This window comes from Nitrosomonas sp. sh817 (assembly GCF_030908545.1).
Taxonomy (GTDB): domain Bacteria; phylum Pseudomonadota; class Gammaproteobacteria; order Burkholderiales; family Nitrosomonadaceae; genus Nitrosomonas.
This window is the reverse complement of sequence record NZ_CP133083.1, coordinates 2,879,010-2,994,352: the sequence shown is the minus strand read 5'-3', so window position 1 is coordinate 2,994,352 and position 115,343 is coordinate 2,879,010. Positions and strand designations below refer to the sequence as shown.

General features: G+C 50.8%; 109 protein-coding genes (2 of these 109 cut by a window edge). 50 read left to right on the top strand and 59 right to left on the bottom strand.

Going from position 1 to position 115,343, the window contains the following annotated elements:
- A protein-coding gene (locus tag RBH92_RS14200) for a response regulator transcription factor (protein ID WP_307932645.1) crosses the window boundary here: on the bottom strand, nt 1–190 show its 5' end (the start). It extends 536 nt beyond the left edge of the window; only the first 190 of its 726 coding nucleotides appear in the window; its start codon is at nt 188–190; its stop codon lies off the left edge, out of view.
- Nucleotides 191–613: 423 nt separating this feature from the next.
- On the opposite strand from RBH92_RS14200, the gene RBH92_RS14195 reads away from it, so the two are divergent.
- Nucleotides 614–1,441 carry an inositol monophosphatase family protein gene (locus RBH92_RS14195; protein ID WP_307932644.1) on the top strand — a complete coding sequence of 276 codons (828 nt, stop codon included), beginning with the start codon at nt 614–616 and terminating at the stop codon, nt 1,439–1,441.
- Nucleotides 1,442–1,518: 77 nt separating this feature from the next.
- Here the strand turns inward: RBH92_RS14195 and scpB are convergent, their stop codons facing one another.
- Genes scpB through RBH92_RS14160 form a run of 7 tightly spaced genes read right to left on the bottom strand, consistent with a single transcriptional unit; the run spans nt 1,519 to nt 6,671 of the window.
- A complete protein-coding gene (gene scpB, locus RBH92_RS14190) occupies nt 1,519–2,160 on the bottom strand; it encodes an SMC-Scp complex subunit ScpB (RefSeq protein WP_292922372.1) in 642 nt (213 codons plus the stop codon).
- A complete protein-coding gene (locus tag RBH92_RS14185) occupies nt 2,135–2,938 on the bottom strand; it encodes a segregation and condensation protein A (protein WP_307932643.1) in 804 nt (267 codons plus the stop codon). The genes scpB and RBH92_RS14185 overlap by 26 nt, the downstream gene beginning before the upstream one ends.
- 20 nt (nt 2,939–2,958) lie before the next feature.
- Nucleotides 2,959–4,161: a tryptophan--tRNA ligase gene (locus RBH92_RS14180; protein WP_292922374.1), complete on the bottom strand. Its 1,203-nt coding sequence runs from the start codon at nt 4,159–4,161 to the stop codon at nt 2,959–2,961.
- Nucleotides 4,151–4,450, bottom strand: a complete 300-nt coding sequence (locus tag RBH92_RS14175) for a hypothetical protein (protein ID WP_307932642.1) — start codon at nt 4,448–4,450, stop codon at nt 4,151–4,153. The genes RBH92_RS14180 and RBH92_RS14175 overlap by 11 nt, the downstream gene beginning before the upstream one ends.
- Before the next feature lie 28 nt (nt 4,451–4,478).
- Entirely contained in the window at nt 4,479–5,144 is a 666-nt protein-coding gene (locus tag RBH92_RS14170) for a site-2 protease family protein (protein ID WP_307932641.1), read from the bottom strand.
- A complete protein-coding gene (locus tag RBH92_RS14165) occupies nt 5,137–5,769 on the bottom strand; it encodes an L-threonylcarbamoyladenylate synthase (protein WP_292922376.1) in 633 nt (210 codons plus the stop codon). The genes RBH92_RS14170 and RBH92_RS14165 overlap by 8 nt, the downstream gene beginning before the upstream one ends.
- 41 nt (nt 5,770–5,810) lie before the next feature.
- Nucleotides 5,811–6,671, bottom strand: coding sequence for a 3',5'-nucleoside bisphosphate phosphatase (locus tag RBH92_RS14160; protein ID WP_307932640.1), 861 nt, complete (start codon nt 6,669–6,671; stop codon nt 5,811–5,813).
- A 220-nt stretch (nt 6,672–6,891) separates the two neighbouring features.
- On the opposite strand from RBH92_RS14160, the gene RBH92_RS14155 reads away from it, so the two are divergent.
- A complete protein-coding gene (locus tag RBH92_RS14155) occupies nt 6,892–8,034 on the top strand; it encodes an NnrS family protein (RefSeq protein WP_307932639.1) in 1,143 nt (380 codons plus the stop codon).
- Between the two features lie 144 nt (nt 8,035–8,178).
- Here the strand turns inward: RBH92_RS14155 and RBH92_RS14150 are convergent, their stop codons facing one another.
- From RBH92_RS14150 to RBH92_RS14135, 4 genes are all read right to left on the bottom strand, one after another.
- Nucleotides 8,179–8,850 (bottom strand): RloB family protein, encoded by a 672-nt coding sequence (locus tag RBH92_RS14150; protein WP_307932638.1) that lies wholly within the window; start codon nt 8,848–8,850, stop codon nt 8,179–8,181.
- Nucleotides 8,837–10,120 carry an AAA family ATPase gene (locus tag RBH92_RS14145; protein WP_307932637.1) on the bottom strand — a complete coding sequence of 428 codons (1,284 nt, stop codon included), beginning with the start codon at nt 10,118–10,120 and terminating at the stop codon, nt 8,837–8,839. Before RBH92_RS14145 ends, RBH92_RS14150 begins: the two co-directional genes overlap by 14 nt.
- A gap of 138 nt (nt 10,121–10,258) precedes the next feature.
- Nucleotides 10,259–10,537, bottom strand: a complete 279-nt coding sequence (locus RBH92_RS14140) for a type II toxin-antitoxin system RelE/ParE family toxin (protein ID WP_307932636.1) — start codon at nt 10,535–10,537, stop codon at nt 10,259–10,261.
- Nucleotides 10,534–10,782, bottom strand: a complete 249-nt coding sequence (locus tag RBH92_RS14135) for a type II toxin-antitoxin system Phd/YefM family antitoxin (protein WP_307932635.1) — start codon at nt 10,780–10,782, stop codon at nt 10,534–10,536. The genes RBH92_RS14140 and RBH92_RS14135 overlap by 4 nt, the downstream gene beginning before the upstream one ends.
- Before the next feature lie 192 nt (nt 10,783–10,974).
- On the opposite strand from RBH92_RS14135, the gene RBH92_RS14130 reads away from it, so the two are divergent.
- Nucleotides 10,975–11,514: a histidine phosphatase family protein gene (locus RBH92_RS14130; RefSeq protein ID WP_307932634.1), complete on the top strand. Its 540-nt coding sequence runs from the start codon at nt 10,975–10,977 to the stop codon at nt 11,512–11,514.
- 143 nt (nt 11,515–11,657) lie between these two features.
- Here the strand turns inward: RBH92_RS14130 and cysB are convergent, their stop codons facing one another.
- Nucleotides 11,658–12,593: an HTH-type transcriptional regulator CysB gene (gene cysB, locus RBH92_RS14125; RefSeq protein WP_307932633.1), complete on the bottom strand. Its 936-nt coding sequence runs from the start codon at nt 12,591–12,593 to the stop codon at nt 11,658–11,660.
- 355 nt (nt 12,594–12,948) lie between these two features.
- Here cysB and RBH92_RS14120 point away from each other — a divergent pair, with 355 nt between their 5' ends.
- From RBH92_RS14120 to RBH92_RS14065, 12 genes are all read left to right on the top strand, one after another.
- Nucleotides 12,949–13,179 (top strand): hypothetical protein, encoded by a 231-nt coding sequence (locus tag RBH92_RS14120; protein ID WP_292922386.1) that lies wholly within the window; start codon nt 12,949–12,951, stop codon nt 13,177–13,179.
- 43 nt (nt 13,180–13,222) lie between these two features.
- Entirely contained in the window at nt 13,223–14,962 is a 1,740-nt protein-coding gene (locus RBH92_RS14115) for a nitrite/sulfite reductase (protein WP_307932632.1), read from the top strand.
- The gene (locus tag RBH92_RS14110; protein ID WP_307932631.1) at nt 14,962–15,501 is read left to right on the top strand and encodes a DUF934 domain-containing protein; all 540 of its coding nucleotides are present in this window, start codon (nt 14,962–14,964) and stop codon (nt 15,499–15,501) included. The genes RBH92_RS14115 and RBH92_RS14110 overlap by 1 nt, the downstream gene beginning before the upstream one ends.
- The gene (locus RBH92_RS14105; RefSeq protein WP_292922390.1) at nt 15,494–16,192 is read left to right on the top strand and encodes a phosphoadenylyl-sulfate reductase; all 699 of its coding nucleotides are present in this window, start codon (nt 15,494–15,496) and stop codon (nt 16,190–16,192) included. The genes RBH92_RS14110 and RBH92_RS14105 overlap by 8 nt, the downstream gene beginning before the upstream one ends.
- Nucleotides 16,193–16,268: 76 nt before the next feature.
- A complete protein-coding gene (gene cysD, locus RBH92_RS14100; protein WP_307932630.1) occupies nt 16,269–17,174 on the top strand; it encodes a sulfate adenylyltransferase subunit CysD in 906 nt (301 codons plus the stop codon).
- A gap of 128 nt (nt 17,175–17,302) precedes the next feature.
- Nucleotides 17,303–18,586: a sulfate adenylyltransferase subunit CysN gene (gene cysN / locus RBH92_RS14095; RefSeq protein ID WP_307932629.1), complete on the top strand. Its 1,284-nt coding sequence runs from the start codon at nt 17,303–17,305 to the stop codon at nt 18,584–18,586.
- An 84-nt stretch (nt 18,587–18,670) separates the two neighbouring features.
- Nucleotides 18,671–19,066 (top strand): response regulator, encoded by a 396-nt coding sequence (locus RBH92_RS14090; protein ID WP_307932628.1) that lies wholly within the window; start codon nt 18,671–18,673, stop codon nt 19,064–19,066.
- Between the two features lie 242 nt (nt 19,067–19,308).
- On the top strand, nt 19,309–22,845 hold the full coding sequence (locus RBH92_RS14085; protein ID WP_307932627.1) for an FAD-dependent oxidoreductase: 3,537 nt from the start codon (nt 19,309–19,311) through the stop codon (nt 22,843–22,845).
- Between the two features lie 6 nt (nt 22,846–22,851).
- Nucleotides 22,852–23,229 carry an Hpt domain-containing protein gene (locus tag RBH92_RS14080; RefSeq protein ID WP_307932626.1) on the top strand — a complete coding sequence of 126 codons (378 nt, stop codon included), beginning with the start codon at nt 22,852–22,854 and terminating at the stop codon, nt 23,227–23,229.
- A gap of 159 nt (nt 23,230–23,388) precedes the next feature.
- Nucleotides 23,389–24,510, top strand: coding sequence for a Re/Si-specific NAD(P)(+) transhydrogenase subunit alpha (locus tag RBH92_RS14075; protein WP_307932625.1), 1,122 nt, complete (start codon nt 23,389–23,391; stop codon nt 24,508–24,510).
- Nucleotides 24,511–24,570: 60 nt separating this feature from the next.
- On the top strand, nt 24,571–24,879 hold the full coding sequence (locus RBH92_RS14070) for an NAD(P) transhydrogenase subunit alpha part 2 (RefSeq protein WP_307932624.1): 309 nt from the start codon (nt 24,571–24,573) through the stop codon (nt 24,877–24,879).
- Entirely contained in the window at nt 24,880–26,259 is a 1,380-nt protein-coding gene (locus RBH92_RS14065) for an NAD(P)(+) transhydrogenase (Re/Si-specific) subunit beta (protein ID WP_307932623.1), read from the top strand.
- Between the two features lie 67 nt (nt 26,260–26,326).
- Here RBH92_RS14065 and RBH92_RS14060 read toward each other — a convergent pair whose 3' ends face one another.
- The 7 genes from RBH92_RS14060 to RBH92_RS14030 form a co-directional block, all read right to left on the bottom strand.
- Entirely contained in the window at nt 26,327–27,850 is a 1,524-nt protein-coding gene (locus RBH92_RS14060; protein ID WP_307932622.1) for an EAL domain-containing protein, read from the bottom strand.
- Between the two features lie 89 nt (nt 27,851–27,939).
- A complete protein-coding gene (locus RBH92_RS14055; RefSeq protein WP_307932621.1) occupies nt 27,940–28,848 on the bottom strand; it encodes a phosphoglycerate mutase in 909 nt (302 codons plus the stop codon).
- A gap of 227 nt (nt 28,849–29,075) precedes the next feature.
- Nucleotides 29,076–30,785: an ABC transporter ATP-binding protein gene (locus RBH92_RS14050; RefSeq protein WP_307932620.1), complete on the bottom strand. Its 1,710-nt coding sequence runs from the start codon at nt 30,783–30,785 to the stop codon at nt 29,076–29,078.
- Nucleotides 30,786–30,828: 43 nt separating this feature from the next.
- Complete coding sequence (lolD, locus tag RBH92_RS14045; protein WP_307932619.1) at nt 30,829–31,518, bottom strand: lipoprotein-releasing ABC transporter ATP-binding protein LolD; 690 nt, start codon at nt 31,516–31,518, stop codon at nt 30,829–30,831.
- The gene (locus RBH92_RS14040) at nt 31,511–32,758 is read right to left on the bottom strand and encodes a lipoprotein-releasing ABC transporter permease subunit (RefSeq protein ID WP_307932618.1); all 1,248 of its coding nucleotides are present in this window, start codon (nt 32,756–32,758) and stop codon (nt 31,511–31,513) included. The genes lolD and RBH92_RS14040 overlap by 8 nt, the downstream gene beginning before the upstream one ends.
- Nucleotides 32,759–32,852: 94 nt before the next feature.
- The gene (locus RBH92_RS14035; protein WP_307932617.1) at nt 32,853–33,572 is read right to left on the bottom strand and encodes a Crp/Fnr family transcriptional regulator; all 720 of its coding nucleotides are present in this window, start codon (nt 33,570–33,572) and stop codon (nt 32,853–32,855) included.
- 150 nt (nt 33,573–33,722) lie between these two features.
- Nucleotides 33,723–34,232 (bottom strand): septal ring lytic transglycosylase RlpA family protein, encoded by a 510-nt coding sequence (locus RBH92_RS14030; protein WP_307932616.1) that lies wholly within the window; start codon nt 34,230–34,232, stop codon nt 33,723–33,725.
- Between the two features lie 184 nt (nt 34,233–34,416).
- On the opposite strand from RBH92_RS14030, the gene speB reads away from it, so the two are divergent.
- On the top strand, nt 34,417–35,394 hold the full coding sequence (speB, locus tag RBH92_RS14025) for an agmatinase (RefSeq protein WP_307932615.1): 978 nt from the start codon (nt 34,417–34,419) through the stop codon (nt 35,392–35,394).
- Between the two features lie 34 nt (nt 35,395–35,428).
- On the opposite strand, the gene RBH92_RS14020 is transcribed toward speB, so the two are convergent.
- The 3 genes from RBH92_RS14020 to RBH92_RS14010 form a co-directional block, all read right to left on the bottom strand.
- Nucleotides 35,429–36,706: a hypothetical protein gene (locus RBH92_RS14020; protein WP_307932614.1), complete on the bottom strand. Its 1,278-nt coding sequence runs from the start codon at nt 36,704–36,706 to the stop codon at nt 35,429–35,431.
- 382 nt (nt 36,707–37,088) lie between these two features.
- Nucleotides 37,089–38,738 carry a DUF5666 domain-containing protein gene (locus tag RBH92_RS14015; RefSeq protein ID WP_307932613.1) on the bottom strand — a complete coding sequence of 550 codons (1,650 nt, stop codon included), beginning with the start codon at nt 38,736–38,738 and terminating at the stop codon, nt 37,089–37,091.
- Entirely contained in the window at nt 38,735–39,634 is a 900-nt protein-coding gene (locus tag RBH92_RS14010) for a DUF6502 family protein (protein WP_307932612.1), read from the bottom strand. The genes RBH92_RS14015 and RBH92_RS14010 overlap by 4 nt, the downstream gene beginning before the upstream one ends.
- 229 nt (nt 39,635–39,863) lie before the next feature.
- Between RBH92_RS14010 and RBH92_RS14005 the strand changes: the two genes are divergently transcribed.
- The 3 genes from RBH92_RS14005 to RBH92_RS13995 all read left to right on the top strand — a co-directional run bounded on the left by RBH92_RS14005 (nt 39,864) and on the right by RBH92_RS13995 (nt 44,919).
- Entirely contained in the window at nt 39,864–41,687 is a 1,824-nt protein-coding gene (locus RBH92_RS14005) for a copper oxidase (RefSeq protein WP_307932611.1), read from the top strand.
- 91 nt (nt 41,688–41,778) lie between these two features.
- Complete coding sequence (locus RBH92_RS14000; RefSeq protein WP_307932610.1) at nt 41,779–42,642, top strand: hypothetical protein; 864 nt, start codon at nt 41,779–41,781, stop codon at nt 42,640–42,642.
- A gap of 159 nt (nt 42,643–42,801) precedes the next feature.
- Nucleotides 42,802–44,919 (top strand): PhoX family protein, encoded by a 2,118-nt coding sequence (locus RBH92_RS13995; RefSeq protein WP_307932609.1) that lies wholly within the window; start codon nt 42,802–42,804, stop codon nt 44,917–44,919.
- Nucleotides 44,920–45,185: 266 nt separating this feature from the next.
- On the opposite strand, the gene RBH92_RS13990 is transcribed toward RBH92_RS13995, so the two are convergent.
- Together RBH92_RS13990 and yaaA are read right to left on the bottom strand one after the other, a co-directional pair.
- A complete protein-coding gene (locus RBH92_RS13990; protein WP_307932608.1) occupies nt 45,186–45,551 on the bottom strand; it encodes a nuclear transport factor 2 family protein in 366 nt (121 codons plus the stop codon).
- A 32-nt stretch (nt 45,552–45,583) separates the two neighbouring features.
- On the bottom strand, nt 45,584–46,366 hold the full coding sequence (yaaA, locus tag RBH92_RS13985; RefSeq protein ID WP_307932607.1) for a peroxide stress protein YaaA: 783 nt from the start codon (nt 46,364–46,366) through the stop codon (nt 45,584–45,586).
- Nucleotides 46,367–46,496: 130 nt separating this feature from the next.
- Here yaaA and RBH92_RS13980 point away from each other — a divergent pair, with 130 nt between their 5' ends.
- The 3 genes from RBH92_RS13980 to rlmD all read left to right on the top strand — a co-directional run bounded on the left by RBH92_RS13980 (nt 46,497) and on the right by rlmD (nt 52,478).
- A complete protein-coding gene (locus tag RBH92_RS13980) occupies nt 46,497–47,978 on the top strand; it encodes a DegQ family serine endoprotease (RefSeq protein WP_307932606.1) in 1,482 nt (493 codons plus the stop codon).
- Between the two features lie 298 nt (nt 47,979–48,276).
- Nucleotides 48,277–50,940 carry a hypothetical protein gene (locus RBH92_RS13975; RefSeq protein ID WP_307932605.1) on the top strand — a complete coding sequence of 888 codons (2,664 nt, stop codon included), beginning with the start codon at nt 48,277–48,279 and terminating at the stop codon, nt 50,938–50,940.
- Between the two features lie 185 nt (nt 50,941–51,125).
- Nucleotides 51,126–52,478, top strand: coding sequence for a 23S rRNA (uracil(1939)-C(5))-methyltransferase RlmD (gene rlmD, locus RBH92_RS13970; RefSeq protein WP_307932604.1), 1,353 nt, complete (start codon nt 51,126–51,128; stop codon nt 52,476–52,478).
- Between the two features lie 63 nt (nt 52,479–52,541).
- Here rlmD and RBH92_RS13965 read toward each other — a convergent pair whose 3' ends face one another.
- Nucleotides 52,542–53,657 (bottom strand): PEP-CTERM sorting domain-containing protein, encoded by a 1,116-nt coding sequence (locus RBH92_RS13965; protein ID WP_307932603.1) that lies wholly within the window; start codon nt 53,655–53,657, stop codon nt 52,542–52,544.
- A gap of 355 nt (nt 53,658–54,012) precedes the next feature.
- Nucleotides 54,013–54,513 (bottom strand): DUF4231 domain-containing protein, encoded by a 501-nt coding sequence (locus RBH92_RS13960; protein ID WP_307932602.1) that lies wholly within the window; start codon nt 54,511–54,513, stop codon nt 54,013–54,015.
- A 93-nt stretch (nt 54,514–54,606) separates the two neighbouring features.
- Here RBH92_RS13960 and RBH92_RS13955 point away from each other — a divergent pair, with 93 nt between their 5' ends.
- The 7 genes from RBH92_RS13955 to RBH92_RS13925 all read left to right on the top strand — a co-directional run bounded on the left by RBH92_RS13955 (nt 54,607) and on the right by RBH92_RS13925 (nt 62,035).
- Complete coding sequence (locus RBH92_RS13955; protein ID WP_307932601.1) at nt 54,607–55,134, top strand: hypothetical protein; 528 nt, start codon at nt 54,607–54,609, stop codon at nt 55,132–55,134.
- A gap of 18 nt (nt 55,135–55,152) precedes the next feature.
- Nucleotides 55,153–56,481 carry a tRNA (N6-isopentenyl adenosine(37)-C2)-methylthiotransferase MiaB gene (gene miaB, locus RBH92_RS13950; protein WP_307932600.1) on the top strand — a complete coding sequence of 443 codons (1,329 nt, stop codon included), beginning with the start codon at nt 55,153–55,155 and terminating at the stop codon, nt 56,479–56,481.
- Nucleotides 56,482–56,603: 122 nt separating this feature from the next.
- The gene (locus tag RBH92_RS13945) at nt 56,604–57,605 is read left to right on the top strand and encodes a PhoH family protein (protein WP_307932599.1); all 1,002 of its coding nucleotides are present in this window, start codon (nt 56,604–56,606) and stop codon (nt 57,603–57,605) included.
- Between the two features lie 29 nt (nt 57,606–57,634).
- Complete coding sequence (gene ybeY / locus RBH92_RS13940; protein WP_307933977.1) at nt 57,635–58,057, top strand: rRNA maturation RNase YbeY; 423 nt, start codon at nt 57,635–57,637, stop codon at nt 58,055–58,057.
- Between the two features lie 47 nt (nt 58,058–58,104).
- Nucleotides 58,105–58,953 (top strand): CorC family transporter, encoded by an 849-nt coding sequence (locus RBH92_RS13935; RefSeq protein ID WP_307932598.1) that lies wholly within the window; start codon nt 58,105–58,107, stop codon nt 58,951–58,953.
- Nucleotides 58,954–58,998: 45 nt separating this feature from the next.
- Entirely contained in the window at nt 58,999–60,786 is a 1,788-nt protein-coding gene (gene recJ, locus RBH92_RS13930) for a single-stranded-DNA-specific exonuclease RecJ (RefSeq protein WP_307932597.1), read from the top strand.
- Nucleotides 60,776–62,035 (top strand): MgtC/SapB family protein, encoded by a 1,260-nt coding sequence (locus RBH92_RS13925; RefSeq protein WP_307932596.1) that lies wholly within the window; start codon nt 60,776–60,778, stop codon nt 62,033–62,035. The genes recJ and RBH92_RS13925 overlap by 11 nt, the downstream gene beginning before the upstream one ends.
- A gap of 37 nt (nt 62,036–62,072) precedes the next feature.
- Here the strand turns inward: RBH92_RS13925 and RBH92_RS13920 are convergent, their stop codons facing one another.
- The 14 genes from RBH92_RS13920 to fliF all read right to left on the bottom strand — a co-directional run bounded on the left by RBH92_RS13920 (nt 62,073) and on the right by fliF (nt 75,513).
- Entirely contained in the window at nt 62,073–63,989 is a 1,917-nt protein-coding gene (locus RBH92_RS13920; RefSeq protein WP_307932595.1) for a coiled-coil domain-containing protein, read from the bottom strand.
- A gap of 189 nt (nt 63,990–64,178) precedes the next feature.
- A complete protein-coding gene (gene fliR, locus RBH92_RS13915; protein ID WP_307932594.1) occupies nt 64,179–64,976 on the bottom strand; it encodes a flagellar biosynthetic protein FliR in 798 nt (265 codons plus the stop codon).
- A 71-nt stretch (nt 64,977–65,047) separates the two neighbouring features.
- Nucleotides 65,048–65,320 (bottom strand): flagellar biosynthesis protein FliQ, encoded by a 273-nt coding sequence (fliQ, locus tag RBH92_RS13910; RefSeq protein WP_292922455.1) that lies wholly within the window; start codon nt 65,318–65,320, stop codon nt 65,048–65,050.
- A gap of 13 nt (nt 65,321–65,333) precedes the next feature.
- Nucleotides 65,334–66,140 carry a flagellar type III secretion system pore protein FliP gene (fliP, locus tag RBH92_RS13905; RefSeq protein WP_374049972.1) on the bottom strand — a complete coding sequence of 269 codons (807 nt, stop codon included), beginning with the start codon at nt 66,138–66,140 and terminating at the stop codon, nt 65,334–65,336.
- A gap of 40 nt (nt 66,141–66,180) precedes the next feature.
- Nucleotides 66,181–66,612 (bottom strand): flagellar biosynthetic protein FliO, encoded by a 432-nt coding sequence (gene fliO, locus RBH92_RS13900; protein WP_307932592.1) that lies wholly within the window; start codon nt 66,610–66,612, stop codon nt 66,181–66,183.
- Between the two features lie 9 nt (nt 66,613–66,621).
- Entirely contained in the window at nt 66,622–67,140 is a 519-nt protein-coding gene (gene fliN, locus RBH92_RS13895) for a flagellar motor switch protein FliN (protein WP_307932591.1), read from the bottom strand.
- 11 nt (nt 67,141–67,151) lie between these two features.
- Complete coding sequence (gene fliM, locus RBH92_RS13890) at nt 67,152–68,132, bottom strand: flagellar motor switch protein FliM (protein WP_292922459.1); 981 nt, start codon at nt 68,130–68,132, stop codon at nt 67,152–67,154.
- Nucleotides 68,133–68,139: 7 nt separating this feature from the next.
- Nucleotides 68,140–68,646, bottom strand: a complete 507-nt coding sequence (fliL, locus tag RBH92_RS13885) for a flagellar basal body-associated protein FliL (protein WP_307932590.1) — start codon at nt 68,644–68,646, stop codon at nt 68,140–68,142.
- A gap of 252 nt (nt 68,647–68,898) precedes the next feature.
- On the bottom strand, nt 68,899–70,059 hold the full coding sequence (locus RBH92_RS13880; RefSeq protein ID WP_307932589.1) for a flagellar hook-length control protein FliK: 1,161 nt from the start codon (nt 70,057–70,059) through the stop codon (nt 68,899–68,901).
- A gap of 78 nt (nt 70,060–70,137) precedes the next feature.
- Complete coding sequence (fliJ, locus tag RBH92_RS13875) at nt 70,138–70,599, bottom strand: flagellar export protein FliJ (RefSeq protein ID WP_307932588.1); 462 nt, start codon at nt 70,597–70,599, stop codon at nt 70,138–70,140.
- A gap of 17 nt (nt 70,600–70,616) precedes the next feature.
- Nucleotides 70,617–72,023 carry a flagellar protein export ATPase FliI gene (fliI, locus tag RBH92_RS13870; protein WP_307932587.1) on the bottom strand — a complete coding sequence of 469 codons (1,407 nt, stop codon included), beginning with the start codon at nt 72,021–72,023 and terminating at the stop codon, nt 70,617–70,619.
- Between the two features lies 1 nt (nt 72,024).
- Nucleotides 72,025–72,735, bottom strand: a complete 711-nt coding sequence (locus RBH92_RS13865) for a flagellar assembly protein FliH (RefSeq protein ID WP_307932586.1) — start codon at nt 72,733–72,735, stop codon at nt 72,025–72,027.
- A gap of 65 nt (nt 72,736–72,800) precedes the next feature.
- Nucleotides 72,801–73,796: a flagellar motor switch protein FliG gene (gene fliG, locus RBH92_RS13860; protein WP_292922464.1), complete on the bottom strand. Its 996-nt coding sequence runs from the start codon at nt 73,794–73,796 to the stop codon at nt 72,801–72,803.
- Nucleotides 73,789–75,513: a flagellar basal-body MS-ring/collar protein FliF gene (gene fliF / locus RBH92_RS13855; protein ID WP_307932585.1), complete on the bottom strand. Its 1,725-nt coding sequence runs from the start codon at nt 75,511–75,513 to the stop codon at nt 73,789–73,791. Before fliF ends, fliG begins: the two co-directional genes overlap by 8 nt.
- A 319-nt stretch (nt 75,514–75,832) precedes the next feature.
- Here fliF and RBH92_RS13850 point away from each other — a divergent pair, with 319 nt between their 5' ends.
- From RBH92_RS13850 to fliE, 3 genes are all read left to right on the top strand, one after another.
- Nucleotides 75,833–77,023, top strand: a complete 1,191-nt coding sequence (locus RBH92_RS13850) for a sensor histidine kinase (RefSeq protein ID WP_307932584.1) — start codon at nt 75,833–75,835, stop codon at nt 77,021–77,023.
- A gap of 3 nt (nt 77,024–77,026) precedes the next feature.
- On the top strand, nt 77,027–78,355 hold the full coding sequence (locus RBH92_RS13845; protein ID WP_307932583.1) for a sigma-54-dependent transcriptional regulator: 1,329 nt from the start codon (nt 77,027–77,029) through the stop codon (nt 78,353–78,355).
- A 97-nt stretch (nt 78,356–78,452) separates the two neighbouring features.
- Nucleotides 78,453–78,776, top strand: coding sequence for a flagellar hook-basal body complex protein FliE (fliE, locus tag RBH92_RS13840; RefSeq protein WP_292922468.1), 324 nt, complete (start codon nt 78,453–78,455; stop codon nt 78,774–78,776).
- Between the two features lie 39 nt (nt 78,777–78,815).
- Here fliE and RBH92_RS13835 read toward each other — a convergent pair whose 3' ends face one another.
- Nucleotides 78,816–80,669 (bottom strand): ABC-F family ATP-binding cassette domain-containing protein, encoded by a 1,854-nt coding sequence (locus RBH92_RS13835; protein ID WP_307932582.1) that lies wholly within the window; start codon nt 80,667–80,669, stop codon nt 78,816–78,818.
- 263 nt (nt 80,670–80,932) lie between these two features.
- On the opposite strand from RBH92_RS13835, the gene RBH92_RS13830 reads away from it, so the two are divergent.
- The 4 genes from RBH92_RS13830 (at nt 80,933) to RBH92_RS13815 (ending at nt 85,226) form a co-directional block, all read left to right on the top strand.
- Complete coding sequence (locus tag RBH92_RS13830) at nt 80,933–83,353, top strand: intermembrane phospholipid transport YdbH family protein (RefSeq protein WP_307932581.1); 2,421 nt, start codon at nt 80,933–80,935, stop codon at nt 83,351–83,353.
- A 96-nt stretch (nt 83,354–83,449) separates the two neighbouring features.
- On the top strand, nt 83,450–83,665 hold the full coding sequence (locus RBH92_RS13825) for a YnbE family lipoprotein (RefSeq protein ID WP_307932580.1): 216 nt from the start codon (nt 83,450–83,452) through the stop codon (nt 83,663–83,665).
- Between the two features lie 24 nt (nt 83,666–83,689).
- Entirely contained in the window at nt 83,690–84,040 is a 351-nt protein-coding gene (locus tag RBH92_RS13820) for a YdbL family probable chaperone protein (RefSeq protein ID WP_307932579.1), read from the top strand.
- A gap of 100 nt (nt 84,041–84,140) precedes the next feature.
- On the top strand, nt 84,141–85,226 hold the full coding sequence (locus RBH92_RS13815; RefSeq protein ID WP_307932578.1) for a calcium-binding protein: 1,086 nt from the start codon (nt 84,141–84,143) through the stop codon (nt 85,224–85,226).
- A gap of 70 nt (nt 85,227–85,296) precedes the next feature.
- On the opposite strand, the gene RBH92_RS13810 is transcribed toward RBH92_RS13815, so the two are convergent.
- The 3 genes from RBH92_RS13810 to gdhA all read right to left on the bottom strand — a co-directional run bounded on the left by RBH92_RS13810 (nt 85,297) and on the right by gdhA (nt 90,154).
- Entirely contained in the window at nt 85,297–86,565 is a 1,269-nt protein-coding gene (locus RBH92_RS13810) for a multifunctional CCA addition/repair protein (RefSeq protein ID WP_307932577.1), read from the bottom strand.
- A gap of 42 nt (nt 86,566–86,607) precedes the next feature.
- Entirely contained in the window at nt 86,608–88,521 is a 1,914-nt protein-coding gene (locus tag RBH92_RS13805; protein WP_307932576.1) for a lytic transglycosylase domain-containing protein, read from the bottom strand.
- Between the two features lie 289 nt (nt 88,522–88,810).
- Nucleotides 88,811–90,154, bottom strand: coding sequence for an NADP-specific glutamate dehydrogenase (gene gdhA / locus RBH92_RS13800; protein WP_307932575.1), 1,344 nt, complete (start codon nt 90,152–90,154; stop codon nt 88,811–88,813).
- A gap of 295 nt (nt 90,155–90,449) precedes the next feature.
- On the opposite strand from gdhA, the gene RBH92_RS13795 reads away from it, so the two are divergent.
- The 4 genes from RBH92_RS13795 to RBH92_RS13780 all read left to right on the top strand — a co-directional run bounded on the left by RBH92_RS13795 (nt 90,450) and on the right by RBH92_RS13780 (nt 92,801).
- Entirely contained in the window at nt 90,450–90,644 is a 195-nt protein-coding gene (locus RBH92_RS13795) for a type II toxin-antitoxin system VapB family antitoxin (RefSeq protein ID WP_307932574.1), read from the top strand.
- Nucleotides 90,644–91,033 (top strand): PIN domain-containing protein, encoded by a 390-nt coding sequence (locus tag RBH92_RS13790; RefSeq protein WP_307932573.1) that lies wholly within the window; start codon nt 90,644–90,646, stop codon nt 91,031–91,033. Before RBH92_RS13795 ends, RBH92_RS13790 begins: the two co-directional genes overlap by 1 nt.
- Nucleotides 91,034–91,228: 195 nt before the next feature.
- Nucleotides 91,229–92,188 carry a hypothetical protein gene (locus tag RBH92_RS13785; RefSeq protein ID WP_307932572.1) on the top strand — a complete coding sequence of 320 codons (960 nt, stop codon included), beginning with the start codon at nt 91,229–91,231 and terminating at the stop codon, nt 92,186–92,188.
- A 106-nt stretch (nt 92,189–92,294) separates the two neighbouring features.
- Nucleotides 92,295–92,801, top strand: a complete 507-nt coding sequence (locus tag RBH92_RS13780) for a hypothetical protein (protein WP_307932571.1) — start codon at nt 92,295–92,297, stop codon at nt 92,799–92,801.
- Between the two features lie 539 nt (nt 92,802–93,340).
- Here RBH92_RS13780 and RBH92_RS13775 read toward each other — a convergent pair.
- Nucleotides 93,341–94,417, bottom strand: a complete 1,077-nt coding sequence (locus RBH92_RS13775; protein ID WP_307932570.1) for a Fic family protein — start codon at nt 94,415–94,417, stop codon at nt 93,341–93,343.
- A complete protein-coding gene (locus tag RBH92_RS13770) occupies nt 94,414–94,674 on the bottom strand; it encodes a hypothetical protein (protein WP_307932569.1) in 261 nt (86 codons plus the stop codon). Before RBH92_RS13770 ends, RBH92_RS13775 begins: the two co-directional genes overlap by 4 nt.
- A gap of 337 nt (nt 94,675–95,011) precedes the next feature.
- On the opposite strand from RBH92_RS13770, the gene RBH92_RS13765 reads away from it, so the two are divergent.
- The 3 genes from RBH92_RS13765 to RBH92_RS13755 all read left to right on the top strand — a co-directional run bounded on the left by RBH92_RS13765 (nt 95,012) and on the right by RBH92_RS13755 (nt 98,010).
- The gene (locus tag RBH92_RS13765; RefSeq protein WP_307932568.1) at nt 95,012–96,697 is read left to right on the top strand and encodes a hypothetical protein; all 1,686 of its coding nucleotides are present in this window, start codon (nt 95,012–95,014) and stop codon (nt 96,695–96,697) included.
- Nucleotides 96,681–97,448 carry a hypothetical protein gene (locus RBH92_RS13760; protein ID WP_307932567.1) on the top strand — a complete coding sequence of 256 codons (768 nt, stop codon included), beginning with the start codon at nt 96,681–96,683 and terminating at the stop codon, nt 97,446–97,448. The genes RBH92_RS13765 and RBH92_RS13760 overlap by 17 nt, the downstream gene beginning before the upstream one ends.
- Nucleotides 97,449–97,635: 187 nt before the next feature.
- Nucleotides 97,636–98,010, top strand: a complete 375-nt coding sequence (locus RBH92_RS13755) for a hypothetical protein (RefSeq protein ID WP_307932566.1) — start codon at nt 97,636–97,638, stop codon at nt 98,008–98,010.
- Nucleotides 98,011–98,055: 45 nt separating this feature from the next.
- On the opposite strand, the gene RBH92_RS13750 is transcribed toward RBH92_RS13755, so the two are convergent.
- From RBH92_RS13750 to RBH92_RS13725, 6 genes are all read right to left on the bottom strand, one after another.
- Complete coding sequence (locus RBH92_RS13750) at nt 98,056–98,724, bottom strand: O-methyltransferase (protein ID WP_307932565.1); 669 nt, start codon at nt 98,722–98,724, stop codon at nt 98,056–98,058.
- 18 nt (nt 98,725–98,742) lie between these two features.
- Complete coding sequence (locus RBH92_RS13745) at nt 98,743–99,729, bottom strand: class I SAM-dependent methyltransferase (RefSeq protein ID WP_307932564.1); 987 nt, start codon at nt 99,727–99,729, stop codon at nt 98,743–98,745.
- 5 nt (nt 99,730–99,734) lie between these two features.
- Entirely contained in the window at nt 99,735–100,997 is a 1,263-nt protein-coding gene (locus RBH92_RS13740; protein ID WP_307932563.1) for an O-antigen ligase family protein, read from the bottom strand.
- Nucleotides 100,931–101,929 carry a glycosyltransferase family 2 protein gene (locus RBH92_RS13735; RefSeq protein WP_307932562.1) on the bottom strand — a complete coding sequence of 333 codons (999 nt, stop codon included), beginning with the start codon at nt 101,927–101,929 and terminating at the stop codon, nt 100,931–100,933. Before RBH92_RS13735 ends, RBH92_RS13740 begins: the two co-directional genes overlap by 67 nt.
- 17 nt (nt 101,930–101,946) lie before the next feature.
- Nucleotides 101,947–102,711: an FkbM family methyltransferase gene (locus tag RBH92_RS13730; protein ID WP_307932561.1), complete on the bottom strand. Its 765-nt coding sequence runs from the start codon at nt 102,709–102,711 to the stop codon at nt 101,947–101,949.
- Between the two features lie 73 nt (nt 102,712–102,784).
- The gene (locus RBH92_RS13725) at nt 102,785–104,050 is read right to left on the bottom strand and encodes a hypothetical protein (protein ID WP_307932560.1); all 1,266 of its coding nucleotides are present in this window, start codon (nt 104,048–104,050) and stop codon (nt 102,785–102,787) included.
- Between the two features lie 276 nt (nt 104,051–104,326).
- Between RBH92_RS13725 and RBH92_RS13720 the strand changes: the two genes are divergently transcribed.
- The 6 genes from RBH92_RS13720 to pgl are packed head-to-tail and all read left to right on the top strand — an operon-like array spanning nt 104,327 to nt 109,052.
- Nucleotides 104,327–105,076, top strand: coding sequence for a 3-deoxy-manno-octulosonate cytidylyltransferase (locus RBH92_RS13720; protein WP_307932559.1), 750 nt, complete (start codon nt 104,327–104,329; stop codon nt 105,074–105,076).
- Nucleotides 105,077–105,090: 14 nt separating this feature from the next.
- A complete protein-coding gene (locus RBH92_RS13715) occupies nt 105,091–105,858 on the top strand; it encodes an HpcH/HpaI aldolase family protein (protein WP_307932558.1) in 768 nt (255 codons plus the stop codon).
- Complete coding sequence (locus RBH92_RS13710; protein WP_307932557.1) at nt 105,858–106,790, top strand: phosphoglycerate dehydrogenase; 933 nt, start codon at nt 105,858–105,860, stop codon at nt 106,788–106,790. Before RBH92_RS13715 ends, RBH92_RS13710 begins: the two co-directional genes overlap by 1 nt.
- Nucleotides 106,787–107,719 carry an NAD-dependent epimerase/dehydratase family protein gene (locus RBH92_RS13705; protein WP_307932556.1) on the top strand — a complete coding sequence of 311 codons (933 nt, stop codon included), beginning with the start codon at nt 106,787–106,789 and terminating at the stop codon, nt 107,717–107,719. Before RBH92_RS13710 ends, RBH92_RS13705 begins: the two co-directional genes overlap by 4 nt.
- A 3-nt stretch (nt 107,720–107,722) precedes the next feature.
- The gene (locus RBH92_RS13700) at nt 107,723–108,364 is read left to right on the top strand and encodes an HAD family hydrolase (RefSeq protein ID WP_307932555.1); all 642 of its coding nucleotides are present in this window, start codon (nt 107,723–107,725) and stop codon (nt 108,362–108,364) included.
- A gap of 7 nt (nt 108,365–108,371) precedes the next feature.
- The gene (gene pgl / locus RBH92_RS13695; RefSeq protein WP_307932554.1) at nt 108,372–109,052 is read left to right on the top strand and encodes a 6-phosphogluconolactonase; all 681 of its coding nucleotides are present in this window, start codon (nt 108,372–108,374) and stop codon (nt 109,050–109,052) included.
- Between the two features lie 37 nt (nt 109,053–109,089).
- Here pgl and RBH92_RS13690 read toward each other — a convergent pair whose 3' ends face one another.
- Entirely contained in the window at nt 109,090–109,512 is a 423-nt protein-coding gene (locus RBH92_RS13690) for an acyl-CoA thioesterase (RefSeq protein WP_307932553.1), read from the bottom strand.
- Between the two features lie 132 nt (nt 109,513–109,644).
- Complete coding sequence (locus RBH92_RS13685) at nt 109,645–110,346, bottom strand: PEP-CTERM sorting domain-containing protein (RefSeq protein WP_307932552.1); 702 nt, start codon at nt 110,344–110,346, stop codon at nt 109,645–109,647.
- Nucleotides 110,347–110,602: 256 nt separating this feature from the next.
- On the opposite strand from RBH92_RS13685, the gene RBH92_RS13680 reads away from it, so the two are divergent.
- Complete coding sequence (locus RBH92_RS13680) at nt 110,603–111,418, top strand: ferritin-like domain-containing protein (RefSeq protein ID WP_307932551.1); 816 nt, start codon at nt 110,603–110,605, stop codon at nt 111,416–111,418.
- 4 nt (nt 111,419–111,422) lie between these two features.
- On the opposite strand, the gene metW is transcribed toward RBH92_RS13680, so the two are convergent.
- The 4 genes from metW to RBH92_RS13660 all read right to left on the bottom strand — a co-directional run.
- Nucleotides 111,423–112,040 carry a methionine biosynthesis protein MetW gene (gene metW / locus RBH92_RS13675; protein WP_307932550.1) on the bottom strand — a complete coding sequence of 206 codons (618 nt, stop codon included), beginning with the start codon at nt 112,038–112,040 and terminating at the stop codon, nt 111,423–111,425.
- 8 nt (nt 112,041–112,048) lie between these two features.
- A complete protein-coding gene (gene metX, locus RBH92_RS13670) occupies nt 112,049–113,176 on the bottom strand; it encodes a homoserine O-succinyltransferase MetX (protein ID WP_307932549.1) in 1,128 nt (375 codons plus the stop codon).
- 264 nt (nt 113,177–113,440) lie between these two features.
- Nucleotides 113,441–115,171, bottom strand: coding sequence for a phosphoenolpyruvate--protein phosphotransferase (gene ptsP / locus RBH92_RS13665; RefSeq protein WP_307932548.1), 1,731 nt, complete (start codon nt 115,169–115,171; stop codon nt 113,441–113,443).
- Nucleotides 115,168–115,343, bottom strand: partial view of an HPr family phosphocarrier protein gene (locus RBH92_RS13660; protein WP_307932547.1) — the 3' portion only. The gene runs 94 nt beyond the window's last position; only the last 176 of its 270 coding nucleotides appear in the window; its start codon lies beyond the right edge, outside the window; it ends in the stop codon at nt 115,168–115,170. The genes ptsP and RBH92_RS13660 overlap by 4 nt, the downstream gene beginning before the upstream one ends.

Sequence of the window (115,343 nt, the reverse complement as noted above, 5' to 3'; positions counted from 1 at the left end):
GGAGTAAATCCATCAAAATTACGTCGGGGTTATGTTGCGAAGTTAAATTGAACAGATCTTCTATGGAATTCGTGTCTGCAATCAGACGGATGATAGCGTGCTTTTCAAACAACGATCGTAAGCCAAGATTGACTAGCTCAAAACTCTCGGCGACCAGAATGCGTATTTGGGTGCTTGACGGCTCAACCATGCTTGTTATTGTTTTTTTAAATTGAGTAAAGCCTTTACAGGACTGAATTTCATATTGATCGAGCTATATCTTTTGCGAGTGATTAATCAGTATTTCCATAGCTTAATCAGATGTTTGTAAAGAATTTTTATAATATGTTATTTTCTCAAACAATTTTAGCAAATCCATTTAACAATAAGAAGATGATATTTATCCCGATAAATCGCCATTTGTTGGTTTTTTTGAAAAAAATATCCCGGTTGTCGCTGTGTGTAATTCTAAAATTGATCGTATTGACGCAAAAGTGTCTTGAATCGAAGCGGAGTTTTTTGCTACGCGCTGATCCATGGTTTCGCAAAACGATTCAAATTCCTACAAAACCGAGCAGGGGCGATCGATTCATATTAAAATCGCAACTTTTGCCAATTTCCACGAATCAATTGTATGCATCCGATGTTGACCATTGCGGTGAAAGCCGCGCGCCGTGCTGGTAGTATTATAAATCAAGCTTCGCAAAACCTGGATTTGCTGACGGTATCGAAAAAATCACACAGTGATTACGTCAGCGAGGTGGATGGCGCAGCGGAAGCGGCGATCATCAAGGTGCTGCATTCAGCTTATCCGGATCATGCGATTCTGGCAGAAGAAAGCGGCCGTCAAGGTGATCACGAAAAATCGGAGTTTTTGTGGATCATCGATCCGCTGGACGGCACCACCAATTTTTTGCACGGTTTTCCCAAGTATTCGGTTTCCATCGCACTCAAGCATAAAGGGATATTAACCCATGCGGTGGTTTACGATCCGAACATGAATGAATTGTTTACGGCAAGCCGGGGCACCGGCGCATTTCTGAACGACCGCCGCATTCGTGTCAGTAAACGCAACAAACTGGATGATTGTTTGATCGGGACCGGGATACCGTTTCGCGATTTGACGCATTTGGACGCGTATCTTGCCATGTTCAAGGATATCGTGCCGCGCACCGCGGGCATCCGCCGGCCTGGTTCCGCCGCGTTGGATCTGGCGTATGTCGCAGCGGGTCGTTATGATGGATTCTGGGAGATCGGTTTGGCGCCTTGGGATATGGCGGCCGGTTGCTTGCTGATTACCGAAGCCGGTGGTTTGGTGGGCGATCTGGAAGGCAACGGCACATTTCTGGAAAGCGGTCAGATCATAGCCGGCAGTCCTAAAGTATTCTCGCAACTGCTGCAGTTGATCACGCCGCACCTGACACCTGCACTGATTGAAGCGCAGCGCGCCACTAAATCCTAGCGCTGATTAATTGAAATCACTTTGGTGCGCGGTACTCGTTTCTTCGCCTATCTTGCAGATAGGTTTCGTCCGCCGTATTAATCTGCGTTTTCCTTCTGATCCGTTGAACCGGTTTCCGTAAAAGGCAGCGCCTGATTCCGGTTGTCCGGTTCGATCAAGGATTGCATCTCTTCCAGCGGCGGCAGTTCTTCCAATGTCCGTAAATTCAGATCGTCGAGGAAATGCGATGTGGTGGCAAACAGCGCCGGTTTTCCCGGCACATTGCGATGCCCGACCTCTTCGATCCAGCCGCGCGCCAGCAGCGTTTTGAGTACTGAGGTGGAGACGCTGACGCCGCGGATTTCTTCGATATCCCCGCGTGTAACCGGTTGCCGGTAAGCGATGATGGCCAGCGTTTCCAGCACCGCGCGCGAATAGCGTGGTGTTTTTTGCGGCGCGAGCTTTTCCAGGAACGGTTGCATTTCAGGTTTAGTCTGGAAGCGCCAGCCGCTGGCGACAGTGACCAGTTCAATGCCGCTGTCGCGCCATTTGCCGCGAATTTCTTCCAGCAGCTTTGAAATGACCGGATGGCTCAATTCCTGATCGAATAATTTCCGCAATTCACTAACCGGTAGCGGCTCTTGCGTGGAAAGTAAAACGGCTTCCAGAATTTGTTTTGCTTTTTCCGGATTGAGCGATTCTAAAGTGACAGGATTAGGCGATGTCGACGGCACGGACATAGATGGTTCCGGAATCGTGGGATTGAGAAATTTCCAGCAGTAATTCCTTGGCCAGTTCGAGTATCGCCAAGAAAGTGACCACCACCTCGGCGACCGTCGCGGAAGCGCTGAATAAGTCGTAAAACTCGACTTGTTTCCGTGCGCGTAAGTCGCGTAAAACCTGGCTCATATAAGCGCGCACCGAAAGCGTTTCACGCTTGACCTGGTGATGCCGGTTAATCTTGGCGCGCGCCAGAATGGCGATCCAGGCATTCCGCAGATCATCGCTGCCGATATTGGGCAATTGGATGGTTTCATCGCGTTCTATCCAGATCTGAGCGATGCTGAAATCACGCTCGGCTTGAGGCAATCCATTGAGCCGGTCCGCGGCTTTTTTCATTTGTTCATACTCGAGCAGGCGCCGCACCAGCTCGGCACGCGGGTCGCATTCTTCCATCGTTTCAGTTTTTGGCTTGGGGAGCAGCATGCGCGATTTGATTTCAATCAATAGCGCGGTCATCAGCAAATATTCCGCCGCCAGTTCCAATTGATCGATCCGCATCATTTCGACATAGGTCATGTATTGCTGTGTCAATTCCGCCATCGGGATGTCGAGAATGTTGAGATTGTGCTTGCGGATCAGGTACAACAACAGATCGAGCGGCCCCTGGAACGTATCGAGAAAGACTTCCAGCGCATCCGGCGGGATGTATAAATCGTGCGGGATTTCCAGTAACGGTTCGCCGCAAATCCGGGCAACCGGCTGCGGTTCGGCGGAGTCAATGACCGGATTCACCATTGGCTAGCGGCTAACCGGATTCAGGAATAATTCAAACCCATTGCTTCGCGGATGTCCCGCATGGTCTCTTCCGCCAGCTTGTTGGCTTTCTCGCAGCCGTCGGCGATGATGTTGCGCACCAGGGTCGGGTCTTCTTCGTATTTTTTGATGCGTTCATGCATCGGCGCTTGCTCGGCGAGAATCTTATCGATTACCGGCGATTTGCAATCAAGGCAGCCGATTTCGGCGTTCTTGCATCCCTTTTGCACCCAATCGCGGGTAGCGTCGTCGGAATACACCAGATGAAATTGCCACACCGGGCATTTGGCGGGATCGCCCGGATCGCTGCGGCGCACCCGCGCCGGGTCGGTCGGCATGGTGCGCACTTTTTTGCGGATGCTTTCCGGGTCTTCGCGCAAGCTGATGGTGTTGTTGTACGACTTGGACATTTTCTGCCCGTCCAGTCCCGGCATGCGCGAAGCTTCGGTCAGCAGTGTTTCCGGTTCGGTCAGGATCATTTTGCCGCCGCCTTCGAGATAACCGAACAAGCGTTCGCGGTCGCCCAGGCTTAAGTTTTGCTGTTCATTCAGCAATGAACGAGCTTCTTCCAGGGCATTTTCATCGCCCTGTTCCTGATACAGCGTGCGCAACTCGGTATACAGCTTCGATTTTTTCGAGCCGAGTTTTTTGATCGCGGCTTCGGCTTTTTCTTCAAAACCGGGTTCCTTGCCATAAATATGGTTGAAACGGCGGGAGATTTCGCGGGTAAATTCCAGATGCGGCGCTTGGTCTTCGCCAACCGGCACCAAGTTGGCGCGGTAAATCAGGATATCGGCGCTTTGTAACAGCGGGTAGCCAAGAAAGCCGTAAGTGCTCAGGTCTTTTTCCGACAGTTTTTCCTGCTGATCTTTATAAGTGGGAACGCGTTCCAGCCAGCCGAGCGGCGTCATCATCGACAGCAGCAAATACAATTCGGCGTGCGCCGGGACTTTGGATTGAATAAACAGAATCGCCTGCGCCGGGTCGACACCCGCGGCCAGCCAGTCGATGACCATATCCCAAACATTTTGCTCGATGATTTCAGGCGAATCGTAATGGGTTGTCAGCGCGTGCCAATCCGCGACAAAAAACAGGCATTCGTATTGTTGCTGCAATTTCACCCAATTTTTCAAGACGCCGTGATAATGTCCTAAATGCAAGCTCCCGGTGGGACGCATACCCGATAAAACGCGATCAGCAAACATATGGATACCCTAGTATTGAAATGTTGTTAACAGGCCTTTGAAAAACTATCTGCGTTGCCGCTACGGTGTTAAAAACAAGCTCAAAATGCTCATTTATTCCGCATAAACTGCGCTTTTTCGCTTGTTTTTGCCTTGTATCGGCTGCCTCGAAAACGTTTTTCAGCGGCCTGCTAAGGAAACGCTGATTAATTGACTGCACAAATGAAACGCTTTGTTGCGGGGTACTCACATCCTTGTCTATCTGATTGCTATGTCTCTGCTGTTGCGTTCCGCGCGCTTCGCGCTTCATTATGTTCGACGAATTATTCAGCATTTCCTTAAATATATAACTCAAAAAAAGATACGATAAAAATTTTCACCCACAGAATGACCGGTCCGATCAAAGCGCCCAATGCGCCGCTGAATAACAATAACAGTAAAATCATAAAGCCGTAAGGTTCGATCTGGGAAAATTGATAAGCCAAACGATGCGGCAGCAGGCTGACCGCCATCCGTCCGCCGTCGAGCGGCGGCAGCGGCAGCAAATTCAGCACCATCAGAATCACATTGATTTCGATACCGGCGATGCCCATCAGAGCGAGCGGTTTGGCGTAGCTGATCTCGGGCATTAGCAACGCCAATTTGATCATCAGCGCCCAGAAGAATGCCATGAGCAGATTAGCGCCCGGCCCGGCGGCAGCCACCCACAGCATATCGCGTTTCGGATGGCGCAAATTGGCGAAATTGACCGGCACCGGTTTGGCCCAGCCGAATAAAAACCCCGCGCCGATGGTCAATTTACTGAGAATGAATAATGTCATCGGCACCAGAATCGTGCCGACCGGGTCGATATGGCGAGCCGGATTGAGACTGATGCGCCCGGCGTTGAAGGCGGTCAAATCGCCGAATTTCTTGGCCATATAACCATGCGCCGCTTCGTGCATGGTAATGGCGAGAATGACCGGCAATGCGTAAATGGCAATGCCTTGAATGATCTCATCCATGGCTGATTCCAAACGGTTCGAGGCTGCCTTTGCCGGGGCGTACCAATTCCGGCACATCGGTGGTCAGGTCGATCACCGTGGTCATGTCGATGCCGCAAGATCCGGCATCCATGACGAGTTCGACTTGATGTTCCAACCGCTCTCGGATTTCTTCCGCATCGTTCAGCGGATATTCGTCACCCGGTAATATCAACGTGGAACTGAGCAAAGGCTCGCCGAGTTCTTCCAGCAAAGCCAGCACGACCGGATGATCCGGAATGCGCAGACCGATGGTGTTGCGTTTCGGATGCTGCATGCGCCGCGGCACTTCGCGGGTGGCTTGCAAAATAAAGGTATAACTGCCCGGCGTCGTGGCCTTCAGCAAGCGGTATTGACTGTTGTCGACTTTGGCGTAGGTGGCGATTTCCGCCAGATCACGGCAAACCAGCGTGAAATGATGCCGTTCGTCCACCTGCCGGATGGTGCGGATGCGCGTCATTGCGTCTTTGTCGCCCAAATGGCAGCCCAAGGCATAACAGGAATCGGTCGGATATACAATAATACCGCCGCTGCGCACGATGGCAACGGCTTGTTTAATCAAGCGTAAATGCGGAGTATCGGAGTGAATCGCGAAAAATTGGGCCACGGTAATACGGTTGTGCGGTGAAAGAGAGTTAAATCAGTGCGTCAATAAACAAGCTCGGCGGTCGATGACGATCTAAAGTGATGCCAAACAGGCGTGCAACCCAATGGAAATTCCGGCAATTGTCCCAGGTCGAAATGGCTTTCTCCCGGCCCATGAAAATCCGAGCCGCAGGAAGCCAATAAATTCCGGTCGTTGGCATAACGCGCAAAAAGCTGCATTTGTTCGTGAGTGTGGCTGGATGTGACCACTTCAATCGCCGAGCCGCCCAACGCGGCAAATTCATCGAGCAGATCGTTCAACACATTTTTGCCGAGATCGTAACGCCCGGGATGCGCGATCACCGCTCGGCCGCCGCTGCCGCGAATCCAATCGACGGCATCGCTCAATGGCGCCCATTCATGCGGGGTGTAGCCCGGTTTACCCTTGACCAGATATTTTTTGAATACCGATTTAACGTCCTTGGCATAACCTTGTTCGGCCAAAAAGCGCGCGAAATGCGTGCGGCCGATGAGGCTGCGCACGCCGACAAAGGTGTAGGCGCCTTCCAGACTGCCCTGAATGCCGATTTTTTCCAGTTCCGCGGCGATATTTCTGGCGCGTTGCGTGCGGCCTTCGCGCACTTTTGCCAAACCCTCGGCCAATGGGGCATAATTCGGGTCGATATCCAATCCGACAATATGGAGCGTGCGTCCGCGCCAACTGACGGATATCTCAACACCATTGATAAAATCAATGCCTTTGGCTTCCGCGATCTGACGCGCTTCCGCAAGTCCGGCAATATCGTCGTGATCGGTCAAGGCCAATGTTTCAACGCAGCGCAGCGCAGCGCGCTCGACCAATTGGGTCGGCGTCAGTACACCATCGGAAATCGAGGAGTGGCAATGCAGATCGATATTAAGCATGAAAATTCGTTGAACACCAGCGGGACACGCATGATAGCAAATATCCGCAGTGAAGAGAAATAATTGGATTGGATAATGAAACAGATAGTTAGCCCCATCAACCGCTTACAATTGAAGAAAAACCACTATGGAAAATCAGATCAACAGCTCGCTTAACTTCCGTGATTATCTCTCCGCCGCGCCGCATCGCAGCCTGTTTCTGGCAGGCGCATTACAAGGCGTGCTGACTGTGTTGTGGTGGATTTTCGACCTGACCGGACGCTACGGTATCGCCGGATCGGTGACCAATTGGAGCGTCGCGCCGACCTGGGCGCATGCGTTTTTGATGGTTTACGGTTTTTTTCCGTTTTTTATTTTCGGTTTTCTGTTTACTACGTATCCGAACTGGATGAACGGTGAAAAGGTAAAACCGCAAGAATATATCGCCACCTGTGCTTTGATGGCAGTGGGCGTGGTGCTGTTTTATGCCGGCCTGCTGACGCATAAAGCGATCAGCATTACCGGCGTGGAATTGATGCTGACCGGTTGGGGCATCGCGGTGTACGTGCTGCTGCGCATCTTGCTTACCGCCCCGGCGGAGGACAAACGTCACGCCCGGGTTACCAGCGTTGCATTGGTAATGGGATGGTTGGGTATGCTGGCGTATTTGGTATGGCTGGTGACCGGCGCTGCACTGGCGCTCGATTGCGCGCGCGCTGCCGGATTGTGGTTTTTCCTGCTGCCCATCGTGTTGACCGTGTCGCACCGCATGATTCCGTTCTTCTCCAGCCGCGTGCTCGACAATTACGAAATGGTGCGGCCGTTTTGGATGCTGTGGCTGATGCTCGCCTTTATCGCCGCGCACGGCCTGCTGCAATGTTTTGAACTGACCGGCTATCTGTGGCTCGCCGACTTTCCGCTGGCTGGGTGTGCGCTGTATTTATCGTACCGCTGGCAATTGCAACGCAGCTTTCAAGTAAGCCTGTTGGCGGTGCTGCACATCTCGTTCGCCTGGTTCGGTGTGGCCATGGCGCTGTACGCCGTGCAAAGCCTGGTGTATTTCGCCTCCGGTAATTTTATTCTGGGACTCGCCCCGCTGCACGCGCTCGGCATTGGTTTCTTCTCTGGCATGATCCTCGCCATGGCCTCGCGCGTCACCCTCGGTCATTCCGGACGGCCACTCGAACTCGACCGCTTCACCTGGCTGCTGTTCCTGGGCTTCCAGGCAACCGCCGTCATCCGCATTCTGGCCGACCTCATCCCAGCGATTGCGGCGATGTTTTACGTGCTGGCGGCACTGGTTTGGTTAGTGTGTTTTGGGTTGTGGGCGGTTAAGTTCGCACCGATTTATTGGCGTGCGAGGGTGGATGGGAAGGCGGGGTAAAAGGTGTGTGATAGCACAGTCACATGATTATCATGACTCTAGACTAAAAGCTTACAGCTGCTAACCTAGGAAAATGCTGAATAAATTACCGAAAAATCAGTTTCCCTGAAACCCAACCGTATTATTATTCATGAATATTATTGGTTAAGATTTTATTTGTTGTAGGAATGATATCAACTCATGTACACGAGTGGTTGGATTATCTGTGCAAACCGCTTCAGCTGTCTGTAAAGAGAGATTAGCATTAACTTTTGCTTGATCAAGCAGATTGATAAGTTTTTCAAATATGCCATGCTGCCCCTTGCTATATTTGACCATTCCGACATTTGAAGTTAATTGAATTAAAACTTGATTGCAGGCACTGTTGTTAGGTAATGCTCTGAATGGTTGTGTAGTGAAGGTAAAATGGAGCAATAGCCAATATTCAAAACAGGGTACGGAATTGATTGCAATGTAGGTATCCTTTGGGTTTGCGGTACGAATGGCATTCATGGCTTTGTCATAATTGGAATGTGTATCTTTATCAAAAACACAATAGACTTTATCGAATGCGTCTCCACTTACTTTTTCTTTGCGATAGAGCTTTTTCCCATATTCCACAACACTGACTGGATCAGAACCACAGCTACCATCAATTTTGACATTGACGCTACTTAAAGCATAGTAATCTTTTAGTTCTTCAAAGTAATTTGGCTCAGTTTTTTCACCTTCGCATACAATTAATACTTTGGCATACGGTTCGCGCTTTTCACCACCACGTGCCAGCTGCTTTGAGCTTTTGGCTTTATTTTTTTTGAAAAAATCATCCGTTCCCATTAAGTTTTTTCCTTAATGATCTAACATAAGGTAATGCACCATATCGACCTGATAAATAAGCTAATTCAAGATTTTCTCGACCTTTACGGGGACTAAAATCTGTGAGAGGATAAACGACAGTAGCATTTTGTTGATTTTTCTCACAAAACCAGATCTGGTCACGCCTAAATACCTCTTGGTTTAGAATGGAAGTTTCATGAGTAGTGAAAATCAGCTGTGCATTTTTAGGATTCGTTTCGGTATCGTGGAATAATTGCACTAAAAAATGTACCAATTTGGGATGCAGATTGTCATGCAACTCATCAACAAACAGGACATAACCGTGAGCTAGACAATCAATCCATGGGCCTGCAAATGCAAATAATTTTTGTGTACCATCGGATTCTTGCTCAAAATCAAAAACTACATCTGCACCGTCTATACTCTTGTGAACAGTTTTGATATCAATAATTTGTTTGTCTTTGAAATCGCTTGCAATTAACTCTTTTAAATGTGAAGGCATATCATCACTTAATTCATTAACATCAAAAGGCTTCTCTTTAATTACGATATCTTCAATATTCAAGTCAGCAGCATGTAAAAATTCCATCACTTGTGCTTTCTCGTTTTTATCACATAATGACGCACTAAAAATAGGACTCCACCCGTCGGAACTAGTGATTCTCAATGTGGTTTTGAACCAATCATAGATTGGTTGAAGTTGCTTGCTATTGAGTTGCACAGCAGTTGACAAAAAAAGCGCATTATCACGGGTAGATTTTTGCCATAATTGTTTCTCTCCCGAGAGATTGTCACATGGCTCCCAATCATAACGCTGATTTTCTATATTCCAGGTACGTCCAATCCAAAGTTGAGATCGTCCTTTTGGGTAAGCTAAGAGCCATTCTTCATGGACACGCTCTGTCGTAGCCGTAAATCCGTATTGATAGCGTACTTGACCAACGATGAAAGACACTTCAAATTCACTTGGTTTATCAAGTGCTGCTTGACTGAGACGAAAAGGAATAACTGGTAATTTGTCGCCTCGTTGAAAATTTGTTGCTGATTTTAGTACGATACGTTCCATGGTTTTCATGGCGAGTAATAAATTGGATTTTCCTCCAGCGTTTGGGCCATAGATAGCGGCTGATCTAAGCAGATGGTGCTCATTAGCAGCTTGGACTTTGAAAGCGTTGGATTCAACCAATTCATTGCCACTAGCTTTGACAAGACTAAATGTTTGACGCTCAAATAATGAACGAAAGTTAGCTACACTAAATTCGATTAGCATGGTCTTGCCTTCTAAATTGAATAAAATGACTTAATTTGTCAAAAATACCATGATATATTACTTTTAGTTGGTATGATAGCAGCACACTTTATATTAAGATGAAATTGGAGTGTATTGACACAAATCGGAGTTCCTATCCTATTTTAGTATCTCCTCATGACTGCCGGCATTCACCAGAATGATTTCTTTTTCAGTAATCATGATTTCCAACGTGATGCGGTAACTGAGATTGATCGATACCGAATGCAATCCGGTCAATTTGCCTGAAAGCGCATGGATTCTCAGCGAAGGGTGAAAAGGGTTGTAGCTGAGCAACTCCAGCACTTTGCGGTAGGGTTCTTTAAGTTCCGGGTGTTTTTGCGCGAAGCGGCGGGCGCGTTTTTTGTAGCTGTCGGTAAAAATGAGCGTGTAGCTCATTTGGCGAAAGTATCTTCAACGTGCTGATCGACTGTGTCCTTGCTGAATTGGCCGCTTGCCATGTCGCGTCGCGCTTCGTGCAGAGCGGCTTCCAGTTCCATTTCCCGCAAATAATGGTATTGCTCGATTTTCATTACGACGTAACACTCTTTGCCGCGCACGGTGATGACGTCTTCCGTTTTATCCGCCAGACTTTCTTCCACGCAGGCGATCCCTTTGGTTTTTAAATCGTTGGCTGTAATCATGATTAATCGTATTCTTAATAGTGCTGTGAAATATACGGTCGATAGGTGGGTGTGTCAATGCGCACTGGGAATATCGAAAAATAATAATGCTTATTCAATGAAATAACGTTTGAATACTGTTGTGCTAAGGAACCAGGCGCTATCTCAGATCTCAGGGTTCTGGATCAGAAAATACTAATTAAGGGGGATACCATGGATTTTTACTGCATGCGCCACGGGCGTACGAATTATAATGATCTGGGATTATGTAACGACGATCCGGCTCGTAATGTGTATTTGACCGAAACGGGGATTGTGCAGGCGGAAACCGCGGCGCTGCGATTACGAGATGTAGCTTTGAGCCGTATTTTGGTTTCTCCGTTGCCGCGTACCCGGCAAACGGCGGAGATCGTAAATCGCTATCACGCCGTTCCGATTGAGGTGCATGACGATTTGGCCGACATTCGTTCGGGTTTTGAAAGTCAGCCAGTGGCGGATTACTTTGCGGCAATTGATCATGATCCGCTACGCGCTCGGATAAATGGCGGTGAATCGTTGCTGGATCACAAGCTGCGGGTGTTGCGTTTTATCGACTGGCTGTGCGTTCAGCGAGATGAAACGCTGCTGGTGGTTGCACATGAAGAGACCATGCGGGTTTTTATCGCCCATTTCGAGGGCGGTATTGAGGACGCGCAGTTGCGCGATATTCATGTTGGCAATTGTGAATACCGGCATTACGTGCTGCCTCGTTAAGGAAACGCTGATTAATTGACTGCACGAGTGAATCACTTCGTTGCGCGGTACTCGCATCCTCGCCTATCTTATTGATATGTCTAGGTTGCTGCGTTCCGTGCGCCTCGTGCTTCCTCTCGTTCGCCGAATTAATCAGCGTTTCCTTAATTTCCGGGTTGAGGGTTTTTGAGTTTTGCCTGGATCGTGGCATGATCGAGATGCGGTGCGAACATTTCGATAAAATCGAAAACATAACCGCGGATATAGCTGTTGCGGCTGATGCCGATGCGCGTCGTGCTCGGTTCAAACAGGTGGCTGGCGTCGATCGACTTGAGATTTTTGTCCCGTTTGGCATCGAAAGCCATGTTGGCCAGAATCCCGATTCCTAACCCTAATTCCACGTAAGTCTTGATGACATCGGAGTCGATGGCGGTGAGTACGACGTTGGGTTCCAATCCCTTGTTGGCAAATGCTTGGTTGATTTTTGAACGTCCGGTAAAGGCAAAATCGTAAGTGATAATCGGATATTGATTGATTGCTTCCAACGTGAGTTTTTTCAGTTTCAGCAGCGGATGTTTCGGCGGCGCCACGACGCAGCGGTTCCATTCGTAGCAAGGCAGCATGACGAGCTCTTGAAAATGCTCGATCGCTTCGGTCGCAATCGCAATATCCGCTTCTCCGGATGATACCAATGATGAAATTTGCATCGGATTGCCTTGCCGTAGAATCAATTTGACCTTGGGATAGCGCGCAGTGAAGCGTTTTATCACGGGCGGCAGCGCATAGCGTGCTTGGGTATGGGTCGTAGCGATGGTTAAAGTGCCGCCGGCTTCGTCGGTGAATTCCTGGGCGATCCGTTTCAAGTTGTCCGCGTCACGAAGCATTCGCGTTGCGATTTTAATGATTTGTTCGCCGGGCGGGGTGATGCGGACGATGCGCTTGCCGTTGCGCAGAAAAATTTCGACGCCGAGCTCTTCTTCCAGCAACTGAATTTGCTTACTGATGGCGGGTTGCGAGGTATGCAGATTCTTGGCGGCCCGGGAAAGGTTCATATTGTGATTGGCCGTTTCGCACAAGTAACGGAGTTGCTGTAATTTCATGATCGATGGTACTCAGTAATAATAAAAAATTATATCTGTCTAATATAATATTATTTTGAATTATAAAAATGAATTGTTATGATGCTGCCCGATTAAAAAGACAATAAGAATATAACTGATTGTAAATTTTCTGTAGTTGCTTTCCGGATAAGCTTGAAGCGGTTTGTTTTGAAAGCGGCGCGGCCCGTTCCGATGAGAGATCCATCGCATTGGGGGTTCATTTTTTTGGTAAAATGCCGGATTTCATCCGCGCAATGTTGTGGCGCGGAAGCAATTTGATGAATTTTCCCTCGATTGTTCATTACAATCGAATAAAAAGAATAATACTGCAATCAGTTAACAAACAAGGATTGAGATGAGCACAAATATTGAGAATAAGCCTAAACAGGTAACCTGGTTTAATGGTTGTGGCGGGCGGATCGGCATTGTAGTCGGTCAATCCGGCGAGCATGCCTACATCGGGATGGCATTAAGGCATGATGAAGATGATGATGTCGACCATATCATGAAATACGGCGCCAAATTTCCGCTGGATGCCGCGCTAAAACTACCGGCGTCCAAAACCTATAGTAACGAGAGCAGTTAACCCTTAGTCCTAACTTTTTGAATCCTTAGTAAGGAAAACAACTATGTATCGTTATGATGAATATGATCAAACAATCGTTAATGAACGGGTTAATCAATACCGTGATCAGGTACGCCGCCGCCTTTCCGGTGAATTAAAGGAGGAGGAGTTTATTCCTTTGCGTTTGCAGAATGGGCTGTATATGCAAATTCACGGCTATATGCTGCGCATCGCGGTACCGTATGGCTTGATCTCTTCGAAGCAAATGCGCATGTTCGCGCATATTGCGCGCAAATACGACCGTGGCTACGGCCATTTTACGACGCGCCAGAATATTCAGTTCAATTGGTTGAAACTGGAAGACACGCCGGATATTCTGGCGGATCTGGCATCGGTGGAAATGCACGGGATACAAACTTCAGGAAATTGTGTGCGTAATATTACCTCGGATGAATTTGCCGGCGTGGCGCCCGATGAGATCATCGATCCACGGCCCTATGCCGAGATTCTGCGTCAGTGGAGTACGTTCAATCCGGAATTTGCCTATTTGCCGCGCAAATTTAAAATAGCCATCAGCGGCGCCAAAGATGACCGCGCTGCGATATACGCGCACGACATCGGTTTGGCCGTGACCAAAAATGCGCAAGGCGAAATTGGATTCCGCGTACTGGTCGGTGGCGGATTGGGCCGTACCCCGATTATCGGTAGTGAAATCCGGGACTTCTTGCCGTGGCAACATGTATTGACCTACGTCGAATCGATTTTGCGGATATATAACCAATATGGCCGCCGGGACAACAAATATAAAGCGCGTATCAAAATTCTGGTAAAAGCGTTAGGGATTGATGAATTCAAACGCCAGGTTGAGGCCGATTGGGCCGATATCCAAGACGGTCCGGGCACTTTGACGATCGAAGAGGTCAATCGTGTCGCGTCGTTCTTTGTCGATCCGGCGTATGAGACATTACCTGACCACGATTCGAGATTGAACGAATTTAAAGCGGACAGCCGGTCTTTCTCGCATTGGCTGGCGAAAAATGTCATGCCGCACCGGGTTCCCGGTTACGCCATTGTGGTTTTGTCGTTGAAGAAGCCGGGCAATGCGCCGGGAGATGCCACCGCAGAACAGATGGACGCGGTTGCCGATTTGGCGAACCGTTACAGCTTCGGCGAATTGCGTATTACGCATAAACAAAATTTAGTTCTGGCGGATGTCCGGCAAAAGGATTTGATCAGCCTGTGGCAAGAAGCGACCCGCTACGAATTGACGACACCGAATATCGGTATGTTGACCGACATGATCAGTTGTCCGGGCGCGGAGTTCTGCACGCTGGCCAATGCCCGTTCAATTCCGTTGACGAAGTTGATTGCCGAGCGCTTCGAAGATCTGGATTATTTGTATGACATCGGTGAAATTTCAATCAATATTTCCGGTTGTGTCAATGCTTGCGGGCAGCACCATATCGGCAATATCGGGATAACCGGCGTGGAAAAGAAAGATCACGACGAATGGTATCAAGTATCGATCGGCGGATCGGAGGGCAACGACAGTTCCATTGGTAAGATTCTCGGTCCGTCATTTACCTTTTATCAAGTTCCGGAAGTGATTGAACGCTTGATCCAAGTGTATCAGCGCGAGCGCGTCGACGGGGAGCGCTTTATTGACACGGTGCGCCGCATCGGCCATGCGCCTTTCAAAGACCATGTGTATGCATCGGAATTTGTCGCGCAGGAAGAAGTGACGGATCCGCATGCCGTGGTACCCGCGCAATATGACATTCCCTACTATTCACCGAGGTTCTAATGGGCGCGATCATTAAAAATAAAACCATCGTGACGGATGATTGGGCCGTATTGCGGCTGGAAGCGGATCAAACGCCCGAGGATGTTGCCGTTGCACCGGGAAAGATCATCGTTCCTTTGAAAGTCTGGCAAGCGCAGCGCGAAACATTGCAACAACGCCCGGAAATCGGGGTATGGTTGGCCAGTGACGAACGCCCCGAGGAATTGAAGGACGACATTCAAAAATTCTCGGTAATTGCAGTCGATTTCCCTAAATTTTCCGATGGGCGCGGTTATTCGACTGCTTACAACTTGCGCGCCCGTCTGGGTTATAGCGGAGAATTACGCGCCATCGGTGATGTATTGCGCGATCAGTTGTTTTACATGCGGCGTGTCGGTTTTGATGCTTTTGCAACACGCCCGGATCGAAGCATTGAAGAGGCATTGAAAGGGTTGAGTGATTTTTCCGAGGTTTATCAAACGGCTATCGATCAGAAATTGCCATTGTTCCGGCGTGTGAATCGTCAGGGTAATCCGGCTGCGGACAAAGTGAATGACTGAATTACAGGAAAAAATTGATCAGGTTGTGGCAGTTTTGACTGAAACCATCACTGATTTTGCCCCCGTTACGTTTGCCAATAGTTTGGGCGCGGAAGACATGGTGTTAACCGATATCATTGAACGTTTTCAACTGGATATCGAAATGTTCAGTCTGGATACCGGCCGTTTGCCGCAAGAAACCTACGACTTGATGCAAACTGTGAGAAATAAATACAAAAAGCCGCTACGTATTTTTTTTCCGAATGTCAAACAAGTTGAATCCTATGTTGCGGAGCATGGCGTTAACGGCTTTTATGAAAGTATCGAATTGCGCAAAGCATGCTGTCATATGCGTAAAGTCGAGCCATTGCGACGCGCCTTGCAAGGTAAGCGCGCCTGGGTAACAGGAATTCGCCGTGAGCAAGCGGCTACCCGGATCGGTTTGAAGGTTTCGGCTTATGATATGGATAACCGCATGCAAAAGGTAAACCCGTTGCTGGAATGGTCCAATGCGGAGGTCTGGCAATATCTCAAACACTTTGAAGTACCGTATAACGCGCTGCATGATAAGTTCTATCCCAGTATCGGTTGTGCGCCGTGTACACGCTCAGTCACGCCTGGTGAAGATATCCGTTCCGGACGGTGGTGGTGGGAAGCGCCGGAAACCAAGGAGTGCGGACTGCATACCGGGAAAGTCATTCCATTAAAATAATCGGATTGGATTGTGGTAAATCTTTGCTGCAATCTAATCAGAAATGATCCATTTTTATCAGTTGAGAGAAAAAATAATGAGTCATCACACATTTACCCATCTTGACGCGTTGGAAAGCGAAGCGATTCATATCATGCGTGAAGTGGCGGCAGAGTGTGCCAATCCGGTACTGCTGTTTTCCGGCGGTAAGGATTCGATCGTGTTGTTAAGACTGGCAGAAAAAGCGTTTCGCCCCGGCCGCTTTCCTTTTCCGCTCATGCATATCGATACCGAGCACAATTTTCCCGAGGTTATCGAGTTTCGCGATTATCGCGCGAAGCAATTGGGTGAACGCTTGATCGTACGCAGTATGGAAGATTCGATCAAGAAGGGTCGTGTGGTATTGCGTTCGGAAACACAGAGCCGGAATGCGTTTCAGTCGGTCACGCTGCTGGATGCCATTGCCGAATTCAAATTTGATGCGTGCATCGGCGGCGCGCGCCGGGATGAAGAAAAAGCGCGCGCGAAAGAGCGGATTTTTTCTTTCCGGGATGAGTTTGGGCAGTGGGATCCAAAAAATCAGCGCCCGGAATTATGGGACATTTATAACACCCGCACGCATCCGAGCGAAAATATCCGGGTTTTTCCCATCAGTAATTGGACGGAATTGGATGTTTGGGAATATATTGCGCGTGAAAAACTGGAAGTCCCGAGTATTTATTTTGCGCATAAACGCGATGTCATCCGGCGCGATGCCGGGATACTCCCCGTATCCCATTTGGTGCAACCTCAGGCAGGCGAGCAAGCGGAAAAAATCATGGTGCGGTTCCGTACCGTGGGCGATATGAGCTGTACTTGTCCGGTGGAATCGGAAGCGGCTACCGTGGACGAGATTATCGCCGAGACCGCAATGACCCGGATTACTGAGCGCGGTGCTACGCGGATGGACGATCAAACATCGGAAGCGTCGATGGAATTGCGCAAAAAAGAAGGATATTTCTAGTATTGTTGCAGTAACGGAAACCGATGACCGGCCTGCGGCCAATCAATTCAATACTTTAATACTTAACAAATCGAACGGCTTGTTTGAAATTTAATATTACGCGCTACGATTTTCCGAAGGAAACCTAAATGTCGATCATTGAAAAAATATCGCTTGATCAAACCGAATTACTACGCTTCATCACGGCCGGTAGTGTTGATGATGGCAAAAGCACCCTGATCGGCCGTCTGCTGCACGACTCAAAATCTATTTTTGAAGACCAATTGACATCCATTACCAATACCACGCGTAAACGCGGTTTGCAAGGTGTTGATTTATCCCTGTTGACCGATGGCTTGCAAGCCGAGCGCGAGCAAGGGATTACGATTGACGTGGCTTATCGTTATTTTGCGACACCGAAACGGAAATTTATCATTGCGGATACGCCGGGCCATGAGCAGTACACGCGTAACATGGTAACGGGAGCATCCACCGCCAATCTGGCGGTCATTCTGATCGACGCCCGTAAGGGTGTGCTGACGCAATCACGTCGCCACGCATACCTGGCAAGCTTAGTGGGTATTCCGCATTTGGTGGTCGCCGTCAATAAAATGGATTTGGTCGATTATTCGCAAGCGGTTTTTGAAAAAATATGCGAGGATTTTTCGGCTTTTGCGGTGAATCTCAATTTACGGAATATTAATTACATTCCGATGTCGGCGCTCAACGGCGATATGGTGGTTGAACGTGGCGATCATCTCGATTGGTATCAAGGCACGACACTCATGGATTTGCTGGAAACCGTATCGATCGAGGATGACATCAATCGTGATGATTTCCGGTTTCCGGTTCAGTGGGTATGCCGGCCGCAAACCAAGGAATTGCATGATTTTCGCGGCTACATGGGGCGCATTGAATCGGGTTCGATCCGTACCGGCGACTCAGTCACCGTATTGCCGTCGGGTTTGACATCCCGCATTAAAGAGATTCTCAAATATGAAGGTCCTGTTGATGAAGCATTCGCGCCTCAGTCAATTACGCTGACTATCGAAGATCATTTGGATATTTCACGCGGTGATTTGTTGGTCAAATCCAGTGACGCACCTCAAGTTACCAAAGAATTCAATGCCATGCTCTGCTGGCTTTCCGAACAGCCGCTGGATACCGCGCGCAAGTATCTGATCAAACAGACGACACGCATTGTAAAAACGGTGATCAGCAGAATTGATTATCGCGTTGATGTCAATACCATGGATCGTGAGACGGTGAGCTCACTGAAAATGAACGACATCGCGCATGTCGGGATAAAAGTGCAACTGCCGCTGGTTTGCGATGATTACGCGCGAAACCACGCAACGGGCAGTTTTATTATTATTGATGAAAGCAGTAATAATACCGTTGCAGCCGGTATGATTTCAGTTTCTGGTAATTAAGATCTCATTGTTATGCCGGGCAGGAGCATTTTTTAGCAGAATGTTTACTGGAATTATACGAGTTACAGGAATTGACCGGAGAATATGCAGCAGAGGTTAAAAGGCTTTAATATCCTGGTTGTAGAGGATAATGAACTAAATCAGCAAGTTGCAAAATGGCTTCTGGAATATAACGGCGCGGTGGTTGTGATAGCGAATCATGGCCAAGAAGCGCTAGATATATTGGAAGCGGAAGCATTTGATTGCGTGTTGATGGATATTCAAATGCCGGTTCTGGATGGCTTGGAGGCCACACGTCTGATTCGTGCCAATCCGCAATGGTCCGGTCTGATTATTATTGCGATGACAGCGAATGCCGATGAGCATCATAAAGAATTATGCCATGTTGCCGGGATGAACGATTTCTTAGCTAAGCCGATCGATCCCGATTTGCTGGTCGATGTTCTTTTGAAATGGTTGATATCGGGAAGCGCCGATTAACGGAACTGCGTGTTTCAATTGCGCTGCGATTTCTCGTACGATGCGGCAGGTAATTGCCAGTGTTTCCTTTGGGAAGGTTTAAAGGTTAAATTATTGATAATAACAATGAGAACAAATGGTAATAGCGATATTGAATGAAAAATCAGGGACGGTACGAGGTATTTGTTTGCAATGCCTATGATCGATCGATTTTTCAGGTAAGGATAGAATAATAACGATTAAAAATTGGATTAATGACAAACATGGATGCGACGTTGCACACACAACAGGGAACAACAGCTTCTTTGAATTTTAACTTTGGTTTTGCGATTTCCGATTTGTATCGGCGTAACGGCCTGGCAAAATTGGATCAAATTTTTCTGGATTTTTTGCGTACCGGTGACGAAGCGCTGTGCCAGCGGTTTGAATCTGCGCGCGAGCGCCCCGATGAATTATTGCCGAAAGACGAATCGGCTTTATTGATCGACATCGCACCTTGGCTGGAAGATTTTATTGCCCGGCTGTTCAATATCGAAAATGACGTTCAGCAGCTCGCCGCAAAACATCACGAGCTTGCTCCGCTGTATTTCTGTAAACGGCAGTTTGTGCAGCGCCGCGCCAAAGGAAAAGTCAGCGATGATGAATTGACAACCATTGATGGCATCGCTTTGGAAAAAGAATTGGCGGCGGAATTCGGTGAGCCCTTCTCAGAGCTGGTTTTTGCAACCAAAGTCGCACAATGGATGGATGCGGAAGCTGACAATGAATCGCGTTTGAATAAGGCATTGCACTATGCCGCTTGGGCATTGAGAACGCCTGAAGGGCAACAGCATACGCGGCAAGGTATTTTATTCAAGTCACCCGCGAAGCTGGATTTCCAGCATCTGCTATCGTTGGAGACGGATGATTCCGCGGGTTACCCGGTGCATCGTTTAAGCCATGTGCGCGAACGTAATGGCTTTGCATTGACCGATGCGGGAACGGATTTGATGGGGGCGCTGGATGAAGCCAACTATTGCATCTGGTGTCATGAACAAGGCAAGGATTCCTGTTCGAAAGGCTTCAAACAAAAACCTAAATCGCCGGATGAACCCGTTGCTTTCAAACGCAGCGAACTGGGCGCTTTACTCGCCGGGTGTCCCCTGGAAGAACGCATTTCGGAGTTTCATAAACTGAAGACACAAGGTGTGGCGATCGGCAGTTTGGCGATGATTGTGCTGGACAATCCGATGTGTGCAGGCACCGGTCATCGAATCTGTAACGATTGCATGAAATCCTGCATTTATCAGAAGCAGGAACCTGTGGATATTCCGCAAGCGGAAACACGGACGCTCAAAGATGTGCTGGCGTTGCCCTGGGGTTTTGAAATTTACAGCTTGCTAACACGATGGAATCCTTTGAATTTGCGCCGGCCCGTACCGAAGCCTGCCTCCGGCCGTAAAGTACTGGTTGTGGGCATGGGACCGGCCGGATATACGCTGGCGCACCACTTGATGAACGAGGGGCATACCGTGGTTGGAATTGACGGTCTTAAAATTGAGCCATTGCCGGCGGACATCTCCGGCGTGGATCAACAGGGCCAAAGGGTACCGTTTAAAGCGATTCAACATGCCAGCACGCTTGAAGAGGATCTGGATCAGCGCATAGCGGGCGGTTTCGGAGGCGTGGCTGAATATGGCATCACGGTGCGCTGGAACAAGAATTTCTTGAAATTGATCCGCTTGCTGCTTGAGCGTAGAGAAGAATTCGCTTTGTTCGGCGGCGTCCGTTTTGGCGGCACTTTGACAACCGATGATGCTTTTGCCATGGGTTTTGATCACGTTGCTTTAGCGGCTGGTGCTGGAAAGCCGACCGTGCTGGATTTACCGAACGGATTGGCCCGGGGCGTTCGCGCAGCATCGGATTTTCTGATGGCTTTGCAGTTAACGGGTGCCGCGCAGAGCGATTCGATTGCGAACATGCAGTTGCGCTTGCCGGTTGTCGTGATTGGCGGGGGGTTAACGGCAATTGATACCGCGACCGAAGCATTGGCTTATTACCCGGTGCAGGTTGAAAAATTCTTGCAGCGCTATGAAATTTTGTCGGCGGTGCAAGGCGAAGCGGCAATTCGTGAGCTATGGGATGAGGAAGAAAAAGAAATCGCCGATGAGTTCTTGGCGCATGCGCGCGCGATCCGTGCAGAGCGGCAGGCGGCCGAACAGGAACAGCGCCCGGCGCGAATTGTTCAATTATTGCAGTCATGGGGTGGCGCAACCCTGGCTTACCGTAAACGTATGATTGACAGCCCGTCTTATACGCTGAATCACGAAGAAGTGGAAAAAGCTTTGGAGGAAGGTATCTGGTTTGCTGAAGGTATGACGCCTGTGCGGGTGGATGTCGATGTCTGGGGTCATGCGCAATCGGTGCAGTTTGCCGTGCAGAAATGCGACGACAGCGGGCAATGGCATGACGCCGGCAAAGTGCAACTACCGGCACGGGCATTGCTGGTTGCCGCGGGCACGCAACCTAACACGGTACTGGCGCGGGAGGATGAAAAATTATTCAAACTGGATGGCCGCTATTTTGCGGCGTGCGACGAAGAAGGCAACCCGGCGAAACCGGCTTACGGTAATCCCAAACCTGAGGTGCCGATTGTATTGATGAGCCGGTACAGAGATAATCAGGACGGTCGTTTTATCAGTTTCTTCGGTGATTTGCATCCTTCATATTCGGGAAATGTCGTGAAGGCGATGTCGAGTGCGAAACAGGGTTATCCGGTCGTCAATCGCGTGCTGGAGCGTGTCAAACCGGCATCCGGTCAATCGGCGGAACAATTCTTTTCACAGTTGAATAACCGGTTGCGCGCAACGATTCATAAAGTGGAAAGGCTGACCCCGAATATTATCGAAGTGGTGGTGCATGCGCCGATGGCGGCGGAGCATTTTCAGCCGGGGCAATTCTATCGCTTTCAGAATTTTTCAACATTGGCGCCGGTTGCCAAAGACACCCGATTGGCGATGGAAGGACTTGCGTTAACCGGCGCTTCGGTCGATGTTGAGCGCGGTTTGGTTTCACTCATTGTATTGGAAATGGGAGGGTCGTCCAATCTCTGCGCATTGGTGAAACCGGGCGAGCCGGTTGTGCTCATGGGGCCTACCGGGACGCCGACGGAAATTCCGGAGAATGGAACTGTGGTGTTGGTTGGCGGCGGGCTTGGTAATGCGGTGCTTTTTTCTATCGGTGCCGCGGCACGCGCAGTCGGGTCGAAAGTGTTGTACTTCGCGGGTTATAAAAAATTGATCGATCGATATAAAGTCGCGGAAATTGAAGCGGCGGCGGATATCGTAGTATGGTGCTGCGACGAATCACCGGGTTTTACCGTTACCCGCCCGCAAGATAAAAGCTATGTAGGCAATATTGTGCAAGCTATGGAAGCATACGCCAGCGGAAAGTTAGGTGAGCAGCCGGTGGCATTGGCCGATGCCGATCATATCATCGCAATTGGCTCGGATCGCATGATGGCCGCTGTCGGAGTTGCCCGCCATCATCAATTAAAGCCGTATTTGAAGGCGGATCACTTTGCGATCGGCTCAATCAATTCGCCAATGCAATGCATGATGAAAGAGGTATGCGCGCAGTGTTTGCAGCCGCACCAGGATCCCGAAACCGGAAAAATTACGTACGTCTTTTCGTGTTTCAATCAAGATCAGCCATTGGATCAGGTGGATTTTCCAGGATTGGCGACACGTTTGCGCCAGAATACGGTGCAGGAAAAATTGACAGGCCGCTGGATTGACCGATGCTTAAAAACCGGAGTGTAAATTCAAGTGACAGGTAAGGAAGAGGCGATGCCGGATGAACAGTTGCCTGTGGATATTGCGGTAATGCGCCAGATGTTTCATGACAATGACACGTTGGTTTCAAAATTTGCGCTTAAATTTATTGAAGTGGCCGATAGCACGTTGTCAGAGATGAAGTTGGCGCAGACCGCAAGAGATTTACCTACCCTTGGACGTTTGGGGCATAAGCTCAAATCATCGGCAAGAACCATCGGCGCATCGAGTTTTGCAGAACTCTGCGAAGCGCTCGAAAAAGCAGGTCTGGATAATAACTGGGATGAAGCAGAGTTGTTGTTGACTAAAATTCCGTCCTTATTAGACCGGATTATCCAGCAATTCCGGAATGAGTTTGGTGAATTTTCTTAATAGAATTGAAAATAGCCACAAAATCAAGCCATACCAAAGTTTTTCCTGATCCAATTAATGCATTGCGCATAAATTGATTTATAATCCGCAATTCATTAAAAAATGAACACAATATAGTTATTTTTTGCGAGCAGGTTGGAAAGAATAGGGAGATGATCAATGCAAATAGGCATACCAGCAGAAATTCGCGGTGGTGAAACGCGCGTAGCGGCGACACCGGAGACCGTGAAAAAATTTACTGCCAAGGGTGTTCATAAGGTATCGGTACAGTCTGGTGCTGGCGCGGGTGCCAGCATACCGGATTCGGCATATCAGGAAGCGGGTGCGACGATTGTTACGGATGTTGCTGAATTATACGCGCAATCGCAAATTGTCCTTAAAGTTAGAGGCCCGGAAGCTGCTGAATTGGCAATGATGCGTAAAGATGCGGTTTTGATAGGTTTGTTAGCGCCCCACCAGAAAGAGGGTGTAGAGGCTTTGGCTCAGTATGGATTGACGGCGTTTGCGATGGAGAAATTGCCGCGTATTTCCCGCGCGCAGAGTATGGATGTGCTGTCATCGCAAGCAAACATTGCAGGTTATAAAGCCGTCATCATGGCGGCAAACATATACCAAAAATTCTTTCCGATGCTGATGACTGCCGCAGGAACCGTAAAAGCCGCCCGGGTTTTGATTTTGGGAGCAGGCGTTGCAGGCTTGCAAGCGATTGCTACTGCGAAAAGGTTAGGCGCCGTGGTCGAAGCTTTCGATGTAAGACCTGCCGTAAAGGAGCAGGTTGAAAGTTTGGGTGCAAAGTTTGTAGAAGTACCGCTCAGCGATGAGGAAAAAGCAAAAGCCGAAACCGCCGGCGGGTATGCAACGGAAATGTCCGAGGATTACAAACGCCGCCAAGGCGAGCTGGTTCATGAACGAGCGGCTGCGGCAGACGTTATCATCACAACTGCTTTGATTCCGGGCCGACCAGCTCCGGTATTGCTTAAGGAAGAAACTGTAAAAGCCATGAAACCAGGGTCGGTAATTGTCGATATGGCGGTTGAGGCAGGCGGTAATTGTCCATTGTCTGAATTAAACCAGACGGTTGTTAAGCATGGTGTGCATTTGATCGGCATTGCGAATCTTCCCGGATTGGTGGCAGCGGATGCAAGTTCATTGTACGCACGGAATCTGATGAATTTTCTTAACTTAATGCTCGATCCGGAAAGTGACGCCCTCAAAATCGACCGTGAGGATGAAATCATTGCTGGAACAATGCTTTGTACGGGTGGAGCAGTTGCTGGTTAATTTATTAACTGTATTTGTTTTATTGCGATCGATCAGTAAACGAATTATTAAGGAGTCAATATGATTGGTGACGTTGATCCAGTTATTATCAATCTAACGGTTTTTGTGCTGGCTGTTTTTGTTGGTTATCATGTGGTTTGGAACGTTACGCCAGCATTGCATACCCCACTAATGTCCGTGACCAACGCGATTTCAGGGATTATTCTTGTCGGCGCGATGTTGGCAGCGGGACCGGCGGAAACCGATTGGGGCGTCTGGTTAGGCGCTGCTGCGGTGACGCTGGCTGCGATTAATGTATTTGGTGGATTTCTGGTGAGTCAACGAATGCTGGAAATGTTCAAGAAAAAAGATAAAAAAGGAAGCGCATAAATGTCAGCAAATATGGTAGCACTTGCATATTTAGTGGCTTCGGTGTTTTTTATACTGGCACTAAAAGGTTTAAGCTCACCTGAATCTGCCCGCCGTGGAAACTTATTCGGTATCGTTGGTATGGCGATTGCGGTTGCCACAACCTTAACGCTTACCCAGAATTGGTTATTGATCCTTGCTTGCATAGCAGTCGGCGGCATTATTGGTGCGATTGTGGCGCAGCGTGTGCAAATGACCGCAATGCCCGAACTCGTTGCATTCATGCATTCACTGGTGGGCTTGGCGGCAGTTTTCATTGCGATTGCAGCGGTAAATAATCCGGTTTCGTTCGGTTTGCCGGAGGTACTGCCTGCCGGAAGTAAGCTGGAGTTATTTCTGGGTACATTTATCGGTGCCATGACCTGGTCCGGTTCTGTGATTGCGTTCCTGAAACTTTCCGGGCGGATGAGCGGCACACCGATTGTATTTGGCGGACAACATGCGCTCAATTTGGTTTTAGCGCTGGTGATGATCGGATTCGGTTTGTGGTTTTTCTTTAGCGATACCACCAACTGGACGGCCTTTATCGCGATGACAGCGATCGCATTCATACTGGGCTTCCTGATTATCATCCCGATCGGCGGCGCCGACATGCCGGTGGTAATTTCAATGTTGAATTCTTATTCTGGTTGGGCTGCGGCAGGTATCGGTTTCTCGCTGGGTAATCCCATGCTGATCATTGCCGGATCGCTGGTTGGCAGTTCGGGTGCAATTCTGTCTTATATCATGTGTAAAGCAATGAATCGACCGTTCCTGTCGGTGATATTGGGTGGATTCGGGAGCGATGGCGGCACGGCTGCCGCTGATAGCGGTGTGCAGAAAACTTACCGTAGCGGTAGCGCCGATGATGCAGCGTTCCTGATGGGCAATGCGGATAGTGTGATCATTGTTCCCGGCTATGGCTTGGCAGTTGCACGTGCGCAGCATGCCGTCAAGGAACTGGCCGAGAAATTACACGCGAAAGGTGTTAATGTCCGTTTTGCTATACATCCGGTTGCAGGCCGTATGCCTGGCCATATGAACGTGCTGCTCGCTGAAGCCGAAATTCCGTATGAGCAAGTTCAGGAAATGGAAGAGATCAATAGCGATTTTTCTAACACTGACGTCGTGCTGGTTTTAGGTGCCAACGATGTGGTTAATCCGGCTGCGAATGTGCCTGGAAGCCCTATTTATGGCATGCCTATTTTGGATGCGCATAAAGCTCGCACAGTCATGGTTGTTAAAAGAAGTATGGCTGTCGGCTATGCTGGTCTAGATAATGATTTGTTTTATATGGACAAGACAATGATGATTTTTGGTGACGCGAAGAAAGTCGTAGAAAGTATGGTTAAGGCCTTGTAAGGAAATATTTTTCGAATTACAGTCACGATACAAGGGGTGATTATTCTTTTGGGGATATCACCCTTTTTCATTTTTCTTGATCAAGTTCTGCGAATGGATGCGGTTTACCGATACCGAATCCTTGTCCATAATCAACGCCTATCTCCTGAAGCTTTGCAATAATCTCGTCGGATTCGACCAATTCGGCGATTGTTTTGATATTGGTTGTGTGAGCGAAGCTATTGATAGCCCGCACCCTGGCTAAGTCATCGTCGTCGCGCAAAATATTGCAAATTAAACCCCCATCAATTTTTAAACAATCAACCTTGAATTTACTCAGTAATTCGGATATTTCTGAATCATCGTTGACGCTGCATAGCGATACCAGACAGCCGATATTTCGGACTTTCTGAGCAAAATTAACGGTATTGATTACATCCGATTCAGCATCAGAAGCTTCGATTTCAAAACAAATATTGGTGGCCGAAGTTTTTGTTTTGTTTATCCGATCTTGAATAAAGTCGGGAAAAGTCTTATCGCTCAAGGTGTCTTTTGCCACATTGATATAAAAAACCCAATCGGAATTTGGATGTGCCGAAAGCCACTGGAGAATGTGATTTATTATCCATCGATCCAGCTTCGGCATCATTTTAAATTGATCGACCAAAGGCAAGAACGAGCCGGCTGGCATCAGGTTACTTTCTTCTTCGTGCATTCGTATCAAAATCTCATAGTGTGACGAAGCGGCGGAGGAATTAATCGGAGCTATTTTCTGACAATAAAGATTAAACTCTCCACCTTCGATTGCTTGCGCGATGCGCGCGGCCGAAATCCCTGAGTTTGCTGCATGCGTATCAATTTGTTGAATACTGGTGTTGTCTTTTGTGGCCTTTTCAGGGGATTCACTAGGTTTTATTGACACTTTATCACTCGAGATTTCAGCTTTACTCTTAGGAGATACCCGGCTTTTTTCCTGGGCACGCGGTGTATGTAACGTATAAAACCCGATCGTTTTTCCCTTATTATCGAGGTGTGGGAGATATTGTTCCGTGAATATGTATGGGAATCCTTTAGTTGATTTAAGGATACGCTCATTATGAATCGTTTTTCCTGCCAGAATTTCTTTAGAACGGTTAATGATAGCGGAAGAAAATTCCTCGCCAGAAAATTCCTTTAATAGCTTACCGTCAATTTGATCGGCGGTGAGACCAAACCATCGACGGAAGATACGGTTGTGATAGCGGCAACGGAACTCAGTGTTGAAATAAGCTAGCATTACCGGGATATTTTCATCAATGAATTGCGATTTTATTTTATTTTCAGAAGCGGTTTTTTCTGCCCACAATCGATGTTTTATTTCGTTTCCGAGCCTTTCTTTACTGATTTGGAGTTGGTTGGAATAATCTGTGATGTTTTTTTCTGCACGTGATATTTGAACGATGGTAACCAGGATCGCCATTAACAAGAGAAGCCATAATGCCGCCGATCCATGAAATGACAAATCGAATTCCGCCGGGAAAAATGAATTTATTGCAAGAATGATTGCGGGTATAAGCGCTAACGAGATCGCAAGATAGGGTTTAATCTTAGTGGCTGGATTGGTCTTTTGCACTGTAATTCCTTCTATAAAATAACTATTCTCATTGACTTATCAAGTAATTAAGAAATTCGATCATCAGTGTTGCCAAATTATTATGCACGCTAATGTTTCTGGCTATGTGCCGTGAGCGGCCGGTTTAGGCGCCAGAATTTCCACAGATCAACGGGTTGAATAGTAAAATTCAAAGTACCGGTTTCATTTAATGCTGTAATGGCTAATTGACTAATTTTTCCCTCTTTCAATGCGCTGTAGATAGGTGAGAACCAATGCTGTTCAAGTGTTCTGAGTGTTTCCCGCCAATCGTAGCCATTACGATATTTCGCTTTGGATTGCAATGCATCCAGAACTATCAATTGGGTACCGGCAGACTGTGTTTGTATCCATTCATGGATATTTCCGGGGAGCTCAGAACTATTGATTTGAGCAGCTAAGGCGAGTGCGCGCGGTAAGTCATGGTTGCTAAGAATATGTGTAAAAGCGGATCTGATCGACTGCGGCATTTGTCCGCCACCCCAGAACCAAACACTATTGATGGTCAATTCTCCCCGGGATTCTCGCGCTTGATTGACCGGATGGTCATGCAACAACATTTGAATTTCGTTAAATAATTTGTGCCAACGGATGCTATCGCTACCAGAAGGTAAGTAACTATTGATATTTCTGCACGTTACTTGATCAAGGGTATATGTATACATATCGGGGGCGCTAGTCATTCGCACATACCAGCGATCAGAACGAAATGGCATGATTGAGAAATCCTGATCCGCAACACTACGATTAATACTACCGGCTATTTCTTCAGCTTCTTGCTGCGAGATTTGAAAAGCTTGACTATCGGCTAACATAATATGATTTTGCTCAATCCTTAGGTGAACAGGATCGGCACGTAACCAGAAATCTTTATTGGATTTGGTCAAATCAGGGGCATCCCGATGCAACATAAGTGGCGCAATAGGCCAATTGTGCTGTTGCTCGGGTACATTGAATTGCTTGCAAAGCCAAGATTCCATAGTTTCAGCCGGCTCAGCCACGCGATGGCTTTTAGAGAGCAATCTCGACAAATTGGGAGCGGGCAAGCTCTGATAAATTTCAGGCTGCAACCTATCAGGCCAGAATAAATCCGGGATCAGTAAATGTAATTTCATCATTCGAAAAACGCTTTTGGAATCGTTGCTTTCATGCCGCTTTGCACTACAGGCTATTTCCCCTGCGCAAAGCATATGGAATCAGTAGAATATTATTGCAGACTTGGCGCTTGTGACAATGGTTCCGCTTTACCATCAGACAGCATAAAGACGCGGTCGGCAGCGTTAATAACCGCCGGTTGGTGCGATACTGCAATAATCGTTAAATCCTTGGCCAGATTCTGCAATGTTTCACAAATCGTTTGTTCGCTCTCAGGATCCAATGCGCTGGTAGGCTCGTCCAGAATCAGGAATGACGGTCTGTGCGCCAATGCGCGTGCGATGGCGATGCGTTGGCGTTGCCCGCCGGAAAGTAGTCCGCCGCGCTCGCCGACAATCGTCTGTAATCCTTCCGGCAACATGCTGACAAAATCCCATGCGCCAGCTTGACGCAGCGCCCGTTCCGCATCGGCAGCCGTTAAGGAGGGTTCTCCGACGAGGATATTATTCATCACGGTATCGTGCAGCAAAATGGTATCTTGTGAAACATAGCCGATCATGTGGCGCCATTGCCGCAAATTGACATCGTGCAAAGGAACGTTATCAATCCGGATCTCGCCGGATTGCGGTTCGGTCAAGCCGCACAACAAATCCAACAGTGTGCTTTTTCCGGTACCCGAGGGTCCCATGACGGCGGTAAACGAATTGACCGGTATTTCGATGTTTAAGTCGTGAAATATGACTTTTTGTCCATAATTGAACTTGACATGTTGAAGGGAGATGCCCTGATATAGCGTCGGCTGAATCACGCCGGTTGTTCTTTCGGCTGCTTTACGCGCTTCTTCGGCGGCTTTTCTCAAAGCCCAGTATGCGCTTTCTTGTGCCGCAAGCTGTTGATGGCGGCGTTGTGTTTTATTGAGCAGTCCCAATATGCGCGTCAGTAAAAAAACCATCAGCATCACTTCCGGTAAAGACAATTCCCACACTACCAAGGCAATGTATAGGCCACTGGCCGTTAATGCAGCCAAAATCGGCTCCTGGAGCGCAGTTAAAGCAGCTCTATTCATCACTTCACGGCGCGTGGCTCTTTCCAGGTGCTGGGTCTGCTCGTGCAATATGGCATCCGCAACATTGTCTCTTGCCATGGCTTTGAGCGATTTCACCGAACCCAGCACATCGGACAGATAAGTCAGCAGATCACGTAATAATCGGGTTTGTTTGTTACCGGCGCGGCGGGTTGCGCTGACTAACCGGTTCAATACAATCAATAGAAATAAGCCGATTACTAAAGATGCCAGAGTGGCTTCCCATGAAATGAATAATGCCACGACGGCGTATACCAGCACTTGAATGGCGAGCGCCAAGACATTGACGCTGTGTTCGAAGCCGTTGGCCGCCCGGTAAGCCTCGGTTGCTACCGAGTTGGCGAGTGAACCGACGGGCTGGCGTAAGTAATATTGCCATCGGCTGGCGAGTAAAGCCTCGATCAGGTCAAGCCGCAAAGCGGTGGCGACATGTGCCACGGTATATCCGACCTGGCGGTTCGCTAACAGCAATACCAGTCCTTTAAAAAACATACCGCCGACAATAATGATTAGAATCGTATCCAGAGCCGGCTCAATTCCAATATCCTGGAGTGTTTTCTCCATAAACTTGCCGATGCCGGAATCGCTGCTACTGCCCGAATCACCGACGGCAATCGATATTAAAGGCAATAATGCGGTCAAGCTCAAGCCTTCGGCGATGCCGGCAATCAATAGTGCCGCCAGCACAAAAATACTGCGCCGGGGGAAAACCATGATGTAAGTGAACAATGTTCGCATAGAGCGGTATTACATTTATGAAGGCATTTGATTGATATTATATTTACGACTCGGAGACATTACATAAAACACCGTCAATGAGTTGTAAGATTCGTTGAGCGCGATTGGCCAAGCGTTGATCGTGCGTCACGATAATCAAACTGGCGCTGATTTTATGATTTAATTCCAGCATCAGATCGAACACTTTCTCTGCAGTCTGCCGATCTAAATTTCCGGTTGGTTCATCGGCCAGGATGCAAGCCGGGTGCGTTACCAATGCGCGTGCAACGGCTGCACGTTGACGCTCACCGCCCGATAATTCACCAGGGGTATGCGTAAAACGATGACCTAAACCAACCAGTTTCAACATATCGGCCGCGCGATCATAGGCTTCTTCGGTGGTTAAGCGGCGGATTAGCAAAGGCATGGCGACATTTTCCAGTGCGCTGAATTCCGGCAGCAAATGATGGAATTGATAGATAAAACCAAGCGAATGGTTTCGCAACCTGCAACGTTCCTCTTCACTAATTTTAGCGATGTCATGATCAAGGATTCTAATATCTCCGCTCGTAGGCGCGTCCAATCCGCCCAGTACATGCAGCAAGGTGCTCTTGCCGGAACCGGAAGCACCCACAATAGCGAGCATTTCGCCTTTCAGTAAATCCAGGTTGACCGCTTTGAGCACCGGTACCGTCGAATCGCCTTGTGAAAACTGTTTGGTCAGATTGCGGCAAGCAATGACGGTATCACTCATAGCGCAGCGCCTCCGCCGGATTAACTTTGGAAGCCCGGTAGCTGGGGTAAATGGTTGCCAGCAGACTCAAGACAAACGAAGTGACGGCAACGGTGGTGATATCCGCCATCTGCGGATCGGTTGGGATCTTGCTGATGTAATAAATTTCACGCGACAGGAATTGCACGTTGAACAGGCTTTCAATGAACGCCACCACTTCGCCGACGTTATACGCCAGCAGCATACCGCCGGCGACGCCGAGCACGGTACCGAAGACACCGATAAATGTGCCTTGAACGATGAATATTTTCATAATGCTGCGCGGACTGGCGCCCAGCGTTCTGAGAATCGCGATATCCGATTCCTTATCAGTGACCGCCATCACCAGCGTGGAAACAATATTGAATGCGGCAACCGCGATGATCAACGCCAGAATTAGCGATAACATGCGTTTCTCAATCTGGATGGCGCGGAAATAGTTTGCATGCTGTTTCGTCCAGTCGCTGATATAACTATCGATTGACAGCATCGCGGGTAATTCTTGCACTACCTTAGGCGCCAGAAACAAATCGGTTAATTTTAGGCGCACGCCGGACACATCATCGTTTTCCATGCGGTAGAGTTTTTGCGCATCGAACATGTGGATCAACACCAGACCGGAATCATATTCGAAATGACCCACTTCAAAAATTCCGACGACGGTAAATTGTTTCAATCTGGGCAGAATACCGGCCGGTGTCACTTGACCTTGCGGCGCCATCAATACAATCTTTTCGCCGACAAATGTGCCCATGGCGCGTGCCAATTCCATGCCGATGATGATACCGAATTCTCCCGGCACCAAATCATCAAGCTTGCCGCTGACCATCGTCTTGGAAAAATCAGCAACTTTATCTTCCATTGCCGGCAGGATTCCCCGCACCAGAATGCCCTGCACCACTTGATTGTGCGATACCATTCCTTGAGCGCTGACAAAAGGCGCCGCTGCTTCTACCGCCGGATGCTGGATTGCTTCGTCCGCAATTTGCTGCCAATAGCGCACATTGCCCTGGTAACTGCCGATTTGAACATGCGACGCGACCCCTAAAATTCTGGCGCGAACTTCTTTCTGAAAACCATTCATTACCGACATGACGGTAATCAGCGCTGTCATTCCCAGCGTGATGCCCATCAAGGAAATTAATGAAATAAACGAGATGAAGTGATTACGTTTCTTTGCGCGCGTATAACGTAATCCGATGAACAGTTCGTAGGGGGACACGAATAAAATACCCGTAATTTAATTGGACAGCGCAGTTTGCCACATTTAGGCGTGCCCTCACAAATAATTAGGCGTTGTGGCGAAAAGATTCAGATTAGAAACCGCCTCGTACTTCATTGACCATTTCGGTCAATTTGGCGACATCGAGGATATGCAAATCGTGCCCCTGCCGCATAATCAACTTATCCCGGACCAGATTATTCAGCTCCCGCGATACCGCTTCCCGGTGAGTGCTCACTAAATTCGCAATTTCAGTTTGCGTTGGCGCGGGAGAGATGATGGCGGTGTTTGCAGAAGTGACGTGATCCCTTGCGAGACGTAATAATTCCACCTGGATACGGTTGCGGACCGCCAGGGTGCTGTAATCATAAACGCGCTCGGTCAGGCGGCGAACCTGGCCCGTTAAGCGCTTAAGAATGGTTTCCGCAATCTGGCGGTTGGAGTAGATCAGGTCTTGGAAATCGGTTGCCGACATCGATGCCAGCAATACGCTGGTTCTTGCTTTGACAGTGGCTGAGCGCGGGTGGCCGTCAATCGCTGTCAATTCACCGAACATTTCACCCGTCAGTAAATCGCACAAAATAACTTCTTGCCCCGATAGTCCGTGATACATCACGCGAATTTCACCTTGCACGATGAAAAAAGCACTATTGGTATGATCATGATATCGTACGATTTCACTGCCCGCTTCGTAGCGATGCCACTGACAGGCATCGGCGATGATCTCAATGACCCCGGGTGCTAGATATTGAAATTCCTTGATCAGCGATAGCATCGCCGCAGCACGCTCAGGCGGTATATTCCGTGTCGTCATTGTTTTACCCACCTTTCAGAGAAACTAATGTTGTCTGTTCATTCTAAACAACTCTGCGAATCGCTTAAAGAGGTAATGTGATGATATATCTTTGAAAATAGTGTTTAAGTCGAACTTAGGAGCATGCTTTTTAAGTGCAATTCAATCGGATTATTTTTCAATTTGACTGATTTTATCGCTCAGGTATTCGACTCTCACTTTGGCAATGCCGTGCAATCCGATCTTTTTCGCGGCACCGTGCGATAAGTCAATAATCCGGCCTTTTTTGAAAGGCCCCCGGTCATTGACGATGACATCCACATAGCGGCCGTTGTGTAAGTTGGTGACTCTGACCCGGGTGGGTAGCGGCAGTGTTTTGTGGGCGGCGGTTAAACCATGCGGTACAAAACGGATTCCCATGGCAGTGCGATTGCCGGATTCCGAGCCATACCACGAAGCGTGGCCGATTTCTCGATAACCGGATGCGGTCCTTAATGGATAGTAGGTGACCCCTTTGACTTTATAGGGTCTGTTATAAGCTGCGTTAAGATTCGGCGCGCGATAATCCCGGGTGTCAGTACCGGGCGATGAGCCGCCGGAAAACATCGAAGCGCAGCCGCTTACCAGCCCCGCTGTCAGCAACATCGTCACAATATGTTTGCAGTCGATTGGAAATTGCATAACGTTCAGAAACATTCATGGCTAAAACGTAATGATTATAACGTCAAGCCGTCATAGAGATCCAACAGCCGGCCTTTTATTTGAGCGGCAGCACTTGAATCTGTTGCGCGCAAAACCATATTATGGATAACTTGGGATTCGAAATCGCGAATTGACCGTGAAATTTATGCAAGGAACCCCCCTTATGACAAGCGATGACTCAATCAAGATCAATGGCGCGATCGTGCGTGACCATCCTTATGGCATGCTGCGCGAACCGACTTTTTCAGGTGTGCTATCTTTTATGCGGCGCAATTACACCAAAGACTTGAGCGGAGCGGAATTAGTGATCAGCGGTATTCCGTTCGATCTGGCAGTGACTTATCGTTCCGGCACCCGTTTCGGGCCGCAAGCAATCCGTCTGGCGTCGGCAGAAGTGGCTTCTCTCAAACCTTACCCTTGGGGATTCGATCCATTTGAAAATCTGGCGGTGATCGATTACGGCGATTGCTATCTCGATGTGCATCATCCGATGACGATACACGAGGCGATCGCCGATCATGCCCGGCATATTTTGGGTTCCGGGGCGCGTATGTTGACATTCGGCGGCGATCATTATGTGACTTACCCGTTGCTCAAAGCGCACGCGGAGAAATTTGGAGAGCCGCTGGCATTAATCCATTTCGATGCCCACAGCGATACCTGGTCAGATGAGTCGCCGAGTTCATTGAATCACGGTTCGATGTTTTATAAGGCTGTCCGGGATGGCCTGATTGATCCAAAGCGTTCGGTACAAATTGGCATTCGTACTTGGAATGATGATTTCATGGGTATTCATATCCTCGATGCAACTTGGGTGCACCGGCACGGTACTGATGCGGTTATCGCCGAGGTTGAGCGGATTGTGGGTAATCGCGCAGCCTATTTGACCTTTGACATCGATTGTCTCGATCCGGCTTTCGCACCCGGCACCGGCACGCCGGTTTGCGGTGGTCTCTCAACCGCGCAAGCACTTGGCATTATTCGCGGGCTGACTGCGATTAATCTTGCCGGTATGGATGTTGTCGAGGTGTCGCCGCCTTACGATCACAGTCAAATCACCGCGCTAGCGGCAGCGCATATCGGCTGCGATCTCATTTGCTTGCTGGCTAAGCGTAAGGCGGATGGTTTACTGCGCCCGTGAGTGCGATTGTATAGGCTGGCACATGCGCTGGTTTCTAAAAAACATAGCGCAGATTGATGCCGCCGCCCCAATCAGGACTGCGCTCCGAGAAACCGCGTAACCCATAAATATTCAACCTGAAATGATCGGTTACCCGTTGTGACAGATAGAATGTTAAATCCCTGCTGTCCTCCAATCTGACCGGCGATTGTCCCATATTGTAGCTAGTCCCGAGCGTAACCGCGGGGGACAGCCGGTAACCAATGCCCGCACCACCGTATACCACGTTATGAAAGGTGATTCCGGATGGATTGCCCAGAATCCGGTATCCTAAGGTTGCGCTGAGTGTGAACTTGGAAATGGTTTTAAATAAATCACCCTGAATGGCGAAATCAACCTTGCCGGTTCCCATATTCAGCCTTTCGCTTGCGGTAGGTATTTTTAAGCGCGTGGTGACATCAAAAATGATGCCGCTCGGTGCGTGATCGATAAGGTTGTAGCTGAATGCCGCGATGATGTCACCTAAGCCTGCGCGTGTTGAACTCGGCAAATCCGGTCCTCCCAGGGGAATGCCGCCTACAAGACCGGATGCAGCTATTTTACCTAGTCTTACCGGCGATAAGGCTTTGCCGAGGCTCTCATCATCGTCATCGTCTCCGCCACCGGAACCTGAGTCATCATCACTGTCATCGCCGCCACCGCCACCGGAACCTGAATCATCATCGCTGTCATCGTCCCCACCGCCACCGGAGCCTGAATCATCATCACTGTCATCGTCTCCGCCACCGGAACCTGAGTCATCATCATCATCGTCATCGTCTCCGCCGCCACCGGAACCTGAATCATCATCATCATCGTCTCCGCCACCATCACCGGAGCCTGAGTCATCATCGCTGTCATCGCCGCTGCCACCGGAATCGTCGTCATCGCCGCCCCCGCCGGGGCCGGAATTGTTTTCACTTCGTCCAGGGTTTTCACCCGAGCAATTCTCAGTATTTTCATCGCAAACAACAATGCCGCCGCCGCTGCCCGGACTGGCTCCGGTAAAACCGCCGCCGATAATGGTTCCGCGGCCATCGATGCCGCCAATACCGGGTCCCAATATGTTTCCGGGGCCGGTGATATGGAGATAAGGAATAACCAACCGGAAGGATGCGCGATCCTTGTCGTAACGAGCCGTGAAAGGAACGTACCAGATATCCGTTGGGCTGGCGCCGCCGTAGTTACCCGTGGTGAAGTCGGTGGCGGTGCTGAAACTCAGGCCATTGGCAAGTGTTGCGGGTGGAGTTAATAAAAGGATTGCAAGTGCCTGCGCTGATAAGGACCGGTACATGAAGACTGAAAATGATTACACTGGATATTATGGGCGGCAGCGGTTTGCATTCTTACAATCCGGGAAAGGTAGATTCATCTGCCAATAATGGAAACGCAAAATTTCCTACATATTCTATACGATTTGTCTTACACAGGATAAATATATTACATTGAAAAGTAAATGGAATATTTTTTAATGCTGACTATATACTTGAATAATCCAGTGTTAGTGCTTGAGTTTTAGACAAACTAAGGAAGCGCTGATTAATTGACCGCACGAGCGAATTGCTTCGTTGCGCGGTACTCACTCCCTCGCCTATCCGATTGATATGTCCCGGTTGTTGCGTTCCGTGCGCTTCGTTCTTCATCACGTTCGTTGAGTTAATCGGCGCTTCCCTAAACTATCTGTCAAAATCCCTATCGCGAGGACCGAAGTCCCGGTCGTGATGATCGCTGCGGTCTCTCACATTTTCCCGGATATCCATATCGCGAACCTGATCGCGGATATGATCGATATCGCGATGACCGGAATCTCGATCGGCGGGTAGACTATGGTCGCGATCGACTCTGTCTGGGTTGTCGTTATTGTGCAACGCATCACTGGTGTCCCGCGTTTCGTGCTGGGTGTTGCCGGTCGATTTTAGCGGTTCCGGTGATTCTGAACGGCTGGATTCTTTTTCATCCCCGGATGGTGCGTCATGATCCTTCGAGCGCGATTGATCACTGGAATCGCGATTGTTATCAGAGTGCTGATCTGTTTCTTTTTTTAATCCGTCATGACCGGAATTTTTCTGATCACTGTCTTTGCCGCTGCGATCTTTTTCATCTTTATCGCCGTCGGCGGACTTCAGCTCCGGTTCGATTTTGGAGGATTTTTGAGGATTCTGATGATCATTGCCGGCAGCGCCGTGATCGGTTCTTTGCTCAAGATGCAACGGCTGCTCCTGCTTCATCTCAATCCGCTCCGGCGTGATGCGTTGATCCGATCCCACTTGGCCGGTCATCTGAATGCGCTGGTCAGGCCGCAGGTCGCTCCTTGAAGCGCCTGCGATCTGGGTGCTGGAATCCAATGTCACAATCCGGTTGCCCAGGTTGATTGCCTTGTCATCGAGCGCATGGATATAGCCTTCGATAACAATATGCTGAACGTTTCCGATGCTCTGGCGGGTTGGCTCCAACGCGAGATGTTCAGCATGCAAGCTGGCGCCATTCCAGTGGCCGGCCACGGCGATTTCCATGCCGCGGGAGATATTCGCGGTTGCCGGTTGCGTACTGTAATCGACACGCGTGCCGTTGACTTCGAAGCCTTGGCTGTCGATGTGCGTGATGTAGCCGGTCAGCTTGGCTTCCAGCCGTGGCGGTATCGCTTCAATCCGTGAGGCAATAATCGCGCCGCTGGTTAACCGGTGGCCGCTGACTTGCACCCAATCGCCGGCTTTCAAAGCCGAAAGACTGCCGCGATCTTCCAAGCGGGTAATTTGAACCGATTGATTTAATATGCGCATTTCACCTTTTTCATGATCGACCGAGCTGATCGGACCTGCCGCGGCATGGATGATTGCGATTTGACGCGCGGTAAGTTCTTGTCCGCCTCCGAGTGCTTGAACCGCGATGAGTTGCCCTGCCGCCAAGTCGCGAATCGTTGCGGAGCGGCCATCCACCTGAATCGGCGTGGTGTTGTCGTAATGCACCTCGATACCATTTACGCAGATGCTGGCAAATCCGGTGATGATACCGATAATTCCGGTGCCGCCGATGCCGCCATCGCTTGCAACCTGACCGGTTCCTCCGATTCCGCCTGCGAGGTTGCCGGTGCCGCCAATTCCGCCTTCATGCATCCCGGTACCGCCAATGCCCGATCCGGCGGTGGTTATGCCGGTACCGCCGATTCCGGATTCCGCATGCGTGGTAATCGCCGGATTGATTGTTGTCGCATGGCTGTCGCAATTATTCTTGGCAAATCCGCTGTCCGAATAGCATAAGGTGATGGCCGCAGCGCTGGCGATATGAGCAATGATGAGACGTAAGGCGGTCAAGAGATTATTTTTCATCCGGCTTGGGAGTGATCGTCTGGTGTGTGCGATGTTTCTTCAATTTTCCGGCCGGCTGATTTCCCGGATATAACCGGTTCGGTGTAGTAATAAATGCCGAATGTCATGCGATGCTGCGGCTCATCACTGCCGGCATCGTTTTTTTCAAACGTCATCGCTGCTTTGTTGATGGCGAGTAGCGCTTTCATTCCTTGCTGTTCTGAGATACCGGCAAGTTTTTTGACTGAATCGTCGCTGAGCCGATCGTAAGATACGCTCCGTTCCAAAAAAGGCGAGGTGCCGCCGAGAAGATTACTGGTTGCAGCCGCGGCATGATCGTATAAGTTATGGCTGAAGTAATAAACTTTTTCTTCGAATCCATTGGCCGGGATAAATGCTGCGGTATTGAGGCAGACTTGATTGCTGTCATTGAAGTGGGCAACTCCCAGCCTGAGCCATTCATCCAGCACGACGCGCGAACGGATATCGCAACTGACGCTGGCGACCAATCCCTCGAAGGAAATTTCGCCGCCTTCTTTGGAAAAACGCGGCAATGGCTTAGGTTGGTTATTGGCATCGAGAAAGCGCGGATCGCTGGTCCATAAATTAATCAGGCGCGTGCCTAGTGATACCGCTTGCGGAATTGTTTCGGCGTTGCTATGCGTACAAGAACGCAGCCGCTTGATATCTTTACGGTGTATGCCGGTCAGTAAACTCAGATGACTATCAGTCGAAGGCTTGCCGCCAATCCTAAATTCGCTGTCGGCAACATCAACAAATATGCCCTTTAGTAATTCAGATAGAAAAGGAAAAGTGATGCCATTTGCCAGCATGAGTTTGACAAATGGCCGCAATATCCGGCGCAAAGCAACGATCAGCGCGGTTGAGTACGAATGATTATTACGAACGCCATGCATAAAATGACTCACGGGTGAATTGCAGTTTTACTTGAGAATGCCAAGTATTATAGCGTATTGTGGGAAATAGTCACACAAATGTTGACATGGAAATAATTCCCACGTATAGTCCCAATTATGCGGGAAATTTTCACACTGTGATGCGTCGATAGAATCGCAACCGATCGTTTCCCGGTGAAACACAAACTGATTGATTTAAAGCCATTAGCTAAAAGTAACGGAGATTTTTATGTTCGAATTATCCAAGATCAAGAAGGCTCATGCCGCAATTGTCTGGTTTGCCTCATGCTTGACATTGTTGTCGGCGAATACCGGTTTTGCAGGTGATAACGAAGTCAATTTTGCGCTCACCGATCATCCCGGACGCTGGTTTGATACCGGCGCGGCAGTTGCGGGCAATCGTTCGATCGCCATAGCGGCACCCGGTGTGCGGGTCAATTTTTCCGGTAATTCGAATACCGTGCATACCCGCACCAGTTTGATCTATCCGACTGGAGCGGCCGGCATGCCCTTTAACACCAAACCCAAGAAAGGCGGCGACAGTTTGACGCTGACAACGCCGGGATTGTATGTTTTTACGTGCAGTATCCATCCGTATATGTTCGGTGCGGTCATCGTTGACGATCCAAGCACTACCGGTTTGGATCTCGGGGCCAATCTCAGTCTGATCAATGGTATCAAGATTCCCAGCAGCAGCGATCTGGCCACGCGGTTATTGCGCACCTTCTTTATCGCGACCAATCCGGCAAACTGGCAGAACTATGCAAGCAATGCGCCCTGGCATATTACCTACCCGAATGTCGATGTGCGCGCCGACATTGGTGTTGTGAACTTGCCAGCGGTACTCAATACCCGTTACGGCAATGATATTGCGCTCAAACCTCTGTCTAAGCCAGCGACACCGGCGGTAGGCGAAATTTGGGTCGCTACGCAATTCGAGGAAACATTGGGAAAAGATAAGCCAGGGACAGTGACTGCCGTGGATGGCGCTTCCTGGCAGGTCAAACGCAAAGTAGCGTTGCCGTCGATCAAAATGAACAATCCGCATAACATGTGGACCGATAAAGATCAGAACGTGATTTATGTGACGCAGTGGTTTGATAAAAAGCTGACAGTCTATGATCGCGCAACCGGCCGGCTGATTCGCAATGTTTCTGTGGGTGAAGCGCCGGCGCATGTCATGACGTTGACCGATTCCGACCTGATTCATGTGACTAACAATGGCGATACGCGTACCGATTCGGTAATGGAATTAACGCCGCTGGCAACGCAAGTATTGCGCCGGGTGAATATCGGCAGGGGTAACCCGCATGCGCATTGGATGAGCCATGACGGCAAAATCATGGTAACGCCCAATGTACTGAACGGCGATACCACGCAATACAATTTCCACAGCGATCGCATTGAAGCGATTCTGCCGGTCAGCGGTGCGCTCAGTCACCCATTGGCGACAGGGATGATGCCGGATGCCAGCAAGTATTATGTCGCAAACCTGCTCGACAGTACCATCACGGTCGTCAACATGGATACGCACCGGGTGATTAAACATATCAATCTGATCGCAAACTATAATCCCATCAGCGGCGCAATTTCCGGTCCGGTCGGCGCATTACCGATTCAGACACCAGTGTCGCCGGATGGGAAAAACATGGTAACCGCCAATACATTGACCGGCACCATCACGGTTGTGAACACCAGCACCGATGAAGTCGTGGCCATGCTGCCGTGCGATCCGGGCTGTCACGGCGTGCAATACGGCGCTAAGCAAGGCGGCGGCTATTATGCCTACGTTACCAGCAAATTTTCGAACAGAATGCTGATCGTCGACGCCGATCCAAACAACGATGGAAATCCAGCCGATGCGGCCATTGTCGGCGCAGTGGGGTTATTTTCAGCGGGTAACACTGCTGTTGATGACACCATTTCCGCGCATCCGGGCATGGGCGGGCAAGGAATTCTGCCGATCCCGCTGGTTTATAACGGCTGGGTGCAAAACCTGCCGGCGCATTGGAGCGGACAATTGACCCCCGCGCAGCGTAATCCGGCTCAGTAAACAGTGCCAGGTAGCAAAGTTGAGTGTTTTACGATGACTGTTTGATTGAAGTATTGTTTCTATGATTTGATTTTTTATTGAGGAGAACAGAATGAGTTCAGATGCCTATAAATTTGATATTACCGATGGAAAAGTAACCGCCGTGTATGAACTGGACGACGGCGTGTGGGAACTGGAGCCGATTGACGACGACGGCAGCGAATCTTATGCCGTGCAAGCCAACGGTGATGTCATTCGAACTGACCGGGAAGCTGTCGGCACCGAGATTAGCCGCTATGCCGATGCCGATGACGACGGGGTGTATTTGCGCATTTCCGAATCCTGGAGCCTTTCCGATGATTCTCCGGGACGCAGTCACAAAGCTTTTAAGTTCGACATCGCGGCCGGAAAAGTAACCGCGGTGTATGAATTGAAAGATGGTGAAGTCAGACCGGAATCCATCGATGACGACGGTACTGAGACGTATGTCGTGGAAGCCAACGGCGACGTTGTCCGCACCGAGGTCAAGCCGTTCGGCACGGAGATTACCCGCTACGCCGATACCGATCGCGATGGGGTATATTTCCGCGTTTCCGAACAATGGCAGGTTTCATCCGATGCTACCGGCGCTGTGCCGAAATTTTCCGGAGCACTGCGGTACTCCCCCACGGATAGCGATGATTCCATAGCTGTCCGGTCCGGAGAAGATTGCCGTGGCGGCAACGGTTCTGACGATTTTGTGATACGCGAAGCATCGCATCTGCGCATTGCTGATTTTAAATCGCTGGACGACGACGTGCTGGTGTTTGATACCGGATTGGGGTTAACGTCGAAGGATCATTTGGCGAGTTTCGTCAGCAATATCCGGCATGACGGTAGCAACTTCATCGTCGACTTCGGCTCGGATGTTTCCATCACCCTGGTCGGTGTAGCGCCCGATCAAATCAGTTGGGATGATGTGAGTGTATTGAGCTGATAGCGGCTGCCGGCCGGGAGGGGCGCGAGTCCCTTGCGTTATTCGTAGCCATTAAACGATTAAAAAACTAATCAGGAAACTTTAATGCAAGTGTAATTAAGCTGCCATTTTCCTCGGTTAAAGTGCCACCGGGCCTTGACTCAATTAAAAGGAGGAAACATGAGTAGCAATTTACACCCGGATGGCAAATTAAAAACCGATGATTCGTCAACCAATGACAGCGGCAATCCATCGATGTTGGATATTATCGAGCAACATACCGTGTCGCGCCGCGATTTTCTCAAGTCATCCGCCAGCGCCACCGCGGGTGTTACCGCAGTGACTGTTTTCGGAACAACCGTGGTTGGCGGCATGGCAAACCTTGCCGAAGCTGCGCCATCTCCGCTTGCGCCGATCAGTTTCAATCCGGTGGCACCGAATTTGGTGCCGATGACGGATGCCGTAACCGTGCCGGACGGTTATACCGTCAAAATATTGATCTCCTGGGGAGATTCCATTACTCAAGAACCGCATTGGGATACTGTCTCGGCGATGGACGAAGCGACGCAGTTGCATTGCTACGGCGCGCATACCGATGGCATGCATTATTTTCCGTTACCGGGATTGGCGGGCAACAGCCGCGGATTATTGGTCAGCAACAGTGAATATTGCGACCCGCCGCTGGTCAACAATATCACTCCGGCCGCCGATTACGCCACAACTTCCATCAGCCTGGAAATGGTGCGCGCGCAACAAGCGGCGCACGGCGTCAATATCGTCATGGTTGAAAAGAAACGCAATCAATGGTCGATCAATCGCAACTGGCCGTTAAACCGCCGCATAACCGGCAACACGCCGTGCCGGATCAGCGGCCCGGCGGCCGGTCACGCGCTCATGAAAACTGCTGCCGATCCCAGCGGCAAACGCGTGCTGGGTACCTTGAACAACTGCGCGCACGGTTATACGCCGTGGGGAACCTACTTGGCCTGCGAAGAAAACTGGAATGGCTACTTTTCCAATGAAACCGGCGATGTTGCCGGTGAGTTGGACATCGATCGCAAATTCGATATTCTCAAGGGGCAAACGCGTTACGGCGTGGTGAAAGGCGGCTTCGGCTACCGCTGGCACGAAGTCGACGAGCGATTCCGCGCCGACCTGCATGCTAATGAACCCAATCGCTTCGGCTGGGTGGTCGAGATCGATCCGGCGAATCCCTGGAAAGCGCCGATCAAGCGTACTGCAATGGGACGCATGAAACACGAAGGCGCGCAAGTCGTGATCGATCGCTATAACAATGTCGCTTTTTACATGGGAGACGACGAGCGCAACGAATATATTTACAAGTTTGTTTGCGCCAAGAAATGGAGCGGCAACCCGCAAGCCACCGATCCCAACATGCTGGATCAAGGCACGCTGTATGTTGCCCGGTTTAACGCCGACGGCAGCGGCGAATGGTTGCCGCTGGTATGGGGCCAAAATGGTCTGACGACTGAGAACGGCTTCGGCAGCCAGGCGGAAGTATTGATTAAAACCCGCCAGGCAGCCGACCGCCTGGGTGCGACCATGATGGATCGTCCCGAATGGGGCGCGGCGCATCCGGCCACCGGCGAGATTTATATGACGCTGACCAATAACAGCCGCCGCGGCAATACGCCCGCATCCAGCAACAAGGTGGACGGCACCAGCAACGCCGGCAGCTCCAATCCGCCGGTCGACGCCGCCAATCCGCGTCCGGATAACGATTACGGACATATTATCCGCTGGCGGGAAAATAGCGCCGATGTCCGCGCCAGCGGCTTTACCTGGGATATTTTCGCGCAATGCGGCGATAAGGCGTCGGCCAAGATGCTGGGCGGCAGCTACAATCCAACCGGTGCCGACGGTTACAAAGGCAATATCAACGGTGACGATTATGGTGCGCCCGATGGCTTGTGGTTCGACCGGGACGGCCGTTTGTGGATTCAAACCGATCAGCAAGGCGACGCCAAAGGCGATTGGGTCAATATCGGCGGCAACGTAATGATGTGCGCCGATCCCGCAACCGGCGAAACCAAGCGTTTTCTGACCAGCCCGCCGAACTGCGAGGTAACCGGTGTGGTTACGACCCCGGATGGCCGCAGCATGTTTGTCGGCATCCAGCATCCGGGTGAAGACTGGCGAACCAACTTTACCGATCATTCAAGCTGGCCGGATAACGGAAATAACGGTCCGACCACCTTTACCGGCACTACCGTAGCCAAACCCCGTTCCTCGGTGATTGTGATTACTAAGGATGACGGCGGCGTGATCGGAACTTAAGGAAGATCTGAAAAACTACTGCGCTCGGCCATGCTGTGTTGAAATCAGGTTCAAAATACTCATTTACTGCTTGTAAACTGCGCTTTTTCACCTGATTTCGCCTTGCCTGAACGTTGCTCGCTACCTTTTTCAGAACTTCCTTAGCGGGCGAAGTTGATAACCGTTCCCGGCAACTTGCCGGGAACGCGTCAAATTGTTTTTCCACAGAATCTGAACAAGTTCTAGTTAGCTGTCGGTTGCAGTTTACGTTTGAAGCAGCGCCTGTATTACTTTTCCGGTTTGAGCACAACAATATGCCGGATCAATCCTTCCGCCGTGAAGTAAATCTTTTCCAAACCGCATCGATTCACTTTCTCGCCGGATTCAGCATCGCTGCCGGACATTTTGAAATCGAATTCGACACCGTTGTTTTCAATCTCCCGGTAGCCGGGCACGTCCCAATGCGCATCGGGAAAGCGGCTGAAGAAGCGGAGCATCATCTCGTGAATCGCGGCACTGCCGCGGTATTCGCCAAAAAATTCCGAGTAGTACGTCGCATCGGCGGCAAATAAGGGCTTAATCAGATCCAGTTGGTGATGATTGGACAAAGTTACGTAGTTTTTTGCCAATTCGGTGAAAGAACGGTTATCCATGATGTTTCCAAAACCCGCGATACTGCGCGCCATTAGGCGGATTTTGACTCGGCGCGGGTAAACACCCAACCGTCCTCGCCGCTGTCGCCCGCGCTGAAACGATAGCCCGCCGCGGTGAAATTCTTGATGCCTTCAGGGTCGGTCAAGCGGTTTTGGATGATAAAGCGGCTCATCATGCCGCGTGCTTTCTTGGCGAAGAAACTGATGATTTTGTACTTGCCGTTTTTCTCGTCTTTAAAGATTGGGGTGATGATGCGGGCGCTTAATTGGTCCGGTTTGACCGAGTGAAAATACTCGTTCGACGCCAGGTTGATCAAAATCGCATGCTGCTGTTTTTGCAATTCCCGGTTCAATGCCTGGGTGATTTTATCGCCCCAGAACTCGTAGAGATTGCTGCCGCGCGGATTTGTAAACGCAGTACCCATTTCCAGCCGGTACGGCTGCATCAAATCGAGCGGCCGGAGCACGCCGTAAAGTCCCGACAAAATGCGCAAGTGCTGTTGCGCGAACATCCATTCAGCATCCGTCAAGGTATCGGCGTCCAGGCCAGTATAGACATCGCCTTGGAATGCAAAGATCGCCTGCTTCGCATTGTTCAGTGTAAACGGGCGTTTCCAGGCGAAATAACGATTGGAATTGAGTGTTGCCAGTTTCGGGCTGATCGACATCATCGCACCGATTTGGCTGGGGTCGAGTTTCCGCAATGCATCGATCAACAGCGCCGAATCGTCGAGAAAATCCGGCTGCGTGTGCGTTTGTGTCAACGCCGGCGTTTCAAAATCCAGCGTTTTTGCCGGTGAAATAACAATGATCATGCGTTTTCCCCTAAAATGAAAAAATACTACCAGGTTTGAAGATTTCACATTGTTTGCTTGTAATTTGCAACCAAAATCCCCAATTATGGCAAGCTGGAAACATCATGAAGTTTGAATAGAGGAGCAAGAAATGATTCATTATCGTAATTTTTTCATTGTGTTAATTGCCGTTTTGCTGATGCCGCTCGAATTGCAGGCGCAAGGGAACGGCGTTGAAAGTCTGCGGCAAACCGGCAAGGCGTTTGCAGCGGTGGCGCGCAAGGTGTCGCCGTCGGTGGTGCTGATCCAGGTTGAGCGCGAAACCGAGGCTGCGCAAATGTCGCCGTTTGGCATCCCGTTTGGAGACGGGCAGCAATTTCCGTTCGGCGATGATTTTTTCAAGCGTTTTTTTGGCGACCGCTTTCCGGACATGCCCCGCTTCAATGAACCGGGTAAGAAACAACCGGGACGCCAGCGTTCGGTGGTCGGACAAGGCTCGGGGTTCGTATTTGCCGCCGCCAAGCCGGGTAACAAAACCTATATTCTGACCAATAATCACGTGGTCGAGGGCAATGACAAAATCAGCGTCAAGTTTCTCGATGGCCGGGAATTCGCTGCGACTATCAAAGGCACCGATCCGAAATCGGATATCGCGGTGATCGAAATCGAGGCGAGTGATTTACCGGCGATTCCGCTCGGCGATTATTCGGAACTGGAAGTGGGCGAATGGGTGGTGGCGATCGGCAATCCGTTCGGCTTGAGCCATACGCTGACAGTCGGCGTGGTCAGCGCCAAAGGCCGGACATCGCTCGGCATCAACGATTATGAAGATTTCATCCAGACCGACGCAGCGATCAATCCGGGCAATTCCGGCGGGCCGCTGGTGAATCTCGACGGTGAAGTGATCGGCATGAACACCGCCATTTTCAGCCGCAGCGGCGGTTATATGGGTATCGGTTTTGCGATTCCGATCAATCTCGTCGAACGCATTGCCAATCAATTGATCGACAAAGGCGAAGTGGTGCGCGGGTACCTCGGCATCATGATCCAGCCGCTGACGCCCGATTTGGCGAAATCGTTCGATTTGAGCACCGACAAGGGCATTCTCGTCGCGCAAGTGACCAAGAATTCACCGGCTGAAAAAGCGGGTCTCAAGCCCGGCGATGTCATTCTCAATTTCCAAGGCCGTCCGGTCAGCGATACCGGCGAATTCCGCAATCGCGTTGCGGCGGAACAACCGGGCAGCAAAGTGACGTTCGATATCATCCGCGACGGCAAACAGCGCACGGTTTCGGTGAATATCGACAAGCTTCCCGACAGCAAGCAAGTTGCGCAGGAAGGATCGCAAGCCAGTGACAAGCTGGGTATCACGGTGCAATCGATTACCGCCGAAACGGCGCGGCAGTTCGGCATCAAACCCGGAAAAGGCGTCATCGTCACCGAGGTGGCGCCCGGATCGGTCGCGATGATGGCCGGCATCAGCCGCGGCAGCGTGATTCTCGAAGTCAACCGCAAAGCGGTTAACAACGCTGTCGAGTTTGACCAGGCGGTGAAAAGCAGCGCCAACAATAAAGTATTGATGCTGGTGCGGGACGACGACGTATCGCGGTATGTGGTGCTGAGCTGGCGATAGTCTGAGCAACTTTCCCTAGCAGGCCGTTGAAAAATGTTTTCGAGGCAGCCGATACAAGGCAAAAACAGGCGAAAAAGCGCAGTTTATGCGGTATAAATGAGCATTTTGAGCTTGTTTTTAACACCGTAGCGGCAACGCAGATAGTTTTTCAACGGCCTGCTAGACTTCCCGGAGGACTTATTTCTTCCGGGTGTCAGCGCCGATACTGAGCAGAGTCGATATCGGCTACAATGCCTGGGCTTTTCTTGAATGCGAACATCGTCATTGTCCTTAAACCACCGAACCGAAGGCCACTTCCATGAACGATACCGGCAATTGCAATGAATCCAAGTTTAAACCTCCTGTCAAATGGCTGCTGGGGCGAGAGCTGCTGGCCGGGCTGAAATTGATCGCGGCTTATACCTTCATGGGTGACAAGCAGGATCCCAAGGACTGGATGAAAGCCGAGGTCATTCAGGGACCGCAGAAAGACCCCGGTCAAGATGCTTACTGGTTCGATTTCATTTCCGACACCGGTGATGGCATGCGGGCTGTCTACAATATCGGTTATTTGTGCATGAGCGATATTTGGATCGATGGCAGCGGCGCTCAGAGGCCGAAAGACACCGTCGCCTTATCGCGGGATGATAGTCACGTGCAACTGCTGCCGCGCGGGCAATTTCTGTTTGTCGGCGGTGATACCGCCTATCATGTCGCCGATACCGCTTCGTTGATGGAACGTTTTCAAACCCCGTTCAATTGCGCCTACGACGATCTGATCAAAAATGGCAAAACCGTCAACCGGCAGCCGATTTACGGCATTCCCGCTAATCATGACTATTACGATGCACTGGATGGTTTCAACCGGCAATTCCGCGAACCGGTTTCATTGGATACGGGAACCGCCAACGATGAAAAAGACCCGCAGCTCGGTTTGAAAGGTTTTTACCGCACCCAAGCGGCAAGTTATATCGATATGGAACTGCCATTCGGCTGGCGGCTATGGGGGCTCGATTCGCAGGACGGCAAGATGGACAAGCGCCAGCAAGCGTTTTTCGTCTACAGCTTCTGTAAAAGGCTGGTCGAAACCGGTGAACTGTTCGATAGCAGCCGTCAGGATGCCGTACAGCAGGAATTGCAACAACACGCGCCGTCAAAATTAATCGTCGTGACTCCCGAACCGAGCACGGTTTTCGGCAAATGGGCGAAACCGGATGGCGCGCTGGTGAATACCTTCCAGCGCCTCGGCTTGGAGCCGAGTTTCATCGAAAGTCACGCGGGTAAATTGGATGATGGTAAATGCCGCCTCGATATCGCCGGGGATACGCATCATTACGAGCGCTATTGGGGCAGCGGCCAAAATGAAGCCGCATCCGCCAATTACGCGTCGGTGGTTGCCGGCGGCGGTGGCGCGTTTCTGCACCCGAGCCATACCGACATGGCGGAAGTACCAAGGCGCGAGCATTATCCGCACCGCAAAGATTCGCACCAGTTGTTCACGCGAGCTTTGCTCAATCCGTTGACGGTCTGGCAAGGCGGCTATATCTGGTTGTTTGGCGGTCTGGTGGCATTGTTGAGTTATTTTGCGGTGACGATCCCGCAAAGCACGGCGTCGGTTTTCCAGCAAATTTTTAGCGGTTTTCATCCGGCGCTTGCGAATAATGACGGGCTATTGTCACGAATCCAATCGGCCCTGCACGTGGATCTTTCCGGAGCGAATGCCGGTTTTTTCGGGAGCATCTATTGTTTTCATTTGATCGCCATCGTGTTATTCGCTGCATTGCTGTTCATCATGTGGCAAGCCACGAACCCTCCGAAACAAACGGGTGAGAGCAAGGAATCCGGCAAGTTGCAGCAGTTTATGGCGAAAGTCACGGCGCCGGTTTTGTCGTTGGAAGCCAACCTGAAAGCCGGATCCGATGTATGGCGGAAAAGCGTTGCAGTATTCATGGCGCCGGTGCTGGCCGGTGCGGTGTTATTGATGCTGCTCATGATGGGCCACGATCAGCCGCCGCATCCGTTGATGGCCGGATTGCTGATGATAATGCTAGGTGCCGTTGCCGTCTTACTACTTTGTTTAAGCCGCCGCTACCGGGATATTTTGAATCAGCGTAACAAAACCCATCGCGAAACCCCCGTTTTTCCCGCTGAATTTTATGAAAAGATCAAAATCTCTCCGGAAATGGTTTTCGAAGCATTGCCCTTCTGGGGATATGGTCTCCTAGCTATCGCCTATCTGATTTCCGGCATGTTGCGTTACGGCGCTTATTCGACATCCGTCATGACATTCAATTTATTGATCATCATCGTGTGGTTATTCATGACCGCCGGTTTGATCGCGGTTGCCTATTTCTGGGGCGGGCAACTGTTCAACAAAGCAGCCGGTAAAATCCGGCTGGCACTGATTGCAGCCTGGTGCTCGTTTTTGTTGCTAACGGTGCCGGTCTGCCTGGCGCTTTACGCGGACTGGATGCACTTACTGATTATCGCGGCCGCCGTTGCTGCAGTGACGTTGCTGGCCGGGCGGATTTTTACGCTGGATCGTCTGGTAAAAAAAGATTTTCCATTGAGCGATCAAACCAAGCTGGGGTATTGTCTGCTGGCGGTGTGGTCGGTTGTTGGAATTTTCACGCTGATTGCCGCCACCCAGGGCGATCTTATCGAAACCGGCGGCTGGCGGTTGCTGGCTGCATTTTTGGCTGGCGCGGTGTTCAGTTGCATTTGGCTGGGGTGGTACTTCGCCGTCGCGCTGGCTTTCAACGGGCATAATAACGAAGCCGGCGGCGGCAGCCGCTCCCAATGTTACCGGCACATGATCCGTTTCAAATTGACTGACGATAGCTTGACCGGCTATGTTATCGGCATCGATCAACCGGTTGAAGATTTTACCCAGGAAAAATCGCCGGTTTTCCGCTTGGTCGATGTGTTTACCATTCGTTGCAACGGCAGTAAATCAGGCAACGATGCGGGATCGGCGAACTGAAACACCGGCTTGTCTTATCAACCTAAGGAACACTGATTAATTCGCTTGAGCAAGATGAGATGCAAGGCGGATGGAGCGCAAGAAACGAGATATATCAATCGGATAGGCGAGTTTTTGAGCACCACCCAACGCAGCAAATCGCTTGCGCAGGCAATTAATCAGCGTTCCCCTAACCGTAAACTGTCATGACCGATGAGTTCGAAACCGATGTCGAGTCGCTGAAACTCGACGGCAAAGGAATTGCGCAGCACGGCGGCAAACCGCTGATTATCGACGGCGCGCTGCCGGGCGAACGGATCCGGTACGAAGTGGTGAAATCGAAACCGCGCAACCATATCGGGCGGCTGATCGAACTGCTGCAACCGAGTCCGCAACGGGTAACGCCAGGTTGCCCGCATTTCGGTTTCGCGCAAGGCGCGTGCGGCGGCTGCTCGTTGCAGCATCTCGATGCAGCGGCGCAACTGACACTGAAACAGCAAGCACTGGAAGACATACTGTGGCATGCCGCCAAAATCCGGCCGAAAAGCCTGCTGCCGCCGGTCGACGGCCCTATTTGGGGTTACCGCCACCGGGCGCGGTTGTCGGTGCGCTTCGTGCGGTGCAAGGGTGTCCAACTGATCGGATTTCATGAACGCGTGCGTGGTTTTGTCGCCGACATGCAATCGTGTGCGGTGCTGCCGGAAAGGGTTTCCAGCTTATTGATGCCGCTGCGCGAATTGGTCGCCGGTTTGTCGATACGCGACCGCCTGCCGCAACTCGAAGTGGCGGTTGGCGCTCAAGCCATCGTGCTGGTCGCGCGCGTGCTTGATCCGCCCACTGATGCGGATCGCGAAGCGCTGCTCGCGTTTGGCCGCAAGCATCAAGTGTCGATGTGGCTGCAACCCGGCAATCCGCAGACCATCGAACCGATGCTGAGCGCCGATGCCGATTGCTTGACGCTGGAATTGCCCGGATTCGGCATTACCCTGCCCTTCGTACCAGCCGACTTCACCCAAGTCAATCATCAACTCAATCGGCAATTGGTCAGCCGCGTGGTTGAACTGCTGGCGCCGCAACCGGATGAGGTCGTCGCCGATTTCTTTTGCGGTCTGGGCAATTTCACCCTGCCGCTCGCGACCCGCGCGCGCCAGGTAATCGGTCTGGAAGGCGCGGATACGCTGGTCGCCCGCGCCGGACAAGCCGCGCAGCAAAACAGTCTGGCCGAAAAAACCGCATTCTTTGCACGCGATTTGTTCAAGTGGACGCTGGATGACTGGAATCAACTGCTGCAAATCCACGGCCGCATCGACCGCGTACTGATCGACCCGCCGCGCGCCGGTGCCTTAGCCGTCGCCGAAACATTGGCGGCGACGCCAACCAAACCCAAACGCATCGTCTATGTGTCGTGCAACCCCGAAACGCTGGCGCGCGATACCGCGATCTTGGTACACAACGGCGGCTGGCAACTGCGCGCCGCCGGTGTCGTCAACATGTTCCCGCACACCGCGCATATCGAATCGCTGGCGGTGTTTGAACCGGCGGGATTGGAAAAGCCTTGATTCATAATCGTAAGCGATTCTCAGTGCTTAGATGACGGGCTACGATACTCGCTGTTTGCGGGATCAATAGTCTGTCAGCTTAAACAGCCTGTTTCTTCTGAATGCCATCAATCCGAGTAATCCGAGTCCTGTCAGTAGCATGGCGTAGACGGAGGGTTCCGGAACCGGCGAGATGGGGGTAAGCAAGAAGGACGTCGGATTGCAGCATTTTAAGTAGCCAAATCCAAGAATTTGTCCTTTATCATTAATTCCTAGAGCATTTATTTCAATCAAACCTGCTTCCCTAATAATGGGTAATCCTGTAAGTATTGTTAGAACACCATCACTATATAACAAGGAAATTCCCGCCTCGATATCAAATATTGCTTGTCCAGAATTGTTAATTTTCGGATAGTCTGTATATGATGCACCCAAAGGAATCATATTTTCACCATTGGGCCCGGTAATGAATGCCCCTGTCGACACATAACCCCAATCAGGAGTAGGAGTATAGGATCCACTAAATCCTACAACCTGTGCATCATCGTTGATATCCGTAGCTTGACTGGCATTATCGTAGGGCAGTGTACCTAAATCTGTCATGCCGATGCCATTGGGGCCTGTGATAAAAGCATGGGGAATACCATCAGCAGTTTGTGACCATCCCACAACTTGCCCTGATTCATTGATCGCGGATGCATAACTGTTCTTGCCGCCGAATGTACCCAAATCAGTCATTCCAATCCCGTTGGGTCCGGTGATAAAGGCATGTGTATTATTTTCCGGTGTAGTAAATTGACCTATGATCTGCCCGGAATTGTTGATATCGGATGCGCTACCATGTTTCCCTAAAGTACCTAAATCGACCATGTTTGTTCCGTTGGGACCAGTAATAAATACATGAGAACTGCCATCTTTTAGAAAACTACCAGCAATCTGACCGGAATCATTAAAAGCGTTAACGTTAAGGTTATTGGAGAATTCCGTGATATTTGATATGCCTTCTCCATCAGGTCCGGTTATTAAATATCGTTTAATTGCAGAATCGTATCCGAGTAATTGCCCTGAATTGTTAATATCAAAGAAGGACATGTGTGTATCAAATACTTTAATTTCCCATTCTGTTCCTGCATTGGCAGACATTGCGATTGATGCCGATAAAATTCCGGCAATCAGTATTGAATAATGGTTTTTGGTCATTTTTTTATCCTTTTCGATTGATCTGCATTGAATTCTCGTTCGGTACCCAGAGCCGCCATGAGATCATTTGCCTTGTCTCGAGGCGTCGGAAAAACTGGCATGCGAATTTTGGAAATTCCATTTTAAGATAAATGCTTTCGCTATAAAAGATATATTCATCGGTAATCTGTGGAAACACTGATTAATTGCTTGCACAAGCGATCTGCTGCGTTGGGTGGTGCTCAAAAACTCGCCTATCAGATTGATATGTCTCGTTTCTTGCGCTCCATCCGCCTTGCATCTCATCTTGCTCAGGCGAATTAATCAGTGTTTTCCTGTATTTTTCAGGATATAGGAAGAGGCATCACGCGCAGCGTCATGCGCCAGGATTTTGTTTCTTATCCTGAGAAATTACCTGGCTGGTTTCATTGATCCACTTGGCGTGTTCAGTCGAGATTTGTTCTTCGATGCGTTCGGCGAGCAAAATCAAGCGCGCGGGTTCATCCTGGCCGCGATACGGGCCGGCGGCGGAGAGGAACAGGAATTTTTCGTGCTTGAGGCGCTCGGACGTTGAACGGTAGGCTGTCCACAAGGTGGAGTACTGGTTGATCTGCTCAATGCCCGCGAGGAGCGCGATGGCAGCGCCGGATAAAGCGGTCAGCCATTTGGCAATGCTCGGTTCGGCCAGATTGAAAACCGGAATCATCACTGCGCAGGCGACTTGTGCAATCCGGAGTCCCCGGTACCGATTTTTGCAGGATGCGCTTTTGCTTGCATACCACTTGCGCTGTTCTTCCAGGCGTTGCCATGCCGGGTGTGTTTTGACGGGTTCCGGGATATTCAATTCGTTGGCATCAGGTTGACCGGGCTTTGTCATCGCTTTGTCCTCGCTGGAGTGGATGGGTGCAGTAATTGAGGTAATAAGCATATACCAACCGTCGCGGCGGAATGCGCCATTTTGTTTCAATGAATGGAAGCACAAGACATTCATCGCGACAAAATCATTGCTATCAAATTTCGCTTTCGCGTATCATTACGCCCTCAAGCCTTGGCGGCGGTCTGGAGTACAAATCCATGTTTCTTGAATGTTTTCTCGAGTTCCGGCGGTTTCTTTGCGAGTGCTGATCGGATGAAAAATCTGCGAACGGGGTGGTGGGGAATCGTGGTGCTGTGCGCTTTATTGTCGCAACCGGCGTTGGCGCAGCAGACGCGTAAGTTTCCGGAAGATAGCAAGCTCGGCAATTTGACGGCGGTATCGTTTCCCGAATTCATCATCAATGGGCAGTCGTTTATCATGGGACCGGGCGGACAGATTCGCGGGATCGATAATCTGATCATCATGCCGACGATGGCGAACTATTCCGGGTTGATCCGCTATCAGCTCGATATGACCGGCTATTTGCAGCGGGTTTGGATTCTGACGCCGGATGAGGTCAAGGAAGCGGAAAGCCAAGGCCAACAAGTGCCGGCGCCGCAACGGCGGTTTTTATTTTTTTAAGTGAGTGTCGGTGAATTCGTGAGTAACAAGCTTTATATCAAAACCTTCGGTTGCCAGATGAACGAGTACGATTCGGAGAAAATGGCGGATGTGCTGCATGCCGCGTACGGCATGGAGGCGACCGACGATCCGGCGCAGGCCGATATCATTTTGTTCAATACCTGCTCGGTGCGCGAGAAAGCGCAGGAGAAAGTGTTTCACGACTTGGGCCGGGTGCGTCATCTGAAGGAACGCAATCCTGATTTATTGATCGGCGTCGGCGGTTGCGTTGCCAGCCAGGAAGGCAAAGCGATTGTCAGCCGCGCGCCGTTCGTCGACGTGGTGTTCGGGCCGCAAACGTTGCACCGGCTGCCGCAATTGATCGAAACCCGCCGCTCAACCGGCCGTTCGCAAGTTGATATCACGTTCCCGGAAATCGAGAAATTCGATCATTTGCCGCCCGCGCGTACCGAAGGCGTGACCGCGTTTGTGTCGATCATGGAAGGTTGCAGCAAGTATTGCAGTTATTGCGTGGTGCCGTACACGCGCGGCGAGGAAGTGTCGCGCCCGCTTGGCGACGTGCTGACCGAGATTGCCGTGCTCGCCGATCAAGGCGTGAAGGAAATCAACTTACTCGGACAGAACGTCAATGCGTATCTGGGCGTCATGGACGATGGCGATATCGCTAATTTTGCATTGCTGCTGGAATGCCTGCACGATATTCCCGGTATCGAGCGTATCCGCTATACCACCTCGCACCCGAAAGAATTTACCGCGCAACTGATTCAGTCGTACGCGCACCTGCCGAAGCTGGTCAGTCACTTGCATCTGCCGGTGCAATCCGGTTCCGACCGGATTCTGGCGGCGATGAAGCGCGGCTACAGCGTGCTCGAATACAAATCGATCATCCGCAAACTGCGCGCGATCCGTCCGCATCTTTCGCTGTCGTCGGATTTTATCGTCGGCTTTCCCGGCGAAACCGAAGCCGATTTCGAAGCGACGATGACGCTGATCGAGGAAATGAATTTCGACGAATCGTTCAGCTTTATCTACAGCCAGCGTCCCGGCACGCCGGCGGCGGATCTGCCCGACGACACGCCGCAAGCCGTGAAGCTGGAACGGTTGCAGCGCTTGCAAGCGCAAATCCAGCAGCAAGCGCGCAAAATCAGTCAGCAAATGGTCGGCACGGTGCAGCGCGTATTGCTCGACGGACCGTCGAAGAAAAATCCCGAAGAGCTGTCCGGGCGCACCGACAATAACCGCGTGGTCAATTTGCCGGGGGATCCGGCGTTGATCGGCGGTTTCGCCGACGTGCGCATTACCGAAGCGCGCGCGCATTCATTGCGCGGCGAAATGATCAATGGATAAACCTTGTAGCAATGCCCGGAAAGCCTTTCTCCGGAAAAAGCCTGTTTTAAGCAGGGTTTTGGTACTTGCAAAGTATCGCAACCGCTGAGAAAATCGCATTATTGTCATCACACAGCTTGATTTTGAAACCAGCACCTCTCGAAATTTCCTTCACACCGGCCGACAATCAACGCCTTGCCAATTTGTGCGGGGCTTTGGATGAAAACCTGAAACAGGTTGAAACCGCGCTGGATGTCACCATTTCACGGCGTGGCGAACATTTCAGCGTATCGGGTAAAACCGGGCAAACCAAACTGGCGGCGCAAGTGTTGCGCAATTTTTATGATCAATCGCAACAGCATCTGAGTCTGGAGCAAATTCAACTCGGTTTGATCGAAGCGTTGAATATGCAACCGGCGCCGGAACAAAGCGGCAATCCGATGGATAGTCTCACGGTGGAACAGCCGGCGTCGCCGTCGCTGTTGACCCGCCGCAGCAACCTGCACGGCCGCACCCCGCGTCAGACACAATACCTGCAGCAAATCCAGGAACACGATATCACCTTTGCGATTGGTCCCGCCGGCACCGGCAAAACCTATCTGGCGGTTGCCAGTGCTGTCGATGCGTTGGAGCGCGGTTTGGTGTCGCGGCTGATTTTAGTGCGTCCTGCGGTAGAAGCGGGCGAACGGCTGGGTTTTCTGCCCGGCGACATGACGCAGAAAGTCGATCCGTATTTGCGTCCGCTTTATGATGCATTGTACGATCTGATGGGATTTGATAAAACCGGCAAGCAATTCGAGCGCAATACCATCGAAATCGCACCGCTGGCGTTTATGCGCGGACGCACGTTGAACCAATCGTTCATTATCCTGGACGAAGCGCAAAACACCACGCCGGAACAAATGAAAATGTTTTTGACGCGGATCGGCCTGGGATCGAAAGCGGTGATTACCGGCGATGTGACGCAGATCGACTTGCCCAAGCATCAAAAAAGCGGGCTGGTGGATGCACAGCAGGTGCTGAAAGACATCCGCGGCATCGCGTTCACGCGTTTTCTGGCTGATGACGTCGTGCGGCATCCGCTGGTGCAGCGGATTGTCAATGCTTATGACAAGCACGACAAGCAGCAGCGGAATCCGGACTGACGTTGCGTCCGGCTAAATCGCTCAAGCTGATGGTGCAATATGCGGCGGGCTGCAGCGAAGCGCCGGCGCGGCCGCAGTTCCGCCGCTGGGTCAAAGCTGCATTGCAGTGCGATGCCGAAGTGGTATTGCGGCTGGTGGATGAAGCCGAAGGCCGTGACTTGAACCGGCAATTCCGCGGCAAGGATTACGCCACCAACGTGTTGACCTTCGTATATGACGATACCCAGCCTTTGGCGGGCGATATCGTGTTGTGCGTTCCGGTGGTGCGGCAAGAAGCCCGGCAACAGCACAAAGACTTAACCGCGCATTTTGCGCATTTGACGGTGCACGGTGTTTTACACTTACAGGGATACGATCATATCGCGGAAGCTGAAGCCGCTGAAATGGAGCGATTGGAAACAGCGGTGCTGGCTAAGCTCGGATATGCCGATCCCTATGCGGAACACGCTTAACCATTGAAATGCTATGAGTAGCTTATTATTTTTTAACCACGACAATTATGGACGAACCCCCACCTAAAAGCGGCTGGTTTGAACGGCTTGGCGCATTGCTGATCCGCAAACCGGAAGACCGCGAACAACTGATTACCCTGTTACACTCCGCTTTTGAACGCAATTTACTCGATTCCGACGCGCTCAGCATGATCGAAGGCGTCATGCAAGTTTCTGAAATGCAGGCCCGCGATATCATGGTGCCGCGCTCGCAGATGGACATCGTTAACATCAGCAAGAAACCCGAGCATTTCATTCCGTTTGTGATCGAAGCTGCGCATTCGCGTTTTCCGGTGATCGAAAGCGACGAAGACGAGATCATCGGCATTTTGCTGGCGAAAGACTTGCTGCGTTATTATGCTGATCCCGAAGAATTCAATATCCGCGACATGTTGCGCCCGGCGGTTTTTATCCCGGAATCGAAGCGCTTGAATGTGCTGCTGAAAGAATTCCGCAGCAATCGCAATCACATGGCGATCGTCGTCAACGAATACGGCGGCGTGGCCGGTTTGGTGACGATTGAGGATGTGCTCGAACAGATCGTCGGTGAAATCGAGGACGAATACGATTTCAACGAAGAAGAGGACAACATCGTGATGGAAGCGGACGGACGCTACCGCGTCAAGGCAATAACCGAGATCGAGAACTTCAATGACGTGCTCGGCGCTAATTTCAGCGATGAAGATTACGATACCATCGGCGGCTTGGTGTTGAACAAGTTCGGCCGCGTGCCGGACCGCAACGAGTCGGTGGTGATCGAGCCGTTCAAATTCACCGTGCAGCGCGTTGATAGCCGCCGCTTGCATGTTCTCAAAGTGGAAAAACTTGCGGCACCTGCCGAGTCCCCGGCAAAATAACGGGATTAGCCCGATAACTTCTGTACGTTCGTTGCGTGTCCGAACATGTCCAAAATCACTACTCGCCCGTATGATCTGCAATCGTTCGAGACGCTCCGCGGCAACGGCTTGCCGCCGGTGCTGGCGCGTATTTACGCCGCGCGCGGCATCGATCATCCGGGGCAGCTGGAAACCGAGCTGACGCAACTGATTCCATTCACGGAACTGAAAAATATCGTAACCACCGCCGCTTTTCTCGCGGATGCTATCGCGGAACACAAGCGTTTGCTGATTATCGCCGACTACGATTCCGACGGCGCGACCGCATGCGCGGTCGGTATCCGCATTTTGCGCAAATTTGGCGCAATCGTCGATTACCTGGTGCCGAACCGGTTTGAATTCGGTTACGGTTTGACGCCGGAAATCGTGCAACTGGCTCACGAAACCAAGCAGCCGGATATTCTGATTACGGTGGATAACGGCATCGCCAGCGCTGCCGGCGTTGACGAAGCCAACCGTTTGGGCATGCAAGTGGTCGTCACCGATCACCATCTGCCCGGCGACGAATTGCCCGATGCGGTTGCCATCATCAACCCTAATCAACCGGGCTGTCCGTTTCCGAGCAAGAGTATCGCCGGTGTCGGCGTCATTTTCTATCTGATGCTGGCGTTGCGCGCGGAATTGCGGCAACGCGGCGCGTTCGGACCTGCGTTGCCGGAACCGAATCTGGCCGGTTTTCTCGATCTGGTTGCGCTGGGCACGGTCGCCGATGTGGTCAAGCTCGATAGTAATAACCGGATTCTGGTGCAGCAAGGCTTGCAGCGGATCCGCAAAGGCCGTGCTTGTACCGGGATCAATGCCTTGATCGAAGTGTCGCGGCGCGATTTCCGGCAGTTGTCGACGTATGAATTGGGATTTATGCTCGGGCCGCGTTTGAACGCCGCCGGACGTTTGGACGATATGTCGCTTGGCATCGAATGCCTGATTACCGATGATGAAGCGTACGCCGCAAACATTGCCAAGCAATTGGACGATCTGAACCGGCAGCGCCGCGAAATCGAATCGGACATGCAAGATAGCGCGTTGCTCAAGCTCGATGAGCAGCTTAAAAACCGCCGTACGGAATTTCAAACTGCCTATAGCATCTGTTTGTTTGATCACGATTGGCATCAAGGTGTGATCGGTATTCTGGCGTCGCGCATCAAGGATAAATATCACCGGCCGGTGATTATTTTCGCGCCCGGCAACGACGGCGAGCTGAAGGGTTCCGGGCGGTCGATCAATGGCTTTCATTTGCGTGATGCGTTAGATCTGGTATCGAAACAACATCCCGGATTGCTGCGTAAATTCGGCGGTCACGCCGCCGCTGCGGGATTGACCATCCAGAATAACGATTTCGAAGCATTCCGCGAAGCGTTTGAACAAGTCGCGCAAACCTTGCTGACGCCCGCCGATTTGACGCGCGTGATCGAAACCGACGGCGATCTAGAACTGGCCGATATCAATCTGGAGCTGGCGCAATCGCTCGAACATCAAGTGTGGGGGCAAGGTTTTCCGCAACCTTCATTTAATGCGCGCTTCTATGTCGAAAGTCAGCGCATCGTCGGCGAAAAACACCTGAAGCTGAAATTGCGCAAACTAATATCGGATAATCAGGATCAAGCGGCGCGGAAACCGCAAAAATCGGCGGAATCGTTCGACGGCATTTTGTTTTTTCATCACGATCCGCTACCGGATTTGATCGATGCGGTTTATCGCTTGCAGATCAATGAATATAATGGCAAGACATCCTTGCAATTCCTGCTGGAACATTGGTTTCACGCAGATCAACCGGTAACTGGCGATGCACACTGAATTTACCTTGAACGGCGAATTGGCGGCGCTGCCGCATTTCATGACCAGTCTGGCGATCGGCTTACTGATCGGATTGGAACGCGAGCGCAGCCCCGGTTCTCGCGCGGGGTTGAGAACGTTCGCGTTGGTCGCGCTGTTCGGCACATTGGCCGCAATGCTGTCGGAAAAAGCCACGCCGTGGCTGCTGCTGGGCGGTTTGTTGATTGTCGGGTTGATGATGGTCGCGGCATATTATCGAGTCAAAGAAGACAGCGCCGATCCGGGAACCACCACCATCGCCGCCGCATTGGTGTGCTATGGTTTGGGTGCGGCGGTGTGGTACGACAGCGATTCGCTGGCGATCATGCTGGCCATCATCACCACGATGTTGCTGTATTTCAAGGCGGAATTGCGCGGTATTACCGAAAAATTGAGCCGGCGCGATTTGATTTCCGCGCTGCAATTCGCGGTACTGACGTTTATCATTTTGCCGGTTCTGCCGGATAAGAATCTGGGGCCTTACGAAGCGATCAATCCGCATCAAATCTGGCTTATGGTGGTGCTGATCTCAGGTGTCAGTTTGGCCGGTTATGTGGCGATGCAATTGATCGGTCAACGTCACGGCGCGATCCTGGGGTTATTCGGCGGCTTGGTTTCCAGTACCGCCACAACATTGGTGTACGCACGCCGCAGCATGGAAAATCAGGATTTTACCCAGCTTGCGGTAGTCGTTATTTTGATCGCCAACCTGACGGTATTGATCCGCTTGGCGATTCTCAGCGCGGTGGTTTCACCGGGGATATTGCCGCAATTGCTACCGGTGCTGGGTAGCGGTTTTCTGTGCGGCGCCTGTGTTACAGGCTATTGGTGGTACCGGTTGAATCAGCAGCAAGAAGTGCCTGTGCCGGAAATTAAAAACCCGACAGAAATCCGTGTAGCCGCGGCTTTCGGTTTAATCTACGGCATCGTTTTGTTATGTTCCGCATGGCTTTCGGATGTCGCCGGCAGCGGCGGATTGTATGCTGTCGCACTGATTTCCGGGTTGACCGATGTCGATGCGATTACGCTGTCCAGCTTGCGTTTATTTGATTTAGGAAAACGCGAAGCAATCCATGCGATTGTCGCAATTTCGCTGGCATTTTTGTCCAACACCGGCTTCAAGCTTGGAATGATTTTTTTTATTGGTAACACTGCACTCGCAAGACAATGCGTTTCCGGCATGCTGGCGGCTGCGGCCGGTGTTGGTGTGGCATTGCTGTGGGTGATTTGACCGGTGCCTGGCAGGCAATGCCGGCGCATGGGATTTTTTAGCGCCTGGATTTAACCGGCACGCGCTCGTTTACCGGCATTCCGGCTAGTGACTCAACCGTTTGCGGTTTTTTTGCGGCGCCAGTGCCCGTCCGGTTTCTGGAGCGTTCCGCTGCGGCGATTTCGGCGCGGATTCTGGCAGTAGCGGCGGCAGTCGCTTCCTTATCCGCTTGCGAGCGTGCAAACAGTGCTTCTTTCGCCATCGATTCCACGGCTTCGCGCGCCGCGGCAACTTCCAATGCGGCGGATTCCAGGGTGATGCGCTCTTGCATGGCCGCCAGCGCGGCCGATTCTTTCCGGGCCTTTTCCAAGGCAATGCGGGTGGCGTCTTTTTCCGCTTCCAACTGCGCCCTGGCTTTGTTGGTCGCGATGATTTTTGCTTGCGCCCGGGTTATCGCCAGTCCGGTAATTTTTTGTTCGATTTGCAAACGCTCGGCAACCGCTTGCTTGGCGTCGATCATGGCTTTGGCGCGCAGCTCGGCGTCTTCTTGTAAGCGTTGTTCCAAATCCGCCTTTGCCTGGATTTCTTGCGCGATCAGCGCATCCGCTTGGGCTTTTGATTCTGCCGCTGCTTTTAATCGTTTTTCTGCGGCTAACCGTTCATTGGCGGCAATTCTTGCGGCTTTCTCGGATTCTTTGCGCAATGTTTCCGCCTGAAGAGCAGCTTCATCGGTTTTAATGCGTTTTTGATACTCTTTGGTCGCAGCGGACTCGGCCTTGTTTTTTTCCATAGCCGCATGATTGGCGGCTTGTTCCGCTTGCACAGTCGCTTCGGCGACTGCCAGCGCTTCCGTTGCAAGCTGCATCCGGCGTTCGGTTTCCACGAGCAATTGGGTATCCGCTTGTAGTTTCATGTTGATGGCATCCACCGTTGCGCGCTCTTTTGCGGCAATGGTTTCCGCTATTTCCGCCGCGGCCTTTTCGGCTTCAGCGCGATCCCGCGCGGCAACGATTGCTTGCTGATCCAGTCCGGCCCGGATCCGGGCTTGTTCCGCAGCGGTTGCCTCAGCTTCGGCTTTTTCCAAAGCTGCCCGGGTGGCGGTTGTTTCGGCTTCCAGTCGCGCTTCTTCTTGTTCTTTGGCTTTGCGCTCGGCATCCAATCGCTCGATTGCTTGCGTTTGCCGTTGTGCTTCTAATGTTGCGCGGGTTCGAACGGTTTCCAGTGCTTGCTTTTCCAATTCTTCGCACGCGCGTGCCAGTGCTATTTGTTTTTGCGATTCCTGGATTTTTGCGGCGGCTAATGCGGCGGCACTGGTTTCAGCTTCGATTGCCGCAGATGCCGCTAGATGCGCTTCTTCCATTGCTTTTACGTGAATTCTGGCGGCTTCGGCCGCTTCATTTTCTTTGAGTGCCGTTGCATGCGCCAAATCCAGTGCGGCGGCTTCTTGCTCGATACGGTTTTGCGTTTTCTCGATAATCGACGCTTCCGCCTTGATCTTGGCTTCGAGTAATGCGCTGAGCGCCTTTTCGGCTTTTATCTTTTCATCCGCGAGAATTTTTGCTTTCAACTCCAATTCCCGCCGGGCGTTGGCTTCCCGGGCTGCCAATGCCTCCGCTTTTGCCCTGGCTCTGGCCTGAGCGGTCGCGAGGGTTTCAGCCTGATTTCTTGTCTCTGCCGCGATCCGGGCATTGGCTTCGGCGCGCGCTCTGGCTTCGGCGGCTACTCGCGCGATATTTTCCGCTTCGATACGCTTATGCGCTTCTTTGATCGCATGATCTTCGGCGCTGAGGCGATCGCGATAGGCGGTGTCGAGAAGTTGCTTGATTTCGTCAGCCGATGCGAATTGTTGCCGGTTATCCGGCGAAACGCCGGGCGGCGTATCGTCTTCGGGCGCAGCAGTATCTTCACCGAAATGAATTTCTTGCGAAGCGGAAAGTTTGCGCAGCGAACTGAAGAGCCGTGACTTGAATGTCATATGTCGTTAACTAAAGCTTGAAATCGTATCGGGTGCTGGTATCGGCAGCTTTTACTAAACAGAAAATCACTTTAACAGTTTCCGAGCGATGGGCTTGCGATGATAAGCAGGGGAAAATGTCTGTATATCTTTTGCAATGCGAACGGTTGTCCGATTTGCAATAACAGTTTGTAAAGGAAACGAGAATTTCTACGGTATATGGATTTCAGTAACATTCGCAATCCCCATCATGAGATCCAATCCTTCATGCACCAACTGTTCCAAGATGGGGGTATAAAAAGGCATGCTGAGCGCTAGAACCAGAAGTCCGATTGATAAGGTTAACGGGAAACCAACGGCGAAAATGTTCAATTGCGGCGCCACCCGGGTCAGAATCCCCAGTGCCAGGTTGGTAATTAATAATGCGGTTAATACCGGGAGCGACAATTGCAAGCCGGATTTAAAAATTTCGCTGCCCCATTGCGCCAGTGTCGAAAATGTCGCATTGGTGGTTGCATCGGTTCCGACCGGTAAGGTACTGAAACTTTGTGAAATCAGCGCGATCATCATCAAATGGCCGTCAATCGCCAGAAATGCGAGACTGGCGATGACTCCGAGAAACCGGCCGATGATATCGATCTGACCGGAATTTTGCGGATCGAAGAAAATGGCAAAACCCAACCCCATTTGCAAGCCGATCAGCTCACCGGCCATTTCCACCGCAACAAAAACGATGCGCATGACAAAACCGATAGCGACGCCAATCAGCACTTGCTGCAGCAAAATGATAAGGCCGACGCCGGACGCGGGGTCAATTTGCGGTAATGATTTCTCTACCATCGGCATGACCAGGATCGTGATCATGACCGCCAATCCCAATTTCACCCGGACCGGAATGCTGGGATTTCCCAGAATCGGCGCGGAGGCGATCAAAGCGAGAATGCGGCTGAGCGGCCATAGAAAGGTGGCGAGTAATACGTTCAGTTCCGCTGTGGAGATATTGATCATGATACGGATTGGCTTACCTGAGCGGTACTGTCACGCATGAGTTTGCTCGGCGAGATGCAGCCGTGCCGAAGTTAGCCGACCGCCAGCCACGGGATGCTGGAAAACAATCGTTGCATATAATCCGTCATGATTGCGATCATCCATGGCCCGGCCAATACCATCACCAGGAACATGACCAATAACTTGGGGATGAACGATAAGGTCATTTCATTGATTTGCGTGGCCGCTTGAAAAATACTGACCAATAAACCGGTTGCCAATGCCGACAATAGTAGCGGCGCGGAAATCATGAATGTGATTTCAAGCGCTTGCCGGCCGATTGTCATTGCACCTTCTGGAGTCATGATAGGTTTCCTCTTAAGTAAAAAAGCTTTGCGTCAATGAGCCGATAATCATGTGCCAGCCATCGACCAACACAAAAAGCATTAATTTGAACGGCAGTGAAATAATCATCGGCGACAGCATCATCATACCCATGGCCATTAACACGCTGGATACCACCAGATCGATGATTAAAAAGGGAATGAATATGACAAAGCCGATCTGGAACGCCGTTTTCAATTCACTGGTGATATACGCCGGCACCAATAATCTCAGCGGAACGTCATCACGGCTTTCGATTTCTTCACTGCCGGAGATTTGCACGAATAACGCCAGATCCGTTTCCCGGGTTTGATGCAGCATAAAAGATTTAATCGGAATGCTGGCTTGTTCGGCAGCTTGCATGATGTTGATTTTATCTTCGGAAAACGGCAGATAGGCTTCGTGATAAACCCGGTCGATCACTGGCGACATGATAAAAAAGGTCAGAAACAACGCAATGCCGAGCAATACTTGATTCGGTGGCGAGGATTGCGTGCCCAGCGCGAGGCGAAGTAAGGACAATACAATGATGATCCGGGTAAAACTCGACATCATCAGCACCACGGCGGGTAGAAATGTCAGAGACGTTAAAAATATCAGTGTTTGCAGGCTCAAGGTATAAGTGGCGCTGCCATCCGCATTCGGTGAGCTGGTGAATGCCGGGAAGCCCGATTTTTGCGCAAATACCGGAACAGCCGCGCAACTGAGACCAATCAATAGTAGCTGCAGTAGCCGGCGTTTTCCCAGGGAGCGGGCATTTGCGCACTGAAGATTCTTAGCCTTGCAGCGGGCAAAACTCATGCAGCGCCGAAAACCGGTATGGATGGATGCTAAAACTCGATTAGGCATGTTCTTTATGGATACTCTGATTAAGTTGATCGGCAAAAGCATCCGCCGCAGGATTCGTTTGAGCGGAGCCGGGGTTTTCTGAAGGCTTCTGTAGGGTGTGCAGCTTGTTGACCCGGCCTGGCGCTACGCCCAATACCAGCCAGGTGTTGTCAATTTCGACCACGACCACGCGTTCTCTCTGACCGACACCACTGGCCGCGATAACTTTGATGACGCCCGCGGCGGTTGCCGGTATCAGCGAAAAGCGCTTCAGCACCCATGCGGCGCCGGCGATGATTATCAACACCAGTAACAATCCTCCCATCATTTGCAGCATGTTATCCGTGGAAATGACAGAGGGAGGCGGCACATAATTGGGTTTCCCGGTATCAGCAAATGCCGGGAAAGAAAGCAGCAACAGTAAAGCCGGGTATCGGTTCAGCATGATTAATTTCTAGCGGTTGAGTTTGCGGATGCGTTCGCTGGGGGTAATGATGTCGGTCAGCCGAATGCCGAATTTGTCATTGACGACCACGACTTCACCTTGCGCGATCAAGCAGCCGTTAACCAGCACATCCATCGGTTCGCCGGCCATGCCGTCCAGCTCGACCACGGAGCCTTGCGCAAGCTGCAGCAGATTCTTGATGGCAATCTTGGTGCGGCCCAGTTCAACCGTCATCTGAACAGGAATATCGAGAATCAGATCAATGTCATGGCGCGTGTTATTGTCAGCGCTGTCTTTTGAGAATTCCTGAAAAACCGATGCCGACGCCGATTGCGCGTTGAGCGCCGAGCCAGAAGATTGCGGATCCGATGGGTTCGTGGCCGATTCTTGCTCGGCCATTGCCGCTGCCCAATCATCAACCGGATTTTCTTCGTTCTGCGCATTACTGTTTTCGGCTGCTGTTTGCTCAGCCATTGCGGCTGCCCAATCATCGGTTTCCGCTTGATCGCTGGTGGTTGGTTCGGTCATGTTCGCTCCAATTAATTTTCAGTTTCCGATTGTGAAATCAGCGTGTTTACTTTTAGCGCATAGCGGCCGTTCATCGTGCCGTAGCGGCAGTCCAGTACCGGTACGCCGCTGACATTGACGGTAATTGTTTTAGGAATTTCCAGCGGGATAATATCCCCGACTTGCATGCTCAGAATTTGCTCAAAAGTTACTTTCGTATGCCCAAGATTTGCGACCAGTTCCACTTCAGCGCCTTGTACTTGCTGTGACATCAGCTTGATCCAGCGTTTATCCACTTCCATGTGGTCGCCTTGCAACGCGCTATATAAAATGTCGCGGATCGGTTCGACCATGGAGTAGGGGATGCACACATGCAATCCGCCGCCTTTGTTTCCCATATCGATATCGAATGTCACGGCAACGACCACTTCGTTCGGTGTGGCGATGGTGGCAAACTGCGGATTCATTTCGGAACGGATGTATTCAAAATTCACCGGATAGACTGATTTCCAGGATTTCTCGTACTCTTCGAAAACGACATCCAGCAGGCGTTGGATGATCCGTTGTTCGGTTTGCGTGAAGTCTCTGCCTTCAACCCGCGTGTGATAGCGGCCGTCACCGCCGAACAGATTGTCCACGATCAGAAAAATCAGATCGGGATCGAATACCAGTAATGCGGTGCCGCGCAACGGTTTCATATGAACCATGTTGAGGTTCGTCGGTACTACCAGGTTGCGCACGAATTCACTGAATTTAATCACTTTGACGGGACCGACGGCGATGTCGACCGTTCGCCGCATGAAATTAAACAAACCGATGCGCAGTAATCGCGCAAAGCGCTCGTTGATGATTTCATAGGTCGGCATCCGTCCGCGAACGATCCGTTCCTGTGTCGCGATGTTGTAGGGACGGACACCGCCTTTATCTTCTTCTTCCTGAGCCTCATCGCTATCACCCGTTGCACCTTTGAGAAGCGCATCGACTTCTTCTTGTGAGAGGAAATCTTCGGACATTTGCGAATTACTGAATTACAAAGGAAGTGAACAATACTTCCCGGATATCTTCCTGGAGGTCTTCAGAGTCGAGCGATTGCCGGATTTCATCAGCAATTTGCTGGCTTAACTGCTGTTTTCCGTCAATGCCTGAGATTTCCACGGCTTTCTTGCTGGACAATAGCATCAGGATGCGGTTGCGGATGGACGGCATCTGTTTGGCTATTTCCTGCACAACTTCCGTTTCTCTCGCTTTCACCGTCAAACCAACTTGCAGATACTGACCGCTCTCTTCCGGCTGGAGATTGACCGTAAATACCTCTAGGTCAACGAATGTGGTGGGTCTTAGTTTTGCTTTTGCTTTTGGTTTTTCTTCCTCGGCTTCTTCATCACCGTCCTGCTGCATGAAGTACCAGGTGCCTCCGGCGCCTGCGCCGATTGCGATCATCGCAATCAGGATGCCTATTATTAATCCTTTTTTGCTTTTGCCGCCTTCGGCGGCTGGTGCTGCTGTTGCGGTATTTGATTTCGACATTTGTATCACTCCAAATTTGACGAAATCAATTATCTTTGACTGCGGTATCGAACGATGCCGCAAATAACAACGAAATAATATCGCTATTTTCAGTTACCCGGATTGACGTGAATCGCGGCCTGAAATCATGAAACTATCTTTCTCGGATAGCATTAAGGCGGAAAACCAATTAAGAAAAAAATTTCAGCGCGCCATCCGGGATTGATAGCGCGCTGAGAAGGTGTCGGCGATTAAGTTTGAATCCATCGACGATCATGCATAGGTGTTCACAATACCTTGATGCCTGGCAGGAGCCGCTATTGCTTCGATTTGATTGGCCGGTTTTGATTGCGTTGAATCCGTCACATGCGGATTGCCCTTATTGGAGTGATCGGCATGTTGCTGTCTGTTTTCCTGTTGAAACGAGTCAGCGCCGATCATTACATTGCCTAATTGAATGCCATTTTCCGCCATCATTTCGCGTAATTTCGGCAAGGCTTGTTCGATGGCTTCCCGCACCGCTGAATGGGGTGACAAGAACTGCGCGGTTGCCTGGTCTTGGGTAATGGTCAGCATCACATCGACGGGTCCTAAATGCGCCGGATTCAGATGGATTTCAGCGACTTGCTGCTGCTGTGAAGTCAACCATACGACTTTCTGTGCAAATTCGCCGCCCCACTTGGCTTGGCCAACAGGCTGATGTACGTGAACTTCACTCGTAGAGGCAGTGGATGCGCTCGTGGCTAATGCATTACTGAGTCCCTGCGATTGCAAAATATTCGATTCTTCGGAAATTGACAACAGCGATTCGCTGGTGTCGATGGCAATGGTTTCACTCAATTCAGATGATAACGGTAATAGTCTGCCGTTGGCGGCAGAATTTGCCGTTTCCATCATTTGCCAGAATTGGTTAGCCTGGGAATTCAGGTTGCCTGCAGCTTGAGTTTGCTGCAACAATTGATTAACGGCAGGGAATGCTGGATTAATCCCGGCTTCTATATTTTGGGAAGACAACGGACTCAATTGAGTTGGAAGCTTGGTTCCCAATAGATCCGCTAGAGGCGATTTTAGTGCCGGTTCCGGCAGTGTACTCAATTGATTGATCGGTTGGTTGGGCCTGAACCCCAGTGTTGGGTCGTTTATCAGATTTTGGATAAAACTGCCGGGGTTATCAGGCGCAGCAGTCTTGGTTGTTTCAGCGTTGACATTCTCAGCCGTCGTAGTTTCAGTCTCTTTAGGTTGTTCTTCGGCTTTGGTATTGTTGCCGGTAATGGATGTCTGGCGCGAATCGGCTTTTTGTGAAACTTCACGTTCCAAGATGCTACTGAATTCTTCCGAAACAGGATCGGTTATGCCGAGTAAGCCAGAATCCGGCGTGGCGGCGGAATTTTCTGTTGGCGTTTTTATTGAAGGTGCAACAGACATGTTTAGCATAAGTTTATTCTCGCTGATTGGGTTAATTTCAGATGAGGTTATGCAATATCCATACCAGTTCAACCGATGCCGGTTAAATTATGAGTCAGTCTTGGGAGGATAGGGAGCGTGTCGTGTCGTGTTTGCAGCAAATTCGTCTTGCAGTTTCTGTTCAATTTTGAGTTGCCGCTGTATTTCGGTGAATTGCTGCCGGTGAACGAGTGTGTCGTAGCACTTTAACTTGCGTTGGCAAGACAGAAACTCGTTGTTTCCCGCTGTTTTCTTGTTTTGCATATACAGTACGGCCTGCCGTTGCTCGGCAATCGCAGCATCCAATTTACTCATGAAAGCCATGTAATTGCGCCATTGGATATGATCAATTCCTTGTCCGCTGGTGTTTTCAAGGTTTGATTGATAGCTGTTGCGATATTGCAAAAGCAGTTGTAATTTTTTTTCCGCTTCCTGCTGTTGGTAATTGAGCTTGCCAAGCTGTTTGGCTGCGGCGTCAGCTTGCTGTTTGGCTAAATCCTGCAGAATTTTTAGAGATGATGGTTTGGACATCTTGCTGAAACGTTCGATTAGCGGCTGCCATCGAACTCAAATAGCTTCGATAGCTTTGCAATGCTGGTATCAAAGCCTTCTTGTTGCGTCATCGTTTGTTGCAAAAATCTTTCAAATGCCGGGTACAGTTTGATTGCCCGGTCTAATTCCGGATCAGACCCGGCGACGTAGGCGCCGACGCTGATCAAATCGTGACTACGTTGATACTTGGAATACAGCGACTTAAATTGACGAGCCATTTCCACTTGCCGTTGGGGAACGATGCTGGTCATGATCCGGCTGATTGAAGCTTCAATGTCGATGGCGGGATAATGACCTGCTTCCGCAAGCCTGCGGGATAGCACGACATGACCGTCCAGAATGGCGCGCGCGCTATCGGCGATCGGATCATTCTGATCGTCGCCTTCGGTCAATACGGTATAAAAAGCAGTGATAGAGCCGTCTTTCAGATTACCATTGCCGGCGCGCTCAACCAACTGCGGCAGTTTGGCAAAAACCGATGGCGGATAACCTTTGGTCGCGGGCGGTTCGCCGATTGCCAGGGAAATTTCCCGTTGCGCCATCGCGTAGCGGGTCAAAGAATCCATGATCAACAGAACATGTTTCCCGGAATCGCGGAAGTACTCGGCAATCGCTGTCGCATAGGCAGCGCCTTGCAAGCGCAACAGCGGCGAGGTATCAGCGGGCGCAGCGACGACAACGGAACGGGCAAGCCCTTCTTCACCCAAGATATTTTCGATAAACTCTTTAACTTCGCGTCCGCGTTCGCCGATCAATCCCACCACAATGACATCGGCAGAGGTATAGCGCGCCATCATGCCGAGCAGCACGCTCTTGCCAACGCCGCTACCGGCAAACAGTCCCATGCGCTGGCCTCGTCCCACGGTTAAAAGCGTGTTGATGGCGCGCACGCCGACATCGAGCGGTTCGCTGACGGGGATTCGTTCCAGGGGATTATAAGGACGGCTATATAAAGGTACGCTATGTTGCGCATGCGTGGGTCCGAGGCGATCCAGCGGTTCGCCTAGACCATTCAATACCCGGCCCAGCAGCTCAGGTCCAACGGTGATATGTTTGGCCCGGTCGGCGGCACGTCTTCGCGGGTGTCTCAAGTTCCCAAGCTGTGGCGGTTCCGCAGCAATTTCAGCAGGCACCACTTTGGCGCCCGGCGATAATCCGTAGACATCGCTGGATGGCATCAAGAATATCCGCTCACCCGCGAATCCGACCACTTCGGCCGATACCTGATGACCGTTTGAGAGAAAAATGGTGCAGCTGCTGCCAACCGCTAACCGGAGTCCGACGGCTTCCATGACCAATCCGGCAACTCGCGTGATCGTTCCGCTTAATAGATAAGGATTGGCGGGGGCGACAAGCTGAGCGCAGTTTCGCAGAAAACCGCCCCATTGTTCATGGCGTGCCATATTATTCTGTTCCATCAAACCAGCCGCTGTTCTGACCGATCGCTGCGAGTGCCCTATGCCAGCGTGTTTCGAGACTTGCATTGATTTCACTGCCGCCGGCTTCGATGCGGCATCCGCCTCTGGCGATTTGCGGATCTTCGCGAATTTGCCAGTTATCCAATTCGATTTGATTACCGAGATGCGTATTTACCAGGTTTGCGTCGTCCGGGTGTAGAAAAAGACGTGGATGATTCATGACGCTAGGCAAGTTGCGGATGGCTTCTTGCACGATCGGAATGATTAGCTTGGGGTTTAATTCCAATGCTTGCGCGACGACTTTTTTGGCCAGCGCGATGGCCAGATCCAATAAGTCATTGGCGACTTGCTGATCCAGCTCATGAAGATCATGATCCAGTTTTGATAACAGCGTCTGGAGCCTCACAACCTCGGCTTTAACCTCGTTTTCCGCGATTTCTCTGCCCTCTTTATAGCCTACTGATTTACCTTCCTGGAGGCCGGCTTCATAGCCTACTTCTTTAGCGTGCTGAAAAACCGCTGCTATTTCTTCTTCAGTGGGAGGTACAACCTTGTCCGGTTCCGGTTCTTCTTCTATCTGATTTCCGGCTTCGAGATCTTGATCTTTTTCCAGGCATTCAGGTGTTTCCAGGGAATCCATTTCCCAGCGCTGATAGCCATTTTGCTTCTCTTTCGGGATAAAATCGCTTGTAATCATATTGCTAAGCCTTCAAATTTGCGGCGGACAGAATGGATGTTTTAAATTTTGGAACCGTTTTTTCCTTAAATGAAACCGTCATCGCCTTTTCCGCCCAACACAATCTGTCCATCGTCAGCCAGCTGGCGGACCACCTTAAGAATTTCTTTTTGCTCAGCCTCAACTTCAGAAACACGAACCGGCCCTTTGCTCTCAAGGTCTTCACGGAGAGCCTCAGCGGCACGTTGCGACATATTCTTAAAGATTTTCTGGCGCAATTCCTCTTGCGCGCCTTTCAACGCGATAATCAAGGATTCCGACTGAACTTCCCTGAGCAGCAACTGGATACCGTGGTCGTCAATTTCGATCAAGTTGTCGAATACGAACATTTCATCCATTATTTTCTGCGCCAGTTCTTCGTCGTACTGTTTGATATTTTCGATTACGCTGGCTTCTTGAGCGGATGGCGCGAAGTTAAGAATCTCGGCTGCCGCGCGCACGCCGCCCATCGCCGATTTGCGGATATTGGCGCTGCCCGACAGCAATTTTGTTAACACCTCATTAAGTTCACGCAATGCATCGGGCTGAATACTGTCCAGCGTAGCAATGCGCAACAAAACGTCATTACGCAAGCGTTCGGTGAAAAGGCTTAATATCTCGCTGGCCTGATCCCGTTCCAAATGCACAAGAATGGTCGCGATGATTTGCGGATGTTCGTTTTTGATCAATTCAGCCACCGATGGCGCATCCATCCATTTTAACCCTTCAATACCGCTGGTATCTCCGCCTTGCAAAATACGATCGATCAAATTGGCGGCTTTTTCATCCCCTAAGGCACTGGTTAGCACCTTGCGGATATAATCGGCGGAATCCTGCCCGAGCGTCGTTCTTCCTTCCGCCTCGCTGCAAAATTCCGTGACGATGGTTTCAATCTCGGTGCGCGTAACATTTTGCAATTTTGACATCGTTTCGCCCAGCCGCTGGACTTCCTTGGGTCCGAGCAGCTTGATGACAGATGCCGCTTCTTGTTCTCCCAGGGTCATCAGCAAGATTGCGCTTTTTTTAATTCCTTCGTCATCCATTCTTAGCCATCCAATCCTTGACAACATTCGCTACGATAGCGGGTTCGTCCAGAGCCAGCTGTTTTGCCCGTTTTAGATTTTCTTCGAATATTGATCGCTGTAATGCTTGCTGCATAGACACTCCATCTATCTGTCCGGGTAATCCCTCCAGGGGTGTTCCATCGGCTGCTACAGCCGCAGTTTGATCCGTTAATTCGGGGGCTGGCGGCGGTGGGGGCGCCAGGCTTTTCAAAAATGGTTTGAAAATTTTCAGCAAGAAAAATAACACCACTGCTGCGATTAACAATTGCTTTCCAATGTCCTTCGCGAACATAACGACATCCGGATCTTTCCAGAGCGGAACTTCCAAAACGGGCGTGGAATCTCCGGTAAATATGCTATTCGTAACCGTCAATGAATCTCCCCGTTTTTCGTTATAACCCATGGCTTCCCGGACAAGGTTATTGATTTCCTTGATCTCATCCGCGCTTAGCGGCTCGTAAGTTACTTCTCCGTTTTCATCGACTTTTTTCCGGTAATTGACTACGACAGCCGCTGAAAGCCGCTTGATGTTGCCGCTGGATTGCTGAGTGTGCTGCACGGTTTTATCGACTTCATAATTAGTGGTCGATTCTTTTTTCTTGTCCGTAGGAATCGGAGGCGCTTCCTTATTGGCATCTTCTTCGCCATCAGCATTCTCTCCCCCGGCTTTTTTTCCGCCTGCTTCAATTGGCGCGATCGCCGGTTCAGGCGGACGATTCGACAACGCGCCTGGGATTCCGCCATCAAACTTGGAGCCGATGGACGTTGATTCATGCGTTTGCTGGCTCCGAATCGAGGCGCCTTCGGATTCAGAGTTGTTGGGGCGGTAAATCTCCTCGGCGCGGTCAATTCGCGAAAAATCGACATCGGCAGTCACTTGAGCACGGACATTGGTTGCGCCCGTAATAGGCGTCAAGATGGCTTCGATTCGGCGGATATAATTTTCTTCAATTTCCTGGATATACTCCAATTGTTTTGCATCAAACCGGGAATCTTGTTTTTTGTCGTTTTGAGTGCTCAATAGATTACCGTTCTGATCCACCACCGTTACATTTTTTACGGGCAAATTGGGGACGCTGCTGGACATCAAATGCACAATGGCGCTGACTTGTTCGACGCTCAGCACTCTGCCTGGGTGCAGGTTGAGTAAAACGGAAACACTGGGTTGCTGCCGTTCCCGGGAGAATACTGAAGGCTTGGAAATGGCTAAGTGCACACGCGCACTTTGTACTGCTGACAGCGATTGCACCGAGCGCGCTAACTCGCCTTCCAGTGCCCGTTGGTAGTTTACTTGCTCGAGGAATTGACTCGAGCCGAACTTCTGATTTTCCATGATTTCGAAACCGGCGAGACCGCCCTTGGGCAATCCCTGGCCCGCCAATTTCAACCGTACCTCATGGACTTGTTTGTCGGGAACCAGGATAGCACCGCCGTTCTCGGATATCTTATACGGCACGTTCATTTGTTGGAGCGCGCTGATAACCGCTGCGCCGTCTTGATCTTGTATGTTCGAGTAAAGTACACGATATTCAGGTGTTTGACTCCACATCAATGCGCCTACGAGTAATGCGATAGCCGCTCCAGCCGCTAGGATGACCCCGATTTTTTTCTGATTCGACAACTGATTAAAATGCTCCAGCCTGAATGCCGAAGCAGGTGTTGCCGTATTGGGGGTTTCACTGGGTACTGTCGCCACGCGATGCTCTCCTGCTTAAATGCTCAATTACTATTCAAAGTTTAATTATTAAATCCGGATCGTTGGAAAATCATGTCACATCTATCGAACCAATACGTCATACCGCTACTGAAAACCTCAATCTTGCTATTTCACTGCCGTAAAAAAATTGGCTATCAGTCATTCAGCCTTAATAGACTTTTTAGAATTGATGATTATCAGCAAATTTGTAAGTTCTGATTGTTTGAAAAGAATAGGTTTGTCTGCCTTATTCGTATCAATACCGGGATAGTCTCCAATGCTAAGCTACAGGTAATTTCTATCCACAGAATTAAATTTCGTGCAGACAAATAAGGTTAGTAAAATCAAAAATATATCTGATGATCAAGTGCAGCTGCAACGCGCATTTGCTGCTTTTAATGAGGTATCCGAGCAGTTATCGAGCGTTTACCAGGAATTACAAGGCAAAGTAGCGCATTTGACCCGGGAATTGGCGCTTGCCAATGGAGAGTTGCATAAGCAACTGGTTGCTAAGGAGAATCTGTCGCAGCGATTGGGCTTGTTGTTGAATGCTTTGCCTGGAGGGGTGGTTGCATTAAATGCGCAAGATTGCATTGAACAAGTGAATCCGGCAGCCACAAGCCTGCTGGGAGCGCCTCTGCTTGGTTTAGGGTGGAATCAGGTTGTTCAAGAACGCTTAACCGCTACAATGCTTGTCAGTGAATGGCATATTAAATCGGTAAAAACATCCGAACTTCGCCGGATTCGTGTAGAAAGCAGCGCAACGGATTCGCTTGGCAGAAGAATCCTGCTCATCAATGACATTACCGATGCTTATGCGTTGCAGGAGCAGTTCAGACGAAATCAGCGGTTGACTTCCATGGGGGAAATGGCGGCAAATCTTGCGCATCAGCTGCGCACGCCGCTATCAACCGCACTCATTTATGCAAACCATCTCGGTAGCGATGCGCTGACTTCCAGTGAACGGCAAAAATTTGCTGCAAAAACAATCGAACGCTTACTGCATTTGGAGCATTTAACTAAAGATATGCTCCGTTTTGTGAAAGGTGAAACAAATCAGCTTGAAACCGTCGAGATAACCAGTCTGATAACGGAACTGCAGCAAGTGATCGAGCCGCAGGTGAAGCAAAAGAAGCTGCAGTTGAATATTTATGACCATTGCGGATCTGAAAAGATTATGACAGACCGGTCGGCACTATTCGGAGCGCTGATGAACCTCCTCGAGAACGCCGTTCAGGCAACGCCAATCGGCGGCGTAATCGCTTTCACTGCCTGCCTGGAGGAGGCGCGTATCACCTTAAGTGTGCATGACAATGGACCTGGCATTGATTCGTCTCTGCAGGAAAGGTTGTTCGAGCCTTTTTTTACTACCCGGTCCGAGGGTACCGGGCTTGGCTTGGCAATTGCCAGAAGTGTGATTCAGTCAATGGGCGGCAGCATCCATATTCATTCCACGCCGGACACGGGAACTGCATTTGTTGTGCATTTGCCCAGAAGCAAAGGAGATTAATGTATGAAAACACTACCTATTCTGGTGGTAGAAGATGATCAGGATTTGCAGGAGGCAATTTGCACCACCTTGAAACTATCCGGTTATCAGACTCGGGCCGCGTCTAATGGTACTGACGCAATGAAAATACTTCATGAACATCAAATGGGAATGGTTGTCAGCGATGTGCAAATGAAGCCGATCGACGGTTTTGCGCTATTACAAGAAATTAAAGCGTTTGAGCCGGAGTTACCGGTTTTGTTGATGACCGCTTATGGTGACGTTAAACGCGCAGTGACTGCTATGCAAACTGGCGCTTGCGATTATTTGCTGAAACCGTTTGATCCGGCGATCCTATTGGCGCATGTCAAACGCTATGCGCTACCGGAAATTGAACAAGATGATAAAGTTGTCGCCAAAGATCCGCGAGCGCGGTCGTTGTTAGCGCTTGCCAGGCGCGTTGCCCAATCGCCCGCGACAGTATTGCTGACAGGCGAGAGCGGTTGCGGCAAGGAAGTGATAGCGCGGTTCATTCACATGCACTCGCCACGCTCTTCCAAGCCATTTGTCGCTATCAATTGCGCGGCTATACCGGAGAATTTGCTCGAGGCGACGTTATTCGGGTACGAGAAAGGCGCATTTACCGGGGCATCACAGGCGCAGCCTGGGAAATTCGAACAAGCGGAGGGAGGGACGTTATTGCTCGATGAAATTTCGGAGATGCCGCTGGAATTACAAGCAAAATTGCTGAGAGTCCTGCAAGAAAGAGAGGTTGAGCGAGTCGGCGGACACAAAACGATTAAGCTGGATATCCGGGTGCTGGCAACTTCAAACCGCGATATGCTGGCGATGGTCAAAAGCGGCCGATTCCGCGAAGATCTCTATTACCGTCTCAACGTGTTTCCAATCGAGATTCCGCCGTTGCGCGAAAGACCTCTGGACATCGAATCCTTGGCACTTCGTGCGCTCACTGTGCCTTCTTCCGCGACAGAAAAATCGTCATACCGGTTGACTCAGGCGGCCATTGATAAACTGACGCGCTATGCCTGGCCCGGTAATGTCCGGGAATTGGAAAATGTCATGCAGCGCGCCATGATTCTGGCAATGGATAACATCATCGATGCCGAACATATTCATTTACCGGTGGCGGAAACTGAGGTTGCCGAGATAACTGAAGTAAAAAATCAAACGCCAGCGCCAGCGGCGATGGAAGATATTAAATCGCTTGAACGCAAGCATATTCTGGAAACACTGGCTGCAGTTAATGGTTCCCGAAAACTAGCCGTTAAGAAGCTCGGTATTTCGGAAAGAACGTTGCGATACAAATTACAACAGTATCGCATGACAAGTTGACTATCATTTTCCTATAGACAGATAAATGCGATTTGTTAGAATTTCCGGCCGGGTTAGCAGCTTACCGGTACATTTAAGATGCGCGTAGGGATAAAACATGGATAAATCAGGAATTGACAATATATTGCAGCAATTGCAAGCGGCTTCGGAGCTGGCTTCGGGGGTTAAGAAACAACCGAAAAGCGATGAGGTTGCAAGTGTTGATTTTAGCGAGAAACTAAAGACAGCGATTGATCAGGTCAATAAATCGCAACAGAATTCGGACAGAATGACTGAGCAGTTTGTCAGTGATCAAGCCAACGTCGACTTGCATGAAGTGATGATTTCCCTGCAAAAAGCCAATGTGTCGTTTCAATCCATGGTTCAAGTACGGAATAAATTAGTAACCGCCTACCAGGAAATCATGAATATGCAGGTCTGATCCGTTGCGGTTTGTTGCGCAACGGCTTCTGCCGTTGACTTATTCTTCCAGTGCTGATTCCAACTCAAGCCAACTTTCTTCCAGATCCGTTATTTTTTTCTCAAGCGCCGAAAAAACTGCATTAAGCCGGTCAATTTCTTCCCGCGGGCAATTTGCGTAAGTAGCCGGGTCAGCTAGCCGCCGGTTTATCTCGGACAATTCTTGTTGCGCGCTTGCTATGGCTGCTTCCAGTTTTGATTGTTTCGACAATAGCGTTTTTTTATTCGGCTTGATCGCCGCATGAGATGGAGTTTTCTGCGGCGCGGATTTTGTTGTGGTTTCGTCCGCGGCGCGGCGGTTTTCCAGCCACTTTTTATAATCCTCCAGATCACCATCCAGCGGCTGTATCTTACCGTCGGCAACCAGCCATAATTCATCGGCTACTGCGCGTACCAGGCTGCGGTCGTGCGAAACCAATATGACCGCGCCGGTATAATTTTCCAACGCCAGTGTCAAGGCATCGCGCATATCCAAGTCCAGATGATTGGTGGGTTCATCCAGCAGCAATAAATGCGGTTTTTGCCAGGCCAGTATGGCCAGCGCCAGACGGCTCTTCTCACCGCCGGAAAAACTGGCGACCGGTCGATCCTCGCTGTCGCCGCCCAACTCGAATCGTCCCAGAAATGTTCGTAAATCCAGCTCGGTTTGTTGTGGCGCGATTTCCTGCAAATGTTGCAGCGGTGTCTTCTTGCTGTCCAGATTTTCCAACTGATGTTGCGCGAAATAGCCCATTTGAATATTTTCCGCGCATTCCACTGAGCCGGACGCCGGTTTTATTTCCCCTGTCAGCAATTTAATGAATGTCGACTTTCCAGCTCCGTTGGGGCCCATGAGTGCAATCCTCGAACCCGCTTGCAATGTGAGGTGAACCTGTTGGAATAACATGACATTGCTATAGCCGAAGCTGATATTTTTAATGCGTAGCAGTACATCAGGGCTTCGTTCAGGCGCTTCTATTTCAAGATCGAAATGACCGTCTTGCACATGAGCTGGTGCAAGACGCACCAAACGTTCCAGGGCTTTGATGCGGCTCTGCGCTTGCTTGGCTTTGGTTGCCTTGGCGCGAAAACGCCGCACGAAATCTTCCATATGCGCAATGTGTTTTTGCTGCAGCTGCCAGGCCTGTGTTTGTTGCGACAGTTGTTCGGCGCGGGCGCGCTCAAAGTCATCGTAATTGCCGCTATAAGTTTCAATGGACCGGTTATGGATGTAGGCAATGCGATTGGCGCAGGTATTGAGAAATTCGCGGTCATGGGATACGACGATTACACTGCCCGGATAGCGCAATAGATACTGCTCCAACCAGAGGATTGCTTCCAGATCCAGGTGATTCGTCGGCTCGTCAAGCAGCAGCAGATCGGCGCGATGCATCAACGCTCTCGCAAGATTCAAACGCATCCGCCAGCCGCCCGAGAAATGATTGACCGCTCGTTCCAATACTGAATTTTCAAATCCTAACCCGTTCAATAACTGTGCTGCCCGTGACCGTGCCGTATAGCCGGCGATCGCTTCATAACGTTGCTGTGCCTCAAACCAGGCGGCATCATGCTGTGCTTGCGATAACGTGCTTTCGAGTTGTCGTAGTTCCACATCGCCGTCCAATACAAATTCAAGTGCAGGCAGGCCGGAATTGATGATTTCCTGTTCGACGAAAGCAATCGTTTTACCGGATTGCATACTTACTTCGCCGCTATCCGGTTTGATTACGCCGCGGATTAATTTGAATAGCGTGGATTTTCCGCAACCGTTCCGGCCGACCAGGCCGATACGTTGATTGGCAAAAATTTGCAGATGACAGTTTTCCAATAACGGAGCACCGCCTTGCAAATAGGACAACGATTGAATCGTTAGCATGGTATTTCAGCGATCATAAACATTTATAAAACCGGAAATTAGTCAAACTCCAGTGACAAAGCGCACAAGGTTCGTAAAATCATTGTTGCAAGGTTTGCTGACTTCTTCGATACTGTCAAACTCTATTGCGCGATTACCGTGCTTCGTATTGAGACTCAAGGAAATTACTCGCAAGCTGTCATATTGAAGTTTTTCCGGAAATGGGAATGTTATCAATCACGATAAATTAAAGGAATTTTCACGGCGTTATTTTAATCCATTCCATGGGCAAACTACTAAAAGCCGTATTGCTGGCATTCATTAGCCTTATGATCGTGACCGTATCAGGGCTATATCTATTCCGCCACGCTATCGTTGAAGCCGTTATCAGCGATCAATTGCGTCAGCGCGGTTTTCCGTTGCAGTCGATTGAAATTCCTGACGTTTCGTTTAATTCTCTGCAATTACAGGATATAACGGCCGGAAAAAGCAGCGAATTTCGTTTAAAGAATCTTCGGCTTGCTTGGAATTTTCAAGAACTTTTAGCAGGAAAGCCGGTTTCGGCCACGATCAGCGGCCTGCAAGCAACCATCGATTTAAAAACAGGCGCTTCCAATTTCACCATGCCGCAATCTCAGATGCCGGTTGCGCAGTGGAAAATTTCCATTCCTTGGTTGCCGGAATTGAAACTAAGCGATTCCGCGGTTTATTTTCGCACGGCATCCGAAGACATCACGTTGGCGCTATCCGGCAGTATCGGAGCGATACAATCCGGTAAGCAGGAAATCCATCTGAGTGCGGTAACTTCCGCTTCTTTCTTGCAGGCAACGACCGTGTTTAAAGGCACTTTCGATAATCAGGGAAATCTCCAAGGTAAAATTTCTGTTTCGGAAGCCAGGTTCGATACACCGGAAGCCAAAATTGCGGATTTTTCCAGTGAGACTTCCTTTGTGTTTTCAGCGTTGCGGCCGCAGCAAATACAGACTAATACTTCATTGTCGGGTATCCGGCTGTTGCGAAAAGAGGAGGCATCCGCTACCGAATTGGCATTGGAAGAAATTTCCCTGGCAGGGGAATTTCAGCGATCTGCGGATTCGATGCAAGGTGAGATGGATTTCAGAATCACTGGCGGTCAAGTAATTGCCGATGCGCTGAAGCTCGAGCAACTCGCAGTTTCCATTCCTGTTCAGATCAAACTTCATCCATCATCTGTGCAAATCGGGTTGCGCGAACAGGCACATATCACCTTGGGAAAAATTTTTACCGGCTATCCCCTACAGATCAAAGATTTTAAAGGCTTCTCTATCGATCAGGCCGACCTGGATCTGGCAAAAGATGATCATGGCATAACGCTCCAGCATCGGATTTCGATCCTTCCCGCTAATCTGACATTGCTGGATGAACGCCCGGATTCATCGGCGCGCAAAGTGCAGATCCACCCCGGAACAATTTCCCTGATCGGGAAACTGAGTGATTCCGAGAAATACCAGGGCACACTGGCGATTAGTAATGCAGCCGTTAACTTGCCGGCGCAGATTCAGGCATCGGATATTTCCGTTGCCCTGCACCTGAATGATCAAGAGGATGATGCAGTTGCGAGTTTTGCAATCGGCCGGGTGCATCATCTCGCAGCGGAACCGTTGTTCGCGGCACTGTCCTTTGCCGGTGGGATTCGTGATATTGCCAAGCGCGGTGAGCCTGCTGTTTATGCGCTGACATTGTCAGGCGGTGTGCCAAGACTGGACTATATGAAACTGACGGGTCAATACGCGACCGGTACCGGCAAGGGCAAATTGAAAGCTGAGATCGTGCCGCTCAGTTTTTCACCAGGCGCTTTGCAACCAAGCGATTTATTGCCGTCCTTGGCGCAATTGCAGGATGTGAGCGGAAAAGTCAACGCCTACGCGCAACTCCGATGGGATAAAGATGGCGTGCAAAGTAGTGGCGCCGAGCTGGAAATGCGGGATCTTTCATTCACTCGGGAGACGTTAAAGTTAAACGACTTGAACGCCATGCTGCATTTGGATAATTTAATCGCGTTGAGCAGCGAGCGGCATCAATCGATAACCATCCGCCGGGTTGATTCCGGGATTCCACTGGAAAAAATATTGATTTCTTACCATATCGAAGGTACGACGCCGCCTCGTCTGGCGATACAAAAAGCCCAATTTTCAGTGATCAACGGGATCGTGTCGTTGGTGCCGACGGTCATTGATCCGGCGGCGGCACAGACGGATATTTTGCTCCGTATCGAAGATATTGATCTCGAAACCTTCTTTAATCTGATCAAAATCGACGGACTGGCCGGAAGCGGTCAGCTCGATGGCCAGATTCCGATTACTTTAAAAGATAACGTATTGACGATCACAAATGGTCATCTTGCGGCGAGATCGCCGGGAATTTTGCGGTTTAAATCGGAAAAAGCCTCTAAAATGCTGTCTTCTGCAGGAAAAGAAATGAATTTATTGCTGCAAGCAGCGCAAGAGTTCCACTACACGGAACTTTCGTTGAATCTGGATAAGTCGGGTTTGCATGATTTGGTGGTCAAACTCTCGGTATTGGGGAATAATCCCAACGTTAAAGATGGCCAGCCGTTCCGGCTCAATATTAAACTGGAAACCGATATTGAGAAAATTCTGCAAACGATTAACCAAGGGTATCACTTGTCCCATGAAATTCTGCGCGGCTCATTCATACTCCGTTAATTTGGACGGCGCTAGATTGTGACCATGGAGCAAACAATGCTCATTACCGGCTCCCATCAATTAAAACGGGGCTCATTACAAAAAAGGAGTGCAATCATGCGCAACATTGATCAAGTGGCTAAAATTATGATCGTTAAGGTTTGCCTGATTCTTGTCTGTCTGGTAATCACAGCTTGCGCGCCGACAGTCAAAGTGGAATCACCGCAAGAACCCATCACGATCAATTTGAATATCAAACTGGACGCTGATATCCGAGTCAAGCTTGAGGAAGAAGCCAAAAAAGATATTGCAGCCAATCCCGGCATCTTCTAGAAGTTATAATACAAGGAGAATATTGTGCAGCCTATTGAGAGAACGATTTTGAAGAATCCATTGCCCGGTCTTACGATCGCTTTTTTACTGATCTTTTCACTTTACACTTCACTGACCAACGCAGAAAGCCTGGAAAATCTTCGCGCATCGGGTGCAATCGGTGAGGCCTATAATGGTTATGTCATCGCGCGTCAACCCGAAGCCCAAGCGGAAGCGGATGCAATCAATGTAAAACGCAGAGCCATTTATCAGGAAAAAGCAGCTGCGCAAGGTATTGATATTGATCAGGTAGCCAAGGTATATGCTGCAGAAATCTTTAAAACCGTTCCGGCGGGAACGTGGATTCAAATAGATGGGCAGTGGAAAAAAAAGTAACGCCACCGATGTTTAACAAAACAACGGAATCACACTAAATATTCAGTATTTATTTTAATATCATTTTGTTATGTAAATTTTACCTCTGGAGGGCAATCAAATGACATTCCACGTTTTCCACCTGAACGAAGTCTATTCAAATGCAGACGGCACCATCCAATTCATCGAGTTCATGGGCGATGCCGATGGGCAGAATTTGTGGGCGGGACGTACCATTACATCAACTGATGGCAGCATTACCAAGACCTACAACATTACGGCCAATCTTCCCAATGCTGCGACCCTCAACAAAACCGTGCTGGTTGCGACGCAAGGATTTGCAGACTTAGGAATTGTGACGCCTGACTATATCATTCCGAATGGTTTTTTGTTTCTATCCGGGGGTACCGTCAATTTTCCCGGTATGGATGACGGCAGATTGTCTTACGCCAATTTGCCGGTGGATGGCGTGACTTCCCTGAACCCCGACAGTTCAACCGGCATCAACTCACCGAAAAATTTTGCAGGCAATACCGGAACTGTACCGAGTAATATCTTTACGGGCACGGATGGCTCCGATAATTTAACCGGTACATCGGGTGATGATTTTATTGTTGCATTCGGCGGGAACGATACACTCACTGGTAACAGTGGAAACGACAAATTAAGCGGCGGTTTCGGCGCCGATACCGCGATTTTCAGCAGCAGCCGGGTAAATTATACCGTTGCTGGCACCAGCACTGGTTTTAGCGTATCGGGTCCCGATGGCAATGACACGCTTTTGGGAATCGAACGGTTCAGATTTACGGATAAGAAAATAGCCGTCGATCTCGGTGACGGACAATCCGCCAACAATACGGCTCGCCTTATTGGCGCGGCTTTCGATGCGCCGACCATTGCGCAGCATCCGGATTATGTCGGTATCGGATTGAATCTGTTTGATTCCGGACAAAGCATGCTCGCGGTATCGCAACTGGTGGTCGGCATTCTGGGGTTGTCCAATGATGCGTTTGTCGACAAGGTATACCAAAATGTGGTTGGTAGCTTACCGTCTGCTTCCGAACATGATTTTTATGTGAAATTATTATCCGGCAGCGGCGGTACGTTGAGTCAAGCGCAACTGCTGGAAATTGCAGCCAATACCGATATCAATGAAGTCAATATCAATCTCACCGGGCTGCAACAAACCGGTGTTGAATTTATTTGACGGATTGCCTGAATCAGTCAAATGAGTTCTTTGGCTGATATTGTTAAAGATAGCCGGGAACCGGATTGAATCATGAGATCTCGCTCCCGGTAATGTCGACGTTCCCTCCGTGCAGTTCTTTTTTTATTTTAGAAATCCGTGCTTCGCGCACTTTGTTGTGAATGGCGGCAGGTAATTCCGCTGTATTGGTGATCGTTTGGCTCAATTCAGCGGCAATCGCACCGGCGTCGACTTGCAGCGCCGCCGCCAATGCTTTCCTTAAACGTTCCGCTTGGGTATAAGGTTTGCCGGCATACCCCGGGCGGCCATGAAAATCGCAGGCGCAAGCTTGCAGAAATTCTTCAAATCTGGCGGGTTTCCGGTAAGCATCGACGCCTTGCAGTATATCCGCAACGGTTGCCGCACGCAGTTCTTCGGCGCGGTGCACATCACCATGATAACGAGCGACCAATAGCGCCAGGTCGCGGGAATCTTTGGGAACCCGGATACGCTCGCATAAATTTTTGGTCAGTTCGATGCTGCGCGCTTCATGCCCGATATGGCGCGGCCATTCCTCCGGGGGCGTGGTGCCTTTGCCTAAGTCATGCATCAGGGTTGCAAAGCGCACCGGTAGCGAATAATTCTTGGACGCGGCATAATCAATCGCCATCATGATATGCACGCCGGTATCGATTTCAGGATGGGCGTGCGCCGGTTGCGGCACACCGAACAGCACGTCGACTTCCGGCATGATCCGCGCAAGCGCGCCGCATTCCCGCAGCACATAAAACATCCGGGACGGATGATTTTCCATTAACCCGCGCGCGAGTTCCTGCCAGACACGTTCAGGCACCAGCGCATCGACTTCGCCGTTATGCACCATGTCGTTCATCAATGCCAATGTTTCCGGCGCAAGGTGAAAGCCGAAACGCGCGGCAAAACGCGCAGCCCGGAGGATACGCACCGGATCTTCGGAGAAAGCCGGGCTGACATGCCGCAATATTCCCGCCTCCAAATCGGCAACGCCGTTGAACGGATCAATGATATGACCGGTTTCATCCTTGGCGATCGAATTGATCGTCAAGTCGCGCCGTGCCAGGTCTTCCTGTAACGTGACTTGCGGCGAGGTAAACACTTCGAATCCTTTGTAGCCGCGTGAGATTTTCCGTTCGGTGCGCGCCAAAGCGTACTGTTCATTGGTCTGGGGATGCAGGAAAACCGGAAAGTCTTTTCCTACCGGGCGGTAACCCAATCGTTCCATGTCCTCGGGCGATGCGCCTACGACCACGTAATCATGATCCTGGACGGGCAACCCCAACAATTCATCACGAACCGAACCACCCACCAGATAAGTTTTCACAATCTTTTCTCGAATAAAAAATGGAGTGCGTTGATCCGCTTGTTATTTCGCTGCCCGCACGACTCCCAGGCGCTGTTTGAGCGTCGGTTCATTCCGGTGATCCAGAACTTTGGCGTAGTACATCGAATTTTTCAGAACCTTTTTGACGTAATCGCGCGTTTCGTTGAATGGAATCGTCTCGGCGTAAATCGCGCCTTCCAAAGGCACCGTATTGTCGCGCCAGCGCCGGGCCCGGCCTGGTCCGGCATTGTAAGCGGCGGATGCCAGCAGCGGCTGATTATCCAGCGTGCCGAGCACATGCTTCAAATAATACGTTCCCAGCCGCAAATTGGTATTGACATCGACCACCAGGCTTTGGCGGAAATTCGGTATTCCCAGTTGCTTGGCAACCCATTCGGCGGTAGCCGGCATCAACTGCATCAGACCGGCGGCGCCGGCGTGTGACTTGATGTCGGCGATGAAGCGGCTTTCCTGCCGGATCAAACCGTACACCCAGGCTTCGTCGAGTTCATGTTGCTGCAATACCTTGCGCAGCATTTCACGATGCGGCGATAAAAAACGCAGACTGAAATCATGCTGCGTGACCGTTCGATTAGCGGTATTGATCGCGCGATCGTACAAACCCTGGCGGCGGGCGACTTCGGCGGCCGCCAGCAATTCGGCATCGCTGAAATTGCGGATGGTCCAGCTCCATTCGCGCATTGCTTCGGTGCGCAAATTCATGCGCGAAAACGCCAGCGCGCGCTGTATGCCCGGATTGCGTTCCATCGCGGCAACCTCCGCGTTATTGACGCGGTAAGTTTTGTCGGCAATGGTGAGGATCGCGCCCAATTCTTCGCGCGCCAATTGTCCATAGAAACTGTGCTCATTGCTGAGCGGAATGAGCATCGTGTTGGCATCCAGCGTATGACCTTTCACCAATAAAGCGCGGGCTTTCCAATAGCGCCAGGTATCCACTTGTTGCTCTTTCATTGACATCCGGTTGATGGTTCTCAATACCTCATCCCAGTCTCCAACTCGCAGTGCAGCCCGTGCCTGCCAGCCGAGAACCAGATCCGACGGCGGGTACATTTGCGTGGTGTTTTGCGCTTCCCTGAACCAATCCAATGCGCGGGAATCGTGCCGCATGGCGGCCCGGTAACCCAATCGCGCCAGAAAATAGGACCGGTCCGAGGCAGTCAATTGATTTTTTACTTTAGACCATTGCATATACGCTTGATTGGTATCGTTGCGTAATAAACGCAGTAGCGAAAAAAGCACAATTTCACGGTCGCTGCGTGTCCTGATGGCTCTATTCAAAGTATCCAGGTAGCGCAAGGGATTCTTTGCGGCATTGTTCAAGTCGGCGCTGTTGAGCGTTTCATTGCCGGAAAGATAGCGGTTGACATGCGTGGCAACGCCTGTCTGACCTTCCTCCAGTGCCAGCCGGATACGTTTCCAGATATCGTCCGCGGTCAATTGTCCGCCGTAAATGAGCGACTGGAACACCGGTGTGCAGCTATCGGGCAGACTGGTTGGCGTCAACCATAATGCGCGGATATCCGGCAGCACCGAAATGTCTTTATGGTCTAGTTGGCGTTGATAGTAATAACACTGCAGTTCGGTATCCTTGTTGACCAGCAGCGGGTATTCGGCCTCGAACAGCGGCCACTGTTGATTTTTACCCAGTACCTTGAGCCAATCGCTGCGGAGCCGGTCGGCGACATGATCGCCGTCGTAACGTAACAGAAAATGACGGATCGCTGCGGTATCGGTGGTGCGTAATAACATCCGCTGCTGATAATAATCGACATACGGCCACAGCACGTGGCGTTTCAGTCTCGCGGCAGATTCATCCAGGCGTTTGGCGTTACCGGATTGAAAAGCTTCACGGGCTATCAGGAAATCGCTGTCCTGGCTTGCCGTTGATGTTCCAACGCAAGCTAATAGTATCAATGCAAAAACAAAATTTTTCATAGCTATTAACCGTGCGGACTCACTGACAGGATAAAAAAACGTTGTGACGATATTCTACAATGAATTCGGGCTCTTCCGGCAGCGCGGTAAGAGCCCGATATGGCGTTCAAATCTAGAAATTCAGACAGCGGTTCTCAGAATTCCCTTAACAGGCCGTTGAAAAACGTTTTCGAGGCAGCCGATACAAGGCAAAAACAGGTGAAAAAGCGCAGTTTATGTGCAATAAATGAGCATTCTGAACCTGTTTTTAACACCGTAGCGGCAACGCAGATAGCTTTTAAACAGCCTGTTAAATAACGCCTTGTCCCAGCATCGCGTCCGCCACTTTGACAAATCCGGCAACGTTCGCGCCGTCGACATAATTGATGCTGCCGTCAGACTTGGCGCCGTATTTCAAGCAGGATCGGTGAATGGCCTGCATGATTTCCTTCAGCCGCGCATCCACTTCCTCGCGCGTCCAGGAAAGACGCATCGCATTCTGACTCATTTCCAGACCGGAAGTCGCAACCCCACCGGCATTGCTGGCTTTGCCCGGCGCATAGAGCACTTTGTTATGAATGAAGCATTCGACCGCTTCGGCAGTCGACGGCATATTCGCGCCTTCGGCCACGCAAATCACGCCGTTCTTGACCAGCGTTCTGGCGTCGTCGCCGTTCAATTCGTTTTGTGTGGCGCACGGCAGCGCGACTTGCACCGGGATATGCCACGGTTTTTGGCCCGGCAGGAAGGTGACGTTGACACGTTTGGCGTATTCATCCAGGCGCGCGTACAAATGATTTTTCACTTCCGCCAGCACCGCCAGTTTTTCCGGCGTAAAGCCCGCTTCGTCGACGATCGTGCCGCTGGAATCCGATACCGTCACCACTTTAGCGCCTTGCGACATGGCTTTTTCCACCGCAAACTGCGCCACATTGCCGGAACCCGACACGGACACGCGCATGCCTTCGAGCGAACGTCCGGCATGCTGCAACACTTCCTGCGCGAAATAAACCGTGCCGTAACCGGTCGCTTCCGGACGAATCAGCGATCCGCCGAAACTCAAGCCCTTACCGGTAAACACGCAATCCGCGCGATTCGACAATTTTTTCATCATCCCCGCCATGAAACCGACTTCGCGTCCGCCCACGCCGATATCACCCGCCGGTACGTCGGTATCCGAACCGATGTGACGGAACAATTCGCTGATGAATGCTTGGCAAAAACGCATCACTTCGCCGGGGCTTTTGCCTTTCGGATCGAAATCGGAGCCGCCTTTGCCGCCGCCCATCGGCAACGTCGTCAGCGCGTTTTTGAAAGTCTGCTCGAATGCCAGGAACTTAAGAATCGACAAATTCACCGATGGATGGAAACGGATACCGCCTTTATACGGACCGATTGACGAGCTGTGCTGAATGCGATAACCCCGGTTAACCTTCACTTCGCCATGATCGTCCACCCAGGAAACCCGGAATATAATCACCCGTTCCGGTTCAACCAGCCGATCCAGCAAACCATGCTCGGCATAGCGCGGATGTTCCGTGATAAACGGCCACAAACTTTCAATGACCTCCGTTACCGCCTGCATGTATTCTGGTTGATTCGGATTGCGCTCAGCCACATAGGCACTGAACTCGTCGAGACTCTTATATTTCATTTTATTCCCCCGGTATGTGAAAGGTTATCTGCAAGTAGGGCAATTTTGCCAAATAAATTCACCGGGCGCACTGTATTTTTGTCGGAAAAGGGGATTATTGTCATTGCTGCATGGATAAAGGGTGTTTTGGGCTAGTGGCTAACCCGGATAAGCTCGTGTCATCCAGAACTATTATGAAATTTACCGCCCTGGAACTGCGTATCTGATCTGCTGCTGTTTTAGCCGATGGCAACGTAATTTCATTGATTCTATATGCATGATTGTCTATGCTTGTATGCATTTTATGGGAGGCATAATGAGAACGACTTTGGATTTACCCGAAAACCTGTTAAACGAAGCGATGCGCGTAACCCGCACCGAAACTAAAACGGCAGTGATCGTATTGGCGCTGGAAGAGTTAATCCGCAAAGCAAGAATCGCCGAACTCAAGCAATTCAAGGGAAAAATCGAATTGGATATCGACCTTGATAATCTTCGGGCGCGCCGGTAATGGCCGTGTTGGTGGATACCTCCGTCTGGATCGATTATTTCCGGAGCGGTCAGCAATCCGCCGAATTGAGTTATCTTATCGATGAGAACGTTATCGTTACCAATGATTTGATATTGACCGAATTAATTCCCTTCTTAAAACTGAAGAATCAAATGAGAGTTATCGAATTGTTGCGTGAAATAAAGCGATTGCCAATGCAAATTGATTGGGACGATATCATCGAATCGCAATGGCAGTGTTTGAAATCCGGATCCAACGGAATAGGCATTCCCGATCTCATCATTGCACAAAATGCGAAGGTTAATCACTGCGAAGTATTTTCGCTCGACAAACACTTTCAAATGCTCACGCAAGTGATTACTATCAAACTTTATCAATTATCGGGATAGATACCATCAATCTCGCAACGTTAGAATTTTGATCTGTGGATCTAACATTTTCATGCAATGAAGCCTATATCAGCAGCAACGCAATAAAATTAAGGAGATAAAATGAATTTTGCGTTATTAGATAAGACTTATGACGCAATATATCACGTCATTTCGGACGCCTAATTGTAGTTATGCGTCTAGCCGGAGCTGCGTATGAATTCTATGACTTACCTTGACATTGAAAAGACACAGAAAGGACTTCACGAGAAATTTCAGCGTTTGGTAAGCGTGGAGCTGGACTGGTACGAGAAGGAGGCGATAGCGCTTCTTGGAAAGAGGCGTCTGCCATCGCTTAAGGACGATCAAATAATTCAGCAGATGCTTGCAAAGTCTCCCAACGATGAAAAGAAGAAGTTGGCAGATCCTGCCTATTACACTGCAAACGTGGTCGCCTACTTGAAGGTGTGCAGAGAACTATTGCATCCCGACTTCATTAAGCGCTTTGCGGTCGTACCGGGTGCTGAAATGGATGATCTAGTTGTTTACAACTATCACCGGCTATTTCAAGGGCTACTATTTGATTCACTTGTTCTTCTAAATGAGTTCGCGGTTCGAATAAAAGGCGTTCCAGAACCTTACGGGTGCGGAAAAAATCTGTGGCAACACCATATGACGATGTACCAGTCATTGAGGCAGTCCATATTCGGGCAAGCATCATTTCACTCGTTCATTGAGGTAGAGCCTGATCTGGCAATTTCAATAATTAGACAAATTGTTGAGTTAAGAGTACGAAGAGCGTTTGGTGTTCTTGGTTGGTTTCAGCCAGCTACGCAGTCTCTTGAGCCGCTTGCAATGAGCAAGTTGTTTGAAGAGATAAACAAACACAAAAGTGATGTTGATTTGTCTATCCCGCTTGAGTGCCTTATTCGGATTTATGGCTGGTCCAATATCTTCCTTCACACCGGAATAAAGGAATATGCGTGGAAGCCAATGGTAGTAAAGGAATATCTGAAGGAGTTCTGCTTGGGTAAGAGGGATCAGTACAACGTGAATGGCGGTGTTGTGGTCACAAAATCAGTGCTTGCGGCAATCGTCGCATCGCTAGAACAGGCGCATCCGTCTGGGGCTCAGGTCATACAGATAGAGCCAGAGGCGGTGGTAAAGGACGCATAACAATTCGCTGCAGGCGCGACGGCCCTGTCGGGCCGCGGCCTGAGCTCAAACGTTAGGCCTATCATACGTGCGAGACCCTACGCCTCACTTTGAAGCACTGTTCGAAGTGCTTAACTTCAGCACAAAGCGGGAGCTAGAGAGGCATTGCAAGAACCTGATCATCTACCAGCAAGATCTCGTCGCATTGATCTTGGCCACGCAACATGGTGCTCTAGAGCCATACCGTTATGCAAATCACTTCGACCGCACTACAACGAGCAACCTCTATCCAAACGATACGGAACGATCTGCCATATCCAAAAACGGAATCGGTGAGTTCAAAACCCGAGGGGCTAAGAAGTTCGCCAGCAAGATTTCTCAGCTTTTCAAAGAACAACGGGCATTAGCAGCTCATATTTTCTATTCGCCGAATCATCGCTACTGGCATCTGTTCTACTTCGACAACAGAGATACATCAGAGCACGGGAATCATTGGAAGCATGGTCCGCACGTCCACTATGTTTCAGATCTTTGGCCTGAACTTACTTTGGCGGAAGCGTGGCGACAAGTCACAACCGGAGACTTTTCGTTCCGAAACAAGTTGCACATCAAATACCGTTCAGACTACGAGTAAGCCATGCACGAAACGCCCTTGCTTCGGCCACAAGGCCTAACTGGTCGGTCAAGCGGACGCCAACACTGGCCATGGCTTCGCCATTTTCACGGTCAGTTTTGGTGCCCTGCGCACATTCGGTGCTCCGGCGCCGCTTACCTTGGAGCGTTATGTAGCCAGTTAAAGCAAATAACCTGGATAAGCTTGCGCTATCCCGGGTTGCGGTGAGCTAGTCACATTGGGTCAGCGCGCTACCAAGGATTGTCGGCTGATTTATACGATCCCGGAATCCACCGCTCATGTCAGTTCCAGCTTGTCCACGCCGCTTACGCGTAATACTTCATCGGTGTCGGAAACCAACGGATATCGGGACTTAGAATGGCAGAAGGAGAACTTGAAAAATCGGGGGGAATTGCCATTACGGATTCTCCGCTATCAAATCTCGATACCTGTTGTTGGGGATATGTATAGAAAATAGCAGTTTTCTATACATTTCATTTGGGATATGTATAGAAATTGACAGTTTTCTATACATGTTTTTTGGATGAGTATAGATTTTGTCATTTTTGATGCACGTTGCTTAGAAGATTATAGAGCGCAGTGTTGATGTAATAATTGTCGCGGCCTATTTTGTGCTTTTCCAGCAGCCCGATGCCGATCAATTGATCCAAATAACGAATCGCCGTAATACGGCTCACATTCAACTCGGTCATGACAAAATCGATTTTAGTGTACGGATGGCGAAAAAGGTTGTTAAGCAAATCCTGGCTGTAAATCTTGGGCAATTCACTACGCATTTTTTGTTTGAAAGCCTGCATGATGGTTTTAATGCCTTCGATCAGTGCAACAGTTTGTTTGGCGGTTTGTTCAACGCCTTCCAGCATGAACATCAGCCAAGGCTCCCAATCATCTGTATCACGCGTGGTCTGCAGCAAACGGTAATAATCGATTTTGTTCTGATTGATATACCGGCTCAGATACAGCACAGGGATCTTGAGTAGTCCTTGTTTGACTAAGTACAGGATATTGATAATACGGCCGGTTCTTCCGTTGCCATCGTAAAAAGGGTGAATGCTCTCAAATTGGTGATGAATGACCGCCATTTTAGTCAGCGTATCCCAATCGCACAGGTCATCATCGTTGATGAAGCGTTCCAAATTGGTCATTAAGGTAACGATTTCATCCGCATGTTGCGGCGGCGTATAAACAATTACTCCGGTGAGATCGTTTTTTAACGCGGTGCCGGGTAATTTGCGGAAACCCGCGCTATTTTCTTCGATGGTTGCCTGAATATACAGAACATCGTTATTAGTCAGTAAGCCGTTCGCCTTAACCTGTTGAAAGCCATAATGCAAAGCATTGGCATAGTTGTGCACTTCTTTCGCCGCTATGCTGACAAAAAGCTTGGCGGTGCTATCGCTGCGATAAAGATCGTCGTGCGTCGTGATGATGTTTTCAATCGCGGAACTGTCCTTAGCTTCTTGCAACGAGAGCGTGCTAATGAGAATACCCTCGTTCGGAATACTCGCTGCAATGCCCTTGAGTTCCGCCAGTGCTTGATGTGCCCGAGCGAGTTTTTTCAGCACCGCTTTGGTTTCAATTTCTTGCGGAAATGGCAACAGCTTGAGAGTGCTCATACCGTCACCTCGACAATCGTCATTGTGCCGTTGCCGAAAATATCCGCCACTTTCACTACGATTTTGCGCCGTCCGGGCATGATTTCCTGGAATATGCTGGTCAGTTCCAGCGAGCGGTCTTTTTTTGCACGGAAGCTCTGCCATTCGTATTTGGATGGATTCATTCGCAACGTTGCCATTCCGGACAATTCGCTTTGCCCGGCTAGCCTTTCCAGCAGTTTGATGATGTCGCGCTTTTCGTGATCGGTGAGTTTCATGTTGCCAGCAATTTGGCGGATCCAAAAAGAAGCTAGTCTATCATGAGCAATACCGGGTATTGCGAGGAGCTGGGTATGCCTGCGCCAAGCAGGACTCGAGTAATGCTATGGTTTGCGAAAATTCTCAATCGCAAAGCCCCAACGGTCATTATGCGAATGAATGTAAGCAGCTTTCGCCGGAGGTTATCGGGTCATCACTAAATTTACATTCAATCAACATTTCTCTACACTTGCAGTTCATCTCTGAAGTTCGTGCAGTTGTTGGTCTGTAAATCATTGGTTAGCCGCGGGTTTTTGATCCGGCCGTTTTGATAATACTGAATCACAGGAGGTTGCAATGAGCGAGAACGGTGCGCCCTTTATTCGCCTGGGGGAGGATGCAGATGCCGCGCCCCGGCTGAATTATTCGATTCCGGAATCCACCAATCATGTCGGCGTTAGCGTCATTTCCGTCGATATCGATGAGAATGTTCTTAACGCCGCGACTCTGAAAGAACTCCGGGAAAACGTTGAAAAGAAGAAGGTCAAGCGGCCTCGGCCAGTCGGGCCGGATTTACGCATCGACAACCTGACATTGGTGTCCAAAAGCGATCGTGTAGCGACGGTGAGCAACCTCAAGGCGGTTGCGGAAGTTTACGAGCAATATCCCGCGAGCTTCATTTATAAACCCAGCGAAGGCATGCTCGGGTTTTCCGGAAATTTCGACATTATTCAGCCGAAACCGCGCCCGCCATCGCGGGTGTTTCCAAAAATCCTGTTCTTCGAGAAGCTGCAGATTTCCACTTTTTTAGGCAACTATGGCGCGGGCCGGGTGATTAAAACCTTTTCTTTATTTCCCGGCGAGAAAACCAAGATCTCGCTCAAGACCTACCAGAAAACCATTCAGAAAGACGAATCCAAGGTCAATTTCGGTTCGTCGGTGCTGGATTCCGTGACCGAGGAAGCGGCCATCGACTTCGAGAACAGCCTGCAAAGCGAGTCGTCGAACAAATACACCGAAACCGAAGCGGATATTCTGAATTCGCAGAAAAACTATAACAAAAAAGAAGGGAGCGGCAGCGCCAACGTGCTGTGGGGATTGGTCGAAGCCGGCGGCAGCGGCGGCTCGGAATCCTCGGAAGAGGTCAGCGGGGAATGGGGTACGCGAAGCGCGCGTGAATCCTTTGCCAACACGGTATCGAATGCATTGTTTAAACATTCCGCCCGCGCTTCGTCAAAGCGCGACGTGGAAATCAATACCAGCCAGGAACAAAGTTCCTCGACAACTTCGGAAGCGGGCTCGGAGAGCACCATCGAACGTCAGATCGAAAACGTCAACGTCAGCCGCACGCTGAATCTCGTTTTCCGCCAGATGGTACAGGAATACATTTCGGTGTTGCATCTGACGGATGTGAAGATCGCGTTGTACGATGAATCGCCGGGACCCTATCCGCAATATGCGATCCACGAGCTCGATAAATTCCTGGATGCGTATTTCACCGACGATCCGCAGACACGGCAACGCATACTTAGCGGCATCATCCGCGAACTGTTTTTTATCTTCGACTACCGCGACACGCCACAGCAATTTCTGGAACAAGTGAATCTCGAATTTCCTGCGACTTCGATTGCGGGATTGAATATCCGCTTGCCCAGGAACGTATCCTACCTGCGGGTCAATAAATCGCTGAAAACACGACTGGAAGGACGCGAATTCATCGAGGTGCCAGGCGTGGTGCTTAAGGAAAACGTCATCACCATGCGCACCGATGGGGTCGTGGTCGATGGATTCCTGGGTCGCGGCGGCGATCCGGAAGCAGGGCTGCTCGATACGTATTCGGCGAGCTTGCAAACCGAGACAATCCGCGAAATGGCGCTGAAGAATTCGTTGCAGCAGGAAGAAATTTCCAGGATAGCGCTGGGGCGCGATGTCGTAGCCAATGGCGACGAGCAGCAAGCGGAACGGTTCCGCAAGGTTTTCTGCTGTGAACCGGAAGCCGTGAAGGAAGGCGAACAAGGCGGGCAGGATGACAACAACGCTTGAACGCATTCTAAACAAAGCGGCTATCCGTTTCGATGCTGTCCGCGACCGGGTGACGGATAGAGCGGAAGAAGTGCTCGGCTCAAAAAAACGGGTGCAAACACGGGAAATCTGGGCGGTGGGGGATTTTCCGAATCCCTGGCCGTCGGAACAAGCGGAAATCGATGCATTACTAAACGACGAATGGTTTCCCAGCACCAAGGATTTCGCCGCGGCAATCAAAAACAGCGGCGCGAAGGGAAAGAGCTATGACATCGTTAATCACTCCGCCAGCTTCATCAACCTGGTATACCTGCAACCCAAAGGCAGCATTGCCCGGTTAAACTTTGTAACCCACGGTGCCAGCGACAGCATCGGGTTGCAAGGCCGGATCGAAAACGACGGTGTCTATTTCGACGAAGAATTGGAAGCCGGGGTTCTGGAAGGATTTAAGGAAAATGGGATTTTGAAGGATGACGGAACCGTGGTCCCCTGGTCAGACGTTAAAGCCCGCTTCGCGAAAGATGCGGTGATAGTCGTCTATGCCTGCAAAGCGGCCCTGTCCGAGGATTTTCTTCAGACTCTGGCGGATGTGTTTGGCGTGACCGTGCAAGGATTTACCGCCGAATTGCATTACACCTACAGCGAAGAAGCGCTGCAGAATGGCAAGATCGATAGAAAGCAGTTGAAGGTCGACGGTCAATCCGGCATAAAATTACTGAGCCCTAATGTCACCAAAAAACCATCGGCGCCGGTTGAATCGACGCCTCCGTAATGACTTCATGTGATAAAACTTGAATCACCAGATATTTAATAAAATTAATGAGATAAGATGAGTTCTGCAATATTAGACATGATTGATGATGCAATATATCACGTCATTTTCGGACATCTAGTTCAAGTTGGGCATCAAAGCGGCTGTAGCGCAGCTTCATCGCGCAGCGCCCCTGAGCTTGGAAGTTATGCAACCAGTTGAAGTACCACCCGATCTGAACGCCGTCATTGTCGCCGCAGCGGCACAGCGTCGCAATTTGTTCATCGCTCGGGACACGCACTATGACGCTTTCAACATCGAGCTGCGGTGGTGGATCGGTAATCATCTCCATCGCCTGGACTTTCAACCCTTCCCTGAGGGACAAGTCGTTGTTAAAAAGCTGATCGACATCTTTCCGGTAGCTGGGCGCTTGCTTTATTGGGCGCGCAATGCGATACCGATGTTCCCGTACTTAGCGAAAACAGAATCCACAGACCTGGGAACACTGACTCCACCGTTCACGAAACTGGAGCTTGAAGAAGCCGTCGATGGGTTCTTGGCAAGGGCTGCAAACATCACATAGCCTACAGATTTTTCAAATTTTGCAACGGGTACCCTTACCTTCAACTCACTTCCTCCGCGCCACCACCAATCCATCGCGCGTCGGGTTGATAAATGCGTCGAAGTCCGGGTCTTTGAAAATCAGCCGGTTATGTTCGGCGATGGCTGCGGTGGAGCCGGGGGATGCGTCTTGATACGTGTCCATCGCGACCCGTCCGCGCCATAACACGTTATCCGCGATATACAGTCCTCCCGGCCGGATCCGGTCTTTCGCCAGCCGCCAAACTTCGGGGTAGGCGTGTTTGTCGACGTCGTTATAGCAAATGTCGAACAGTCCTTCGGTTTGGGCAAAAACTTCCTGCGCCATGCCGGTGTTGAACTGCACGCGTTGCCACAGCGCCGCTTGCGTTAAGTATTGTTGCGCGCGCTCGCGGTTTTGTGTGTCTGAGTCGCTGCAAATCACCAAGCCATCGTCGCCGACCGCGCGCGCGAACCAGTAGGCCGAATAGCCATAACCGCTGCCAAATTCGAATACCCGCTTGGTGCCGATCATTTTCGCCTGGGTTTCGAGAAAAACACCCGCCAACCGGTTGACGATCGGAAAATTATTGCGCCGTGCATAATCTTCCATATCCAGCAACACCGGGTGATCGGTATGCGCCACTAGCTCGCGCATATAGGTTTCGATGAGCGGATCGACCGGGGCAATGCCGGATCGGTTAGATTGATTGTTCATTTTTAAAATCAGTGAAAGTTAAGAAATCTTCTTGGCGATTAGCACACATTCCTCACCAGAGTTTTTATCGAGCAGATAACGCACGCTGGCAGCCACTTGAAACCGGAATCCCCGTAGCACATCGCGAACCGTGATACGGCCGGTGTCTAGCTGCGCGGTATCCGTTAATTCCGCCGCTGACCGGCTGCTCTGCCCAATGCCGTACGCGCCGACCGGCGTGGTCCAGGTTTGCACGCCGCCGAATCCGGCTTTTTCCGCGAGCTGCGATAAAGTTACACGATTGAATAAATGCAAATGCCGCGGTGGTTCAAGCCCGCGCCAACCGGCGGTGAAGGTGCGATGACCGTAACTGGCGGTATTCGGCGTCAGCAGCACGATCACGCCGTCCTTTTTGAGCAAGCGGTGGCAGGTTTGCAGCATTGCCAGCGGGTCGTGCACATGCTCGATGACGTGACTCATGATAATCGCATCGTAGGGTTCTGCGGCGTCGATCGTCTCCAGCGGGCCCAAATGCACCGCGATTCCGTATTTTTGCCGCACATGATCTGCCGCGAGCGGATCGACTTCCTGCCCGGCGACCAGCCAGCCGGATTTTTGCATTCGCGCCAGGCGCTTGCCGTTGCCGCAACCGACTTCCAGCAACCGTCCCGGCAATGTCTTATCGAGATAAATGCGCTTGTAGCGGCGGCGTTCTTGCCGCAATCCCAACAGGATGACGCTGAGCGGGTGTAACAGGCCGCGCACGATGCGCGCCATGCGCGTGAGCTGCCGGTGACCGGCATGATCGTGGGTATAGTAAGTTTTATAGGCTTTGCCAATGTCTGCGATGGTTGGCCGGGGATCCAGCCAGACCAAACCACAACTTGGCGACGGACAACGTTTAAGCACCCACTCGCCCGGTGCGCCGAATAACCGGTCGGTCAGACGGGGATATAACACTTCACCCGGCTGTCCGCACAAATAACAAACAGGGTTTGACTCAGTAGCGATCGGTTCTGGTTGCATCGCGTTCAAGCGTCCGTTGGTTGCCGCTGCCAGGCCATTGCAATGGCGGTAATGCTCAGCAATAACACCGGCATCCGGCTAAAAATCAGAAAAGCATCGGTTTGCCCCGCCAGCATCGCATAGCTCACCAAACCGATGCCGAGTACCGCGAGCCCATTCCGGTGAAAAGCCTGATACCAGCCCCAGTAAAATAACAGCAAGATCAGCATTCCCGGTATCCCGATATGCATGCCGATCTCGATCCAATCGTTGTGATAATGCGAGGTTTTCTGAAACGCCGGTAAATCACGGTACAAGCCGTCTTTGTACGTCTGGATCGCGGTATCGAAATAACGCGCTGGCGCACCGGTTCCGAGTCCTGTCCACGGATGCTCGGCGATCGCGTGCAATCCCACATCCCACATCGCCAAACGATAACCGAGACTGGAACTGAAATTGCCTTGTTGCAGCAATTCGATATCGCCTTGCGCCAGTCTTATCCGCTCTTGAAAAGCCGGGCTGGTATAGGCAAAAATTCCGGCGGTGATCACAATCGCGATAAAAATTGCGGCAAATTTACGGAGATTGATGCGATAGCGCCAATAAACCTGCAACACGATGGCGCCCAGCGTAGCCAGCAAAAGCACCCGCCCATACTGATGAAATTGAACGTAAATCAATGCGATGACTGCCGCCCACAACACCAGTTGCAATAGCAGCGACCGGCTCATGCAGGCAAGCCCGGCCAGCACGATTGCTCCGGCGCCGAGCATGGCCGAGAAACTCAAATACGACATGTTCAATGCTTGGATGCCTTGTTCGCCGATCACCAGCCACTGATGAATACCCAAACCCAGCGCCGTCAGATAACCTGCGATCAAAGCACCGATTGCCCACGGTAAACGTTCTTTGGTCAACAGCGCATACAGCGGAACCAGCAGCAGCCAGATGAAATACTTCAGCCACTTCAACCGGCCATCCCAAGGTTCATCGCTCCACATCAAACCGGCCACCAGCCAAAGACACAGCAACAGAATTGCTTGCGCCAGCGGTTGCTTGAACGCGTGATGCAACCGGTGCAAGCCGCCGTCGGTCAGCCAGGCGACGATCAGCAATGGAAAAGCGACGAAATTCAATTCGTTGCGCCAAAGTCCGGCGCAAAAAACCATCAATGCAACGCGGATCAACCATTCACGGCGGCTGGCGGTCAGTATCGATGCGCTCATTGCCACCGGCGTATTGCCAATCCGCGCAAACGGCCAAACACCGTCAGTAATATCCGTGCCCACAGGGTAACAGGCGGTAACAGCCAGATCGCGGTAATGCGTTTGTCTTCGCGCGACCAGCCGCGTAACAGGATTTTCAACAATCCTCGCAAACTAAGTTCGCTATTCAGCATTTGCAGGCAAGATAATTTTGCTAACCGGGCCGGTGTGAGCCAATGCAAGCGGCCGCCCTGGCGCATGACTTGCTCGATTGCGTCAGTCAATTCAGCCGGTACCGCCATTCCCGACACCACCAGCACATTTTGCCGAGCCAGCGGGTAACGCGAGAAATACAAGTTGCGATTGCGTTCCACCAGTTCCCGGTATGCTTTACCGCGTCCGAACGACGCGCCGGTTTTGTGCTGCACCATCGCCTCGGGGTGCAATCCCATGCGCCAGCCCTGCTGATCCAAGCGGCGTCCGAGGTCGGTGTCTTCGTAATAACCGCGGCCAAACTGCGGATCGAAGCCGCCCAGCGTCTGAAAAACCGAGCGGCGGATCAGGAAACCGTAGCCTCTGAAGCGGTAAGTCGTAAGGTAGCCGCCGGGTTGCCGTTGATACCGGTTGATTTTTTCCTGCGGCATCGCCGTTTCACTCGGACTGATCACCGCCAGCCGGGGATCGGCTGCCAATGCGGCGCACAGCAACGGCAGGAAATTCGAGTTGATTTCAAGATCGGAATTGAGCACCAGCACCAGTTCGGCGTCCGAGCGCGATACCGCGTCATTGACCGATTTACCGAAACCTTGATTGACCGGTGCGTGAAAAACTTGCACTTGCGGATACGGCAAACTGCCGAGCATGGCCCGCGTTTCTTCGGCGGATGCGTCGTCCTGAATATGAATGGTGCGGATTGATGGATTGAGATGGGTGACGACGGAATCGATGCAACGCCGGGTTAATTCCGGCGCATTGTAGACGGGAATGACAACGTCGATGATGGGCGTATCACTCATCAGTAAATACTAATGCATCAAGCTCTGCCGAAAATCAAATAGGTTTCACCCCAGTTCTTCGACGGCCGTTGCGTAACCACCAGACCGGCTTGTTGCATCAATGCGACAGCTTTATCTTGTTCGGTCGCGGTGCCGAGTTCGATGATGACCGATTTCAACGCCGGATTTGCCAGCACGGCTGCCGCGCCTTCGAGGATCGGGATTTCGATGCCGTCGACATCGATTTTCATGTAATTCGGATACGGAAAACCCCATTTCGCGCATAAGTCATCCAAGGTCACGCCGAACATGCCTTGCACATGCGTGGCTGCCATTTTCATGTTTTCCAGATCTTCATGCCCGAACTGCGAACGGTTGCCGCCGGGGATGAATTTGGGAATATACAATTTGGAAAATTCGGTTTTTCCGGAAACCGCGACGCAGTAGGACAAAATATGCTCGCTGAGATTATTCAGGTAGATATTCTTGTTGAGCGCGTAGTAATTATTGCTTTGCGGCTCGAACGCGAAAGTTTTCACCTGGCCGCCGTATTTTCTTGCCGGATACAGCGAATACTGGCCGATATTGGCGCCGATATCGAAATAATTCGATCCCGGCTCGAAGCTATCCAGCCAATCGAGGGTATCGGGTTCTTTCTTGGAATAAGTCCGGGCGCGGTTGAGCGTGCGTAAGTGATCGACGGAAATGCGCAATTGCTGGCCTCTGACCGTGACATCGGTATAGCCGCCTTTTAGTTTGTAAGCCGACACTACCAGCTCGTTTAAAATATCTTTTACACGCATTTCATCACCTCATGATTGTGACGGCCTGTTAGCAGGTAAATTTTGCGCCGGTTTGGTCAAGGAAGAGACGCAGTCAGCCCGCTGCTTGTTCCAACAGCGCTACGTAACGCGGCAGCACGCCGGCATCCGGATAATCCAGCATTTCTCTCAAGAAATGTTGCCGGTGCTCTTCGATATAGAAAGCATCTGTTCCGTTGGTTAAAAAACCGTTAATTTTTTCATACACATCGTCGCGGCATTTCAGTTCCGTTTCCGGCATGTAATAAGCCACGGCCGAACGCGCGGCAATCAGATAATCAGCGGCCAAAACCGGTTTTTTCGCGCGCACTGCTTCAAACACCACGGATGTGGCCAAGTCGATAATGACATCGGCCCAGTTCATTAAGTGCACCGAATGGGCATCGTCACTGGCGACGCGGACATTCGGCAATTTTTTGATGGAACTGTCGGTCGTTAGCGATTGTTTCCAGCCGCTGCGGGTGTGCGGTTTTATGATCAATTCCACATCGGGAAACTCGGCGATCAGATGCACCACTTCGCTCACTTCTTCCCAGAACGTGGTGAAGTTCGCTTTGCGCAGGAACATGACGATCTTCAAGCGGCTATCGGAGCGTACCAGCGGCGACGGCGGCATCAAACCGGATAGAATCTTCAGCCACTCCTCGCAATAGCGCGGCGAACCCAATACGGCCAGTTGGCTCTCGTTCATAAAAGGACGGAAACGCACCGAGCATAACTCGTTAGGCACGACCACCCGGTCGAAGATGGTTGCCGCCGAAAACGTGACATCGGGTTCGACGCGCCGTTCGCCGCGGCGGATCAGTTGGCTGTAGTGCGGGCTGTCGCCGTGCGGCAGCGAAACCGTGCCGAATCCGCGGTGCCGGGCGATCGCCACGACCACTTCCACCCATTCGACACAAATCACCGAATTACGCTCGATCCAGTCAAACGCGACCACGCCTTTGGTATCGTCGCCGAAGCAGCGGTTCAGTAAAAATTCGGCGGTATGCCGCCACAACGGTTCCCGCTGGCGTTCGTCAAAGCGCTCGGCGAGTTTTTCGGCGATCCTGCCGATCACTTTGATGCGCCGGACATTGCGCGTCAGCATCAGCATTTGCAAGCGCCATTTGACATACTCGAGCAGCGGGAACAGTTCTTTCATGTGCGCAACGCGCACGCCTTGCAGTTGACTCAAATATTTGACGCGGAAGTCGCGGCGGAATTGCGTCGAGCCGATCAGCACCACATCGCATTGATGGCCGGAACTGGTCCACTTGTAAATGACCGGAGTGACATGATCGATATCGTTATAGTGACGTAGAAAAAAAAGAGCTTTCATGACTGTGTTTCGGCGGCAATGATATTCAGGAAACGCAACATCGCAAGTTTTTCTCTCGATTAAACAGTAGATTCTGTGAAGCGCGCCATTTTACTCTGGCAACCTCGCAATTACCAGCGGAGCAGCGATGGGCTGCTGCAAAAAAATGACAGATGCAACAAATCCGTAAAATTTAACAATAAATATTGCTCAGGGTAGTGGAAAAACCTGATAATCAACACATCGATTTTGATCTCAGTTTTTTATCCAACCATTCATTCAGCATACAAAATTTTCATGAAAACCATCGCTGTTATTCCCGCCCGCATGGGCTCATCCCGCTTTCCGGGTAAACCGGTCGCCAAAATCCTCGGCCGACCGATGATCGAGCATATTTATAAACGTGTCGCCATGAGTCAATCCATCGACGCGACTTATATCGCCACCTGCGACGAAGAAATCCGTGAAATTGCGGAAGGTTTCGGCGCTAAAGTGATTATGACCGCCGACACTCACGAACGCGCCAGCGACCGCGTCGCCGAAGCGGTGGCCAATCTCGATGCGGAATTGATCGTGATGGTGCAGGGCGACGAGCCGATGACGCATCCGGACATGGTTGATACCGCCGTGGCGCCGTTCAAGCATGATCCGCAGCTCGGTTGCGTCAATCTGGTCAAAAAAATCGACCACGAAGCGGACTATCTCGACGTCAACACTATCAAGGTGGTGATGGATCAAAAAGGCAACGCGCTGTATATGTCGCGCCGCCCGATTCCGACACTGGCCAAAAGCGGCTTTGCCGATACCGTTGCGTACAAGCAGGTGTGCATCATTCCGTTCCGCCGCGATCTGTTGTTTCAATATACCCGCCTGACGCCGACGCCTTTGGAACAGCTTGAGTCGATCGACATGCTGCGTTTGCTCGAACACGGCTTGCCGGTCAGAATGGTGCATACCGAATACAACACGCAAGCGGTCGATACCACCGCCGATCTGCAGCGCGTCGAGAAATTGATGGCATCCGATCCGTTGCTGTCCCACTATTAGAACCAGGAACCGTCATGTCATTAAAAGCACAATTGAACCGGTCTGAATTGACCATCGGTTCGTGGGTCACGTTGGGGCATCCGTCCATCGCCGAAATCATGGCATCCGCCGGTTTCGACTGGCTGGTGCTGGATATGGAGCACAGCGTGCTGGAGCTGAGTGAAGTGCAAGCCATTATTCAGGTGCTCGACGCTAAACAATGTCCGGCGATCGTGCGGCTGACTTCGAATCATCCCGATCAGATCAAACGTGTCATGGATGCCGGCGCGACCGGCGTGATGGTGCCGATGATCAAATCCGCCGCCGATGCCAAAGCCGCAGTCGATGGCGTCTATTACCCGCCGCGCGGGCAACGCGGCGTCGGATTGGCGCGCGCGCAAGGTTACGGCGCGAGTTTTCCGGCTTATCGCGCCTGGCTGGAAGACAATGCGGTGATCGTCGTGATGATCGAGCATGTCGATGCGGTTCAGGCCATCGATGAGATTCTGGCGGTTCCCGGCATCGATGCCTATATCATCGGTCCGTACGATTTATCCGGCTCGATGGGGCGTCCCGGCGATTTGAATCATCCGGATGTGCAAGCCGCGATCGCGCAAGTGCTCGAAGCCGGACGCCGCGCCGGTAAACCGGGCGGCATTCACGTTATCGAACCCGACCCGCAAGCGTTGCAGCAGCGCATCGCCGCCGGTTTCAACTTCCTCGGCTACGCGCTGGATATCCGCATTCTCGATTCCATCTGCCGCAGCCATTTACAAAGCATCCGCGCAACCCTGAAAAAATAATGAAGACACTGGTTATTTCCACTTCGTCGTTCGACATCGACCGCAATCCGCCGCTGCAGCAATTGCTGCAGAAAGGCTTTCAAATTGTCACCAACCCGCACAAGCGCAAACTCACCGAAGATGAAATCATCGAATTACTGAGCAACGGCGCGACCGGTTTGATCGCCGGTATCGAACCGCTAACCGCGCGAGTGTTCCAGGCGTCGCCGCAACTGAAAGTTGTTTCCCGCTGCGGCGCCGGGTTGGATAGCGTCGACCTCAATGCCGCCAAGCAGCACGGCATTACCGTGTTGAACACGCCGGAAGCGCCAGCGCAAGCGGTGGCGGAATTGACGATGGCATTCATCTTAAGTCTGTTGCGCCAAACCGCTGTCATCGACCGCGCGGTTCGCAACAAGGAATGGCCGCGCACGCAAGGCCGCTTGCTGGCGGCGCAAACCGTCGGCATCGTTGGCCTGGGCCATATCGGCCGCCGCGTCGCACGGCTTTGCCAAGCCTTTGAAGCCAGCGTGATCGCGCACGATCCGTTCGCGTCGCAAGTGCCGGATGGCGTGAAGCTGGCGCCGTTGGATCAACTGCTGGCCAGTGCCGACATCATCACGTTGCACCTGCCGTATTCCGCCGATAGCCATCATCTGCTCAATGCCAAAGCGTTCGCGGCAATGAAGCCCGAAGCGATCGTCATCAACGCCGCGCGCGGCGGATTGGTCGACGAAGATGCGCTGGCCGATGCGTTGAAATCCGGCAAAGTCAGCGCGGCGGCGCTCGATGTGTTTGAGCAGGAACCGTATCAAGGTCCGCTACTTGAATTTGGCCATATCACCCTGACATCGCATGTCGGATCGCTGGCGCGGGAATCGCGTCAGCGGATGGAAATCGAGGCGGCGGATAACTTATTGCAAGGACTCATTCAAACAGGCGTCATCTCATGACAGCAATTTCCAATGAAAAAGTAGTCGTATACGGCGCCAGCGGTTTTCTCGGCAGTCATGTCGCCGATGCCTTGACGGCGGCGGGTTATCAGGTGCGGTTGTTCGACCGGGTGGCGTCGCCGTTTCTGAAAGGCAATCAGGAAATGATCGTCGGCGACATCATGGATCTCGAGCAGGTTATCGAAGCCGCCAAAGGCACTTCGATCGTGTATAACTTTGCCGCCATCGCCGACATCGACGAAGCGCACGACAAGCCGATTCCGACCGCGACCATCAACGTGCTCGGCAACATGCATGCGCTCGAAGCCGCACGCATTGCCGGCGCGCGCCGCTTTGTGTTCGCCAGCACGGTTTATGTGTATTCCGAATCCGGTTCGTTTTACCGCGCCAGCAAGCAAGCCGCGGAACGTTTCACCGAAACCTATTTTGACCGCTACGGACTGGAATACAACATTCTGCGCTACGGTTCGTTGTACGGCCGCCGCTCCGACCGCCGCAACGGTATTTACCGCATGTTGCGCGAAGCGGTGGAACAACATTCGATCACCTACAAAGGCAGCGGCGAAGCGATGCGTGAATACATCCACGTCGAAGACGCTGCGCGCATGAGCGTGCAAGTGCTGGCGCCGGAATTCGCCAACCGCCACCTGATTCTGACCGGTCAGGAGAAATTACGCATCCGCGACGTGATGACGATGATTTCGGAAATGATGCCGTGGCCGGTGGAACTGCATTTTGACGAAGCCAACACCGTGCATCATTACAAGATCACGCCGTATGCGTTTCAGCCGCGCATCGGCCGCAAACTGGTGCTGAACGAGCATGTCGACCTCGGCCAAGGCTTGCTCGATTGCCTGCGTGAAATCCACCAGGATCTGCATGTGGGCAACGACGACGCCATGCCGGCAACACCGGATAATCGCGCATAACCCATGAAGCATTTCGATTGGCAAGCCATCATCTTCGACTTCGACGGCGTCGTGGTTGAATCGGGAAAAATCAAAACCCAAGCGTTCGCCGAGTTGTACCGGCCGTTCGGCGAGGAGATCGTCGCGCAAGTGGTGCAATTCCATACGCAAAACGGCGGCATGTCGCGTTATCGCAAGTTCCGTCACTTCCAGGAACATTTTCTGCATCAGCCGCCATTGACCGAAGCGGAAGAAAACCAACTCGACATCCGCTTTTCCGAGCTGGTGGTCGAAGCGGTGATCGCCGCCGAACCGGTGCCCGGCGCGATCGAATTGATCTGCCAGCAATCCGGCAGAATTCCGTTGTTTGTCGCTTCCGGCACGCCGGAAGTCGAACTTAAAGCCATCGTCGAACGCCGCGGCCTCGCGCCTTATTTCACCGGTGTGCGTGGCGCTCCGGCGTTGAAAAAAACCATCATCGCGGAAATCCTGTCGGCGCACAGCTTGAAGCCCGAGTCGGTATTGATGATCGGCGACGCCATGGCCGACCTGGAAGGCGCGCAAGCCAACAACACTGCTTTCTTAGGGCGCGTCTTTCCCGGCGATCCCAATCCATTCCCGGCGCATATCGAAATCGTGCCGGATCTGCGCGGTCTGGTGCAGTAACGCTCACATGCCGCTGCAGCGCCGGGTTTATCCCGATATCGAATCGCTCAGCCAGGCTTTTGCCGATTTCGCCGCAACCGCGTTGCTCGACAGCTTGAGTCGAAAGCCGCAAGTCACGCTCATCGTCCCTGGTGGCAGCACGCCGCGCCATTACCTGCCAGAGCTTGCCAAACGCCCACTGCCGTGGGACCGGATCACCGTCACATTGTCGGACGAACGCTGGGTTGACGTGAATGATGACCAGTCAAATGAACGATTGGTAAAACAATGCCTGATGCAACATCTTCCGCAACATACCCGTTTCGTCGGGTTGAAAACCCAGCATGACACCCCATTCGACGCCATCGAAACGATTCAGCAACGACTCGACCGCCTGCCGTTACCGGTCAGCCTGACCGTGCTAGGTTTAGGAGAAGACGGCCACATCGCCTCGCTGTTCCCCGGCATGAATCCAGATACGTTGCCGGCGAATCATTGCATCGCCGTCGCCCCTCCGATTGCGCCTTCGCTGCGTGTGAGTCTTTCAATGGAAATGCTGGCTGATAGCGAGCGGATTGTGTTGGTAGTGACGGGGGAAAAGAAGCGGAGGCTGTTGGATCGGTTGGCTGATAATCCTGATCCGGGGTTGCCGATTGCTTGGTTGTTGCACAGTAGTAAATCTGTAATTACAGTTCTTGAAACAAATTAACTGTAAAGAAATCTCTCGCATTGAAGTTTTCTTAACGTTACTCCTCCGGCACCACCCTTGGTTTACGGTTGTTGTCGATAGCGACGTAAGTCAGCACCGCTTCGGTGACTTTGATGCAAATTTCCTCGCCGCCTTCTCGCACACCGCGCTGGGCGTAGACGGTGACTTCGACAGCAATTGAGGTGCGGCCTATTTTGACGATGTCGGCGTAGAAACTGACGAGATCGCCGACGAACACCGGTTGTTTGAATACAAACGAATTGACTGCAACCGTTGCCACGCGACCACGGGCGCGGCGGAGGGCGGGGATGCTGCCGGCGATATCGACTTGTGACATAATCCAGCCGCCGAATATGTCACCGGCGTAGTTGGTATCCGCCGGCATTGGCACCGTGCGTAAAACCGGTTGTCCTTCCGGCAAGCAGACATGCAGCGCCGGATCGTGAGGAATGTTATGCATGGCGGCAGGTATGTGATTGGAAAGATGACAGACTAGCAGATTATCGCTGCTAGTCCAAAGTCAAAATAAAAACGCGAAGGTGAATTCACCTTCGCGATTTCCTCTGAGCTTTTTACTTAACTAACTGCTAACTTATGCTTGCAAGCTTTTGCGTCCGAATTTCCAGCCGAGCAGGCCCAAACCCGACAGCATCAGCAAGTAGGTCGACGGTTCCGGAACTGCCGGAATTTCGACGGTCAAGCTGTACAGTTTGAAGGTATCGCCATCGCCACGCGCGCCGATATAAAAAACAGAATCGGTCAAATCACCGCCTACCGTTGCAAAGTTGAACGTTGCGGTTCCATCGTTGGAACCAGTAATGATAGTCTGATCGGTAAATCTCGGTGTGGTACCCACGAACAAGGAAAAATCATCCATGTCGCTGGCGCTGCTTCCTTTACCGTCCCAATATTTAAAAGTGGCCGATAGCAATGTCACTTCTTGCGAGAAAGTAAATTTAATATCTTCATCCGCACCATTGCTGGAAATGGTATGTTCATCGCCAGAGCAACCAGTTGCCGAGCCGCCGGTATTGGAATTGCCGCCCGAGCAAGCAACCAGTCCGGCGGAATTGGCGCCGACGAATACCCGGGTGCTTGAAACGCTGGTGTCGTTGCCGCCGTTAAAGGCGCCGACGGTTACCGAATCGGTTCCGGAATTGAATACCAAGTCGCTTTTTGTCCATGCGTTGCTGCTGGAGAAGTTAAATGTAACCGCTGCCGCTTGCGTTTGCGAAGCAGCGAGTAAGCCTGTAAGTACAAGTGCAGTTGTTATAATTGTTTTTGACTGTTTCATTTTTGTCACTCTAAAATAATAAGAAATCAAATGGTTGCTAAAAAATTAAGCCGCATTGCGAGATAAAACGAAAAACCACAATGCCGGCCCGATTGTAACCACTTGTTCAATTAAGACCAATAGTTCGGTGTTCCCGGTTTAGTAGTACATTTGTACTAAATTTGTACTGTTTTTCTGATGTCTTGCCAGTTTTTTTACCTGGATCATTCTTAATTACGCTATGGATTCCTTGTTCGATTCTGCGAAACGTTGCTTAATGGCATACGAGATTGAGGAAAAACTGCTTCTAACACGGCAAACCGCGCAAGCATGGCAAGCAGGCGCGTTGTTATTAAGATCGTCCAATAATCCGGAACCCATTACGCAACCTGGTCGTCCGGTTAGACCGGAATTGGTGATGCCTGGCGAGGTTCCGAAGCGCCGGTTCAATACCCGCGCAGGACTGGTTGCATTGATTCATGCGGTTACACATATCGAATTCAACGCGATCAATCTGGCGTGGGACGCGGTGTATCGTTTTCGTGACTTGCCGCAGCAATTCTATAGTGACTGGATTCAAGTGGCCGTCGAGGAGGCGTATCATTTTCAACTGTTACGAGGGCGGCTGGACGAGCTTGGTAGCGATTACGGCGATTTCCCGGTGCATAACGGTTTGTGGGATATGGCGGTGCGCACGGCATTCGATCCCCTGGTGCGCATGGCCTTGGTGCCACGCGTGCTGGAAGCCAGGGGATTGGATGTGACGCCGGGAATGATCAAGCGCTTGCGCCAAGCGGGTGACGATCAAACTGTTGGGATTCTGGAGATCATTTTGCGCGACGAGATAGGGCATGTCGCGATCGGTTCGCGCTGGTTCAGGTTTCTATGTCAACAACGCGGTCTCGATGCCGAGCAAACGTTCGGGCATTTGATATCCGAGCATTTCAGCGGACAAATCACCGGCCCTTTTCATCACGAAGCCAGGCAACAGGCCGGATTTAGCCCGGCGGAGTTGCAAACACTGGAAAGCATGCGTGCACAATCTTTCTATTCAAAATGCTGCGATCATTCACAGTCCGGCAACGAGCGATGATGCCTCAGGCAAACCGCTCAAACCGGTAAAACGCCAGCATGCCGCGCAGATTCGGTAAAAAATTGACCGGACGGTAATCATTGTTCATCACTTTGCGCTCTAAAATTCGCGCATCGCATTGCTGGCATAACGCCTCAAAGTCGCCCAAGGTGCAAAGATGAATATTAGGAGTATCGTACCAGCGATACGGCAACGTTTCCGATACCGGCATATGTCCGGCGATCACCTGCATGCGGTTTTTCCAGTAACCGAAGTTGGGGAACGACACGATGCCTTCTTTGCCGACGCGCAGCATTTCTTCGATGATACCTTCGGTATGACGCATTGCCTGGAGGGTTTGCGACAAAATGACATAATCGAACGAACCCGATGCAAAACTCGACAGCCCCGCTTCCAGATCATTCTGGATGACATTGATGCCATTACGGAAACAGCTCAGCAAATTGCCGTCGTCGATCTCGACACCGTACCCGAAAACGTTGCGGGTATCGCGCAAATAGCGTAATAACGAACCGTCGCCGCAACCCAGGTCGAGTATTTTAGAACCCGGTTTGATCCATTCGGCAATCGCGGCAAAATCCGGGCGTAACGCAGCAGTCGAGGGTACGATGGTTTCAGTCATAATGTTGCTTAAATAGAAATATTGTCCATATATGCGCGCACAAGCTGATGATAACAAGGTGTTTCCATCAGAAATGAATCATGGCCGTGACTGGCGGTGATTTCCGCATAGCTTACGTTGATTTCATTATCCAATAGCGCTTTGACAATCTCGCGCGAGCGCTCGGGAGAGAAACGCCAATCCGAAGTGAACGAGATCACCAGAAAATTCGCCTTGGCCACCCGGAAGGCGGCGCTCAGGTCGCCGTCATACGCTGCCGCCGGATCAAAATAATCCAGCGCCTTGGTCATCAGCAGATAGCTGTTGGCATCGAACATGTCGGCAAACTTGTCGCCTTGATAGCGCAGATACGATTCGATTTCAAATTCGATGTCAAAACCGAAAGATAACTCGCCTTTGCGCAGACTGCGGCCAAATTTCGCCGCCATGGAATCATCCGACAAATAGGTGATGTGTCCGAGCATGCGCGCCAGCCGCAAGCCGCGTCGCGGCAGTGTATTGTGCGCATAAAAATTACCGCCGTAAAACTCCTGGTCGGTCATGATCGCCTGGCGGGCGACATCGTTAAACGCGATATTTTGCGCGGTCAGTTTCGGCGCCGCCGCAATTACCAGCGCATGGCGCACTTTTTCCGGGTAATCCAGGGTCCATTGCATCGCCTGCATACCGCCCAGACTGCCGCCCACGATTGCGGCGAATTGTTCAATGCCCAAATGCTCGGCCAATTGCGCTTGCGCCTCGACCCAATCTTCCACGGTGACGATCGGAAAATTCGCGCCGTAATGCTTGCCGGTGCGCGGATCGATGCTGGCCGGACCGGTGGAACCGTGACAACCGCCGGGATTATTCACGCCGATCACAAAAAAACGATTGGTATCAATCGGTTTGCCAGGGCCTACCAGATTATCCCACCAGCCGATGCTTTTCTCATTCTCCGCGTAATAACCCGCTACATGATGATTGCCGGACAGCGCATGGCAAACCAATACCGCATTGGAGCGCGCGGCGTTGAGTTGTCCGTAGGTTTCGTAAACCAGATGGTAGCTATCGAGCGATGCGCCGCTTTTCAAATGTAGCGGCTTGCCGATTTGCACATACTGCGGCGCTACGACACCGACTGATCTTGAATCTTGCATTTATCTTATTGAGTTCTAAGTGATGACTGAATAACCGATGGATCATTATATCGCCAAAAAAAAGGACATTCACTAAGGAAAACTCTGATTTGACGCTGTGAAATGTTTGGCAGGCTGTTAAGGAAATGCTGATTAATTCGGCGAACGAGAGGAAGCACGAGGCGCACGGAGCGCAGCAACCGAGACATATCAACAAGATAGGCGAGGATGCGAGTACCGCGCAACAAAGTGATTCGCTCGTGCAGTCAATTAATCAGCGTTTCCTTAAAGATCATTCAGCTTGACCATCAATGCGTTCATTTTTTCCGGTTGATCGGCTTTCAGGATTTTCTGCGTCAACGGGATGATATCCGGTAAATGGCTTTTCAGGATCTGGTTCTTGACGTTCAATATCTGCGCCGGATACATGGAGAATTGCTTTAATCCGAATCCCAGTAACAGCCGTGTGAAGTGCTTGTCGCCCGCCATTTCTCCGCAAATCGATACCGGCACCTTGGCGCGATTGGCGCTCTGAATGATATGCGAAAGCAGCCATAAAACAGCGGGGTGCAGCGGATCGTATAGATGTGCTACGGTATCGTCAATGCGATCAACCGCCAGCATATATTGAATGAGATCGTTGGTGCCGATCGACAAGAAATCCAGTTTACGCATGAAAATCTCCAGGCTCAGTGCAGCCGCCGGTATTTCGATCATGCCGCCAATCCTGATATGTTCATCAAACGGAATCTTGTCGTCCCTTAGCGTCTGTTTTGCGTAGTCGATGTGATGCACGGTCTGATCAATCTCTGTGACATTCGACAGCATTGGTACCAGAATGCGCACATCGCCATATTTTGAAGCGCGCAGAATCGCGCGCAATTGCGTATGAAACATTTTCGGTTCCGCCAGACTTAAGCGGATCGCGCGTAAGCCCAATGCCGGATTGGCCGCCATCTGTTCACTGCCTTTAAGATTTTTATCCGCCCCGAGATCAAATGTGCGGATGATCACTGGTTGCTTTTGCATTTTGACAGCAACTGTGCGGTAGGCTTCAAATTGTTCATCTTCTCCCGGCAAATCATCGCGGTTGAGAAACAGAAATTCGCTGCGGAATAATCCGATACCGGTCGCGCCACTTTCTTTGACCTGAACGATATCTTCGGGCAATTCGATGTTGGCGAACAGGTCGATAGCCGTGCCGTCCAGCGTTACCGCGGCAACACTTTTAAGACGCTGCAGCTTTTTCTTTTCCAGCTCAAGCTGGCTTTGCCGCAGGCGGTATTCATCCAGTACATATTTATCGGGATTGACGATGGTGATGCCTTGCGTGCCATCGACGATCAGACAGTCATTCTCGACAATGAGCTGATGGGCGTGATGCAAAGCGACGATCGATGGGATATTAAGGCTGCGCGCGACGATCGCGGTATGTGAAGTTTGGCTGCCTAAGTCGGTCAGGAATGCGGTAAATTGGTGTTGTTTGTATTGCATCACATCGGCGGGACTTAAGTCATGCGCAACCAGGATGCTGTCGCCGGTCAATTTCGATGCGACCGGCAAGTAGCCGGGATGCCCCAGCATGGCTTTGAGCACGCGTTCAACCACTTGCATCACGTCGGATTTGCGCTCGCGCAAGTAAGCGTCCTCGATTTCTTCAAATTGCGCCATTAACACTTGCATTTGCTGCGTTAAGGCCCACTCAGCATTGCAGTATGTTTGGGCGATGATGCTGCGCGTGGCTTCTGACAGTGTCGGGTCATCCAGGATCATTAAATGCAGATCCAGAAAAGCGCTGAATTCTGCGCGCGCATGCCCGTCAGCCACTGATTTTTGCAAGGCCTCGAACTCCTTACGTACTACCGCAAATGCGCTATCGAGCCGGGCGATTTCTCGCTCCACTTGCTGCTTGGGAATCAGGTAATGAATGACCTCGAGCGCAGCGGGTGCAGCTAAATGCGCATGCCCGATGGCAATGCCTTCCGATACGCCGATACCTTGCAGAATAAAGCTCATTCACCTTCACCAAAAAAATCTTCAACCAGCGCAGTCAAGGCAGCCATTGCTTCCACTTCGTCGTCTCCTTCGGTTTCAAGTTGAATGCGGGAGCCTTTGTTGGCCGCAAGCGTCATCACCCCCATGATGCTTTTTGCATTGACGCGCCGGTTATTGCGGGTGGCCCAGACTT

What these genes read in the sequence shown, in the direction of transcription:
- RBH92_RS14195 (WP_307932644.1), top strand. Translation starts at nt 614, where the DNA reads ATGCATCCGATGTTGACCATTGCGGTGAAAGCCGCGCGCCGTGCTGGT.
- scpB (WP_292922372.1), bottom strand. Translation starts at nt 2,160, where the DNA reads ATGTCCGTGCCGTCGACATCGCCTAATCCTGTCACTTTAGAATCGCTC.
- RBH92_RS14185 (WP_307932643.1), bottom strand. Translation starts at nt 2,938, where the DNA reads ATGGTGAATCCGGTCATTGACTCCGCCGAACCGCAGCCGGTTGCCCGG.
- RBH92_RS14180 (WP_292922374.1), bottom strand. Translation starts at nt 4,161, where the DNA reads ATGTTTGCTGATCGCGTTTTATCGGGTATGCGTCCCACCGGGAGCTTG.
- RBH92_RS14175 (WP_307932642.1), bottom strand. Translation starts at nt 4,450, where the DNA reads ATGAAGCGCGAAGCGCGCGGAACGCAACAGCAGAGACATAGCAATCAG.
- RBH92_RS14170 (WP_307932641.1), bottom strand. Translation starts at nt 5,144, where the DNA reads ATGGATGAGATCATTCAAGGCATTGCCATTTACGCATTGCCGGTCATT.
- RBH92_RS14160 (WP_307932640.1), bottom strand. Translation starts at nt 6,671, where the DNA reads ATGCTTAATATCGATCTGCATTGCCACTCCTCGATTTCCGATGGTGTA.
- RBH92_RS14150 (WP_307932638.1), bottom strand. Translation starts at nt 8,850, where the DNA reads ATGGGAACGGATGATTTTTTCAAAAAAAATAAAGCCAAAAGCTCAAAG.
- RBH92_RS14145 (WP_307932637.1), bottom strand. Translation starts at nt 10,120, where the DNA reads ATGCTAATCGAATTTAGTGTAGCTAACTTTCGTTCATTATTTGAGCGT.
- RBH92_RS14140 (WP_307932636.1), bottom strand. Translation starts at nt 10,537, where the DNA reads ATGAGCTACACGCTCATTTTTACCGACAGCTACAAAAAACGCGCCCGC.
- RBH92_RS14135 (WP_307932635.1), bottom strand. Translation starts at nt 10,782, where the DNA reads ATGATTACAGCCAACGATTTAAAAACCAAAGGGATCGCCTGCGTGGAA.
- RBH92_RS14130 (WP_307932634.1), top strand. Translation starts at nt 10,975, where the DNA reads ATGGATTTTTACTGCATGCGCCACGGGCGTACGAATTATAATGATCTG.
- cysB (WP_307932633.1), bottom strand. Translation starts at nt 12,593, where the DNA reads ATGAAATTACAGCAACTCCGTTACTTGTGCGAAACGGCCAATCACAAT.
- RBH92_RS14120 (WP_292922386.1), top strand. Translation starts at nt 12,949, where the DNA reads ATGAGCACAAATATTGAGAATAAGCCTAAACAGGTAACCTGGTTTAAT.
- RBH92_RS14115 (WP_307932632.1), top strand. Translation starts at nt 13,223, where the DNA reads ATGTATCGTTATGATGAATATGATCAAACAATCGTTAATGAACGGGTT.
- RBH92_RS14110 (WP_307932631.1), top strand. Translation starts at nt 14,962, where the DNA reads ATGGGCGCGATCATTAAAAATAAAACCATCGTGACGGATGATTGGGCC.
- RBH92_RS14105 (WP_292922390.1), top strand. Translation starts at nt 15,494, where the DNA reads ATGACTGAATTACAGGAAAAAATTGATCAGGTTGTGGCAGTTTTGACT.
- cysD (WP_307932630.1), top strand. Translation starts at nt 16,269, where the DNA reads ATGAGTCATCACACATTTACCCATCTTGACGCGTTGGAAAGCGAAGCG.
- cysN (WP_307932629.1), top strand. Translation starts at nt 17,303, where the DNA reads ATGTCGATCATTGAAAAAATATCGCTTGATCAAACCGAATTACTACGC.
- RBH92_RS14090 (WP_307932628.1), top strand. Translation starts at nt 18,671, where the DNA reads ATGCAGCAGAGGTTAAAAGGCTTTAATATCCTGGTTGTAGAGGATAAT.
- RBH92_RS14085 (WP_307932627.1), top strand. Translation starts at nt 19,309, where the DNA reads ATGGATGCGACGTTGCACACACAACAGGGAACAACAGCTTCTTTGAAT.
- RBH92_RS14075 (WP_307932625.1), top strand. Translation starts at nt 23,389, where the DNA reads ATGCAAATAGGCATACCAGCAGAAATTCGCGGTGGTGAAACGCGCGTA.
- RBH92_RS14070 (WP_307932624.1), top strand. Translation starts at nt 24,571, where the DNA reads ATGATTGGTGACGTTGATCCAGTTATTATCAATCTAACGGTTTTTGTG.
- RBH92_RS14065 (WP_307932623.1), top strand. Translation starts at nt 24,880, where the DNA reads ATGTCAGCAAATATGGTAGCACTTGCATATTTAGTGGCTTCGGTGTTT.
- RBH92_RS14055 (WP_307932621.1), bottom strand. Translation starts at nt 28,848, where the DNA reads ATGGAATCTTGGCTTTGCAAGCAATTCAATGTACCCGAGCAACAGCAC.
- RBH92_RS14050 (WP_307932620.1), bottom strand. Translation starts at nt 30,785, where the DNA reads ATGCGAACATTGTTCACTTACATCATGGTTTTCCCCCGGCGCAGTATT.
- lolD (WP_307932619.1), bottom strand. Translation starts at nt 31,518, where the DNA reads ATGAGTGATACCGTCATTGCTTGCCGCAATCTGACCAAACAGTTTTCA.
- RBH92_RS14035 (WP_307932617.1), bottom strand. Translation starts at nt 33,572, where the DNA reads ATGACGACACGGAATATACCGCCTGAGCGTGCTGCGGCGATGCTATCG.
- RBH92_RS14030 (WP_307932616.1), bottom strand. Translation starts at nt 34,232, where the DNA reads ATGCAATTTCCAATCGACTGCAAACATATTGTGACGATGTTGCTGACA.
- speB (WP_307932615.1), top strand. Translation starts at nt 34,417, where the DNA reads ATGACAAGCGATGACTCAATCAAGATCAATGGCGCGATCGTGCGTGAC.
- RBH92_RS14020 (WP_307932614.1), bottom strand. Translation starts at nt 36,706, where the DNA reads ATGTACCGGTCCTTATCAGCGCAGGCACTTGCAATCCTTTTATTAACT.
- RBH92_RS14015 (WP_307932613.1), bottom strand. Translation starts at nt 38,738, where the DNA reads ATGAAAAATAATCTCTTGACCGCCTTACGTCTCATCATTGCTCATATC.
- RBH92_RS14010 (WP_307932612.1), bottom strand. Translation starts at nt 39,634, where the DNA reads ATGCATGGCGTTCGTAATAATCATTCGTACTCAACCGCGCTGATCGTT.
- RBH92_RS14005 (WP_307932611.1), top strand. Translation starts at nt 39,864, where the DNA reads ATGTTCGAATTATCCAAGATCAAGAAGGCTCATGCCGCAATTGTCTGG.
- RBH92_RS14000 (WP_307932610.1), top strand. Translation starts at nt 41,779, where the DNA reads ATGAGTTCAGATGCCTATAAATTTGATATTACCGATGGAAAAGTAACC.
- RBH92_RS13995 (WP_307932609.1), top strand. Translation starts at nt 42,802, where the DNA reads ATGAGTAGCAATTTACACCCGGATGGCAAATTAAAAACCGATGATTCG.
- RBH92_RS13990 (WP_307932608.1), bottom strand. Translation starts at nt 45,551, where the DNA reads ATGGATAACCGTTCTTTCACCGAATTGGCAAAAAACTACGTAACTTTG.
- yaaA (WP_307932607.1), bottom strand. Translation starts at nt 46,366, where the DNA reads ATGATCATTGTTATTTCACCGGCAAAAACGCTGGATTTTGAAACGCCG.
- RBH92_RS13980 (WP_307932606.1), top strand. Translation starts at nt 46,497, where the DNA reads ATGATTCATTATCGTAATTTTTTCATTGTGTTAATTGCCGTTTTGCTG.
- RBH92_RS13975 (WP_307932605.1), top strand. Translation starts at nt 48,277, where the DNA reads ATGAACGATACCGGCAATTGCAATGAATCCAAGTTTAAACCTCCTGTC.
- rlmD (WP_307932604.1), top strand. Translation starts at nt 51,126, where the DNA reads ATGACCGATGAGTTCGAAACCGATGTCGAGTCGCTGAAACTCGACGGC.
- RBH92_RS13965 (WP_307932603.1), bottom strand. Translation starts at nt 53,657, where the DNA reads ATGACCAAAAACCATTATTCAATACTGATTGCCGGAATTTTATCGGCA.
- RBH92_RS13960 (WP_307932602.1), bottom strand. Translation starts at nt 54,513, where the DNA reads ATGACAAAGCCCGGTCAACCTGATGCCAACGAATTGAATATCCCGGAA.
- RBH92_RS13955 (WP_307932601.1), top strand. Translation starts at nt 54,607, where the DNA reads ATGGAAGCACAAGACATTCATCGCGACAAAATCATTGCTATCAAATTT.
- ybeY (WP_307933977.1), top strand. Translation starts at nt 57,635, where the DNA reads ATGGTGCAATATGCGGCGGGCTGCAGCGAAGCGCCGGCGCGGCCGCAG.
- RBH92_RS13935 (WP_307932598.1), top strand. Translation starts at nt 58,105, where the DNA reads ATGGACGAACCCCCACCTAAAAGCGGCTGGTTTGAACGGCTTGGCGCA.
- recJ (WP_307932597.1), top strand. Translation starts at nt 58,999, where the DNA reads ATGTCCAAAATCACTACTCGCCCGTATGATCTGCAATCGTTCGAGACG.
- RBH92_RS13925 (WP_307932596.1), top strand. Translation starts at nt 60,776, where the DNA reads ATGCACACTGAATTTACCTTGAACGGCGAATTGGCGGCGCTGCCGCAT.
- RBH92_RS13920 (WP_307932595.1), bottom strand. Translation starts at nt 63,989, where the DNA reads ATGACATTCAAGTCACGGCTCTTCAGTTCGCTGCGCAAACTTTCCGCT.
- fliR (WP_307932594.1), bottom strand. Translation starts at nt 64,976, where the DNA reads ATGATCAATATCTCCACAGCGGAACTGAACGTATTACTCGCCACCTTT.
- fliQ (WP_292922455.1), bottom strand. Translation starts at nt 65,320, where the DNA reads ATGACTCCAGAAGGTGCAATGACAATCGGCCGGCAAGCGCTTGAAATC.
- fliP (WP_374049972.1), bottom strand. Translation starts at nt 66,140, where the DNA reads ATGAGTTTTGCCCGCTGCAAGGCTAAGAATCTTCAGTGCGCAAATGCC.
- fliO (WP_307932592.1), bottom strand. Translation starts at nt 66,612, where the DNA reads ATGCTGAACCGATACCCGGCTTTACTGTTGCTGCTTTCTTTCCCGGCA.
- fliN (WP_307932591.1), bottom strand. Translation starts at nt 67,140, where the DNA reads ATGACCGAACCAACCACCAGCGATCAAGCGGAAACCGATGATTGGGCA.
- fliM (WP_292922459.1), bottom strand. Translation starts at nt 68,132, where the DNA reads ATGTCCGAAGATTTCCTCTCACAAGAAGAAGTCGATGCGCTTCTCAAA.
- fliL (WP_307932590.1), bottom strand. Translation starts at nt 68,646, where the DNA reads ATGTCGAAATCAAATACCGCAACAGCAGCACCAGCCGCCGAAGGCGGC.
- RBH92_RS13880 (WP_307932589.1), bottom strand. Translation starts at nt 70,059, where the DNA reads ATGCTAAACATGTCTGTTGCACCTTCAATAAAAACGCCAACAGAAAAT.
- fliJ (WP_307932588.1), bottom strand. Translation starts at nt 70,599, where the DNA reads ATGTCCAAACCATCATCTCTAAAAATTCTGCAGGATTTAGCCAAACAG.
- fliI (WP_307932587.1), bottom strand. Translation starts at nt 72,023, where the DNA reads ATGGCACGCCATGAACAATGGGGCGGTTTTCTGCGAAACTGCGCTCAG.
- RBH92_RS13865 (WP_307932586.1), bottom strand. Translation starts at nt 72,735, where the DNA reads ATGATTACAAGCGATTTTATCCCGAAAGAGAAGCAAAATGGCTATCAG.
- fliG (WP_292922464.1), bottom strand. Translation starts at nt 73,796, where the DNA reads ATGGATGACGAAGGAATTAAAAAAAGCGCAATCTTGCTGATGACCCTG.
- RBH92_RS13845 (WP_307932583.1), top strand. Translation starts at nt 77,027, where the DNA reads ATGAAAACACTACCTATTCTGGTGGTAGAAGATGATCAGGATTTGCAG.
- fliE (WP_292922468.1), top strand. Translation starts at nt 78,453, where the DNA reads ATGGATAAATCAGGAATTGACAATATATTGCAGCAATTGCAAGCGGCT.
- RBH92_RS13835 (WP_307932582.1), bottom strand. Translation starts at nt 80,669, where the DNA reads ATGCTAACGATTCAATCGTTGTCCTATTTGCAAGGCGGTGCTCCGTTA.
- RBH92_RS13830 (WP_307932581.1), top strand. Translation starts at nt 80,933, where the DNA reads ATGGGCAAACTACTAAAAGCCGTATTGCTGGCATTCATTAGCCTTATG.
- RBH92_RS13825 (WP_307932580.1), top strand. Translation starts at nt 83,450, where the DNA reads ATGCGCAACATTGATCAAGTGGCTAAAATTATGATCGTTAAGGTTTGC.
- RBH92_RS13815 (WP_307932578.1), top strand. Translation starts at nt 84,141, where the DNA reads ATGACATTCCACGTTTTCCACCTGAACGAAGTCTATTCAAATGCAGAC.
- RBH92_RS13805 (WP_307932576.1), bottom strand. Translation starts at nt 88,521, where the DNA reads ATGAAAAATTTTGTTTTTGCATTGATACTATTAGCTTGCGTTGGAACA.
- gdhA (WP_307932575.1), bottom strand. Translation starts at nt 90,154, where the DNA reads ATGAAATATAAGAGTCTCGACGAGTTCAGTGCCTATGTGGCTGAGCGC.
- RBH92_RS13795 (WP_307932574.1), top strand. Translation starts at nt 90,450, where the DNA reads ATGAGAACGACTTTGGATTTACCCGAAAACCTGTTAAACGAAGCGATG.
- RBH92_RS13790 (WP_307932573.1), top strand. Translation starts at nt 90,644, where the DNA reads ATGGCCGTGTTGGTGGATACCTCCGTCTGGATCGATTATTTCCGGAGC.
- RBH92_RS13785 (WP_307932572.1), top strand. Translation starts at nt 91,229, where the DNA reads ATGAATTCTATGACTTACCTTGACATTGAAAAGACACAGAAAGGACTT.
- RBH92_RS13775 (WP_307932570.1), bottom strand. Translation starts at nt 94,417, where the DNA reads ATGAGCACTCTCAAGCTGTTGCCATTTCCGCAAGAAATTGAAACCAAA.
- RBH92_RS13770 (WP_307932569.1), bottom strand. Translation starts at nt 94,674, where the DNA reads ATGAAACTCACCGATCACGAAAAGCGCGACATCATCAAACTGCTGGAA.
- RBH92_RS13765 (WP_307932568.1), top strand. Translation starts at nt 95,012, where the DNA reads ATGAGCGAGAACGGTGCGCCCTTTATTCGCCTGGGGGAGGATGCAGAT.
- RBH92_RS13760 (WP_307932567.1), top strand. Translation starts at nt 96,681, where the DNA reads ATGACAACAACGCTTGAACGCATTCTAAACAAAGCGGCTATCCGTTTC.
- RBH92_RS13755 (WP_307932566.1), top strand. Translation starts at nt 97,636, where the DNA reads ATGCAACCAGTTGAAGTACCACCCGATCTGAACGCCGTCATTGTCGCC.
- RBH92_RS13750 (WP_307932565.1), bottom strand. Translation starts at nt 98,724, where the DNA reads ATGAACAATCAATCTAACCGATCCGGCATTGCCCCGGTCGATCCGCTC.
- RBH92_RS13745 (WP_307932564.1), bottom strand. Translation starts at nt 99,729, where the DNA reads ATGCAACCAGAACCGATCGCTACTGAGTCAAACCCTGTTTGTTATTTG.
- RBH92_RS13735 (WP_307932562.1), bottom strand. Translation starts at nt 101,929, where the DNA reads ATGAGTGATACGCCCATCATCGACGTTGTCATTCCCGTCTACAATGCG.
- RBH92_RS13730 (WP_307932561.1), bottom strand. Translation starts at nt 102,711, where the DNA reads ATGCGTGTAAAAGATATTTTAAACGAGCTGGTAGTGTCGGCTTACAAA.
- RBH92_RS13725 (WP_307932560.1), bottom strand. Translation starts at nt 104,050, where the DNA reads ATGAAAGCTCTTTTTTTTCTACGTCACTATAACGATATCGATCATGTC.
- RBH92_RS13720 (WP_307932559.1), top strand. Translation starts at nt 104,327, where the DNA reads ATGAAAACCATCGCTGTTATTCCCGCCCGCATGGGCTCATCCCGCTTT.
- RBH92_RS13715 (WP_307932558.1), top strand. Translation starts at nt 105,091, where the DNA reads ATGTCATTAAAAGCACAATTGAACCGGTCTGAATTGACCATCGGTTCG.
- RBH92_RS13710 (WP_307932557.1), top strand. Translation starts at nt 105,858, where the DNA reads ATGAAGACACTGGTTATTTCCACTTCGTCGTTCGACATCGACCGCAAT.
- RBH92_RS13705 (WP_307932556.1), top strand. Translation starts at nt 106,787, where the DNA reads ATGACAGCAATTTCCAATGAAAAAGTAGTCGTATACGGCGCCAGCGGT.
- RBH92_RS13700 (WP_307932555.1), top strand. Translation starts at nt 107,723, where the DNA reads ATGAAGCATTTCGATTGGCAAGCCATCATCTTCGACTTCGACGGCGTC.
- pgl (WP_307932554.1), top strand. Translation starts at nt 108,372, where the DNA reads ATGCCGCTGCAGCGCCGGGTTTATCCCGATATCGAATCGCTCAGCCAG.
- RBH92_RS13690 (WP_307932553.1), bottom strand. Translation starts at nt 109,512, where the DNA reads ATGCATAACATTCCTCACGATCCGGCGCTGCATGTCTGCTTGCCGGAA.
- RBH92_RS13685 (WP_307932552.1), bottom strand. Translation starts at nt 110,346, where the DNA reads ATGAAACAGTCAAAAACAATTATAACAACTGCACTTGTACTTACAGGC.
- RBH92_RS13680 (WP_307932551.1), top strand. Translation starts at nt 110,603, where the DNA reads ATGGCATACGAGATTGAGGAAAAACTGCTTCTAACACGGCAAACCGCG.
- metW (WP_307932550.1), bottom strand. Translation starts at nt 112,040, where the DNA reads ATGACTGAAACCATCGTACCCTCGACTGCTGCGTTACGCCCGGATTTT.
- metX (WP_307932549.1), bottom strand. Translation starts at nt 113,176, where the DNA reads ATGCAAGATTCAAGATCAGTCGGTGTCGTAGCGCCGCAGTATGTGCAA.
- ptsP (WP_307932548.1), bottom strand. Translation starts at nt 115,171, where the DNA reads ATGAGCTTTATTCTGCAAGGTATCGGCGTATCGGAAGGCATTGCCATC.